Origin of the sequence: Streptomyces sp. NPDC012827, from assembly GCF_042900905.1 — a bacterium.
GTDB classification, from domain to species: domain Bacteria; phylum Actinomycetota; class Actinomycetes; order Streptomycetales; family Streptomycetaceae; genus Streptomyces; species Streptomyces gulbargensis.
Genome location: NZ_JBIBBY010000004.1, coordinates 223,527 through 337,012, shown reverse-complemented (window position 1 = coordinate 337,012; position 113,486 = coordinate 223,527). Strand labels below are relative to the sequence as shown.

Annotated in this window: 106 protein-coding genes and 4 tRNA genes (2 of these 110 cut by a window edge); 63 read left to right on the top strand and 47 right to left on the bottom strand. The window is 71.8% G+C overall.

What is annotated here, in order from left to right; all coding sequences use genetic code 11:
• Together ACFY60_RS11000 and ACFY60_RS10995 are read right to left on the bottom strand one after the other, a co-directional pair.
• Positions 1–220 carry the beginning of a DUF5819 family protein gene (locus ACFY60_RS11000; protein WP_388610580.1) on the bottom strand. The gene continues 374 nt to the left of window position 1, outside the view, so the window shows 220 of its 594 coding nt (coding positions 1–220); its start codon is at positions 218–220; its stop codon lies off the left edge, out of view.
• 261 nt (positions 221–481) lie between these two features.
• Complete coding sequence (locus ACFY60_RS10995) at positions 482–1,654, bottom strand: ice-binding family protein (protein ID WP_389457967.1); 1,173 nt, start codon at positions 1,652–1,654, stop codon at positions 482–484.
• A 526-nt stretch (positions 1,655–2,180) separates the two neighbouring features.
• Here ACFY60_RS10995 and ACFY60_RS10990 point away from each other — a divergent pair.
• Positions 2,181–3,494 (top strand): MFS transporter, encoded by a 1,314-nt coding sequence (locus ACFY60_RS10990; RefSeq protein ID WP_388610582.1) that lies wholly within the window; start codon positions 2,181–2,183, stop codon positions 3,492–3,494.
• Between the two features lie 31 nt (positions 3,495–3,525).
• Here ACFY60_RS10990 and ACFY60_RS10985 read toward each other — a convergent pair whose 3' ends face one another.
• Complete coding sequence (locus ACFY60_RS10985; RefSeq protein WP_388610584.1) at positions 3,526–4,263, bottom strand: VOC family protein; 738 nt, start codon at positions 4,261–4,263, stop codon at positions 3,526–3,528.
• A gap of 179 nt (positions 4,264–4,442) precedes the next feature.
• Between ACFY60_RS10985 and ACFY60_RS10980 the strand changes: the two genes are divergently transcribed.
• The gene (locus ACFY60_RS10980; RefSeq protein WP_388610586.1) at positions 4,443–5,462 is read left to right on the top strand and encodes a hypothetical protein; all 1,020 of its coding nucleotides are present in this window, start codon (positions 4,443–4,445) and stop codon (positions 5,460–5,462) included.
• A 156-nt stretch (positions 5,463–5,618) separates the two neighbouring features.
• Here ACFY60_RS10980 and ACFY60_RS10975 read toward each other — a convergent pair whose 3' ends face one another.
• From ACFY60_RS10975 to ACFY60_RS10955, 5 genes are all read right to left on the bottom strand, one after another.
• Complete coding sequence (locus ACFY60_RS10975; protein WP_388610587.1) at positions 5,619–6,785, bottom strand: flavin-containing monooxygenase; 1,167 nt, start codon at positions 6,783–6,785, stop codon at positions 5,619–5,621.
• Positions 6,786–6,959: 174 nt separating this feature from the next.
• The gene (locus ACFY60_RS10970; protein ID WP_388610588.1) at positions 6,960–8,972 is read right to left on the bottom strand and encodes a protein kinase; all 2,013 of its coding nucleotides are present in this window, start codon (positions 8,970–8,972) and stop codon (positions 6,960–6,962) included.
• A gap of 116 nt (positions 8,973–9,088) precedes the next feature.
• Positions 9,089–9,718, bottom strand: a complete 630-nt coding sequence (locus ACFY60_RS10965) for an HAD family hydrolase (protein WP_388610590.1) — start codon at positions 9,716–9,718, stop codon at positions 9,089–9,091.
• Positions 9,715–9,960, bottom strand: a complete 246-nt coding sequence (locus tag ACFY60_RS10960) for a DUF397 domain-containing protein (protein WP_388610592.1) — start codon at positions 9,958–9,960, stop codon at positions 9,715–9,717. The genes ACFY60_RS10965 and ACFY60_RS10960 overlap by 4 nt, the downstream gene beginning before the upstream one ends.
• Positions 9,957–10,820: a helix-turn-helix domain-containing protein gene (locus ACFY60_RS10955; protein WP_388610593.1), complete on the bottom strand. Its 864-nt coding sequence runs from the start codon at positions 10,818–10,820 to the stop codon at positions 9,957–9,959. Before ACFY60_RS10955 ends, ACFY60_RS10960 begins: the two co-directional genes overlap by 4 nt.
• 91 nt (positions 10,821–10,911) lie before the next feature.
• On the opposite strand from ACFY60_RS10955, the gene ACFY60_RS10950 reads away from it, so the two are divergent.
• Positions 10,912–11,373 (top strand): ATP-binding protein, encoded by a 462-nt coding sequence (locus ACFY60_RS10950; RefSeq protein WP_388610595.1) that lies wholly within the window; start codon positions 10,912–10,914, stop codon positions 11,371–11,373.
• An 18-nt stretch (positions 11,374–11,391) separates the two neighbouring features.
• Here the strand turns inward: ACFY60_RS10950 and ACFY60_RS10945 are convergent, their stop codons facing one another.
• Positions 11,392–13,614, bottom strand: a complete 2,223-nt coding sequence (locus ACFY60_RS10945; protein ID WP_388610597.1) for an FG-GAP repeat domain-containing protein — start codon at positions 13,612–13,614, stop codon at positions 11,392–11,394.
• A gap of 123 nt (positions 13,615–13,737) precedes the next feature.
• Positions 13,738–14,253, bottom strand: a complete 516-nt coding sequence (locus ACFY60_RS10940; protein WP_388610599.1) for a DinB family protein — start codon at positions 14,251–14,253, stop codon at positions 13,738–13,740.
• Positions 14,254–14,506: 253 nt separating this feature from the next.
• Between ACFY60_RS10940 and ACFY60_RS10935 the strand changes: the two genes are divergently transcribed.
• The gene (locus tag ACFY60_RS10935) at positions 14,507–15,352 is read left to right on the top strand and encodes a M23 family metallopeptidase (protein ID WP_388610601.1); all 846 of its coding nucleotides are present in this window, start codon (positions 14,507–14,509) and stop codon (positions 15,350–15,352) included.
• A gap of 143 nt (positions 15,353–15,495) precedes the next feature.
• Here ACFY60_RS10935 and ACFY60_RS10930 read toward each other — a convergent pair whose 3' ends face one another.
• Positions 15,496–15,699: a cold-shock protein gene (locus tag ACFY60_RS10930; RefSeq protein WP_030208785.1), complete on the bottom strand. Its 204-nt coding sequence runs from the start codon at positions 15,697–15,699 to the stop codon at positions 15,496–15,498.
• 281 nt (positions 15,700–15,980) lie between these two features.
• On the opposite strand from ACFY60_RS10930, the gene ACFY60_RS10925 reads away from it, so the two are divergent.
• The 5 genes from ACFY60_RS10925 to ACFY60_RS10905 all read left to right on the top strand — a co-directional run bounded on the left by ACFY60_RS10925 (position 15,981) and on the right by ACFY60_RS10905 (position 21,640).
• Entirely contained in the window at positions 15,981–16,862 is an 882-nt protein-coding gene (locus tag ACFY60_RS10925; protein ID WP_388610602.1) for a menaquinone biosynthetic enzyme MqnA/MqnD family protein, read from the top strand.
• 451 nt (positions 16,863–17,313) lie between these two features.
• Positions 17,314–18,528: a cyclic dehypoxanthinyl futalosine synthase gene (gene mqnC / locus ACFY60_RS10920; RefSeq protein ID WP_388610603.1), complete on the top strand. Its 1,215-nt coding sequence runs from the start codon at positions 17,314–17,316 to the stop codon at positions 18,526–18,528.
• 7 nt (positions 18,529–18,535) lie between these two features.
• On the top strand, positions 18,536–19,135 hold the full coding sequence (locus ACFY60_RS10915; RefSeq protein ID WP_388610604.1) for a hypothetical protein: 600 nt from the start codon (positions 18,536–18,538) through the stop codon (positions 19,133–19,135).
• A 56-nt stretch (positions 19,136–19,191) separates the two neighbouring features.
• Positions 19,192–19,893, top strand: a complete 702-nt coding sequence (locus tag ACFY60_RS10910) for a demethylmenaquinone methyltransferase (RefSeq protein WP_388610606.1) — start codon at positions 19,192–19,194, stop codon at positions 19,891–19,893.
• A gap of 460 nt (positions 19,894–20,353) precedes the next feature.
• Positions 20,354–21,640: a geranylgeranyl reductase family protein gene (locus ACFY60_RS10905; RefSeq protein WP_388610607.1), complete on the top strand. Its 1,287-nt coding sequence runs from the start codon at positions 20,354–20,356 to the stop codon at positions 21,638–21,640.
• Between the two features lie 76 nt (positions 21,641–21,716).
• Here the strand turns inward: ACFY60_RS10905 and ACFY60_RS10900 are convergent, their stop codons facing one another.
• A complete protein-coding gene (locus tag ACFY60_RS10900) occupies positions 21,717–22,628 on the bottom strand; it encodes a C40 family peptidase (RefSeq protein WP_388610608.1) in 912 nt (303 codons plus the stop codon).
• 660 nt (positions 22,629–23,288) lie between these two features.
• Here ACFY60_RS10900 and ACFY60_RS10895 point away from each other — a divergent pair.
• The 16 genes from ACFY60_RS10895 to ACFY60_RS10820 all read left to right on the top strand — a co-directional run bounded on the left by ACFY60_RS10895 (position 23,289) and on the right by ACFY60_RS10820 (position 41,098).
• Entirely contained in the window at positions 23,289–23,648 is a 360-nt protein-coding gene (locus ACFY60_RS10895; RefSeq protein ID WP_345278632.1) for an NADH-quinone oxidoreductase subunit A, read from the top strand.
• A 17-nt stretch (positions 23,649–23,665) separates the two neighbouring features.
• Positions 23,666–24,220, top strand: a complete 555-nt coding sequence (locus ACFY60_RS10890; RefSeq protein WP_309051207.1) for an NADH-quinone oxidoreductase subunit B family protein — start codon at positions 23,666–23,668, stop codon at positions 24,218–24,220.
• Positions 24,217–24,948 (top strand): NADH-quinone oxidoreductase subunit C, encoded by a 732-nt coding sequence (locus ACFY60_RS10885; protein ID WP_388610611.1) that lies wholly within the window; start codon positions 24,217–24,219, stop codon positions 24,946–24,948. The genes ACFY60_RS10890 and ACFY60_RS10885 overlap by 4 nt, the downstream gene beginning before the upstream one ends.
• The gene (locus tag ACFY60_RS10880) at positions 24,945–26,267 is read left to right on the top strand and encodes an NADH-quinone oxidoreductase subunit D (RefSeq protein ID WP_388610613.1); all 1,323 of its coding nucleotides are present in this window, start codon (positions 24,945–24,947) and stop codon (positions 26,265–26,267) included. Before ACFY60_RS10885 ends, ACFY60_RS10880 begins: the two co-directional genes overlap by 4 nt.
• Positions 26,264–27,004, top strand: a complete 741-nt coding sequence (gene nuoE, locus ACFY60_RS10875; protein WP_388610615.1) for an NADH-quinone oxidoreductase subunit NuoE — start codon at positions 26,264–26,266, stop codon at positions 27,002–27,004. Before ACFY60_RS10880 ends, nuoE begins: the two co-directional genes overlap by 4 nt.
• Positions 27,004–28,353, top strand: coding sequence for an NADH-quinone oxidoreductase subunit NuoF (gene nuoF / locus ACFY60_RS10870; protein WP_388610617.1), 1,350 nt, complete (start codon positions 27,004–27,006; stop codon positions 28,351–28,353). The genes nuoE and nuoF overlap by 1 nt, the downstream gene beginning before the upstream one ends.
• Positions 28,350–30,833, top strand: a complete 2,484-nt coding sequence (locus tag ACFY60_RS10865) for an NADH-quinone oxidoreductase subunit G (RefSeq protein WP_388610619.1) — start codon at positions 28,350–28,352, stop codon at positions 30,831–30,833. The genes nuoF and ACFY60_RS10865 overlap by 4 nt, the downstream gene beginning before the upstream one ends.
• The gene (nuoH, locus tag ACFY60_RS10860; RefSeq protein WP_388610621.1) at positions 30,830–32,191 is read left to right on the top strand and encodes an NADH-quinone oxidoreductase subunit NuoH; all 1,362 of its coding nucleotides are present in this window, start codon (positions 30,830–30,832) and stop codon (positions 32,189–32,191) included. Before ACFY60_RS10865 ends, nuoH begins: the two co-directional genes overlap by 4 nt.
• On the top strand, positions 32,163–32,762 hold the full coding sequence (gene nuoI, locus ACFY60_RS10855) for an NADH-quinone oxidoreductase subunit NuoI (protein WP_388610623.1): 600 nt from the start codon (positions 32,163–32,165) through the stop codon (positions 32,760–32,762). The genes nuoH and nuoI overlap by 29 nt, the downstream gene beginning before the upstream one ends.
• Complete coding sequence (locus ACFY60_RS10850) at positions 32,759–33,586, top strand: NADH-quinone oxidoreductase subunit J (RefSeq protein ID WP_309051215.1); 828 nt, start codon at positions 32,759–32,761, stop codon at positions 33,584–33,586. The genes nuoI and ACFY60_RS10850 overlap by 4 nt, the downstream gene beginning before the upstream one ends.
• Positions 33,583–33,882, top strand: a complete 300-nt coding sequence (gene nuoK / locus ACFY60_RS10845; RefSeq protein WP_030214504.1) for an NADH-quinone oxidoreductase subunit NuoK — start codon at positions 33,583–33,585, stop codon at positions 33,880–33,882. Before ACFY60_RS10850 ends, nuoK (ACFY60_RS10845) begins: the two co-directional genes overlap by 4 nt.
• Positions 33,883–33,892: 10 nt before the next feature.
• Positions 33,893–35,833 (top strand): NADH-quinone oxidoreductase subunit L, encoded by a 1,941-nt coding sequence (gene nuoL / locus ACFY60_RS10840; protein WP_388610625.1) that lies wholly within the window; start codon positions 33,893–33,895, stop codon positions 35,831–35,833.
• Positions 35,834–35,837: 4 nt separating this feature from the next.
• Complete coding sequence (locus ACFY60_RS10835) at positions 35,838–37,424, top strand: NADH-quinone oxidoreductase subunit M (protein ID WP_388610627.1); 1,587 nt, start codon at positions 35,838–35,840, stop codon at positions 37,422–37,424.
• Positions 37,421–39,070 carry an NADH-quinone oxidoreductase subunit NuoN gene (gene nuoN, locus ACFY60_RS10830; RefSeq protein WP_388610629.1) on the top strand — a complete coding sequence of 550 codons (1,650 nt, stop codon included), beginning with the start codon at positions 37,421–37,423 and terminating at the stop codon, positions 39,068–39,070. The genes ACFY60_RS10835 and nuoN overlap by 4 nt, the downstream gene beginning before the upstream one ends.
• A 226-nt stretch (positions 39,071–39,296) precedes the next feature.
• Positions 39,297–40,214, top strand: coding sequence for a helix-turn-helix domain-containing protein (locus ACFY60_RS10825; protein WP_388610631.1), 918 nt, complete (start codon positions 39,297–39,299; stop codon positions 40,212–40,214).
• Positions 40,215–40,261: 47 nt separating this feature from the next.
• Positions 40,262–41,098 (top strand): carbohydrate-binding protein, encoded by an 837-nt coding sequence (locus ACFY60_RS10820; RefSeq protein WP_388610632.1) that lies wholly within the window; start codon positions 40,262–40,264, stop codon positions 41,096–41,098.
• Between the two features lie 66 nt (positions 41,099–41,164).
• Here the strand turns inward: ACFY60_RS10820 and fahA are convergent, their stop codons facing one another.
• Positions 41,165–42,391 (bottom strand): fumarylacetoacetase, encoded by a 1,227-nt coding sequence (gene fahA, locus ACFY60_RS10815; protein ID WP_388610634.1) that lies wholly within the window; start codon positions 42,389–42,391, stop codon positions 41,165–41,167.
• A gap of 294 nt (positions 42,392–42,685) precedes the next feature.
• Here fahA and ACFY60_RS10810 point away from each other — a divergent pair, with 294 nt between their 5' ends.
• Positions 42,686–44,032, top strand: coding sequence for a peptidase (locus ACFY60_RS10810; RefSeq protein WP_388610635.1), 1,347 nt, complete (start codon positions 42,686–42,688; stop codon positions 44,030–44,032).
• 29 nt (positions 44,033–44,061) lie between these two features.
• Here ACFY60_RS10810 and ACFY60_RS10805 read toward each other — a convergent pair whose 3' ends face one another.
• Positions 44,062–45,984, bottom strand: coding sequence for a CocE/NonD family hydrolase (locus tag ACFY60_RS10805; protein ID WP_388611034.1), 1,923 nt, complete (start codon positions 45,982–45,984; stop codon positions 44,062–44,064).
• Positions 45,985–46,290: 306 nt separating this feature from the next.
• Between ACFY60_RS10805 and ACFY60_RS10800 the strand changes: the two genes are divergently transcribed.
• Entirely contained in the window at positions 46,291–47,301 is a 1,011-nt protein-coding gene (locus ACFY60_RS10800) for a polyprenyl synthetase family protein (protein ID WP_388610637.1), read from the top strand.
• Between the two features lie 126 nt (positions 47,302–47,427).
• The gene (locus tag ACFY60_RS10795) at positions 47,428–48,579 is read left to right on the top strand and encodes an outer membrane lipoprotein carrier protein LolA (protein ID WP_388610638.1); all 1,152 of its coding nucleotides are present in this window, start codon (positions 47,428–47,430) and stop codon (positions 48,577–48,579) included.
• A 105-nt stretch (positions 48,580–48,684) separates the two neighbouring features.
• Here the strand turns inward: ACFY60_RS10795 and ACFY60_RS10790 are convergent, their stop codons facing one another.
• Positions 48,685–49,998, bottom strand: coding sequence for a M28 family metallopeptidase (locus tag ACFY60_RS10790; RefSeq protein ID WP_388610640.1), 1,314 nt, complete (start codon positions 49,996–49,998; stop codon positions 48,685–48,687).
• Positions 49,999–50,426: 428 nt separating this feature from the next.
• On the opposite strand from ACFY60_RS10790, the gene ACFY60_RS10785 reads away from it, so the two are divergent.
• On the top strand, positions 50,427–52,007 hold the full coding sequence (locus tag ACFY60_RS10785) for a PP2C family protein-serine/threonine phosphatase (RefSeq protein ID WP_388610642.1): 1,581 nt from the start codon (positions 50,427–50,429) through the stop codon (positions 52,005–52,007).
• Positions 52,008–52,068: 61 nt separating this feature from the next.
• On the opposite strand, the gene ACFY60_RS10780 is transcribed toward ACFY60_RS10785, so the two are convergent.
• Positions 52,069–52,536 carry a VOC family protein gene (locus ACFY60_RS10780; protein ID WP_388610643.1) on the bottom strand — a complete coding sequence of 156 codons (468 nt, stop codon included), beginning with the start codon at positions 52,534–52,536 and terminating at the stop codon, positions 52,069–52,071.
• A 24-nt stretch (positions 52,537–52,560) separates the two neighbouring features.
• Between ACFY60_RS10780 and ACFY60_RS10775 the strand changes: the two genes are divergently transcribed.
• Both ACFY60_RS10775 and ACFY60_RS10770 read left to right on the top strand, forming a co-directional pair.
• Positions 52,561–53,178, top strand: coding sequence for a CGNR zinc finger domain-containing protein (locus ACFY60_RS10775; RefSeq protein WP_388611035.1), 618 nt, complete (start codon positions 52,561–52,563; stop codon positions 53,176–53,178).
• 70 nt (positions 53,179–53,248) lie between these two features.
• Positions 53,249–54,163, top strand: a complete 915-nt coding sequence (locus ACFY60_RS10770; RefSeq protein WP_388610644.1) for a DMT family transporter — start codon at positions 53,249–53,251, stop codon at positions 54,161–54,163.
• Positions 54,164–54,183: 20 nt separating this feature from the next.
• Here the strand turns inward: ACFY60_RS10770 and ACFY60_RS10765 are convergent, their stop codons facing one another.
• Positions 54,184–54,777 carry a DUF4291 domain-containing protein gene (locus ACFY60_RS10765; RefSeq protein WP_388610646.1) on the bottom strand — a complete coding sequence of 198 codons (594 nt, stop codon included), beginning with the start codon at positions 54,775–54,777 and terminating at the stop codon, positions 54,184–54,186.
• A 60-nt stretch (positions 54,778–54,837) separates the two neighbouring features.
• Complete coding sequence (locus ACFY60_RS10760; RefSeq protein ID WP_388610647.1) at positions 54,838–55,320, bottom strand: winged helix-turn-helix transcriptional regulator; 483 nt, start codon at positions 55,318–55,320, stop codon at positions 54,838–54,840.
• A gap of 99 nt (positions 55,321–55,419) precedes the next feature.
• Between ACFY60_RS10760 and ACFY60_RS10755 the strand changes: the two genes are divergently transcribed.
• Positions 55,420–56,856, top strand: coding sequence for an MFS transporter (locus ACFY60_RS10755; RefSeq protein ID WP_388610650.1), 1,437 nt, complete (start codon positions 55,420–55,422; stop codon positions 56,854–56,856).
• A gap of 29 nt (positions 56,857–56,885) precedes the next feature.
• Positions 56,886–57,212, top strand: coding sequence for a DUF6401 family natural product biosynthesis protein (locus ACFY60_RS10750; protein ID WP_388610651.1), 327 nt, complete (start codon positions 56,886–56,888; stop codon positions 57,210–57,212).
• 123 nt (positions 57,213–57,335) lie between these two features.
• Here the strand turns inward: ACFY60_RS10750 and ACFY60_RS10745 are convergent, their stop codons facing one another.
• The 7 genes from ACFY60_RS10745 to ACFY60_RS10715 form a co-directional block, all read right to left on the bottom strand.
• On the bottom strand, positions 57,336–58,187 hold the full coding sequence (locus ACFY60_RS10745) for a hypothetical protein (RefSeq protein ID WP_388610653.1): 852 nt from the start codon (positions 58,185–58,187) through the stop codon (positions 57,336–57,338).
• 91 nt (positions 58,188–58,278) lie between these two features.
• Positions 58,279–59,214: an EamA family transporter RarD gene (gene rarD / locus ACFY60_RS10740; protein WP_388611037.1), complete on the bottom strand. Its 936-nt coding sequence runs from the start codon at positions 59,212–59,214 to the stop codon at positions 58,279–58,281.
• A gap of 320 nt (positions 59,215–59,534) precedes the next feature.
• Positions 59,535–60,596, bottom strand: coding sequence for a 2-oxoacid:ferredoxin oxidoreductase subunit beta (locus ACFY60_RS10735; RefSeq protein WP_388610655.1), 1,062 nt, complete (start codon positions 60,594–60,596; stop codon positions 59,535–59,537).
• Positions 60,589–62,526, bottom strand: a complete 1,938-nt coding sequence (locus ACFY60_RS10730; protein WP_388610658.1) for a 2-oxoacid:acceptor oxidoreductase subunit alpha — start codon at positions 62,524–62,526, stop codon at positions 60,589–60,591. The genes ACFY60_RS10735 and ACFY60_RS10730 overlap by 8 nt, the downstream gene beginning before the upstream one ends.
• Positions 62,527–62,837: 311 nt before the next feature.
• Entirely contained in the window at positions 62,838–63,497 is a 660-nt protein-coding gene (locus ACFY60_RS10725) for a LuxR C-terminal-related transcriptional regulator (protein WP_388610659.1), read from the bottom strand.
• Between the two features lie 156 nt (positions 63,498–63,653).
• A complete protein-coding gene (locus tag ACFY60_RS10720; RefSeq protein ID WP_388610661.1) occupies positions 63,654–64,955 on the bottom strand; it encodes a sensor histidine kinase in 1,302 nt (433 codons plus the stop codon).
• A 160-nt stretch (positions 64,956–65,115) separates the two neighbouring features.
• On the bottom strand, positions 65,116–66,297 hold the full coding sequence (locus ACFY60_RS10715) for a sensor histidine kinase (protein ID WP_388610663.1): 1,182 nt from the start codon (positions 66,295–66,297) through the stop codon (positions 65,116–65,118).
• A gap of 167 nt (positions 66,298–66,464) precedes the next feature.
• Between ACFY60_RS10715 and ACFY60_RS10710 the strand changes: the two genes are divergently transcribed.
• The 12 genes from ACFY60_RS10710 (at position 66,465) to ACFY60_RS10655 (ending at position 77,679) form a co-directional block, all read left to right on the top strand.
• Entirely contained in the window at positions 66,465–66,866 is a 402-nt protein-coding gene (locus ACFY60_RS10710; protein WP_309049938.1) for an NADH-quinone oxidoreductase subunit A, read from the top strand.
• Positions 66,857–67,432, top strand: a complete 576-nt coding sequence (locus ACFY60_RS10705; RefSeq protein ID WP_388610665.1) for an NADH-quinone oxidoreductase subunit B — start codon at positions 66,857–66,859, stop codon at positions 67,430–67,432. Before ACFY60_RS10710 ends, ACFY60_RS10705 begins: the two co-directional genes overlap by 10 nt.
• Positions 67,429–68,601 carry an NADH-quinone oxidoreductase subunit C gene (locus ACFY60_RS10700; RefSeq protein WP_388610667.1) on the top strand — a complete coding sequence of 391 codons (1,173 nt, stop codon included), beginning with the start codon at positions 67,429–67,431 and terminating at the stop codon, positions 68,599–68,601. Before ACFY60_RS10705 ends, ACFY60_RS10700 begins: the two co-directional genes overlap by 4 nt.
• Entirely contained in the window at positions 68,598–69,566 is a 969-nt protein-coding gene (locus tag ACFY60_RS10695; protein ID WP_388610670.1) for an NADH-quinone oxidoreductase subunit H, read from the top strand. Before ACFY60_RS10700 ends, ACFY60_RS10695 begins: the two co-directional genes overlap by 4 nt.
• A complete protein-coding gene (locus ACFY60_RS10690; RefSeq protein ID WP_388610672.1) occupies positions 69,566–70,180 on the top strand; it encodes a NuoI/complex I 23 kDa subunit family protein in 615 nt (204 codons plus the stop codon). The genes ACFY60_RS10695 and ACFY60_RS10690 overlap by 1 nt, the downstream gene beginning before the upstream one ends.
• Positions 70,177–70,788 (top strand): NADH-quinone oxidoreductase subunit J, encoded by a 612-nt coding sequence (locus ACFY60_RS10685; protein WP_388610673.1) that lies wholly within the window; start codon positions 70,177–70,179, stop codon positions 70,786–70,788. The genes ACFY60_RS10690 and ACFY60_RS10685 overlap by 4 nt, the downstream gene beginning before the upstream one ends.
• On the top strand, positions 70,788–71,144 hold the full coding sequence (gene nuoK, locus ACFY60_RS10680) for an NADH-quinone oxidoreductase subunit NuoK (RefSeq protein ID WP_388610675.1): 357 nt from the start codon (positions 70,788–70,790) through the stop codon (positions 71,142–71,144). The genes ACFY60_RS10685 and nuoK (ACFY60_RS10680) overlap by 1 nt, the downstream gene beginning before the upstream one ends.
• On the top strand, positions 71,141–73,117 hold the full coding sequence (locus ACFY60_RS10675) for an NADH-quinone oxidoreductase subunit L (RefSeq protein ID WP_388610676.1): 1,977 nt from the start codon (positions 71,141–71,143) through the stop codon (positions 73,115–73,117). Before nuoK (ACFY60_RS10680) ends, ACFY60_RS10675 begins: the two co-directional genes overlap by 4 nt.
• 3 nt (positions 73,118–73,120) lie before the next feature.
• Positions 73,121–74,698 (top strand): NuoM family protein, encoded by a 1,578-nt coding sequence (locus ACFY60_RS10670; RefSeq protein WP_388610678.1) that lies wholly within the window; start codon positions 73,121–73,123, stop codon positions 74,696–74,698.
• Positions 74,695–76,275, top strand: a complete 1,581-nt coding sequence (locus tag ACFY60_RS10665; RefSeq protein ID WP_388610680.1) for an NADH-quinone oxidoreductase subunit N — start codon at positions 74,695–74,697, stop codon at positions 76,273–76,275. The genes ACFY60_RS10670 and ACFY60_RS10665 overlap by 4 nt, the downstream gene beginning before the upstream one ends.
• Before the next feature lie 151 nt (positions 76,276–76,426).
• On the top strand, positions 76,427–77,290 hold the full coding sequence (htpX, locus tag ACFY60_RS10660; protein WP_388610681.1) for a zinc metalloprotease HtpX: 864 nt from the start codon (positions 76,427–76,429) through the stop codon (positions 77,288–77,290).
• Positions 77,287–77,679: a YccF domain-containing protein gene (locus ACFY60_RS10655; RefSeq protein WP_388610683.1), complete on the top strand. Its 393-nt coding sequence runs from the start codon at positions 77,287–77,289 to the stop codon at positions 77,677–77,679. Before htpX ends, ACFY60_RS10655 begins: the two co-directional genes overlap by 4 nt.
• Before the next feature lie 33 nt (positions 77,680–77,712).
• Here the strand turns inward: ACFY60_RS10655 and ACFY60_RS10650 are convergent, their stop codons facing one another.
• The 5 genes from ACFY60_RS10650 to ACFY60_RS10630 all read right to left on the bottom strand — a co-directional run bounded on the left by ACFY60_RS10650 (position 77,713) and on the right by ACFY60_RS10630 (position 81,604).
• Positions 77,713–78,951: an APC family permease gene (locus ACFY60_RS10650; RefSeq protein ID WP_388610685.1), complete on the bottom strand. Its 1,239-nt coding sequence runs from the start codon at positions 78,949–78,951 to the stop codon at positions 77,713–77,715.
• A 9-nt stretch (positions 78,952–78,960) separates the two neighbouring features.
• A complete protein-coding gene (locus ACFY60_RS10645) occupies positions 78,961–79,590 on the bottom strand; it encodes an alpha-ketoglutarate-dependent dioxygenase AlkB family protein (RefSeq protein WP_388610687.1) in 630 nt (209 codons plus the stop codon).
• Entirely contained in the window at positions 79,587–80,090 is a 504-nt protein-coding gene (locus ACFY60_RS10640; RefSeq protein WP_388610688.1) for a methylated-DNA--[protein]-cysteine S-methyltransferase, read from the bottom strand. The genes ACFY60_RS10645 and ACFY60_RS10640 overlap by 4 nt, the downstream gene beginning before the upstream one ends.
• Positions 80,091–80,193: 103 nt before the next feature.
• On the bottom strand, positions 80,194–80,949 hold the full coding sequence (locus tag ACFY60_RS10635; protein WP_388610690.1) for an HNH endonuclease: 756 nt from the start codon (positions 80,947–80,949) through the stop codon (positions 80,194–80,196).
• Between the two features lie 163 nt (positions 80,950–81,112).
• Positions 81,113–81,604: a YajQ family cyclic di-GMP-binding protein gene (locus ACFY60_RS10630; protein ID WP_388610692.1), complete on the bottom strand. Its 492-nt coding sequence runs from the start codon at positions 81,602–81,604 to the stop codon at positions 81,113–81,115.
• A 171-nt stretch (positions 81,605–81,775) separates the two neighbouring features.
• Between ACFY60_RS10630 and ACFY60_RS10625 the strand changes: the two genes are divergently transcribed.
• Both ACFY60_RS10625 and ACFY60_RS10620 read left to right on the top strand, forming a co-directional pair.
• A tRNA-Tyr gene (locus ACFY60_RS10625) sits at positions 81,776–81,857 on the top strand.
• Positions 81,858–81,979: 122 nt separating this feature from the next.
• A complete protein-coding gene (locus tag ACFY60_RS10620) occupies positions 81,980–82,126 on the top strand; it encodes a hypothetical protein (RefSeq protein WP_388610695.1) in 147 nt (48 codons plus the stop codon).
• A 55-nt stretch (positions 82,127–82,181) separates the two neighbouring features.
• Here ACFY60_RS10620 and ACFY60_RS10615 read toward each other — a convergent pair whose 3' ends face one another.
• The 4 genes from ACFY60_RS10615 to ACFY60_RS10600 form a co-directional block, all read right to left on the bottom strand.
• Entirely contained in the window at positions 82,182–82,592 is a 411-nt protein-coding gene (locus tag ACFY60_RS10615; protein ID WP_388610696.1) for a hypothetical protein, read from the bottom strand.
• A gap of 2 nt (positions 82,593–82,594) precedes the next feature.
• Complete coding sequence (locus tag ACFY60_RS10610; protein WP_309057118.1) at positions 82,595–83,155, bottom strand: DUF6313 family protein; 561 nt, start codon at positions 83,153–83,155, stop codon at positions 82,595–82,597.
• A 322-nt stretch (positions 83,156–83,477) separates the two neighbouring features.
• Positions 83,478–84,134 (bottom strand): SDR family oxidoreductase, encoded by a 657-nt coding sequence (locus ACFY60_RS10605; protein WP_388610698.1) that lies wholly within the window; start codon positions 84,132–84,134, stop codon positions 83,478–83,480.
• 17 nt (positions 84,135–84,151) lie between these two features.
• On the bottom strand, positions 84,152–85,432 hold the full coding sequence (locus ACFY60_RS10600; RefSeq protein ID WP_388610700.1) for an amidohydrolase family protein: 1,281 nt from the start codon (positions 85,430–85,432) through the stop codon (positions 84,152–84,154).
• Between the two features lie 218 nt (positions 85,433–85,650).
• Here ACFY60_RS10600 and ACFY60_RS10595 point away from each other — a divergent pair.
• From ACFY60_RS10595 to ACFY60_RS10570, 6 genes are all read left to right on the top strand, one after another.
• Positions 85,651–85,723, top strand: a tRNA-Thr gene (locus tag ACFY60_RS10595).
• Between the two features lie 43 nt (positions 85,724–85,766).
• Positions 85,767–85,839, top strand: a tRNA-Met gene (locus tag ACFY60_RS10590).
• A gap of 88 nt (positions 85,840–85,927) precedes the next feature.
• Complete coding sequence (gene rpmG, locus ACFY60_RS10585) at positions 85,928–86,092, top strand: 50S ribosomal protein L33 (protein ID WP_003956487.1); 165 nt, start codon at positions 85,928–85,930, stop codon at positions 86,090–86,092.
• Positions 86,093–86,176: 84 nt separating this feature from the next.
• Positions 86,177–86,629, top strand: a complete 453-nt coding sequence (locus ACFY60_RS10580; RefSeq protein ID WP_388610703.1) for a MaoC family dehydratase N-terminal domain-containing protein — start codon at positions 86,177–86,179, stop codon at positions 86,627–86,629.
• A gap of 2 nt (positions 86,630–86,631) precedes the next feature.
• The gene (locus tag ACFY60_RS10575) at positions 86,632–87,060 is read left to right on the top strand and encodes a MaoC family dehydratase (protein WP_388610705.1); all 429 of its coding nucleotides are present in this window, start codon (positions 86,632–86,634) and stop codon (positions 87,058–87,060) included.
• A 17-nt stretch (positions 87,061–87,077) separates the two neighbouring features.
• Complete coding sequence (locus ACFY60_RS10570; protein ID WP_388610707.1) at positions 87,078–88,175, top strand: UDP-N-acetylmuramate dehydrogenase; 1,098 nt, start codon at positions 87,078–87,080, stop codon at positions 88,173–88,175.
• A gap of 27 nt (positions 88,176–88,202) precedes the next feature.
• Here ACFY60_RS10570 and ACFY60_RS10565 read toward each other — a convergent pair whose 3' ends face one another.
• Both ACFY60_RS10565 and ACFY60_RS10560 read right to left on the bottom strand, forming a co-directional pair.
• Positions 88,203–89,225: an adenosine deaminase gene (locus tag ACFY60_RS10565; RefSeq protein WP_388610709.1), complete on the bottom strand. Its 1,023-nt coding sequence runs from the start codon at positions 89,223–89,225 to the stop codon at positions 88,203–88,205.
• A 126-nt stretch (positions 89,226–89,351) separates the two neighbouring features.
• Positions 89,352–90,578: a pyridoxal phosphate-dependent aminotransferase gene (locus ACFY60_RS10560; protein WP_388610710.1), complete on the bottom strand. Its 1,227-nt coding sequence runs from the start codon at positions 90,576–90,578 to the stop codon at positions 89,352–89,354.
• 204 nt (positions 90,579–90,782) lie between these two features.
• Here ACFY60_RS10560 and ACFY60_RS10555 point away from each other — a divergent pair.
• From ACFY60_RS10555 to ACFY60_RS10510, 10 genes are all read left to right on the top strand, one after another.
• Positions 90,783–90,855, top strand: a tRNA-Trp gene (locus tag ACFY60_RS10555).
• Between the two features lie 104 nt (positions 90,856–90,959).
• The gene (gene secE / locus ACFY60_RS10550) at positions 90,960–91,247 is read left to right on the top strand and encodes a preprotein translocase subunit SecE (RefSeq protein ID WP_309054290.1); all 288 of its coding nucleotides are present in this window, start codon (positions 90,960–90,962) and stop codon (positions 91,245–91,247) included.
• A 44-nt stretch (positions 91,248–91,291) separates the two neighbouring features.
• Complete coding sequence (nusG, locus tag ACFY60_RS10545) at positions 91,292–92,182, top strand: transcription termination/antitermination protein NusG (RefSeq protein ID WP_388610712.1); 891 nt, start codon at positions 91,292–91,294, stop codon at positions 92,180–92,182.
• A 159-nt stretch (positions 92,183–92,341) separates the two neighbouring features.
• On the top strand, positions 92,342–92,776 hold the full coding sequence (gene rplK, locus ACFY60_RS10540; RefSeq protein ID WP_309054883.1) for a 50S ribosomal protein L11: 435 nt from the start codon (positions 92,342–92,344) through the stop codon (positions 92,774–92,776).
• An 82-nt stretch (positions 92,777–92,858) separates the two neighbouring features.
• Positions 92,859–93,587, top strand: coding sequence for a 50S ribosomal protein L1 (gene rplA / locus ACFY60_RS10535; protein ID WP_309054882.1), 729 nt, complete (start codon positions 92,859–92,861; stop codon positions 93,585–93,587).
• Between the two features lie 144 nt (positions 93,588–93,731).
• On the top strand, positions 93,732–94,652 hold the full coding sequence (locus ACFY60_RS10530; RefSeq protein WP_388610715.1) for a hypothetical protein: 921 nt from the start codon (positions 93,732–93,734) through the stop codon (positions 94,650–94,652).
• Positions 94,653–94,904: 252 nt separating this feature from the next.
• Positions 94,905–95,435: a 50S ribosomal protein L10 gene (rplJ, locus tag ACFY60_RS10525; protein WP_309054880.1), complete on the top strand. Its 531-nt coding sequence runs from the start codon at positions 94,905–94,907 to the stop codon at positions 95,433–95,435.
• A gap of 122 nt (positions 95,436–95,557) precedes the next feature.
• The gene (gene rplL, locus ACFY60_RS10520) at positions 95,558–95,941 is read left to right on the top strand and encodes a 50S ribosomal protein L7/L12 (RefSeq protein WP_309054879.1); all 384 of its coding nucleotides are present in this window, start codon (positions 95,558–95,560) and stop codon (positions 95,939–95,941) included.
• A gap of 540 nt (positions 95,942–96,481) precedes the next feature.
• The gene (rpoB, locus tag ACFY60_RS10515; RefSeq protein ID WP_345278570.1) at positions 96,482–99,964 is read left to right on the top strand and encodes a DNA-directed RNA polymerase subunit beta; all 3,483 of its coding nucleotides are present in this window, start codon (positions 96,482–96,484) and stop codon (positions 99,962–99,964) included.
• A 107-nt stretch (positions 99,965–100,071) separates the two neighbouring features.
• Complete coding sequence (locus ACFY60_RS10510) at positions 100,072–103,971, top strand: DNA-directed RNA polymerase subunit beta' (RefSeq protein WP_388610717.1); 3,900 nt, start codon at positions 100,072–100,074, stop codon at positions 103,969–103,971.
• A gap of 70 nt (positions 103,972–104,041) precedes the next feature.
• Here ACFY60_RS10510 and ACFY60_RS10505 read toward each other — a convergent pair whose 3' ends face one another.
• From ACFY60_RS10505 to ACFY60_RS10455, 11 genes are all read right to left on the bottom strand, one after another.
• Positions 104,042–104,305 carry a hypothetical protein gene (locus ACFY60_RS10505; protein ID WP_388610719.1) on the bottom strand — a complete coding sequence of 88 codons (264 nt, stop codon included), beginning with the start codon at positions 104,303–104,305 and terminating at the stop codon, positions 104,042–104,044.
• Positions 104,292–104,525, bottom strand: coding sequence for a hypothetical protein (locus ACFY60_RS10500; protein ID WP_345278569.1), 234 nt, complete (start codon positions 104,523–104,525; stop codon positions 104,292–104,294). The genes ACFY60_RS10505 and ACFY60_RS10500 overlap by 14 nt, the downstream gene beginning before the upstream one ends.
• A 41-nt stretch (positions 104,526–104,566) precedes the next feature.
• A complete protein-coding gene (locus ACFY60_RS10495) occupies positions 104,567–105,493 on the bottom strand; it encodes a peptidoglycan-binding protein (protein ID WP_388610721.1) in 927 nt (308 codons plus the stop codon).
• A 120-nt stretch (positions 105,494–105,613) separates the two neighbouring features.
• On the bottom strand, positions 105,614–106,018 hold the full coding sequence (locus ACFY60_RS10490) for an ATP-binding protein (RefSeq protein ID WP_388610722.1): 405 nt from the start codon (positions 106,016–106,018) through the stop codon (positions 105,614–105,616).
• Between the two features lie 39 nt (positions 106,019–106,057).
• Positions 106,058–106,702 carry a hypothetical protein gene (locus ACFY60_RS10485; RefSeq protein ID WP_388610724.1) on the bottom strand — a complete coding sequence of 215 codons (645 nt, stop codon included), beginning with the start codon at positions 106,700–106,702 and terminating at the stop codon, positions 106,058–106,060.
• Positions 106,702–107,808 carry a hypothetical protein gene (locus ACFY60_RS10480; RefSeq protein WP_388610726.1) on the bottom strand — a complete coding sequence of 369 codons (1,107 nt, stop codon included), beginning with the start codon at positions 107,806–107,808 and terminating at the stop codon, positions 106,702–106,704. The genes ACFY60_RS10485 and ACFY60_RS10480 overlap by 1 nt, the downstream gene beginning before the upstream one ends.
• Before the next feature lie 11 nt (positions 107,809–107,819).
• A complete protein-coding gene (locus ACFY60_RS10475; RefSeq protein ID WP_388610727.1) occupies positions 107,820–108,956 on the bottom strand; it encodes a hypothetical protein in 1,137 nt (378 codons plus the stop codon).
• Positions 108,957–108,981: 25 nt separating this feature from the next.
• Entirely contained in the window at positions 108,982–110,175 is a 1,194-nt protein-coding gene (locus ACFY60_RS10470) for a hypothetical protein (RefSeq protein WP_388610729.1), read from the bottom strand.
• A gap of 43 nt (positions 110,176–110,218) precedes the next feature.
• Positions 110,219–111,409: a hypothetical protein gene (locus tag ACFY60_RS10465; RefSeq protein WP_388610731.1), complete on the bottom strand. Its 1,191-nt coding sequence runs from the start codon at positions 111,407–111,409 to the stop codon at positions 110,219–110,221.
• Positions 111,410–111,620: 211 nt separating this feature from the next.
• Entirely contained in the window at positions 111,621–112,544 is a 924-nt protein-coding gene (locus ACFY60_RS10460; RefSeq protein ID WP_388610733.1) for a phage distal tail protein, read from the bottom strand.
• A 75-nt stretch (positions 112,545–112,619) separates the two neighbouring features.
• Positions 112,620–113,486 carry the 3' portion of a tape-measure protein gene (locus ACFY60_RS10455; RefSeq protein WP_388610735.1) on the bottom strand. Its footprint extends 441 nt past the window's final position, so only the last 867 of its 1,308 coding nucleotides appear in the window; its start codon lies beyond the right edge, outside the window; the stop codon is at positions 112,620–112,622.

Here is a 113,486-nt window from a genome sequence, read left to right as displayed (position 1 = left end):
CCCGGGCCGTGTGCGCGGTCCGCGCGGAGATCGTGCGGTTCACCGAGTCCGGGTCCGGGGCGAACAGCCGCCAGTTCTGCTCGAAGAGCGGATACACCCAGGCGTTCACCTGACGCGCGTAGCGCTGGGAAACGACGTTGGCGGGTGCCACGTGCAGGAAGACCAGGACGGCGTGCACCAGGACCGTGAGCACGCAGAGTGCCACGGCGGTGTTCAGCAACCGTCTGCCCCACCGCCCGCCTCGGGGTGGTCGGGGTGGTCCGAGCGGTTCGGACGGCCCGGCTCCCTCCCCGTGCCGGGTGTCCACGACCCGTACCCGGCCGGTGGACCGCTCGTGCTCACGCGCGTACTCAACTGCCTCTTCGTCCAGCACCGCTCTGCCCTGTTCTTCCTGTCCTGTGGCCCCTGGCAGCGCGCGGCGGGCACGCTGGGGTGCTCCGCCGCGCGCTGCCCGTCGACGGCACGGGTGCCGCGCCGGGGATCAGCTTCCGTGGCCGCTGTGCTCCTGGGGCTTGTCGCCGTAGCCACCGTGGCCCGGCTTGTCCCCGTGGCCCGGCTTGCCGCCGTGGTCCCCGTGGCCCGGCTTGCCGCCGTGGTCCCCGTGGCCCGGCTTGCCGCCGTGGCCGCCGCCGGTCATCCCGCCCTTGCTGCCGCCGGTGGTGTGGCCGCCGTGGCCGCCGCCGGTCACCCCGCCCTTGCCCCCGCCGGTGGTGTTGCCACCGACGGTGCCGCCGGTGGTGCCGCCGGTGGTGCCGCCGGTCACGACTCCGCCGAGCACGCCGCCGAGTACCGCGCCGGTGCCGCCGGTGGTGCCGCCGGTCACGACCCCGCCGAGCACGCCACCCAGCACGGCGCCCGTGGTACCCGTGGTGGTGCCCGTCGTGGTACCGCCCGTGGTGGTGCCGGTCGTGGTGCCGGAGGTGGTTCCGGTCGTGGTGCCTGAGGTGGTCCCGCCGCTGCACGTGGCCCGCGTGATGCGGTTGGTGTCCAGGGTGACCGAGCCGTTACGTGCCAGTGCCCGGCCGTCGATGCTCGCGCGGGTGGTGGCGGTGATCGAGGTCAGAGCCAGGATGTTCCCCACGAACGTCGTGTCGGTGCCGAGCGTGGCCGAACTGCCGATCTGCCAGAACACGTTGCACGCCTGGCCACCGTTGATGAGAGCAACGCGGCTGTTGGACGCCGTGGTCAGTTCGGAACCGACCTGGAAAACCCAGACCGCGTTGGGGTCGCCCTGGGCGTCGAGCGTGAGAGTGCCGGTCAGGCCCAGGGAGGAGGAAGCGGTGTAGACACCCGGTACCAGCGTCAGCCCTCCGGCGTCCGGCGGAAGTGCCCCGTTGCTGGCCTGGCCGGCGGCGTCTCCGAACGCTGCCGTGAGATCCGTCTGGGCCTGCTGCGCGACGGCGTCGGCGGAGTGGAACGTGCCGTTCACGATTCCCGGCGGGAATCCGCTGATGGCCGTTCCCGGACTGACGCCGACATCCCCGGTGATCACGGAGGGGCCGGTGTTGGTGACCGACTGGCCGGCCAGGACGGCGAAACTGTCCGCGGTCCCCAGCGGCACGGGTGTGGCGATGGCGAACGCCTGGGACGGAGTGACGGCCACCACCGCGGCGGCGACCGTGGTGGCGAGAGCCGACACGAGCCAGGAGGACACGGGGCGCCGACGTGCGTGTTTGAGCTTCATCAAGAACCGGTTTTCTGTGCGAAACCTCGACCCCGGGACCCGTGACGGATTCCCGGAAGCCCTCGTCGTGGGTCGCACGTTACGAACAGAAAGGACAAAAGGTGCAGCGATTCGGGCCGCGAGTCGGGGTGTTTCAGAAAAAGCAATTCATGACGATAGGAATGGGTGCTCTCATTTTATTGGTCCGCGAAATGCATGATAGCGTCCAGGGAAAGGTTTCCTCGCAATACGGAAACGATTCTTCGGACGAGAATTCTCTGCTACACGTAATCGAATTCCCGAGTATGCGTCAGGTGTTCCCTTGCGGCGACGGACCCCGTTCCCCGGCGTCGCCGTCGGCGAGCCGCCCCGGGCCCGCCACTGAACGGGGGACGGGCGCCCGCGGCGCCGGCGCGGCGGCCCGTGGACGGTGCGCGAACCAGGTGTCCCGATCCGTTCGAAAGCTGTCATTCGGGCCAATGGCGGGCCGGCGGGGCGGGACGGGAAGCTCGGTGGCATGGCCCAGACAACCGAGACTCCCGCCCGCACGCCCGGCACCCCGCCCCCCGGCCTCCGTACCCCCCGCGTCCACCGCGCCTGGTTCGTCGCGGCGGTCACCTTCGTCACGATCATCGGCGCGGCGGCCTTCGCGTCCCTGCCGGGCCTGCTGATCGAACCGCTCCACCAGGAATTCCACTGGTCACGCGGCACGATCAGCTTCGCCGTCTCGGTGAACCTCGCCCTCTACGGACTGACCGCCCCCTTCGCCGCCGCCCTCATGGACCGCTTCGGCATCCGCCGGGTCGTCGCCGTCGCCCTCACGGTCATCGCGGTCGGCTCCCTCCTCACCGTGTGGATGACCGCCGCCTGGCAGCTCGTCCTCTACTGGGGCGTCCTCGTCGGCCTCGGCAGCGGCTCGATGGCCCTCGCCTTCGCCGCCACCGTGACCAACCGCTGGTTCGTCGCCCGCCGGGGCCTCGTCACCGGCATCCTCACCGCCGCCGGCGCCTCCGGCCAGCTCGTCTTCCTGCCCCTGCTCTCCTGGCTGGTCGAGGACCACGGCTGGCGCCCCGCGTCCGTCACCGTCGCCCTCTCCGCGCTCGCCGTCGTCCCCTTCGTCTGGCTGCTGCTGCGCGACCACCCGGCGGACGTCCGCCTCACCCCGTACGGCGGGGAGTACGTGCCCAAGCCCGCCCCCGCCCACGGCGCCGCCCGCCGCGCCGTCACCGTCCTCCTCAAGGCCGCCCGCACCGGCCCGTTCTGGCTGCTCGCCGGGTCCTTCGCGATCTGCGGTGCCACCACCAACGGCCTCGTCCGCACCCACTTCGCGCCCGCCGCCCACGACCACGGCATGCCGCTCACGGCCGCGGCCGGACTGCTCGCCGTGATCGGCGTCTTCGACGTCGTCGGCACGATCGCCTCCGGCTGGTTCACCGACCGCTTCTCCACCCGGCGGCTCCTCGCCGTCTACTACGCGCTGCGCGGCGTCTCGCTCCTCTTCCTGCCGATGCTCCTCGCGCCCGCCGTCCACCCTCCGATGATCTTCTTCATCGTCTTCTACGGTCTCGACTGGGTGGCCACGGTCCCGCCGACCATCGCCCTCTGCCGCGAGCAGTACGGGGACGACTCGGCGATCGTCTTCGGCTGGGTCCTCGCCTCGCACCAGGTCGGCGCGGCCGTCGTCGCCTTCGCGGGCGGCGTCGCCCGCGACGTCTTCGGCACCTACGACCCCGTCTGGTACGCCTCGGGCGCCCTGTGCGCCGCCGCCGCCCTGATGGCCCTCGTCATCCGCCGCCCCCACACGGACACCCCGGCCCTGGCGGGCGCCTGAGAAACCCGGAGAAGCGCGGCGGGCGTCCGGCTCACGGCGCCAGGACGCAGAACGCGTGGCCCTCCGGGTCGGTCAGACACGTCCACGGCACGTCCCCCTGGCCGATGTCGAGATCCCGGGCGCCCAGGGCCCGCAGCCGGTCCGCCTCCGCCGCCTTGTCGTCCCCGGGACCCGGCAGCAGGTCGAGGTGGACCCGGTCCGCCGCCGTCCTCCCGCCGGGGGTGCGGAGGAACTCCAGGTACGGCCCCGCGCCGGCGGCGGACCGGAACACGGCGCGGTCGTCCGTCACCTCGCACGGCCGCCAGTCCACCGCCGCACCCCAGAACCGGGCCATCTCCCGCGGATCGGCGCAGTCGACCACCACGGCCGCGATCGGCCCGGTGTCCCGGTAGACCTCCCGGGGCTCGAGCACGCAGAACTCGTTCCCCTCCGGGTCGGCGAGCACCACCCACGGCACGTCCCCCTGCCCCACGTCGGCCGGCACCGCCCCGAGCGACCGGAGCCGCGCGACCAGCTCGGCCTGATGGGCGAGGGAGGTGGTGGCGAGATCGAGGTGCGTCCCGTTCTTCACCGCCGTCCTCGCCCCCGGCACGGGCACGACGTCCACCCCGAGGAAGACCGGATCGGGCCACACCGGCCCGCCGCCGGGCCCCACGTACACACTCCCCCCGGCGGGATACGCCACCCACCCGAGCGCCTCGGCCCAGAACCGCCCGACCACTCCGGTGTCGAGGGCCTTGATGTTGACGTGCACGGGGTGCAGGGGCATGGGGGCGATCCTAGGCACGTCCGCGTACGCCCGGCACCATCCGACCGCGGACGCCTGGGGTTGTTCGCCGGCCGTGATCGTGGCGCGTTGACGATCGCTCGCGAGAGTGACCGGGGAACCGGGCCGCTGCCGATGAGCGTGCGGTGGTAAGGCCGAACCCGACGTGGAGGATAAAAAGGATGCATCGTGGTGAATTCGGTGCGCTGGCGCTCAGCACCTGGATGGTGGCGTTCGCGCTGCTCGTGACGACCGTGTCAGCCCAACGCCGCCTTCAACGCACGTGGCTGGAACGCCTACTGTGGCCTTGGGCGAAACGGCGGGCATGGAAAAGCCGAGCCGCTCTCGAAGCAAGGATCGAAGCGGTACATCGGGAGAAGCCACCCCAACCGGTCATGGATTATCTGCAGCGCGAAGATGTCCTGTTTCGAGCCTCTTCGTGGGCGGTGAAGACAAAGACGTGCACCACGCTCCTGCTTTCCTTCAATGCCGGTGGAGCCCTCGCGGCAGTCGGTGTGGATGGGGAGTGGTGGCATAAGTTGTTCGCCTGCTTCATGTTTGTCTTGCCAGCTGCTCTGACCATGGGGTTCAGCGCAGCAGCTCTACGGGCAGGCATGCAGCGGTGGACAACAGAGTGCGTCACCACTACGGTGCGGCGGGCTTACGAAGCCCTACTTGTTCCGTTCGAAGCGGCAGGACCGGAACCCCGGGCGGACCGTCCATACCAAGCGCCCCACATCCCGTCAGTGGAAGCCTTGAGCGGCTTCGCCCGTGCCTTGGAGGAGTATGCGGTGAGCCGCGCCCTCCCAGATCGGCGCAACCCCATGCCGCTCGTCGTCCGGCACTGTTCTGCCGCTGCGTCCCACGTCCGCGTTCTCCGCGACGGCCTGGAGTTGGAGGGTGAGAGCAGTCGCGAGCAGGTGCTTCGCGAGGTCGAGCGGATGCTCGAAGCGCTGGCCCATTCGCGTCTCAACGACCTCGCCCCCGCAGGCGAGGAGGAGACTTTGCTCGATGTTCATCGCGACCGGACCACACGCCGGCGTCAAACGGCCGTCCTGGCCATTTTCACTCTGGCCCTGGGGCTTATTTCCTGCGCTCTGCTCCTCTCGTCCCCCGCTCTCGGCATTGCCGTGACCACGGTGGTGGCGACCTTCATCGTGGCCTCGTGGGGCAGGAACCTCGGCTTCGGGCCGCTGCCATAGGGGGACAGCCGCTCGTCCGGACGGCATCGAACGACGCTACGACGGACGCGGCGATCGCAGGGAGGTGACTCGACCTCCCTGCGTTCTCACATGGCGCACGGTCGTGTCGGCGGGTATCCGCACCGCGTCCCCAGCCCCCACGCGGACCCAGGCCGCTCAGCGGGCCGGCCGGGTCCGGGCGATGCGGCGGGCTATCTTCTCGGCGTCGCGGGAGAGTTCGCGGAGCATGCCGCTGATCGGGTTGGTGAAGCCGGTGAAGTACAGGCCGGGGGCCTCGCGGGGGCAGCGGGCGCCGCGTACCAGGGGGCGGCCGTGGTCGTCGAGGACGCCCAGGTGCCCCACGAGCGGCTCCAGGGCGCGGCGGTAGCCGGTCGCGGCGATGACGGCGTCCGGGGTGATCCGGGTGCCGTCGGCGAGGAGGACCGCCGGTCCGTCCAGGGCCTCGACGGCGGCGACGACCTCCACCCGGCCGGAGCGGACGGCGTCGATCAGGCCCACGTCCTGCACGGGCACCGCGCCCTCGCGGGCGCGGGCCAGCAGGCCCGTGTCGGGCCGGGGGAGGCCGTGGGGGCCGAGGTCGGGCATGAAGATCCGGCCGAGCAGCGCGGCCCCCGGGTCGACCAGGGCGGCGGGCAGCCGGCGGGCCAGGATGCCGGAACGCTGGGCGGGCCAGCCCAGGATCGAACGGCGGACGATGTGCGGGACCGTCCGCACCGCGAGCCGTACCCTCGCCGCGCCGCCGTCCGCGAGGTCCGCCGCGATCTCGGCGCCGGTGTTTCCTGCGCCGACGACCAGGACGTCCTTCCCCGCGTACGGCCCGGGATTGCGGTAGGCGCGCGCGTGGATCAGTTCGCCCGCGTACGTGTCGCGGCCCGGCCAGTCCGGCAGGCGCGGGGTGTGGTTGTAACCGGTGGCGACGACGACGGCCCGGCCGGTCAGCCGGCGGCCCCCGGTGGCGTGCAGGACCCACCCGTCGTCCGCGCGCTCGACGCGGAAGACCTCGACGCCCGTCACGACCTCCAGTTCGTGCTTCTCGGCGTACGTCTCCAGGTAGCGGACCACGTCGGCGCGGGCGACCCAGCGGCCGAAGGAACGGGGCATCCGCAGGCCCGGCAGCGAGGAGAGCCGGCGGGTGGTGTGCAGCCGCAGCCGGTCGTAGTGGCCGCGCCAGGAGGCGCCGAGGCCGTCGGACTTCTCCAGGACGACGGCGCGGACGCCCCGGGCGCGCAGGGTGGCGGCGACCGCGAGCCCGCCGGGGCCGCCGCCGATGACGTACACCGGGTGGACGACCTGCGGAGAAGGTGCTTGGGGGGTGGTGACCATGAACGCTGAGCGTAATGACGTGTACACGCTGTAGGTCTCGGTCGCGAGGGATTTCGGTTGCGAATCGGTCACGCGGGGCCGGGGTGCCGGAAGGCGGCCCCCGGACCGGGCCGGTCGGGGGCGCCTTCCGGCGAGGGGACGGGGGTGGGGGACCGTCCCCGTCTTCGGGGCCCGTCAGCGGGCCGCGATGTTCCGCCAGAGCTGGCTGCCGCCGGCGCCGCAGGGGTACGTCATGGCGAAGCTTCCCCCGGTCAGGCAGTAGCCGTCGCTCGCGTTGCGCAACGTCCGGCCGGCGGACGAGGAGCTCAGCACCTTCCAGGACTGGACGGCGGACCCGTTGCACGCCGAGGTGGTCACCGAGGTGTTCCCGGCCGGCTGGAGGCAGCGGCCGGTGGTGGCGTTGACCAGCCGGAAGCTGCCGTCGGACGCGGGCCGGTAGGTCCAGGCGAACCAGTAGGTCGCGTTGGTGCCCCGGGAACCGCAGGCCACCGTGGTGACGAGGTGGCTGAAGCCCGCGTCGTACTCGGCCAGGCAGTCGCCGCTGGTGCCGCTCTCCAGGGAGTACGTCCCCGAAGGCGCCGACCCGGTGGACGGCGCGGGCGGCGGGGGAGCGGGCCGGGTCGTCTGCGGTGGGCGGGTGGCGGGCCGGGTGGTGGTGCCACCCGAGGAACCGGACGACCCTGAGGACCCCGACGACCCCGACGACCCCGAGGACCCGGAACCGCCGCCGGACCCCGGGCCCGGACCCGGGCCGGTGCCGGGCGCGGTGCCGGTCCCCGTGGTCGCGCCTCCGGTGGTCGCACCGCCGGTGGCCGGTCCTCCGGTGCCGCCCCCCGCGCCGCCGCCCGCACCCCCGTGGGCGGGCGGAGGCGGGGGAACGGCCGTACCGGTACCCGGTGGCTTCGACGCCGGGGTGGGGGAGGAGGAGATCGTGGCGGAGGAGGACGGGGAGGACGGGGTGACCGGCGCGGGGCCGCCGGGAGCCGGGGCGGTGACCACGGCCGAGGAGGAGGCGGAAGGCCGGGGACCGGCGCTGCTGCGGCCGATCTCGTACGGACCGAGGGCCACGGTCAGGGTGGTCCCGGTCGCCACGACGACGGGCACGGCGAGCATCACGAACCGGTTCCGGCGCTCCTTCCGCCGCTCCGGACCGGACGGACCGGTCACGGGCTCCTGACGGCTGCGGGGAGTGAGGGAGGCGGTCGCGATGTCCTCGGACGGCTCGGCGGCCTCCAGTTCGGCCAGGTGCGCGGCGGTGGGCGCCCCGGCGGCGAAGGCGGTGCGTTCCGCTATTCGCTCCGCCACGGCCGGCGGCCAGGCGGCACCGGCGGCGCCCTCCTCGGCCCGCCCGACGAGCTCGGCGGCGGTCGGCCGGTCCGCCGGATCCTTGGCGAGACAGGACCGTACGACCTCCAGGAGCGCGGGGGCGGTCTCGGCGAGCTTCCCCACCTCTGGTTCACCGTGCACGATCCGGTACAGCAGGCCGGGACCGGAACCGTCACCGAACGGGGGCCGCCCGACGGCCGCGTACAGGACGAGGCTGCCGAGCGCGAAGACATCGGCGGCGCCGGTGAGACGGGGGTCGGCGACGGCCTGTTCGGGGGCCATGTAGGCGGGAGTCCCGATGGCCATGCCGGTCCGGGTGAGCCGGGACTGGTCGGCGGCCCGGGCCACGCCGAAGTCGATGAGCGAGAGCCCACCGCCGGTCAGCATCACGTTGGACGGCTTGAGGTCCCGGTGCACCATCTCGGCCGCGTGCACGGACCGCAACCCGGCGGCGGCCTCGCGCAGGAGGAGCCACAGGGCCTCGGGCGGCAGCGGGCCGCCGTGGAGGCGCACGGCCTCGTTGAGGGTGATTCCCGGGATGTACTCGGTCGCGAACCACGGCGGCTTGGCGGTGCGGTCGCTCGCGAGGAGCTTGGCACTCGCCCCGGCGGGCAGCCGGGCGAGATTGTCCAGCTCGTGCCCGAAGTGGCTGAGGAACTCGGTGTCCTCGGCGAGGACGGGCAGGACGCGCTTCACCGCCGCGAACTTCCCGGGTACGGCCCCGAGATAGACCCGGCCCATACCGCCGGACCCGAGCACGCCGAGCAGTCTGAACGCGCCGATGCGCCGGGGATCCCCGGGTTCCAGCGGCAGAGCACCGCTGCCGTTCAAACTAGAGCTGTTTTCCAATTCCCCCTGCATGGCGGACAGCGTAGCCGAGCCCAACGGGCCTGGGGGAGCCGGGAATTGTGCGGTCCGGGGTGGGAGTGCTGGGGGCGGCCGCACCAGAAGCCCGTGAAGCCGTTCCGCCCCGGGGCCTACGCCCGCCCGGCCAGCGCCAGGATGTGCGGGGCCGCCTCCGCCAGGGACGGGAAGTGGCGGTGGGCCTCCGGGTGCGGGGCCGGGGTGTTGACCGTCCACACCCTCATCCCGGCATCGAGCCCCGAGCGCACCCCCGAGGGCGCGTCCTCGATCACCAGACACTCCGCCGGATCCGCGCCGAGCTTGGCGGCGGCGGTCAGGTACGGGACCGGTGACGGCTTGCCCTCCACCACCGAGGCCGCGTCGATGATCAGCCCCGGCAGCGGAAGCCCCGTCCGCTCGAACCGCCCGCGCACCCGGTGCTCGTAGTTCGACGTCACCAGCGCCCAGCGGTCCGCCGGCAGCGCCCCCAGCAGGTCGGCGGCGCCGTCGAACGCCCCGTACGACCCCGTCCGCACGTCCTCGTCCTCCAGGGCGTGCAGCAGGGCCAGGCACTCCGCCGGGTCCCGCCCCGGCGCCATGGCCGCGAAGGTCTCCACCGGCCGCGTCCGCAGCGCGACGGCGTACACCTCGTCCCCGTCGAGCCCGTACCGTGCGGCCCACGCGTGCCAGACGCGCCGCTGGTTGGCGACGGCGTCCATGAGGGTGCCGTCCACGTCGAAGAGGACGAAGTTCGCCGAGGTCATCCCCGGGACGCTCCGCCCACGAACGCGGCCCAGGACGCGGGCGAAACGGCGAACTGCGGGCCCTCGGGGTTCTTCGAGTCCCGCACGTGCACGAGCGCGGGGTGCACGGCGACCTCGACGCACTCGCCGCCCTCACCGCCGCTGTAGCTCGACTTGCGCCAGTCGTAGGCGACCTCGATGCAGTTGCCGCCCGAGGCATCGCTGTAGCTGCTCTTGAACCAGGCCAGATCCTTGGTGCTCATAGCTCTCCCAGCATTTTCTCGATCAACTCCAGGGACTCGTGGGGCGTGAGTGCCTGTGCGCGGATGATCCCATAGCGCTCGGTGTACATGCGCACCTCTTCCGGGTCGGTGATCAGCCGTGCGTGGCGGTAGCTCTCGATGTAGGCGACCTCACGTTGCCCTTTCGGAGTGAGAAGGGTGAAGGCGCCCTCCAGCGCCGGGTGTTCTTCGAGATCAGCAGGTAAGACCTGGAGGTGTACGTTCCGCAGCCTCCCGACCTCCAGGAGGCGCTGCAGCTGCTCCCGGAATGCTCCCCGACCACCCAGGGGGCGTCGCAGCACACTCTCCTCGATCACGAAGCTCATCGTCGGCGCGGGCCACTTCTCGAAGATCACCTGGCGGGCCAGCCGGTCTGCCAACCGCTTCTCGATGGTCGCCTCGTCGTACAGTGGACGCCGGTTGCGGAAAACGGCCTCGGCGTACGCGGGCGTCTGGAGGATGCCCGGCACCGCCTGTGGAGCGTAGTAGTGGAGTGCGACCGCCTCCGCCTCCTCCTTCGCGAAGTCCCGGAACCAGTCCGGGTGCCTCACCCGCGCCCGCGCCAGTGCCGCGCGTACGTCGTCCACCGCCGCCACCAGCACCCCGTCCGCCTCCAGCGCGGGGTCCGCGCGGATGAGGAAGTCAGGTTGGGGCGTCCGTACGCCCCGTTCGACGGAGGACACCAGGTCCTCGCTGCAGTGCGTGATCGCGGCCAGTTCCGCCTGGCTCAGGCCCGCGTTCTTGCGGAGCACCTTGATGATCTTGCCCAGCGCGTTGAACAGGTGCGCCGTACCGTCCACTTCGGAGGGCCGTTCCGGCCGCTCCTCCTCGTTGCCCGACATCCGTACCGCCTTCTTGGCGTACCCGTACAGTTACCCAGCGTCGTCGCGTCGCTGCTGGTCAGCGTACGGCGGGGGCGCCACGCTCGGGGTCATGAAGTCGGAAACCACCACTCCAACCAGTGAGTTCACCCCGGTGTTCGCGCTCCGTCTGTCGGCCACGCGCCGGGGTGCGCGGCTGGCCCGTCTGCTCGCCGTGCAGCAGCTCCACGACTGGGGCGTGACCGGCCCGGCCGCCGAGGCGGTCGAGCTGGTCGTCGCCGAGCTGGCCGCGAACGCCGCCCTCCACGGGCGGGTGCGCGGCCGGGATTTCGAGGTGCGGATGGAGTGGGAGGAGGACCAGGTCCGGGTGGAGCTGTCGGATGCCCGGGGCGAGTGCCTGCCGTCACCGCGCACGGACCCGGAGCCCGGCGAGGGCGGCTACGGGCTGCTGCTCGTGACCGCCCTCGCGAGCGCGTGGGGCGTGAAGGACCGGTGTATCGGCAAGACGGTCTGGGCGACCGTGCCGCTGACCGGCCGGAACCGGGCCGTGCGGCCGTCGCCCGAGGGCGGGTAGACCCGCCGGGCGGGAGCGTCAGACGACCGGGTTGAACGGGGTCGTCGTCGCCGGGTGGATGGAGCTGGTCACGCGCGGGCCGAAGGGGGCCGTGGCGTTGCCGGTGCCGGGGTAGACGTACGAGCCGCCGGGGCCGTACGCGTAGAGGTCGTTGCGGCCGTCGCGGTTGGCGTCGCCCAGGCCGACGAGGTGGGTGAACGCGCCCCAGCCGGCGCCGAGGCGGACGCGGGGCGCGAAGCCGCCGCTGCCGTTGCCCGGGTAGAACCAGAGGACGCCGGAGGTGTCGCGGGCGAGGAGGTCGCCGGAGACGGTGCCGCCGAGGTCACCGGTGGCGGTGAGCTGGTTGTAGATGCCGAAGCCGGTGCCGATGCGGACGCGCGGGGCGAAGGGGGCGGACCAGCTTCCGGTGCCCTTGTAGAGCCACAGGCCGCCGGTGGTGTCGGTGGCGAGCATGTCGGCCTTGCCGTCGGAGTTCAGGTCGCTGCCGCCGGTGAGCTTGTCGTACGCGTTCCAGCCGGCGCCGAGGCGGACGCGGGAGGCGAAGGTGCCGTCGCCCTTGCCCAGGTAGAGCCAGAGGACGCCGGAGGCGTCACGGGCGACGAGGTCGGCGGCGGAGGCGCCGGCGATGTTGCCGACGTTCTCGATGCGGTTGTAGATGCCCCAGCCGGTGCCGGCGAGCTTGCGGCCGGTCGACCAGTAGGTGTTGCTCCAGTCGGTGCGGACCTCGTCCTTCCACAGGCGGCCGGAGGCGTCGAGGGCCAGCAGGTCGGGGGTGCCGTTGTCGTCGTAGTCGTGGAGGGCGGCCTTGCGGACGACCTTGAAGGTTCCGGTCTTCCGCAGGTCCGGGCCGATGCCGTTGAGGGGCTTGGCGACGACCTCCCAGACGTAGTCGCCGTTGGGGGCGATGTCGGCGCCGAGGGTGCCCTGCCAGTCCAGCCGGAAGTGGTCCATGCGCTCGCCGGAGGTCTGCGTGGTCCTGCCGGTGCGGACGTGGCGCAGGGTGATGGTCGTGGCCGCGTTGGACCGGGTGAGGGTCCAGCTCAGCGGGACGGTGCCGCTCTTGTCGAGGTCGACGACGGGCGGGACGGTGTGGGCGGCGAGCCCGACGGCGGTCGGCACGCCGAGGCCGGTGATCAGGGTGGCGGTGGGCCGGCCGTCCTCGCCGGTGGCGATCCGGTAGAAGCCCTCGCCCCGGTCGGTGGCGCCGCCCCGGACCACGAGGGAGCCGTCGGGGTGGAGGGCGGTGCTGTCGACGTGGTCCAGGAGCCTGACCGTCTCGCCGGACGTGACGTGGCGGGCGGTGAGCGCGTGGAGCGGCGAGGGGGTGAGGGCGGTGCCGCCGCCGGTCTGGGAGGTGAGGGTCCAGCCGCCGGCGAGGTGGGTGCTCTGGGTGTCGTTGCCCTGGCCCAGCGGGGTGGTGACGACGGGCTGCTCCGGCCCGCGCGGGGAGGTGGCGAGCTGGAGGGTGCCGTCGGCGGACCGCTCGGTCCACGCCCAGTGGCCGGAGGTGAGGGAGGCGGACGGGACGGTCTGTCCGGGCGTCGCCGTACGCCGCTCGACGAACTTGCCGGTGGTGAGGTTCAGGGCGGCCAGGTGGTACTGGGAGTCGATCCGGTACGTGACGAGCGCCAGGTCCGGGACGGAGGTGCCGGTCACCCGGGTCACGCGCGCGTTGCCGGGGATCTCGGTCACCCGCACGGAAGTGGAGGACGAGGCGTTCGGGTGCTGCATGAGCACGACGACGTCCAGGACGTCCTGGTCGTTGACATAGCCCATGACGAGCTTGCGGCCGACGATGCCGTAGGGGCGGTGGCGCGGGTCGCCGTAGGAGAGGCCCGTCGTGACGCCCCCGGTGTCCCCGGCCATGTTCTGGAACCAGTAGGTGGACTGGGTCTCGTTGCGGCGGACGACGAGATCGGCCGTCTCGCTGCCGAAGTACTCGACGCCGCGTGCGGGCAGGAGCTGCGTCGCGCCGTCGGCGTACGAGGTCCAGCGGTGCTCGGTGCCGTTCACGGTGAGGGTGCGGGTGAGGAAGCCGCTGGGGCCCGCGCTGACGAGGTACGCGGAGGCCGGGACGGCGGCGAGCGGCGCGTCGGCGGTGGCGGCGGGTGTGGCGGCGAGGGCGGCCGGGGCCTGCGGGGCGGCCACCGCGCCGGGGCTCCCGGCCAGGGCGCCCGTCGTGACGGCCAGGACGGCGGTGACGGCGGCGGTGAGCCGACGGGCGGAAGAAAGGTGCTGCACGGTGTGAATCCCCCCATAGGAAACAGGCGTGGCTGTGGCCACACCTGTTCGACTCCCGGCGGGGGCGGGGGGTTGTACCGGAACCGGCTCCGGTGGCGGAACTGCCGTGGCGGGCCGCGCGATTCAGGCCGTGCCGCCCCGCTCCACCACGCCCCGCACGTACCCCGCCTGCCCCGCGTGCTGAAGGTCCTCCGCGATCACCGAGACCAGGCGCACGCCGAGGGTGACCGGCGGGTCCCAGGCGGTGTCGACGACGCGGTCCAGGTCGGCGTTCGTCACCGGGCGCAGCAGTTCCTCCGTACGGGCGTGCACGGCGTCGTGGTAGCCGAGCAGCAGACCGGCGGGGGCGCGCACCTTCGTGACCTGGGCGCTGGTGTGGCCGTACCCGGTCTCCCCCTCCGGGAAGGGCAGCCCGAACCGGTCGCGCCAGCCGTCCGTGTCCCACAGCTGCCCGGTGCCGAAGGCCCCCGCGAGGTGGTCGTCCTGGATGCGGGTGAGGTGCCAGACGAGCCAGGCGATCGAGTTCGCCCCGGGGTCGATCCGTACGGCGAGTTCCTCGTCCGTGAGACCTTCCACGGCCTCGTGGACGGCCTCCCGGACCCGTCCGAACGAGTCCAGCAGCAGACCGGCGGTGTTCATGGGAGCTCCTCTCGGCGATCCGCCCGGGCGGCCCGGGGGTTCCACCGTCGCACCCGTGGCGGGCGGCGGCAGGTCGGACCCGCGGGCCTCTCGCCCGAACCGGTGCCCGGGCCATGTGTCCGGAGTACGTCATCCGGCCGTCACGTATGTGGGGCACGCGGTCTACTGCGCGTCGCGCTCTTCCGGCACCCTGTGGTCGTCCGGTCTCGTTCCCCGCGCGTCGACACCCTGCACCGTCTCCCCCGGAGGACGCATGCGTTCCCTGCGTACGGTACGGATCTCCCTCTTCGGCAGTCTGCTCGCGCTGGTCGCGGGCCTCCTCACCGCCCTCACCCTGAGCAGTCCCGCGCACGCGGCGCCCCTCTTCAAGGCGCCGTTCCCCTGCGGCCAGAAGTGGACCTACAGCCATCACTCGGCGGAGGTCCGACAGGCCCTCGACTTCGTCCGCTCCGACGGCGGTACGACGGCCGGCACGCCGGTCCTCGCCTCGGCCTCCGGCACCGCCTACCGGTACTCGCAGCCCTCCGGCGCCGGGAACTACATCGTGGTCGACCACGGCGGCGGCTGGAAGACGTACTACTTCCACCTCAACGCCTACTCGGTCGCGCACGGCGCCGCCGTCTCCCAGGGCCAGCAGATCGGCACCACCGGCTCCACGGGCAACAGCTCCGGCGCCCACATCCACTACGAGCAGCTCTACAACGGGGTCGGCCAGACCATCGTGATCAACGGCGTCTCCCTCGCGCCCTATCCCGGCTCGTACGGCTCGAAGCACCTGACCAGTGACAACGGCTGCTCCGGCGGGGGCGGCAAGTTCTGGGTGGACACCTTCGCCAATGCCACCGGGTACGCGCAGGCGAACACGAACGACGCGCAGGGCGTGCTGTACGCGGGGACGAACTACGTCTACTGCAAGGTGTGGGGCCAGGAGATCCGGGACGCCTCCGGCAACTACAACCACTGGTGGCTGAAGACCGACCTGGACACCGTGTACGCGGGGAAGAACGGCTACGGGGCGTACGTCTCGGCGTACTACCTGTCCCGCTGGGGCAACGACGAGGCCCGCGACAACAACGGGACCGTGATCCCGAACTGCTGACCGGCCGGGGCGGTGTGCCGGGGGGCGGCCCTCCGGCGCACCGCCGGCCCGGAAAAGGGCAGGAGCCCCGCTCGTGCCGCGAGACACGGAGCGGGGCTCCTTGGGTACTGCTCTAGTCGTGCGCTGTCGCCGACCCGGGCACCTTAGGCCGGGGTGACGTTCTCCGCCTGCGGGCCCTTCGGGCCCTGCGTGACGTCGAAGGTCACGAGCTGGTTCTCCTCGAGCGAACGGAAGCCGTTCGCGTTGATCGCGGAGTAGTGGACGAAGACATCCGGGCCGCCGCCGTCCTGGGCGATGAAGCCGAAGCCCTTTTCAGCGTTGAACCACTTGACGGTTCCGGTAGCCATAAGCCCTCCTTGGGCCAAAGGGTTGCCCTGCTCCAGAACCTGCAAACAAGTCTGAAAACTACAAAAGCCTGCGGGTTACATGCTCCGCAGGCTCTGTACTGCAAGGGAAACCAAACTGCAACTTGCGTCGAGCCTAGCACGCGACCCGCTTGCGGCGGTAGAGGTAAAGATCACGTCACTCGCATGTTTGAACCGCTCTCCGATGCTGACGTGTGCCGGGCCCCGCCGGCCGGTGCCGCCCCGAAGGTGTCCACCGTGCGAGACGGGTCTAGCCTCGCGATGTGGACAATGCAACCGACGACCACCAGCGCAGCCGGCCCCGCGTCGGACACATCCAGTTCCTGAACTGCCTTCCCCTCTACTGGGGGCTCGCCAGAACCGGAACGCTCCTCGACCTCGAGCTCACCAAGGACACCCCGGAGAAGCTCAGCGAGCGGCTCGTCGCGGGCGACCTCGACATCGGTCCGATCACCCTCGTCGAGTACCTCCGCAACGCCGGCGACCTGGTCGCGCTGCCGGACATCGCCGTCGGCTGCGACGGGCCCGTCATGTCCTGCGTGATCGTCTCCCAGCGCCCCCTGGACGAGCTGGACGGCGCCCGCGTGGCCCTCGGTTCCACCTCCCGCACCTCCGTGCGCCTGGCGCAACTGCTGCTCGCCGAGCGGTACGGGGTCCGGCCCGACTACTACACCTGCCCGCCGGACCTCGGCCTGATGATGCAGGAGGCCGAGGCCGCCGTCCTCATCGGCGACGCGGCGCTGCGGGCCTCCCTCCACGAGGCGCCCCGGCTCGGCCTCCAGGTGCACGACCTGGGCCTGATGTGGAAGGAGTGGACGGGGCTGCCCTTCGTCTTCGCCGTCTGGGCGGCGCGCAAGGACTACCTGGCGCGCGAGCCGGAGACCGTCCACGAGGTGCACCAGGCCTTCCTGGCCTCCCGGGACCTCTCCCTCGAAGAGGTCACCAAGGTGGCCGAACAGGCCGCGCGCTGGGAGGCGTTCGACGCGGGGCTCCTGGAGCGCTACTTCCGCACGCTCGACTTCCGCTTCGGCGCCGAGCAGCTCGCGGGCGTACGGGAGTTCGCCCGCCGGACGGGTCCCACGACCGGATTCCCGGCCGACGTGACGATCGACCTGCTGGCCCCGGCGGGCCGCCGGGCGGTCTGAACCCGTCCGGAAATACGCCGGGACGAAATGCGGCGCATTTCCCCGGCGCGCGGAGAACCGGCGCCGCCGGAGGGGGAGCGGAATCGATTCTTCCACCCGATTCCCGGGGGACGGCCGGGAGAATCCCCCAGGTCTTCCCCCGATGGTCCCGGAGGGCCTCCCCGGATGTTCCCCCGATGTCACCGGCCGCCCTCCGGGAAGTCCCACCCGGGGCGGCCCGGGGAAGATCCGGGAACGGGCCGGGGACGATCCGGGAATCACCCCACCGAGGGTTCCGCCGCCCCGCCCCGTCAATTGTCCGTTCACCGGCAATTCGTCTGCGCGTGCGCCGGCACCCGGCACCGGGCGCCCCGCGTGCTCCGCCCCGCCCCCGCCACCCGCCCGTGGGCGTGCGGACCGCTGGCGTAGGCTGGCCGGGTCCGTCGATACGCCTCCGAAAGGGACACATCCGGTGACCGAGAAGGCCGAACTCACGTCTCTTGATGTCGCAGCCGTTCTCGACCGCGCCGCCGCCGGTGGCCGGATCACCCCCGAGGAGGCGCTCGCCCTGTACCGCTCGGCGCCGCTGCACGCCCTCGGTGCCGCCGCCGACGCCGCGCGCCGACGCCGCTACGCGGGGACCGAGCACATCGCGACGTACATCATCGAGCGGAACATCAACTACACCAACGTCTGCGTGACGGCCTGCAAGTTCTGCGCCTTCTACGCCCCGCCGAAGGACACGGCCAAGGGCTGGACCCGCGACCTCGACGACATCCTGCGCCGCTGCGCGGAGACCGTCGAGCTCGGCGGCACGCAGATCATGTTCCAGGGCGGCCACCACCCGGACTACGGCGTCGAGTACTACGAGAAGCACTTCGCGGCCATCAAGAAGGACTTCCCGCAGCTGGTCATCCACTCCCTCGGCGCCTCCGAGGTCGAGCACATGGCCCGCATCTCCGGCGTCTCCGTCGAGGAGGCCATCACCCGCATCCACGCCGCCGGCCTGGACTCCTTCGCCGGTGCCGGCGCCGAGCTGCTGCCCGAGCGCCCGCGCAAGGCCATCGCCCCGCTCAAGGAGAGCGGCGAGCGCTGGCTGGAGATCATGGAGATCGCCCACAAGCTGGGCGTCGAGTCCACCTCCACCATGCTCATGGGCACCGGCGAGACCAACGCCGAGCGGATCGAGCACCTGCGGATGATCCGCGACGTACAGGACCGGACGGGCGGCTTCCGCGCCTTCATCCCGTACACGTACCAGCCCGAGAACAACCACCTGAAGGGCCGCACGCAGGCCACCCTCTTCGAGTACCTGCGGATGATCGCGATCGCCCGTCTCTTCCTCGACAACGTGGCCCACATCCAGGGCTCCTGGCTGACCACCGGCAAGGAGGTCGGCCAGCTGTCCCTGCACTACGGCGCCGACGACCTCGGCTCGATCATGCTGGAGGAGAACGTGGTCTCCTCCGCCGGTGCCAAGCACCGCTCCAACCGCCTGGAGATCATCGACCTCATCCGCAAGGCCGGCCGCGTCCCGGCGCAGCGCGCCACCACGTACGAGCACCTCGTCGTCCACGACGACCCGGCGAACGACCCGGTCGACGACCGCGTCGTCTCCCACATCTCCTCCACCGCGATCGAGGGCGGCACGGCCCACCCCGAGCTGAAGCTGCTCGACGCCCGCTGATCCGCCGGTGCTGACCATCCACGTCGCCGAGGCGACGCCCGGGGCCGCCGTCCTGGTCGACGGCGCCCGCGTCGCCGCCGTCGGCCCGTACGAGGAACTGGCCGCGGCCCGCCCCCAGGCGCGCACGCGCCGGTGGCCGGGCATTCTCACCCCCGGCCTGCTCAATCCGTACGGGCCCGAGCTGCTGGAGCAGACCTACCACCCGGACCCCCGGGAGGCCGCGACCCTCGGCACCGAGCCGCTCACCGGAGAGCGCGCGCGGGCCGTCTTCCGCGCCGACCCCGCACGGCGGGGCGCCTCGGCGCGGCGCGGGGTGCAGCGGCTCCTCGCGCACGGGACGGTCGCCGTGGCCGGCGAGCTGCGCGACCGGGCCGTGCTCGACGCGGTGCGCCGGGCGGGGCTCGCCGTGGGCCGCCGCCCCGAGGTCCTGCCGGGCCCTCCGTCCCTCTCCCCGGTGCCGCTCGTCCTGCTGCCCCGGCTCGTGGCCGGTGGCGTCGCGCGGTTCGCCGTCTTCGACGTGCCCGACACCCAGGAGCTCGTACGCCGGGGCGCCGCCACCTGCGTGGCCACGGTCATCGACGGCCGCCTGGTCTTCCGCCGCCGGTAGGGACGTGGCGGGGGCGGTCCCGGGGGTGGGGGAGGGCGGCTGCCACAATGGGAGGCGTGACCCGCGCATCCCTGGACAAGCAGCCGCACGAAGTCGCCTCGATGTTCGACGACGTGGCGGCGAACTACGACCTCACCAACGACGTGCTCTCGCTCGGCCAGGACCGCCGCTGGCGCAAGGAGGTCGCGAAGGCGGTCGACGCCCGCCCGGCGCAGAAGGTCCTCGACCTGGCCGCCGGCACGGCCACCTCCTCCCAGCCCTTCGTGCGGGCGGGGGCGTACGTCGTGCCCTGCGACTTCTCCCTCGGCATGCTCCGGGTCGGCAAGGAGCGCCACCCGTGGATGCCGTTCACGGCGGGCGACGGCATGAAACTGCCGTTCCGCGACGACGTCTTCGACGCCGTGACCATCTCCTTCGGCCTGCGCAACATCCAGGACACCGAGCGGGCGCTGAGCGAGCTGTACCGGGTGACGAAGCCCGGCGGCCGGGTCGTCATCTGCGAGTTCTCCCACCCGACCTGGACGCCCTTCCGCACGGTGTACGAGGAGTACCTGATGCGCGCCCTGCCCCCGGTGGCCCGCGCGGTCTCCTCCAACCCCGACGCCTACGTGTACCTGGCCGAGTCCATCCAGTCCTGGCCGGACCAGCCGGCCCTCGCCGCCCTTCTGCAGAAGGCCGGCTGGTCGAAGGTGGCCTGGCGGAACCTCACCGGTGGCATCGTCGCCCTGCACCGGGGCTTCAAGCCCGCCTCGGCGTAGGACCTGGGCGGGCGCGGTGGCGCCCCCGCTTCGCGTACGGCCCTGAGTACCCGCGCCCATGCGGCGCGGGGCTCCGGCGGCCGAGGATCGGCCCATGAGACCGCTGCTCCCGTCCCCCCTGCCCCGCCGGGCCCTCCCAGGAACGCACCCGCCGCAGGCTCACGGCGGCCGGGTGGACGCGGGTCCAGGAGAGCAGCGGCGACCGGGGGTTCCGCTTCGAACACCCCGGGTCGGGCGAGAAGGTGGACGTCGGCTGGTGGGAGCCGACGGGGACGTACGCCGTGAGCGTGTACGCACCCTGCGGCCGGCTCCCCGAGGGTTTCGACCCGTACCACCGGGCGTCGGCGGAGTGGTTCCCCGGGGCGGCGGGACCGGTACCGACCGGCACCCTCCGGTGCCGCCGGGACGGGTCCCCATAGACTGCGAACATCCTCATCGCCGAACCCTGGGAGACTCCGCCGTGACCGAGAAGCCCCTCTCCGAGCACAGCGCAGACGTCATCGTCGTCGGGGCGGGCCCGGCCGGCTCCACCACCGCGTACTACCTCGCGAAGGCCGGGCTCGACGTCCTGCTCCTGGAGAAGACGGCCTTCCCCCGCGAGAAGGTGTGCGGCGACGGCCTCACCCCGCGTGCCACCAAGCAGCTCGTCGCCATGGGCATCGACATCTCCGAAGAGGCCGGCTGGCTGCGGAACAAGGGCCTGCGGATCATCGGCGGAGGCGTACGGCTCCAGCTCGACTGGCCGGACCTCGCCTCGTACCCGGACTACGGACTGGTCCGCAAGCGGGACGACTTCGACGAGATGCTGGCCCGTCAGGCGGAGAAGGCCGGGGCCCGGCTGTACGAGCGCTGCAACGTGCAGGCGCCGATCGTGGACGACCGCACGGGCCGGATCACCGGGGTCCGGGCCAAGGTCGGCGAGGAGAAGCGCGAGGTCACCTTCCACGCCCCGCTGGTCGTCGCCGCCGACGGCAACTCCACCCGGCTCTCCCTCGCCATGGGTCTGCACCGGCGCGAGGACCGGCCGATGGGCGTGGCCGTGCGGACGTACTTCACGACCCCCCGCCACCAGGACGACTACCTGGAGTCCTGGCTGGAGCTGTGGGACCGGCGCGGCCCGCAGGACCGGCTGCTGCCCGGCTACGGCTGGATCTTCGGCATGGGCGACGGCACCTCCAACGTGGGCCTCGGCATCCTGGACTCCTCCTCCGCCTTCCGCGAGCTGGACTGGCGCGAGGTCCTGAAGGCCTGGTGCGCCTCGATGCCGGAGGACTGGGGCTTCACCCCGGAGAACATGACGACGCCGATCCGCGGCGCGGCCCTGCCGATGGCCTTCAACCGGCAGCCGCACTACACCAAGGGCCTGCTGCTGGTGGGTGACGCGGGCGGTCTGGTCAACCCGTTCAACGGCGAGGGCATCGCCTACGCGATGGAATCCGGGCAGATCGCCGCCGACGTCATCGTCCAGGCGCACGCCCGCACCACCCCGGAGCAGCGCGAACTGGCGCTGCGGAACTACCCGCGCATCCTGAAGGACACCTACGGCGGCTACTACACGCTCGGCCGCGCGTTCGTGAAGCTCATCGGCAACCCGAAGGTCATGAAGATCGCCACGCAGCGCGGTCTGACCCACCCGGTCCTGATGAAGTTCACCCTGAAGATGCTGGCGAACCTCACCGACCCGACGGGCGGCGACGCCATGGACCGCATCATCAACGGCCTGTCGAAGGTGGCGCCGAAGGCGTGACCGGCCGGCTCCGGCACGGCGAAGGGCCGTCGCTCCCCCGAGGAGTGACGGCCCTTCGCCTGTGTCCGGAGACGGATCAGAGGATCCGCACGGCGCCCGACGGCGGGTCCCAGTCGAGCGAGCGCTCGACCACGCCGGTGGAGGAGTTCTGCGCGCCGACGTACATGCCGCCGCCGACGTAGACGGCGACGTGGTACGAGCCGCTGCGGCTGCCCCAGTAGAGGATGTCGCCCGGCTGCAGGTCGCTCAGGGAGACCGAGGTGCCCATGCTCGACTGCTGGTACGAGATGCGGGGCAGGTCGATGTTGGCCTGGCGGTAGGCGGCCTGGACGAGACCCGAGCAGTCCCACGAGTTGGGGCCGGTGCCGCCGGAGACGTAGGCGTCGCCGACCTGGGCGCGCGCGAAGGAGACGATCGCGGCGGCGGAGCCGGAGACGGGGGCCTGCGTGGTCTCCTCCTCCGAGGCGGAGGAGCCGCTGTCGGAGCCGGCGGACCGGGACGACGACTCCGAGGAGCCGCTGTCGTCCGAGGTGCTCGCGGAGGTGGTGGCGAGCTGGGCGCGGGCCTCGGCGCGGGCGGCACGCTCGGCGGCCTCGGCGCGCTCGCGCTCGGCCTTCGCCTCGGCCTCGGCGCGGGCCTTCTCGGCGCGCTCGGCGGCGGCCTTGCGGTCGGCCTCCGCCTTGGCCTTCTTGGCCTCCTGGGCGGCCTTCTGCAGGGCCGCGTTCTCCTGGGCCAGCAGGTGCTGGTCGAGGGCCTCCTGCTGGGACGCCTCGGCCGAGGCGGAGACGGCGCTCGCCAGGTCGGTGCCGAGGGAGCCCAGCGTGGGCATCTCGATGGTCTCGGTCACCGGCTCGGCATTCGCCGGTCCGGCAGCACCGGCCACCGCGATGGTGCTGAGGACGCCACCGGCAACTCCGGCGCGGAGCGCCAGCTTGGAGGCGCTGCGGCGGGGCTTCCGGTGGCTGGGTATGTGAGCGGTGTGGGACATGGGTACAACCGCTATCAGGGCGACACGGTTCCCTTCAAGAAACGTGGGTTGCGCCACAGTTGTGCGCGGAAGGGGCGAATCCGCCTGCCCCACGCCTTTATTGACGCCGTAACGGGCAAACCGGACAGGGGTGCTCACCGTCGTTGATCACGGGTTTTCAATGAAACGCCCGAATTGCCCCGCGCTTACCACCTCTTCACACCGATGGCCAAGCCCTTCGGTTTCCGGCCACCCTTGACCGTGACACAGGTCACACCCGGGCTCGTGAACGCGCGCACACGTCCACCTCCGTACGCGCGGACCCCCGACCGGGCGACCGCCGGCCCGCATATCACCTGTACGCGCCCATGGCCAATTTGCTTGTACAGTCCATCTCTTGATAGTGGGGCACCCCTTCTGAGCTGCTCTTTCCGGTCCGGATGTCACAACTGGTGATCACCTGGGCGCTTCGCGCGACAAGATCACCGCTCATCCGACTTCATGATCCTTCGTCAGGTGGTGGAGATCACAAATCCGTTGGCGCACCCCGTGTCGCAGATCACAGAGGGGCAGGCATAAGATGCGGGGCGTCGGGCTTGTGAACTGCCTCACATGGGGGCGATCTTCCGAGAGCCGACGGTGCGGTCCAACGGTCAAGGACGACTGGAAGGAGCGAGGAGCGTGAATGCGTACGCGCCCGTCCTCGTGCTCGGTGCCCTGGGTGCGGGGTTTGCGATCTTCTCCGTGGTCATGGCCACGCTGATCGGGCCAAAGCGGTACAACAGGGCAAAACTTGAGGCGTACGAGTGCGGCATCGAACCGACGCCCACTCCCGCCGGGGGCGGTCGCTTCCCGATCAAGTACTACCTGACGGCGATGCTCTTCATCGTCTTCGACATCGAGATCGTCTTCCTCTACCCCTGGGCCGTCAGCTTCGACGCCCTGGGGCTTTTCGGGCTCGTGGAGATGCTGCTCTTCGTGCTCACCGTCTTCGTCGCCTACGCCTACGTGTGGCGGCGCGGCGGCCTGGAATGGGACTGAGGGGCTGAGGGGCACCTATGGGACTCGAAGAGAAACTCCCGAGCGGTTTTCTGCTGACGACGGTCGAACAGGCCGCGGGCTGGGTGCGGAAGTCGTCCGTCTTCCCCGCCACCTTCGGCCTCGCCTGCTGCGCCATCGAGATGATGACCACCGGCGCCGGCCGCTACGACCTGGCCCGCTTCGGCATGGAGGTCTTCCGCGGCTCCCCGCGCCAGGCCGACCTGATGATCGTCGCCGGCCGGGTCAGCCAGAAGATGGCGCCCGTCCTGCGGCAGGTCTACGACCAGATGCCGAACCCCAAGTGGGTCATCTCCATGGGCGTCTGCGCCTCCTCGGGCGGCATGTTCAACAACTACGCCATCGTGCAGGGCGTCGACCACATCGTGCCGGTCGACATCTACCTGCCGGGCTGTCCGCCCCGCCCGGAGATGCTGATGGACGCGATCCTCAAGCTCCACCAGAAGATCCAGACCTCCAAGCTCGGCGTGAACGCGGCGGAAGCCGCCCGCGAGGCGGAGGAGGCGGCGCTCAAGGCGCTGCCGACGATTGAGATGAAGGGTCTGCTCCGTTGAGCGACGAGACACCCAACCCCGACAAGGACCTCAGCGCGCAGAACCTGCCCGGCCAGCGCGGCGACCACGGTGAGGAGGTGCGCGTCCAGCGGGGCATGTTCGGCGCCCAGAGCGGCGCGGACACCTCCGGCTACGGCGGCCTCGTCCGCTCCGTCCGGCTCCCCGGGCCCGCCTCCCGGCCGTACGGAGGCTGGTTCGACGAGGTCGCCGACGAGCTGGAGGGCGCTCTGGAGGAACAGGGCCTCGTCCCCGGGAACGCGATCGAGAAGACGGTCGTCGACCGCGGCGAGCTCACCTTCCACATCGAGCGCGAGCACCTCGTCCGCGTGGCCCGCACCCTGCGCGACGACCCCGCTCTCCGCTTCGAGCTGTGCACGGGCGTCTCCGGCGTCCACTACCCGGGCGACAAGGGCCGCGAGCTGCACGCCGTCTACCACCTGCGCTCGCTCACCCACGGCCGGCTGATCCGCCTGGAGGTCTCGGCCCCCGACGCCGACCCGCACATCCCCTCGCTCGTCGCGGTCTACCCGACCAACGACTGGCACGAGCGCGAGGCGTACGACTTCTTCGGCATCGTCTTCGACGGCCACCCCGCCCTCACCCGGATCATGATGCCGGACGACTGGCAGGGCCACCCGCAGCGCAAGGACTACCCCCTCGGCGGCATCGCCGTCGAGTACAAGGGCGCCCAGATCCCGGCTCCGGACCAGCGGAGGTCGTACTCGTGACCACCCCTTCTGCAAGCGCGCGTGAGACGACCGAAGGCACCGTCTACACCGTCACCGGCGGCGACTGGGACGAGGTCGTCCGGTCCGCCGCCGAGGCCGACGACGAGCGCATCGTCGTCAACATGGGCCCCCAGCACCCCTCCACCCACGGCGTGCTCCGGCTCATCCTGGAGATCGACGGCGAGACCGTCACCGAGGCCCGCTGCGGCATCGGCTACCTCCACACCGGCATCGAGAAGAACCTCGAGTACCGGACCTGGACGCAGGGCACCACCTTCGTCACGCGCATGGACTACCTCACCTCGTTCTACAACGAGACGGCGTACTGCCTCGGCGTGGAGAAGCTGCTCGGCATCACCGACCAGGTGCCCGACCGGGCGAGCGTCATCCGGGTCCTCCTCATGGAGCTCAACCGGCTCTCCTCGCACCTGGTCTGCATCGCCACCGGCGGCATGGAACTCGGCGCCACCACGATCATGATCTACGGCTTCCGGGACCGCGAGATGATCCTGGACCTGTACGAGCTGATCACCGGCCTGCGCATGAACCACGCCTTCATCCGCCCCGGCGGCCTCGCCCAGGACCTCCCGCCCGGCGCCGTCGACGCCGTCCGCGAGTTCGTGCGCACCATGAAGAAGAACCTGCCGGAGTACGACAAGCTCGCCACCGGCAACCCCATCTTCAAGGCCCGCATGCAGGACGTCGGCCACCTCGACCTCACCGGCTGCATGGCCCTCGGCGCCACCGGCCCCATCCTGCGCTCCGCGGGCCTCCCGCACGACCTGCGCAAGACCGACCCGTACTGCGGCTACGAGACCTACGAGTTCGAGGTCCCCACCGCCGACAGCTGCGACGCCTACGGCCGCTTCCTCGTCCGGCTGGAGGAGATGCGCCAGTCGCTGCGGATCGTCGAGCAGTGCCTCGACCGCCTGGAGCCCGGGCCCGTCATGGTCGGCGACAAGAAGATCGCCTGGCCCGCGCAGCTCGCGCTCGGCCCCGACGGCCTCGGCAACTCCCTCGACCACATCAAGAAGATCATGGGCACCTCCATGGAGGCCCTGATCCACCACTTCAAGCTCGTCACCGAGGGCTTCCGGGTCCCCCCGGGCCAGGCCTACGTGGCCGTCGAGTCCCCCAAGGGCGAGCTCGGCGTGCACGTCGTCTCCGACGGCGGCACCCGCCCCTTCCGGGTCCACTACCGCGACCCGTCGTTCACCAACCTCCAGGCCATGGCGGCGATGTGCGAGGGCGGCCAGGTCGCCGACGTCATCGTCGCCGTCGCCTCCATCGACCCCGTGATGGGAGGCGTCGACCGATGACCGAGAACGTCAGCCTCGGCATGCCCCAGCTCCCCGCGCCCCCGTACCCGCCGGAGGTCCGGGCCCGCCTGGAGGAGGACGCCAGGGAGATCATCGCCCGCTACCCCGGCTCCCGCTCCGCGCTCCTGCCGATGCTGCACCTGGTGCAGTCGGAGGAGGGCTACGTGACCCGCACCGGCATGCAGTTCTGCGCCGACGTGCTCGGCCTCACCACCGCCGAGGTCACCGCCGTCGCCACCTTCTACACCATGTACCGCCGCAGGCCCTCCGGCGACTACCAGGTCGGGGTCTGCACCAACACGCTCTGCGCGGTCATGGGCGGCGACGCCATCTTCGAGGAGCTCAAGGAGCACCTCGGCGTCGGCAACAACGAGACCACCCCGGACGGCAAGGTCACCCTGGAGCACATCGAGTGCAACGCGGCCTGCGACTTCGCCCCGGTCGTGATGGTCAACTGGGAGTTCTTCGACAACCAGACGCCCGAGTCCGCCAAGAAGATGGTCGACGACCTGCGGGCCGGCCGCACCGTCGAGCCCACCCGCGGCGCACCCCTGTGCACCTTCAAGGAGACCGCCCGGATCCTCGCCGGCTTCCCCGACGAGCGCCCCGGCGCCGTCGAGGCCACCGGCGGAGCCGGCCCGGCCTCCCTCGTCGGACTCCGCCTCGCCAAGGGCGAGGCCCCGCACCACCGAATCGTCCACCCGCGCGGCGAAGTGGCCGGTCAGGAGGGAGAGTGATGACCTTGGCAGCCGAACTCGACAACGCCCGCCCCGAAAAGCTCCTGGCCCCGGTCCTCTCGGCCTTCTGGGACCAGCCCGACTCCTGGACCCTGGAGACCTACGAGCGCCACGAGGGCTACCAGGGCCTCAAGAAGGCCCTCGCGATGAGCCCCGACGACCTCATCGCGTACGTCAAGGAATCCGGCCTCCGCGGACGCGGCGGCGCCGGCTTCCCCACCGGCATGAAGTGGCAGTTCATCCCGCAGGGCGACGGCAAGCCGCACTACCTCGTCGTCAACGCCGACGAGTCCGAACCCGGCACCTGCAAGGACATCCCGCTCCTCTTCGCCAACCCCCACTCCCTCATCGAGGGCATCGTGATCGCCTGCTACGCGATCCGCTCCCAGCACGCCTTCATCTACCTGCGCGGTGAGGTCGTCCCCGTCCTGCGCCGCCTCCACGAGGCCGTCCGGGAGGCGTACGCCGCCGGATACCTCGGCAGGAACATCCTCGGCAGCGGCCTCGACGTCGAACTCACCGTGCACGCCGGCGCCGGCGCGTACATCTGCGGCGAGGAGACCGCCCTGCTCGACTCGCTCGAAGGGCGGCGCGGCCAGCCCCGGCTGCGGCCCCCCTTCCCCGCGGTCGCCGGTCTCTACGCCTGCCCCACCGTGGTGAACAACGTCGAGTCCATCGCGTCCGTTCCCGCGATCCTGCAGCGCGGCAAGGAGTGGTTCACCTCCCTGGGGACCGAGAAGTCCCCGGGCTTCACGCTGTACTCGCTCAGCGGGCACGTCGCCTCGCCCGGCCAGTACGAGGCACCCCTCGGCATCACCCTGCGCCAGCTCCTCGACATGAGCGGCGGCATGCGCCCCGGGCACCGCCTCAAGTTCTGGACCCCCGGCGGCTCCTCCACCCCCATGTTCACCGACGAGCACCTCGACGTGCCCCTCGACTACGAGGGCGTCGGCGCCGCCGGCTCCATGCTCGGCACCAAGGCCCTCCAGTGCTTCGACGAGACCACCTGCGTCGTCCGGGCCGTCACCCGCTGGACCGAGTTCTACGCCCACGAGTCCTGCGGCAAGTGCACCCCCTGCCGCGAGGGCACCTACTGGCTCGTCCAGCTCCTGCGCGACATCGAGGCGGGCCGGGGCGTCCTGGCCGACCTCGACAAGCTGAACGACATCGCCGACAACATCAACGGCAAGTCGTTCTGCGCCCTCGGTGACGGCGCCGCCTCGCCGATCTTCTCCTCGCTGAAGTACTTCCGCGACGAGTACGAGCAGCACATCACCGGCAAGGGCTGCCCCTTCGACCCCGCCAAGTCCACCGCCTGGGCGGACAACCACAAGGAGGTGACGGCATGACGGTCACCACGGCCGGTCCGGCCGGCGGCGGTTCCCCGGCCGTACCCCCGGAGGACCTCGTCACGCTGACCATCGACGGCATCGAGGTCTCCGTCCCCAAGGGGACCCTCGTCATCCGTGCCGCCGAACAGCTCGGCATCGAGATCCCCCGCTTCTGCGACCACCCCCTCCTCGACCCCGCGGGCGCCTGCCGCCAGTGCATCGTCGAGGTCGAGGGCCAGCGCAAGCCGATGGCCTCCTGCACCATCACCTGCACCGACGGCATGGTGGTGAAGTCGCAGCTCACCTCGCCCGTCGCCGAGAAGGCCCAGCACGGTGTGATGGAGCTGCTGCTCATCAACCACCCGCTGGACTGCCCCGTCTGCGACAAGGGCGGCGAATGCCCCCTGCAGAACCAGGCCATGTCCCACGGGCAGGCCGACTCCCGCTTCGACGGGGTGAAGCGGACCTACGAGAAGCCCGTCCACATCTCCACCCAGGTCCTCCTCGACCGCGAGCGGTGCGTGCTCTGCGCCCGCTGCACCCGCTTCTCCAACCAGATCGCCGGCGACCCGATGATCGAACTCATCGAGCGCGGCGCCCTCCAGCAGGTCGGCACCGGCGAGGGCGACCCCTTCGAGTCGTACTTCTCCGGCAACACCATCCAGATCTGCCCGGTCGGCGCCCTCACCTCCGCCGCCTACCGCTTCCGCTCCCGCCCCTTCGACCTCGTCTCCTCGCCGAGCGTCTGCGAGCACTGCGCCGGCGGCTGCGCCACCCGCACCGACCACCGGCGCGGCAAGGTCATGCGGCGGCTCGCCGCCGAGGACCCCGAGGTGAACGAGGAGTGGGTCTGCGACAAGGGCCGCTTCGCCTTCCGGTACGCGCAGACGCGCGACCGGCTCACCGGCCCGCTGGTCCGCAACCCGGAGACCGGCGCCCTGGAGCCGGCCTCCTGGCCCGAGGCCCTGGAGGCCGCCGCCCGCGGTCTCGTCCGCGGCCGGACCGGCGTCCTCACCGGCGGCCGGCTCACCGTCGAGGACGCCTACGCCTACGCCAAGTTCGCCCGGGTCGCCCTGGACACCAACGACATCGACTTCCGGGCCCGCGTCCACTCCGGCGAGGAGGCCGACTTCCTCGCCTCCGCCGTCGCCGGCCGCGGCCGCGACCTGGACGGTGCGGGAGTCACGTACACCTCCCTGGAGGCCGCCCCGGCCGTCCTCCTCGCCGGACTGGAGTCCGAGGAGGAGGCCCCCGGCGTCTTCCTGCGGCTCCGCAAGGCCTGGCGCAAGCACGGCCAGCGGACGTACGCCATCGCCTCCCACGCCACCCGGGGCCTGGAGAAGACCGGCGGCACCCTGCTGCCGGCCGCCCCCGGCACGGAGGCCGAGTGGCTCGACGCCCTCACCTCCGCCGTCGGGCTCTCCGAGGACGGCCTGGCCGCCGCCGAGGCCCTCCGCCAGGAGGGCGCCGTCATCGCCGTCGGCGAGCGGCTCGCCGGCGTGCCCGGCGCGCTCACCGCCGCCCTGCGCGCCTCGGTCGCCACCGGCGCCCGGCTCGTGTGGATCCCGCGCCGCGCCGGGGAACGCGGCGCCGTCGAGGCGGGCGCCCTGCCGTCCCTGCTCCCCGGAGGCCGGCCCGCGACCGACCCGCGGGCCCGCGAGGAGGTCGCCGCCGCCTGGTCCGTACGCGAACTGCCCCACCGCTACGGCCGCGACACCGGCCAGATCGTGGAGGCCGCCGCCACCGGCGAACTCGGCGCGCTGCTCGTCGGCGGCGTCGAGGTCACCGACCTGCCCGACCCGGCGCGCGCCCGCGAGGCCCTCGACGCGGCCTTCGTCGTCTCCCTGGAGCTGCGGCCGAGCGAGGTCACCGAGCGCGCCGACGTCGTCCTGCCGGTCGCCGCCGTCGCCGAGAAGCCCGGCACCTTCCTGAACTGGGAGGGCAGGGCGAGGATGTTCGAGGCCGCGCTCAAGCCGGAGCACCTGACCCGGCCGCTCGCCCCGGCCGACTCCCGGGTCCTCCACATGCTGGCCGACGCCCTCGACGCCCACCTCGCGCTGCCCGACCTGAAGTCGATCCGGCGGGAGATGGACCGGCTCGGCCACTGGACCGGCGAGCGCGCCCCGGAGCCGGCCGGCCACGGCACGCCCGTGCCCCGGGCCGGCGACGGCGAGGCGGTCCTCGCCGGCCACCGGCTGCTGCTCGACCTCGGCCGGCTCCAGGAGGGCGACGCGGCCCTGGCCGGGACCCGCCACGCGGCGGTCGCCCGACTGTCCGCCGCCACCGCCGCCGACACCGGCGTCAAGGACGGCGACCTGCTGGAGGTCACCGGCCCGGCGGGCTCGGTCACCTTCCCGCTCCAGGTCACCGAGATGCCCGACCGCGTGGTCTGGCTCCCGCTGAACTCGGCCGGCCACGGCGTCCTCGCCGACACGGGCGCCCGCCCCGGCGACCCGGTCCGCATCGGCCCGGCCACCCCGACGGAGGTGCAGGCATGAGCATGCCGCTCGCCGCCGAAGACCTGTCCATGTTCGGCACGGACCCCTGGTGGCTCGTCCTGATCAAGGCCGTCTTCTGCTTCGCCTTCCTGATGATCACCGTGCTGTTCTCCATCGTGTGGGAGCGCAAGGTCGTCGCCTGGATGCAGCTGCGCATCGGCCCCAACCGGCACGGCCCCTGGGGCATGCTCCAGTCCCTCGCGGACGGCATCAAGCTGATGCTCAAGGAGGACGTGATCGTCCGGCGCGCCGACAAGGTCGTCTACGTCCTCGCGCCGATCGTCGCCGCCATCCCCGCCTTCATGGCGATCGCCGTGATCCCCTTCGGCCCGGCCGGCAACGAGGTGTCGATCTTCGGCCACCGCACGGCGATGCAGCTGACCGACCTGCCGATCGCGATGCTGTACGTCCTCGCGGTCGCCTCCGTCGGCATCTACGGCATCGTCCTCGCCGGCTGGTCCTCCGGCTCCACGTACCCGCTCCTCGGCGGCCTGCGCTCCTGCGCGCAGATGATCTCCTACGAGATCGCCATGGGCGCCGCCTTCGCCTCCGTCTTCCTCTACTCCGGGTCGATGTCGACCTCGGCGATCGTGGAGGCGCAGGCGGACCGCTGGTTCGTGCTGCTGCTGCCGGTGTCGTTCATCATCTACATCGTCACGATGGTCGGCGAGACCAACCGCGCCCCCTTCGACATGCCGGAGTCCGAGGGCGACCTCGTCGGCGGCTTCAACACCGAGTACTCGTCCATCAAGTTCGCGATGTTCATGCTCGCCGAGTACGTGAACATGGTGACGGTCTCCGCCGTGTCGGTGACCCTCTTCCTGGGCGGCTGGCGGGCCCCGTACCCCGTCTCCACCTTCTGGGAGGGCGCCAACCACGGCTGGTGGCCGCTGCTCTGGTTCGTCCTCAAGGTGCAGCTGCTGCTGTTCTTCTTCATCTGGCTCCGCGGCACCCTGCCCCGCGTCCGCTACGACCAGCTGATGAAGCTCGGCTGGAAGGTCCTCATCCCGGTCTCCGTGGTGTGGCTGATGCTCGTCGCCACCGTCCGGGCGCTGCGCAACGAGAACATCGCCCTCACCAACATCGTCATGTACGTGGCGGGGGCCGTCCTCGCGGTGCTGCTGCTCTCCTTCGTCGCGGACGTCCTCCGCGACCGCAAGGCGAAGGCCGCAGCCACCGCACCGGAGGAGGAGCGCTCCTTCGACCCCATGGCCGGCGGCTTCCCCGTACCGCCCAAGCCCGGACAGACCCTGCCGCCCGTACCGCGGCGCAGGCCCCGGCACGACCGGGACCTCGTCGTCAGCGGGGGCCCCGATACCGCTCCCGCGAATGATGGAAAGGAGACGGACGGTGTCTGATTTCCAGAATCCGGTGGCCGGGTTCGGCGTGACCTTCAAGGCCATGTTCAAGAAGCGGCTGACCGAGCAGTACCCGGAGGAGCCCAAGACCACCGCGCCCCGCTTCCACGGCCGGCACCAGCTCAACCGCCACCCCGACGGGCTGGAGAAGTGCGTCGGCTGCGAGCTGTGCGCCTGGGCCTGTCCCGCCGACGCCATCTACGTGGAGGGCGCGGACAACACCGACGAGGAGCGCTACTCGCCCGGCGAGCGGTACGGCCGCGTCTACCAGATCAACTACGCCCGCTGCATCCTGTGCGGGCTGTGCATCGAGGCCTGCCCCACGCGCGCGCTGACGATGACCAACGAGTTCGAACTGGCCGACTCCTCCCGCGAGAACCTGATCTACACCAAGGAGCAGCTGCTCGCGGGCCTGGAGGAGACCATGGTCGACACCCCGCACGCGATCTTCCCCGGCATGACCGAGCAGGACTACTACCGGGGCCTCGTCACCGAGGCCGCCCCGGACACGGTCCGCCAGGTCGCCGTCTCCAAGGGGGAGAAGGACGAGCCGCAGGGGGCGGAGGCATGAGCGCGACCCTCGCGGCGTACACGACGTCCACGGGCGAGGCCTTCCAGTTCTGGATCCTCGGCACCGTCGCCGTCGTCGGCGCCCTGTGCACCATCCTGATGAGGAAGGCCGTGCACTCGGCCCTCTGCCTCGCCGGCACGATGATCGTCCTCGCCGTCTTCTACCTGGCCAACGGGGCGTACTTCCTCGGCGTCGTCCAGATCGTCGTCTACACCGGCGCGATCATGATGCTGTTCCTCTTCGTGGTCATGCTGGTCGGCGTCACCGCCGCCGACTCGCTGAAGGAGACCCTCAAGGGGCAGCGCTGGTGGGCCGCGGCCTGTGGTCTCGGCTTCGGTGTGCTGCTGGTCGCCGGCATCGGCCAGGCCGCCCTGACCGAGTTCAACGGCCTGGGCGCCGCCAACACCGCCCACGGCGGGAACGTGGAGGGCCTCGCCGCCCTCATCTTCACCAAGTACGTCTTCGCCTTCGAGATCACCGGCGCGCTCCTCATCACCGCCGCCGTCGGCGCGATGGTGCTCACCCACCGCGAGCGCACCGAACGGGCCCGCACCCAGCGCGAGCTGGCCGAGCAGCGCGTACGGGAAGGCAAGCACCTGCCGCCGCTCCCGGCGCCCGGCGTGTACGCCCGGCACAACGCCGTGGACATCCCGGGCCTGCTGCCCGACGGCACCCCGTCCGAGCTCACCGTCATCTCGACCCTGCGCAAGCGGGGTCAGGTCCGGGACGTGTCGAAGGAGGCGCTGGCCGACCTCAAGGCCCTGGAGCAGCGCGCGGCGGAGCGTCTGGGCCGTGACCGGGACGAAGAGGAGGCCACCCGGTGAATCCCGTCAACTACCTGTACCTCGCCGCCCTGCTGTTCACCATCGGTGCGGCCGGGGTGCTGATCCGGCGGAACGCGATCGTGGTCTTCATGTGCGTCGAGCTGATGCTCAACGCCTGCAACCTCGCGTTCGTCGCCTTCTCCCGTATGCACGGCAACCTCGACGGCCAGATCATCGCCTTCTTCACGATGGTCGTGGCCGCCGCGGAGGTCGTCGTCGGGCTCGCGATCATCGTGTCCGTCTTCCGTGCCCGCCACTCGGCCTCGGTCGACGACGCCAGCCTGATGAAGCTGTGAGGGGCTGACCGTGGAAAATCTCATCGCTCCGCTCGTCGGGGCACCCCTGCTCGGCGCGGCCGTCCTGCTGTGCGGCGGGCGGCGGCTCGACAAGGCCGGGCACTGGCTCGGCACGCTGTTCGCGGCGGTCTCCTTCGCGCTCGGCCTGGTCCTCTTCGCCGACATGCTCGGCAAGGGGGCCGAGGACCGGGCGCTGCACCAGCGGCTGTTCAGCTGGGTCCCGGTCGAGGGCTTCCAGGCGGACATCGCCTTCCAGCTCGACCAGCTCTCGATGACGTTCGTGCTGCTGATCACCGGGGTGGGCACGCTCATCCACGTGTACTCGATCGGGTACATGGCGCACGACGAGCGCCGCCGCCGGTTCTTCGGCTATCTGAACCTGTTCGTCGCGGCGATGCTGCTGCTCGTCCTCGCCGACAACTACCTGCTGCTGTACTTCGGCTGGGAGGGCGTCGGCCTCGCCTCGTACCTCCTGATCGGTTTCTGGCAGCACAAGCCCAGCGCGGCGACCGCGGCGAAGAAGGCCTTCCTGGTCAACCGGGTGGGTGACATCGGCCTCTCCATCGCCATCATGATCATGTTCACCACCTTCGGGACCTTCGCCTTCGGGCCGGTCCTGGAGGCGACCGGCGAGGCGTCGCAGGGGACGCTGACCGCGATCGGCCTGATGCTGCTCCTGGCGGCCTGCGGCAAGTCGGCCCAGGTGCCGCTGCAGTCCTGGCTCGGGGACGCGATGGAGGGCCCGACCCCGGTCTCGGCCCTCATCCACGCGGCGACCATGGTCACCGCCGGCGTCTACCTGATCGTGCGCTCGGCCGACATCTTCAACGCCGCCCCGGACGCACAGCTCGTCGTGACCATCGTCGGCGCCGTCACGCTCCTCTTCGGTGCGATCGTCGGTTGCGCCAAGGACGACATCAAGAAGGCGCTGGCCGGCTCGACGATGTCGCAGATCGGCTACATGGTCCTCGCGGCCGGCCTCGGGCCCATCGGCTACGCCTTCGCGATCATGCACCTGGTGACGCACGGCTTCTTCAAGGCGGGTCTCTTCCTCGGCGCCGGTTCGGTCATGCACGGCATGAACGACGAGGTCGACATGCGGAAGTACGGCGGCCTGCGGACGTACATGCCGGTCACCTTCGTCACCTTCGGCCTCGGCTACCTCGCCATCATCGGCTTCCCCGGCCTGTCGGGCTTCTTCTCCAAGGACAAGATCATCGAGGCGGCCTTCGCCAAGGGCGGCACCGAGGGCTGGATCCTCGGCTCCGTGGCCCTGCTGGGCGCGGCCATCACCGCGTACTACATGACCCGCGTGATGATCATGACCTTCTTCGGGGAGAAGCGCTGGCAGCCGGCGCCCGACGCCGACACCGTGCCCGGGGCCGAACCGGCCGCCGAGCACGCCGCGGGCCGGATGCCGCACCCGCACGAGTCGCCGAAGTCCATGACCGTCCCGATGATCCTGCTGGCCGTCGGATCGGTCGGCGCGGGCGCCTTCTTCGGCATCGGCGACCGGTTCGTGAACTGGCTCGCCCCCGTGACCCGGTTCGAGCACGGACACCCGCCGATCAGCGCCGGAGCCATCACCGCCGCCACCGTCGCCGTGATGGTCGTCGGCGTCACGATCGCCTACCTCCAGTACGGCCGCCGGCCCGTCCCGGTGGTCGCCCCGCGCGGCTCCCTGCTCACCCGGGCCGCCCGCCGCGACCTCCTCCAGGACGACTTCAACCACGTCGTCCTGGTCCGGGGCGGCGAGCACCTCACCCGCTCGCTGGTGTACGTCGACCACAGCCTGGTCGACGGCGTGGTCAACGGCACCGCCGCCTCCGTCGGCGGACTCTCCGGCCGGCTGCGCAAGCTCCAGAACGGCTACGCCCGCTCGTACGCGGTCTCCATGTTCGGAGGTACGGCGGTGCTGATCGCCGCGACCCTGCTGATGAGGGCGGTGTAATCCCATGTCCTTCCCGCTCCTGACGGTCACGGCAGCGGTACCGGCGGTCGGTGCGATCCTCACCGCCGCCGTGCCCGCCGCCCGCCGTACCGCCGCCAAATGGCTGGCGCTGCTCGTCTCGCTCGCCACGCTCGCGCTCGCCGCCGTGATCTTCGTACGGTTCGAGCCCGGCGGCGAGCGGTACCAGCTGACCGAATCGCACGCCTGGATCAAGGACTTCGGGGTCCGCTACGAACTGGGCGTCGACGGCATCGGGGTCGCGCTCATCGGCCTCACCGCCCTGCTGATCCCCTTCATCGTCCTGGCCGGCTGGCACGACGCCGACCCCGCGGAGACGTCCTCGAAGAGGTGGCGGCCGACCCAGGGCTTCTTCGCCCTGATCCTCATGGTCGAGGCGATGGTGATCCTCTCCTTCGAGGCCACCGACGTCTTCCTCTTCTACATCCTGTTCGAAGCCATGCTCATCCCGATGTACTTCCTCATCGGCGGCTTCGGCGACCGGGCCCACGCGGGCTCCGACGAGAACGCGGCGGCCCAGCGCTCGTACGCGGCCGTCAAGTTCCTGCTGTACAACCTGGTCGGCGGCCTGATCATGCTGGCCGCCGTCATCGGCCTCTACGTCGTCGCCGGCAACTTCTCGCTCACCGAGATCGCCGAGGCGCGGGCCAACGGCTCGCTGGAGATGGCCACCAGCACCGAGCGGTGGCTGTTCCTCGGTTTCTTCTTCGCCTTCGCGGTGAAGGCGCCGCTGTGGCCGCTGCACACCTGGCTGCCCAACGCGATGGGGGAGGCGACCGCACCGGTCGCCGTCCTCATCACCGCCGTGGTCGACAAGGTCGGCACCTTCGCGATGCTCCGCTTCTGCCTCGGCCTCTTCCCCGAGGCCTCGACGTGGGCCACCCCCGCGATCGTCGTCCTCGCCCTGATCAGCATCGTGTACGGCGCGCTGCTCGCGGTGGGCCAGCGGGACATCAAGCGGCTGGTCGCCTACGCGTCGATCTCCCACTTCGGCTTCATCGTCCTCGGCATCTTCGCGATGACCAGCCAGGGCCAGTCCGGCGCCACGCTCTACATGGTCAACCACGGCATCTCCACCGCCGCCCTCATGCTGGTCGCCGGCTTCCTCATCTCCCGGCGCGGCTCCCGGCTCATCGCCGACTACGGCGGCGTGCAGAAGGTCGCCCCGGTCCTCGCCGGCACCTTCCTCATCGGCGGCCTCGCGACCCTGTCCCTGCCCGGCCTCGCCCCCTTCGTCAGCGAGTTCCTGGTCCTCGTGGGCACCTACGCCCGCTACCCGGTGGCCGGTGTCGTCGCCACCACCGGCATCGTCCTCGCCGCGCTCTACACCCTCGTCCTCTACCAGCGGACGATGACCGGGCCGGTGAGGGAAGAGGTGAAGACCCTGCCCGACCTGCGGGCGCGGGAGCTGGCGGTGGCCGTCCCGCTGATCGCCGTCCTGATCTTCCTCGGCGTCTTCCCCAAGCCCCTGACGGACGTCGTCAACCCGGCGGTCCGGCACACCATGTCCGACGTGCAGCAGAAGGACCCCCAGCCCGCTGTGCCCATCCAGAACGCGGAGGCGGCCAAGTGAGTACAACGGCTGTCCACGACCTGTGGACGACGGCCGCCGAGCCGATCGGCAAGATCCCGGCGCCGCACATCGAGTACGCGCAGCTCGCGCCCGTCCTCATCGTCGTCGGTGCCGCGATCCTCAGCGTCCTGGCCGAGGCCTTCGTGCCCCGCAGGGGCCGCCACCTCAGCCAGGTCGTCCTGAGCGTGCTCGCCCTCGCGGCGGCTTTCGCCGCCGTCGTCGCCCTCGCGGCCGGCGGACACGCCACCACGAAGGCCGGCATCGCGGCCATGGGCGCGATCGCCGTCGACGGGCCCGCCCTCTTCCTCCAGGGCACGATCCTGCTCGCCTCGATCGTCGCCGTCCTCACCTTCGCCGAGCGGCGGCTCGACCCGGCCGACCACGGCCACCGGGTCGACTCCTTCGCCGCCGAGGCCGCCGCCGTCCCCGGCAGCGACCAGGAGAAGGCGGCGGTCCGGGCCGGGTTCACCACCACCGAGGTGTTCCCGCTCGCCCTGTTCGCCGTCGCCGGCATGCTCGTCTTCCCGGCGGCCAACGACCTCCTGACGCTGTTCGTCGCCCTGGAGGTCTTCTCCCTCCCGCTGTACCTGCTCTGCGCCGTCGCCCGCCGCAAGCGGCTGATGTCGCAGGAGGCCGCCGTCAAGTACTTCCTGCTCGGCGCCTTCTCCTCCGCGTTCCTCCTCTTCGGGATCGCCCTGCTCTACGGCTACGCGGGCTCCGTCTCGTACGCCGCCATCGCCGACGTCGTCGACGGCCGCCTGGCCTCCGTCGACCCGGCGCTCGCCGCCACCATGGGCAACGACGTGCTGCTGCTCATCGGCTTCGCCATGGTGCTGATGGGACTCCTGTTCAAGGTCGGCGCGGTGCCGTTCCACATGTGGACCCCGGACGTCTACCAGGGCGCCCCGACACCGGTCACCGGCTTCATGGCCGCCGCCACCAAGGTCGCCGCCTTCGGAGCCCTGCTCCGCCTCCTGTACGTGGTGCTCCCGGGGCTCACCTGGGACTGGCGGCCGGTCATGTGGGGCGTCGCCATCGTCACCATGCTGGGCGGCGCGATCATCGCCATCACCCAGACCGACATCAAGCGGCTCCTCGCCTACTCGTCGATCGCGCACGCCGGGTTCCTGCTCGCCGGTGTCATCGCGGCCACCCCCAGCGGCGTCTCGTCCGTGCTGTTCTACCTCGGCGCGTACTCCTTCGTGACCATCGGCGCCTTCGCCGTCGTCACGCTCGTCCGGGACGCGGGCGGCGAGGCCACCCACCTCTCCAAGTGGGCCGGGCTCGGCCGCCGTTCGCCGCTCGTCGCGGCGGTCTTCGCGGTCTTCCTGCTCGCCTTCGCCGGCATTCCGCTCACCTCCGGCTTCTCCGGGAAGTTCGCGGTCTTCAAGGCGGCGGCGGAGGGCGGCGCCGGGGCGCTCGTCGTGGTCGGCGTGATCTCGTCGGCGATCGCCGCGTTCTTCTACATCCGGGTGATCGTGCTGATGTTCTTCAGCGAGCCGAAGGCCGACGGGCCCACCGTCGCGGTGCCCTCGGCGCTCACCTCGGTCACCATCACCGCCGGTGTGGCCGTCACCCTGGTCCTGGGCCTCGCGCCGCAGTACTTCCTCGACCTCGCGAGCCAGGCGAGCGTCTTCGTGCGGTGACGGGGGCGCACGCCCCGTACGGGAGGGGCCCGGCTCGCCACGAGCCGGGCCCCTCCCGCGTGCCTACCGCCGGGCTCTCCCCTGCTCCCGCCACCCCGGGGGCATCGGCCGGGCACCGGGGCCGCCGCATGCCGGGTGGCCCATGGGAGGGGGTGACCGCGGGGCCCGGCCGTGCCATCGTGGGATGCGCCGTATTGGTCTGTACCAGCGAGAGGAGAGCCGCACCATGCGCGGCACCACCGCGTTACCCGGCAGCCCCTGTGTCGCCCCCCGGGACGGGGAGCCGCCCCTGCACCGCCTGGAGGTGCGCCTGCCGGGGCAAGTGCCCTTCGCGGCCGGCGGGTTCGACGCCATGGGCCCCATGTCACGGGCCGCGTTCCCGCACCGGCACACGTTCTACGAGATCGTCCACGTCGTCACCGGAAGCGGGGTGCACGTGCTCGACGTGGAGCGGTACACGGTGCGCCCGCCGCAGCTGGGAGTGATCCTGCCCGGACAGGTGCACCACTGGGAGGGCGTGCACGGGCTCGACGGGTCGCTCGTGCTGTTCACCCCCGAATTCCTGGGCGGGGGCGGGGACGAGGCGCTGCTGCGGAGGCTGGGGGAACGGCCCTGGGTGGACCTCGACGAGGCGACGCACCGGCGCACGGCGCTGCTCATGGAGGAGCTGGCCGAGGAGTACCGGCACGGTGACGACGGGTTCGCCGGGGTGCTGCGGTCCCTGCTGCACGTGCTGCTGGTCCGGGCCGCGCGACTGCCGGGCGCCGGTGCCGGGCCCGCGCCCGCACGGGGCGTCGCGGAAGAGTTCGTACGGCTCGCCGGACGGGCGGCGACGGAAGGGCTGACCGTGCGGGAGTGCGCCGAGCGGCTCGGGGTGACCCCCGGGTACCTCGCGGAGACCGTGCGCGCCGCCACCGGACGCACCCCCGCCGCCCTGCTCCGCGAGGCCCGGACGCGCGAAGCCCAACGACTGCTCACCGCAACCGAACTGACGGTACGGCAGATCGCGGCCCGGGTCGGGTTCGCCGACCCCGCCTACTTCTGCCGCTTCTTCCGGCGCGAGACCGGCCTGAGCCCCGGTGACTTCCGAAAACACCACGACCACCGCACTGCGTCCCTCGTCCCCGCCGACCCGCGCGCCTAGGTTCGATGCCGATCCCGCAGCCCCCCACCAGAGGAGCAGGCACCGGTATGGACAGGAACATCGAGAGCGAGACCGGCGGCACCGGACACGTCACCCGCAAGGCCGTGCTGCGCGCCGCGCTCGCCGCAGGGCTCACCGCGCCCGCCGTGCTCATGGGCGTCCCCGCGCTCGCCCGCACCCTCACCGGGAGCGAGGTGCCGCCCGCCCTCACCCCCGCCTGCGACGACGGGGACGACCCCACGCCCCCGCAGACGGAAGGCCCGTACTTCAAGCCGAACTCGCCCCGCCGCACCAGCCTGGTGGACGCGAGCACACCCGGCACCCGGCTCACCGTCAGCGGCTACGTCTTCGGCCTCGCCTGCCGGCCGGTCGCCGGTGCCCTGCTCGACTTCTGGCAGGCCGACGTCAACGGAGCCTACGACAACAGCGGTTTCCGCTTCCGCGGCCACCAGTTCACCGACGCGAGCGGCGCCTTCCGGCTCAGCACGATCGTTCCCGGCCTCTACCCGGGCCGTACCCGCCACATCCACGTCAAGGTCCAGGCCCCCGGCCGCCCGGTGCTCACCACCCAGCTGTACTTCCCGGGCGAACCCCGCAACAACACCGACTCGATATTCGACCCACGGCTGCTCATGACCGTGCGGGACGCGGGCGGCGCCAGGGAGGCCGCCTTCGACTTCGTCCTGAACGTGCCGCAGCAGCCGGGCCCGAGCCCCACGCCGACCCCCACCGGGACGCCCGGCGGTACCTGGGCCGCCGGAACCGCCTATCGGCCCGGCGACTCCGTGACGTACGGCGGCCGGGGCTACACCTGCCTCCAGGCGCACACCGCCCAGGCGGGCTGGGAGCCGCCGAACGCGCCCGCCCTCTGGCGCCTCCTCTGACGGACGGCCGCTCGCCGGTCGTACGGCCCCCACGGGAGCCCGGTACGACCGGCGAGCGGCCCCCGATCAGGCGGAAGGAACGATCCGGCCCCGGACCTCGCCCAGCGCCACGCGCGTGCCGTCCGGGCCCGGCGCCCACGCCGTGAGCACGACCTCGTCGCCGTCCTCCAGGAACGTCCGCTTGCCCCCGGCCAGTTCGAGCGCGTCCCGGCCGTTCCACGTCAGCTCCAGGAGCGAACCGCGCTGGTTCACGTCGGGCCCGGACACCGTCCCCGAGCCGTACAGGTCACCCGTGCGCAGCGAGGCACCGTTCACCGTCATGTGGGCGAGCTGCTGGGCCGCCGTCCAGTACATGGTGGAGAACGGCGGCTCGGCGACCACCTCGCCGTTGATCTCCACCGTGATCCGCAGGTCGAAGCCGCCCGGCTCCTCCTCGCCCGCGTCGTCCAGGTACGGCAGCAGCGGGAAGTCCCGCGCGGGCGGGGCGGTGCGGGCCGCGTCCAGCGCCTCCAGGGGCGTCACCCACGCCGACACCGAGGTCTGGAACGACTTGCCCAGGAACGGGCCCAGCGGCACGTACTCCCAGGCCTGCACGTCCCGCGCCGACCAGTCGTTGAGCAGCGTCAGGCCGAAGACGTGCTCCCGGAAGTCGCTCAGCGGGACCGGCTGGCCCAGCTCCGACGGGGTGCCGACGAGGAAGCCGACCTCCGCCTCGATGTCCAGCTTCACCGACGGGCCGAAGACGGGCGCCGCGTCGGACGGCGCCTTGCGCTGCCCGGAAGGCCGTACGACATCGGTCCCGGAGACCACCACCGTGCCGGCGCGGCCGTGGTAACCGATGGGCAGGTGCTTCCAGTTGGGGGTCAGCGGCTCACCGTCCGGACGGAAGATCCGGCCCACGTTCGTGGCGTGGTGCTCGCTCGCGTAGAAGTCCACGTAGTCCGCGACCTCGTACGGCAGGTGCAGCGTCACCGCGTCCAGCGGGTGCAGCAGCGGCTCGATGTCGGGGCGGTGCGCCGGCACCGTCACCCAGGCCGTCAGCGCCCGCCGCACGTCACGCCAGGCCGTCCGGCCCGCGGCGAGCAGCGGGTTCAGGCTCGGCTGCGCGAGCAGCGTGGCGTACGGGGAGCCGAGCGCGTGCGCCGCGGCCCCCGCGTCCAGCACGTACCCGCCGATGCGGACACCGAGCCTGCGCCGGCCGGGCTCGTCGGCGGTCGAGAAGACGCCGTACGGGAGGTTGTGCGGGCCGAAGGGGTCGCCCTCGGCCAGGTCGAGCGGGCTGTGCTCGGGCATGGCTGCGTGCCTCGCTTTCCACGTGTGTGGGGGACACGTTACGGGGCGGGCCGCCGGGCGCGGATGACATGGATCACAGAGAAACCGGGGCCTCCGTGGGCAACTGTCCCGCTTCGGGCGCTTTGCGGTCGGAGTGGCGCCGGACCCCCGCCCGAGCTGCGGGAAAGCGGCCCCCGCGCGGTGGATGCGGCCCCCTACGATCAGCGTGGCGCCGCGCCCGCGTGAGCATGCCGCCGACGCGCGCCCCACCACACTCTTCTCGCAGTTCCTCTGACCAGGAAAAGGCCCACACCTGTGAAGATCCGCCGCATCCTGGCGACCGCCGTCGCCGCCGCCGTCACCACGCCGGTCGTGTTCCTCTCGGCCGGCCCCGCCTTCGCCACGCCCACCCCGACGCCCGCGCAGACGCAGGCCCCCGCGACCCACGAGGACGGGGAGAAGCCGTCCCTGGAGGAGCTGGAGGAGGCCGTCGACAAGGCGCGGGCCAAGGTCGCCGAGCTCGAGGCGCAGCGCAAGGCGGTCCTGAAGGACCTCGACGAGACCAACATCGACGAGGCCCTCAAGACCGAGCTCGCCGCCGCCAAGGAGGCCCTCAAGACCGCCGAGGACGCCAGGACCGCCGCCGACGCGGCCCTCGCCGCGGCCGAGGACGCCCTGAAGAAGCTGCCCGGGACCGCCACCGAGCAGGAGAAGGCGGACGCCGAGAAGGCCGTCGCCGACGCGAAGAAGGCCGTCGAGGGCGCCGCCGCCACCCTGGCCGCCGCCAAGCTCCGCCACGGCAAGGCCGACACCGCGTTCGACGACGCCGTCGTCGCCCTGGCGAAGAAGGCCCACATCCTCGGTGAGCGGCTGAAGCTGGCCAAGCAGGAGCTCGCCGACGCCCGGGACGCCCTCGAAGGCTTCGAGGAGCTGCCCGAGGAGTGCGAGGAGGGCGAGGCCCTCGCCGTCCAGGTGACCGGCCCCACCACCGTCACCGCCGGGACCAGCGCGGTGTTCTCGCTGAAGGTCAGGAACACCTCCGAGCGCACCCTCGACGCCGTCGAGGCCTACGCCTTCGCCGCGACCCTCCCCACCGACTGGGAGGAGATCGACGAGAACGAGGAGCCGCCGAGCGGCTGGAACAAGTTCATCACCGTCGAGTGGTCCTCCGCCAAGAACCCGGCGTGGAGCCGGCTCTCCGAGGAGTTCGACGGCATCGAGCTCGGCGCCCTCGCCAAGGGCGGCCAGGCGGACGTGAAGCTGCGCCTGACCGTCGACGCCAAGACGCCCACCGCCCAGGGTGTGGCCTTCGCCGCCGGCGCGTACGAGAACGAGGACGGCTCCTGCGGCTTCGGCGACAACTCCGAGGCCTTCTTCGACATCGTCCCCGCCGGCAAGGACGACAAGCCGGCGCCGACCCCGACGCCGTCCCCGTCGACCACCACCGCCACCCCGACCCCGGTGCCCACCGTCACCACCGGCAACACGAACACCACGCCGCAGGGCGGCTCGTCCACCACCCCGGTCAACCGCGGCACCCTCGCCGCCACCGGTTCCGGCGACCACCTGCCGCAGCTCGGCCTGGCCGCCGGTGCCGCCGTCGTCCTCGGCGCCGGCGCGCTCGTCGTCGCCCGCCGCCGCAAGGCCGGCGCCGGAGCGTAACCCCTTCCGGTCCCCCGTACGGCCGCGGCTCAGCCCGCCGTACGGGGGATCCGCCGTTCCCAGGTGCGGTGGAAGACGATCTCCCCGCCCTCCGCGCACACCACCTCGTGCGAGGTGTGGAAGGCGTCCGCGTCGCAGGTGGTCTCGGCGCGGAGCTCCACCGTGACGTCCCAGCCGAGCTCGGGCCGGTGCAGCCGGACCGACCGGTCCGAGCGGGCCCGGGCCGACAGCGGTCCGCTCTCCTCGATCGTGTACGTGTCCAAGGCGTCCTCCGTGACCTCCAGGCCGTCCGGGTGGACCTGTGTCCCGCCGTCCCGGGGATCGTCCTCCAGACGCCACTCGCCCTTCACCACGTCCCGCACCACCGTCCGTTCCGGCCGCGGCTCCTCCAGGGTGCCCGGGACGGTGACGCCCGTCGGCCCGGCCTGCTCCGGCTCCTCCCACACGACGTTGTCCCGCGTCGGGGCCCGGACCGGCAGCGTGAGCGAGGAGCCCGCCGGGTCCAGCGTGAAGCCCGCCCCGTCCGGCCCGGGCCAGAGCCACGGCCAGTACGCGGAGGAGACCGCGAGCCGTACCCGGTGGCCGGGGGCGAAGGCGTGCCCGGCGGTGCCCAGCTCGAAGCGGACGCTCTCCCACCCGCCGGTGCGCGCGGGCTCCGCCCGGTCCGGGCCGGAGGGGGCGGAGAGGTCCAGGGCGCCCTGGGTGACGAGGGCCGAGGAGCCGTCCGGGGCGACGTCGCAGAGCCGGGCGACGGCCCGGCCGGTGGGCGCTTCCGCGCGCAGGGCGAGGCGCACCGACGGGCGGCCCAGGATCTCGACCGGTTCCCCGTCCTCGGGGACGGTGAAGTCGAAGCAGGCCGAGAGCGCGTCCTCGCCGCGCTGGTCCGGCGGCAGGTCGCCGTCGTTCCCCGACGGCAGGAGGCGGCCCGCGTCCACGCCGGTCCACGGGGGCGAGGCGACGGCCACCGGCGTGCCCCCGAAGCCGTACGTGACGGGTGTGACGTGCGGGGACGGCCAGGAGGGGTCGGCGACCCACCGGCCCGGCAGCTCCCGGTACACCGGGGCCGGGGGACGGGAGCCGCCGATCCAGGAGCGCAGCAGCGGCTCGTCCATCACTCCGTTGCCGATGCCCTTGAGGTGGTGGTCCCACCAGCGCAGGGTCTCCTGGAGGAAGCCGACGGCGGAGCCCGGCGGCAGCGCCCGGTCGGGGTAGTGGACGGACCAGGGGCCGAGGACGGCCCGTACCCGGTCCGGGGGGAGGTGCTCGGCCAGGCGCAGGACGGTGTCGCGGTACGGGTCGTGGAGCCCGCCGACGGCGAGGACGGCGGCCCGGATCGTGCCGTGCTCCCCGGGCCCCCGCTCGTCGTGGGTCGAAGGGGCGAGCCACCGCGGGAGGAGCGGCTCCACCGCCTCCAGCCGTTCCAGCCAGCGCTCGCGCCACTCCTCGCCCGCGTAGCGGGGGTCGGGCGGCCGGCAGGCCAGGGAGAGCAGGGCGGCGGCCCGGGGCAGGGCTCCCGCGAGGACGGAGCCGTCCAGGTGGGGGAGGGCTTTCCCGTGGGGGCCGTCGGTGGCGCCCACGGCGACGACGGCCTTGAGCGGGCCGGGGGCGCGGGCGGCGATCCGCAGGGCGGCGGCGCCGCCCCAGGAGACGCCGAGGACACCGACCTCACCGGTGCACCAGGGCCGGCCGGCCAGCCAGTGCACGAGCGCCACCCCGTCGTCCGTCCCGGTGGCGTCGAGCCCGTCGCCGGGCAGGCCCCCGCTGTTGCCGTACCCCCGCACGTCGACACGGACGGAGGCGTAGCCGTGGCCCGCGTACCAGGGGTGTCGCTGTCCGTCGCGGGCCACCGTCCCGTCGGTCAGCCGGCACGGGTCGTACTCCAGGAGGGCCGGGACGGGCTCGTCGGTGACCGGGCGCCACACGCGCGCGTACAGCGGGGTGCCGTCGGGCATCGGGACGCGGAGGTCCTCGTGCCGGGTCGCGTACGGGAAGTCGGTGCGGATCCTGGTCACCGGGTCACCTCCACGGCCGCCGTACGCCGTTCGTTTCCATGCCACTCCCCGTTCGGGACAAAACGCCTACTCATGGCCGTATGGGCCGATCACGAACATACCGGGGGTGACGGGAAGGCGCCCACGGTGATCGAAACGTGACCGGATACGCTGGCTTGAGCGAATCCAGCGACACATCGGCGATCCAGGTGATCGTGAGCAACCCGTGTGATCGTCAGCAGGCGTCAGCAGACAGGAGACCCCCTCGTGACCGTCGTCGGGCCGTTCGGTCTTAGCGTGCGGGACCAGGCTCTTGAGGCCGATGTCCAGAGCGGGTTGGCGGCCGTGGAGGCGGGCCTCCTGGACGCCACCAAGAGCGATGTCCCGTTCATCACGGAGGCCGCCCAGCACCTCGTCCTGGCCGGGGGCAAGCGGTTCCGTCCCCTGCTCGTGATGCTCGCCGCCCAGTTCGGCGACCCGCACGCCCCGGGGGTCGTCCCCTCCGCCGTGGTCGTCGAGCTGACACATCTCGCCACGCTCTACCACGACGACGTCATGGACGAGGCCGACGTACGGCGCGGGGTGCCCAGCGCCAACGCCCGCTGGGGCAACTCCATCGCCGTCCTCACGGGTGACTTCCTCTTCGCCCGCGCGTCGCACACGCTCGCGGATCTCGGCCCCGAGGCCGTACGCATCCAGTCCGAGGCGTTCGAGCGGCTCGTCACCGGCCAGATCCTGGAGACCGCGGGCCCCACCGACGGCCGCGACCCCGTCGACCACTACCTCGACGTGCTCGGCGGCAAGACCGGTTCGCTCGTCGCCGTCTCCTGCCGCTTCGGCGCCATGATGGCCGGCGCCGACCGGTCCGTCGTCGACACCCTCACGCAGTACGGTGAGCGGCTCGGCGTCGCCTTCCAGCTCGCCGACGACGTCCTCGACATCGCCTCCGACTCCCACGAGTCCGGCAAGACCCCCGGCACCGACCTCCGCGAAGGCGTCCCGACCCTCCCCGTCCTCCGGCTCCGCGCCGCCGCGGCCGCCCACGGCCGCCCCGAGGACCTGGAACTGGTCGCCCTCATCGACGGCGACCTGACCGACGACGAGCGCCACGCCGAGGCCCTGCGCCGGCTCCGCGTCCACCCCGCCCTGGAGCAGGCCCGCCGGGACACCGTGCGGTACGCGGAGGAGGCCAGGGCCATGCTGGCGCCGCTGCCCGACGGCTACGCGAAGGCGGCCCTGGCGGAGCTCTGCGACGCGGTCGTCCACCGCGCGGGCTAGGCACTTCTCGGGGTCGCGTCATACCGGAGCAGTACGCCCGGTTGCTCCCCGGGGCTGACGCCCCGGGGCCCTTTTCCTGGTGGGATGGAGACATCGACCACGGAGGGCACGGAGGTAGCGCAGACCATGGCACAGACCCGTAAGGCGAGCCGTTACATCGTTCCGGTGGCGGTGGCCGGAGCGGCCGCCGCCACCATCGGCCTCGTACCGGCCCTGGCGGCGTCCGGCGATCCGGACCTGCCGAAGATCACCGCGCAGCAGCTCATCGAGAAGATCGCCGCCTCGGACACCCAGACCCTGTCCGGCACGTTCAGGATCTCCACCGACCTGGGCCTGCCCGCCCTCGACGGCCTCCTCTCCGGCGTCGCCGGAGGCGGCGGCTCCGGCTCGGCGGACCCGTCGGAACAGCTCACCCGGCTCGTCTCCGGCACCCACACCCTGCGGGTGGCGGCGGACGGCCCCGAGCGGCAGAGGCTCACCCTGCTCGACGGCAAGAACGAGTACAGCCTCGTCCACAACGGCACCGACGTGTGGGCGTACGACAGCGCGAGCAACGAGGTCTTCCACGAGAAGACGCCGGCGGAGGCCGGGGAGGAGCGCGGCGAGGAACTGCCGGGCACGCCGAAGCAGCTGGCCGACGAGGTCCTGAAGGCGGCCGGTGACACGACCTCGATCACCGTCGGCGGTACGGCGAAGGTGGCCGGCCGGGACGCGTACCAGCTGGTGATCGAGCCGAAGCAGAGCGGTTCGACCGTGGAGTCCGTGAAGATCGCGGTGGACGCGGCGACGGGCACCCCGCTCAAGTTCACCCTGGCCTCGGTCCAGGGCGGCAAGCCGGTCCTCGACGCGGGCTTCACCAAGGTCGACTTCGGCCGGCCGGCCGCCTCGGAGTTCACCTTCCAGGTGCCCAAGGGCGCCAAGGTGACGGAGGGCGGCGCGGAGGCCGCGGGCGAGGACGCGGAGAAGGAGCTGGAGAAGGGCTTCGGCCTCGGCGCCCCGGGCCTCGGCGGTCCCGACGGCGGACCGAACGTGATCGGGGAGGGCTGGACGGCCGTCGCGAAGCTCGACACCGGCGCGCCGACGCCCGGGAAGGGCGAGGCGCCGAAGGAGGTCCAGGGCTTCCTGGACTCCTTCGGCGAGAAGGTCACCGGCTCCTTCGGATCGGGCACCGTCTTCTCCACGAAGCTGGTGAACGCGCTGATGACGGACGACGGCACGGTGTACGTCGGCGCGGTCACGAAGGACGCCCTGGTGAACGTGGCGAACGCCGACAAATAGCGGCTGCCGGCGCCTTGTTGGGGACCCGGGCGGGGCGGGGGCGATGGTCACCGGCCCGCCCGGGAGCGTAGGGCGGGAAGCCTCCTCGGAGGCTTCCCGGCTTTTTTACGGGAAGGTCAGCTTGACGCTGTTGATGTAGCCGGTGTCGGCGGAGGCCCTGTCCTGGGCGCGGAGCTTCCAGGCGCCGTTGGCGACCTCGGAGGAGGCGTTCACGGTGTAGGTCTGGACGATGTTGTCGGCGCTGCCGCCGGTGCGGTTGTGCAGGTTGTAGACGGTGCCGTCGGGGGCGACGAGGTCGACGACGAGGTCACCGATGTAGGTGTGGACGATGTTCACGTCCACCTTGAGGGTGGAGGGCGCGTTGCCGGTGACCCCGGTGACGTTGACGGTGGAGGTCACCGCGGCGCCGTTGTCCGGGACGGACACGTCGGCGGTGTTCTCGAAGACCTTGCCGGTGGGCGGCGGGGTGGTCGTGCCGGACAGCGTCCACAGGGCGTGCGCGACGGCGTCGCTGTTGCGGTCCAGGGCGGTGTCGTTGATGTTCGACGTCGTGTCGCAGGACGAGTGGTAGCAGCGGTCGAAGGCCGTGGCCGTACCGCCCCACTTGGTCACCTGCGCGCTGGTCTTCACCCGGCTCGCGCCGGTGAAGAGACCGCCGACCGGGATGCCCACGTTCTTGAAGGAGGCGTGGTCGGAGCGGCCGTCGCCCTCGGTCTCGATCTCCGTCGGGACGCCGAGGCCCGCGAAGTAGTCCTTGAACGTCTTCTCGATCACCGGGTCGTCGTCGTAGACGAAGTAGCCCGGGTTCGGCGACCCGATCATGTCGAAGTTGAGGTAGCCGGCGAACTTGGACCGCTCGGTCGTCGGCAGCTGGTTCACGTAGTACTTCGAGCCGACGAGGCCGAGCTCCTCGGCGCCCCACCAGCCGAACCGCAGGTGCTTGGAGGGCTGGTAGCCGGCCCGGGCCACGGCGAGGGCCGCCTCCAGGACGGCGGCGGAGCCGGAGCCGTTGTCGTTGATCCCGGCGCCGGAGGAGACCGAGTCGAGGTGTGCTCCGGCCATCACGACCTGGTTCGGGTCTCCGCCCGGCCAGTCGGCGATCAGGTTGTAGCCGGTGGTGCCGTTGTAGCTGAACTGCTGGACCGTGGTGGTGTAACCGGCCGCGTCCAGCTTGGCCTTCACGAAGTCGATGGACGCCTTGTAGCCGGGGCGGCCGTGGGCGCGGTTGCCGCCGTTGGCGGTGGCGATCGCCTGGAGGTCCGTCAGGTGCTGCTTGACGTTGGCGAGCGGGATGTCGGGGGCGGCGGCCAGGGCCGAGGCTGCCCGGGATTCGGCGCCGGCGGTGCCGGTCAGACCGCCCAGGGCGAGGGCGGTGAGCGCGGCGGCCGCGACGGCGCGTCGGGGAACGGAGAGGTTCATGTGGGGGCTCCGGATTCCGAACGGGGGATGGGACGGAACGTGCGAGACGCCTCGGGCCGGGTAGCCACGAGGCGCTGGAGCTGTACGAGTGCACGTGCGGTGTTCAGTTGTTCCGTTGAACGAGTGTGCGTGTGCGTGCTGAATGTTCAGCGAGAGTTTGACTTGGCGTCAAGAGCGGAAACCGGTCACGGCCGTTCGCTGAGCGGACGGGCCCGGTGACGTGCGGGGCGGACGGGCGCCGAGGGGTGGCGGAGACGGTCCGGAGCGCCTGGGGGAGTTCCGGAGGTCGGCGGGGCCCGGGGCCCCGGCCGGGCGGACCCCCGGTGGCGTACGGGTCCCGGCCGGGCGCGGGACGCGGGGGGCCGGAAGGACCGGGCCCCGGCGTGGTGGAGTGAGAGCGGGCTCCCCTCGTGGGTAGCGTCGACCGCGTGCTGGCGTTGCGAAGACTGACCGGGTCGAGGGTGCTGATCATCGCCGTGGTCGGCCTGGCGGCGCTGCTCGTGGTGGCGGTCGCCGTGGTGGGGGTGCTTCTGAGCGTCCATCACGACCGGGCCGCCCAGCGGATCGAGACCCGCTGGCGCCCCGCCCTCGTCGAGCTCGGCGCCGTGCGTGCGGCGGCCGGTGACCTGCGGGCGGCCGCCCTGACCGGAGCCGCCGGGGACGGGCTGCGCGCGGACGCCGGAGCGGAGCTGCCGCGGCGCCTCGCGGCGTTCGACCGGCTGGTCGCCGGGGTGGACGCCGAGGTGGCGGCGGGGACCGCGGCCGTCGACCGCGCTACGGCCCGCTGGCTGGAGAACGCCCGCCCGGGCGCCGCCGTGGACCGCGTGCGGGTGTTCACCCTGCCGGCGTCGGCGGCCGGGACCGCGCCGGCCGACGGCACGTACGCGGCGATCGACGCCCGGACGCGGGACCTCACGGCCCTGCTGGAGCGCCGCTGGGCCCATGACGCCGAGGGAGCCGCCGGGCACATGCACGGCCTGATGCTCTACATCCTGGCGCTGGCCGCCGCCCTCCTCGTGGCGGTGGTGGTCGCGGCGGCCGTGCTGCAGCGCCACTACCTCGCCCCTGCCGGGGCGCTCGCCCGGTACCTGCGGAGGGCGGCCAGGGGTGACGTCTCCGCCGGGCCGCCGCCCGGCGGAGCCCACGGATGGATCGGCCGGCTGGCGGAGGAGGCGGAGGGGGTGAGCGCGCGCCTGGCCGTCTCGCAGCGCGAGGCGCGCCGCGATCAGGAGGCCCTGGTCCAGGTCGGCCCCGCCGTGCGCGGATTGCACGAGATCCTGGTCTCCCGCGAGGCGCCGGGCGCCGGGGTGGACGTCGCCGGGGACGTCCGGGCGGCCGAGGGGCTGATCGCCGGGGACTACCTCGGGTCCGTGGCGCTGGCCGACGGAACCACCGCCGTCTTCCTCGGGGACGTGTGCGGGCACGGGGTCGACGCGGGGCTGCTGGCCGTGCGCCTGAAGAGCGTCGTGATGGTGGCCCTGCGGCTGGGAGCCGACCTGGACACCGTCGTACGGGCCGTGAAGCACGCGCTGGTCGATCAGGAGGAGTGCTTCACCACCCTGTTCGTCGCCGTCCTGGACCCGGCGCGCTCCACCGTCAGCTGGGTCAACGCCGGGCACGGGGAACCGTTCCTGCGCCGGGCCGGCGGCGCGGTCGAGCGCCTGAGCGTCACCGGCCCCTTCGCCCACCCCGTCCTGGACACGCCGCCCGGCAGCTGGCAGACGCGCACCACCCGGCTCGCCCCCGGCGACCTGCTGGTGGTGTCCACCGACGGCCTCACGGAGGGGCGCGGCGGCGGAGGCGAGGAGTTCGGGGAGGAGCGGGCCGCCCGGGTTCTGGCCGGGCTGGCCGACCCGACGCCCTCGGCCGCCGTCGCGGCCCTGTACGCGGCCGCCGAACGGTTCGCCATCGACTGGACCCGGGACGACGTGAGCCTTCTCGCCGCCGTCCTGTACCCGCCGGGGGCGCCGTCCCCCGGGGGCGCGGAGCGGGACGCCCGAGGGAGCTGATCCGGGGAGGGGTGCCGGGCCCGGATGCCGGCGACCTCGGCCGACCGGGCCGCGCGGCCCCCTACTGCACGCAGAACTCGTTCCCCTCCGGATCCGTCATCACCACCCAGCTCCCGCCCTGCTCCGCCACCCTCCGCCGCACGGTCGCCCCCAGGCCCTCCAGGCGGGCCACCTCCGCGTCCCGCGTGCCCGGCTCCGTGTGGATGTCCAGGTGGAGCCGGTTCTTGACCGTCTTCGCCTCCGGGACCTGCTGGAAGAGGATGCGGCGGCCCGTGCCCGCGCCGGTGGCCGGGTCGCGCGGGTCGTCCGGGTGGCTCACGGCAGCGAGGGTGCGCCAGCCGAGGCGCTCGGCGGGTGTGCCCGGGTGGACGGTGGCCGTCTCCCCGGCGGGTACGGCGCCGGCGTTCAGCAGCCGCTCGACGAGGGCGCTGTGGTCCTCCTCCTCGTAGCGCAGCGCGGCGGCCCAGAAGGCGGCCTGGGCGTGCGGGTCGGCGCAGTCGATCACAAGCTTCCAGTGGAGTGCGGTCATGTAACTACTTATACTGGTTACGTGATGTGGACCGCCACCGGAACACCCCCGGGCATGACCCTCCGGCACCGCGACGGGCAGTGCTTCCGCTTCGACGCGGGCGCGCTCTGTCTCGAACTGCTCCTCACCGGCGGTCCCGGCCCGGTCGCCGCCCGGTACGAGGTGCTCGACCGGGTGGAGGGCCTGCTGGACTGGGTCCGCCGCTGCCGGCTCGCCCCCGGACCCGAGCCGACCGTCACGACCGCCGAGCTCGCGGCCGTACGGGAGGTGCGGGACGCCCTGTGGCGCCTGGCGCTCGCCCGCGCCGGGGGAGAGGGGTACGACCCCGGGGACCTGGACCTGGTGAACGGGGCCGCCGCCGGAGCGCCGCTCGCGGCCCTCGTGCGGCCGGACGGCACGCGCGCCTGGGCCCCCGGCGCCACCGGCAGCCGGCTCCTGGCCACCGTCGCCCGGGACGCGGTGGACCTGCTCACCGGCCCCTACGCGGACCGCATCCGCGTCTGCGGCGCCGACGACTGCTTCCTGGTCTTCGCCGACACCTCCCGGCCCGGCCGCCGCCGCTGGTGCTCGATGGAGCGGTGCGGCAACCGCCACAAGGTGCGGGCGCACCGGTCCCGTACCCGTACGGAGGAGGCGAACTGACGGTCCGGCACGCGCGCGTGGTCCGCGAAAAGGAGGTGACGCGCGGCGTCCGGTGGCCGACAATCCACGCGTGGTCACCAGGAACGCCGACGGGACCGAGCGCGGCCCCTCACCCCGCACCACCCCGGCCACCGCGGTGGCCGGACGCGTCTTCGGCGCGATGCCGCCGACGGTCCTGGTGCTGCTCGGCATCGTCAGCGTCCAGCTCGGATCGGCCGTGGCCAAGCACCTGTTCGGCGCGGTGGGCAGCTTCGGCACGGTCGCCCTGCGGCTGTTCTTCGCGGCGGCCGTGCTGGTCCGGCTGTGGCGGCCGTCCCCGCGCGTGACCCGCCGTACGGCGACGGTGGTCCTTGCCTACGGCCTGGTCCTCGGCCTGATGAACCTCTGCTTCTACCTGGCGCTCTCGCGGATCCCGCTCGGGATCGCGGTGACCATCGAGTTCCTCGGCCCGCTGGGCGTGGCGCTGGCCGGGTCCCGGCGCTGGCTGGACGGCCTCTGGGTGGCGCTCGCCGCCGGCGGCGTCGTCCTGCTCATGGAAGGGCGCGGCGACCTGGACCTGCTGGGCGTGGTGTTCGCCCTCGCCGCCGGAGCCTGCTGGGGCCTGTACATCCTGGTCGGCGCGGCCCTCGGCCGGCACACCACCGAGGGCGACGGTCTCGCGCTCGGCATGGCCGTCGCGGCGCTGGTCACCGTGCCGTTCGGGGTGGCCGAGAGCGGGACGGCCCTCCTCCAGGCGTGGGTCCTGGCCGCCGGAGCCGGTCTGGCGCTGCTCTCCTCGGTGATCCCGTACACGCTGGACCTGGAAGCCCTGCGCAGGATCCCGCCCCGCGTCTTCGGCATCCTCATGAGCCTCGAACCGGCCATGGCCGCCCTCATCGGCCTCGTCGTGCTCGGCGAGGCGCTGTCCTGGGCCCAGTGGATCGCGGTGATGTGCGTCGTGGCCGCCTCGGCGGGCGCGGCGCGCGGCGGCGGGCCGGACGACTGACGGGTCCTCACCACCGCCCCTCAGGGCACGAGATGGTCCAGCAGGCCGTCCGGCACCGGGTACGGCTCCTCGCGCGGCAGCATGCGCCGGGCCGCCTCCACGTCGCCGGCGCGGACGCGCGCGTGGATGTCGTGGGCGAGGCCGGTGACGTCGGTGACGGAGACCGTCCACTCGTCCGCGTACCGGCGGGAGGCCTCGCCCGCGAGCCCGAGCTGGAGCGAGCGGTACGGCAGCGGCCGCAGGTGCGGGTCCCGCTCCGGGTCCCACTGCACCCGCGCCGGGGCCCGCTTCAACTCCCGCTTCCAGGCCGCCACGTCGCCGTGGAGGCCGGGCACGTGGTGCGAGAGCTGGGCGTGGCGCAGGGCCCAGTCGAAGCCCTCGCGCGTGATCTCCACGGCGAGGACGGTCTCCTGACCCTCCTTGGTGCCCCAGCCCGAGCGGTACATCATCCACAGGAACGAGGGCTTGATCCACGTCATGCGGTCCCGCTTCCAGGCGTCCGGGAAGCGGCCGTCCCGCGCCGCCGGCAGGCCGAGTGCGGGCGCGTACGCCTGGTAGACGGTGACGGTGTCCGGGGTGTGGAGCGCCCGGATGCGGTACTTCGGTTCTTCCATGAGGACAGCCTGCGGGCCGGTGACCCCACGGGGCCACCGGATAACCGCGCGCCGCCCGCCCTACACCGGCACGGGCCGGGCGGCGGACTCCCCGGACCCGGCGAACTCCGCCGCCTCCCGGGCGTCGTAGGCCGCGCGGGCCGCCGCGATCTCGCCCTGGTGCTGTTCGGTCCAGGTCACCAGGGAGCGGATGGTGGTGTGCAACGTCGCGCCCAGGGGCGTGAGTTCGTACTCGACGCGGGGCGGGACCACCGGATGGACCGTGCGCTTCACCAGGCCGTCGCGCTCCAGCTGGCGCAGGGTCACGGTCAGCATGCGCTGGCTGATGCCGTCGATCTCCCGGCGGAGCTCGGTGAAGCGGAGCACACGCCGGTCGAGGAGCGCGATGACCAGCAGGGACCACTTGTCGGCGATCCGGTCGAGGATCTGGCGGACCTCGCAGTCCTCGCGGGTGTCCCACTGGAAGGGATCCGTGTCGGGACCCGCCTCGCGTCCGTAGGTTCCCGCGCAGTGACTCGGTGACTTCGAAGTGCCTTCTTCCATGCCACCCGATGGTGCCGCAGGATGCGAGTGGTTACAAGAGGGAACCGACCCTCATTCCGGTAACCGGAACCCCCAACCCTCCCCGCCCTGGAGACAGTTGTGTCCGCACGCTCCTGGAGTCTGCTCCTCGTCCTCTGCGGGACGATCTTCCTCGAAGGCATCGACGTGGCGATGCTCGCCGTCGCCGTCCCGAGCATCCGCGCCGATCTGGACCTCTCCACCTCCACCGCCGCCTGGGTCATGTCCGCGTACGTCCTCGGCTACGCCGGCTTCACCCTCCTCGGCGGCCGGGCCGCCGACCTCCTCGGACGCCGCCGCATGTTCCTCGGCTGGCTCACCGTCTTCCTGGTCTTCTCCGGCCTCGGCGGCCTCGCCGACCAGGGCTGGACCCTCGTCCTGGCCCGCTTCGTGACCGGCGTGGCCGCCGCCTTCATGACCCCGGCCGCCCTGTCGATCATCACCACCTCCTACGCCGAGGGGCCGCAGCGCAACCAGGCCCTGCTCGTCTTCGCCGGCACCGCCGCCGGAGGCTTCTCGCTCGGCCTCGTCATCGGCGGCCTCCTCACCCAGCTCGGCTGGCGCTGGGTCTTCTTCGCCCCCGTGCTGCTGGCCGCCGCGCTCCTCCTCGCCGCCCTGAAGCTGGTCCCCAAGGAGGAGCGCCCGGCCGGCGGACGGCGCGGAGGCTTCGACCTGGCCGGGGCGCTCACCGCCTCGGGCGCGATGCTCCTCCTCGCGTACGGGATCGTCCGGCTGGAGCACGGCTACACCGGCTGGCCCCTGACCACCACCGCCCTCGCCGCCGGGCTCGTCCTCGCCGGTCTCTTCGTCGCCGACGAACGCCGGGCCGTCACCCCGCTGGTCCGGCTCGGCCTGCTGCGCACCCCGTCCGTGATCCGCGCCGACCTCGGGGCCCTGCTGTTCGTCGGCTCCTTCTTCGGTTTCCAGTTCATGGTGACCCTGTACCTCCAGGAGCTGCGCGGCTGGTCCTCGCTCCAGACGGCACTGGCCCTGGTGGTCATGGGCTGCGACGCGATCCTGGCCCCGACCCTGACCCCGCGCCTGGTGAACCGGTACGGCAACGCCCGGGTCATCCTCGGCGGCTTCGTCCTCGCCGTCGTCGCGTACGCGCTGTTCCTGCCGGTCGGCCCGGACCGGTCGTACGCCGCGATGTTCCCGGCCCTGCTCCTCACCGGCCTCGCCTTCTCCCTCGCGTACGGGCCGCTCACCATCGCCGGCACCGACGGGGTCGCGGAGGAGGAGCAGGGCCTGGCGAGCGGACTGCTCACCACCGCCACGCAGTTCGGCTCGGCCGTCGGCATCGCGGCGGTGACGGCGGTGTACGGGCTCACCGGCGGCGGCCTCGACGGCTTCCGGGCGGCCCTCGTCGTCCCGGTGGTGATGGTCGTCCTGGGCGTGGCCGTCACCGCGACCGGGGTACGGGGAGGGCGGCGCCGCCCGGCCGGCGCGAAGGTCCCGCGAACGGTCCCGCAGGGGTCCTCGGAGGGTCCCGGCGCTGCGACCAAGCTCACGGTCTGAAGGCCCCGCGGCGCCCCTAATGTAGAGGGATGAACGATTCGCCCGGCTGCCCGTTGACCGACGTCGTCGCCACGTACCTGCCCCGGCTCTCGGAGTTCTCCTTCGAGCCGGGGCTCGTGGCCGCCGTCGACCAGCACGCCGCCGCGGTCTGCGACGCGCTCGTCCCCGCCCAGCGCGGCCCGGAGCCCCGGACCGTCGGGCGGGAGGAGCTCGCCGACTACGTCCTCGGGTTCACCGACTGGCTCTCCGAGGCCGATTGGGTCGAGCCGGTCGGCCACGACTTCGCCACCCTCCGCCTGACGGCGGTCTGCTGGCTGGTCCGCGAGCTCGACCTCCTCGACAAGGACGCCGCCTGAGACAGGCCCGCACAGGCGGCCCGGGGGTCCGGCCCGTACCGAGGGAACACGGCGGACCCGCCGGGGCCCTCGGGCACCGGCGGGTCGGGAGGCACGGCGGGCCGGGGCCCGCCGCGCGCCGTGTCACATCGGGTCGACCGGGGGCGCCGGCGGCATCGGCGGCTCCTGACCGGGGCGCCGCCGCTCCTGGCCGCCGCCCATCCCCTGCCGGCCGCCCATCCGCTCCTGCGCCGCGGGCATCCCGCCCCGCGCGTCCTCACGGCCGCGCTGGTAGGCCGCGATCTGGTCCTTGGCCCGGCCCGTCTCCGTCTCGGCGGCCGACAGCCACCGCTCCCAGCGGCCCCGCATCGGGGTGACGAGCCCACCGCCGACACCGACGATCACGACACCCGCGATCGTGGCGAGCACCGCCGTGAGCACCGGACCGGTCACCGAGGTCGCGATACCGGCCTGGCTCAGCGCCGCGATCACACCGAGGCCGACGATGAAGGCCCAGACCGCCGTGCCGAGCACCTTCCCGTACGACATCTGTCCCAGCGCGCCCTGGACGATGTCCCGCACCGCCTTCGCGATGGCCATGGCGACCACGACGATCACACAGGCGACGATCGCCTTCGGCAGCCAGGCCACGATGCCGTTGATCATGACGCTCACCGGGTTGGGGCCGAAGACCCCGAAGGCGAGCTGGAGCGCGATCAGCAGGACCGCGTAGTAGAGGATCTTGGCGATGATGCCGGTGGCGTCGTACTTCGACCCCTTGAGGGCCTTCGCGACACCGCTGCGCTCGGCCATCCGCTCGAAGCCGACCTTGCGCAGCAGCCGGTCGGCGACCTTGGCGATCATCTTCGCCACGAACCAGCCGACCAGCAGGATCGCGAGGAAGGCGATGAACTTCGGGATGAACTCGGCGACGGCCGACCAGGCATCCGTGAATCCCCGGCCGAAGTCGACCGAGAGGGCGAGGGGCTGCGACATGGCGCCATCACTCCGCTCGGGACGAGGGCCCCGTTACTTTTCAGGGCCTGGACTCCCGACGTAACTACGCGTGAGCCGAACGCGCCTGTTGTCAGCGTCCGCGCTGGGCCGAAGGGGTGGAAACCGCGGTACCGGCGGTGTCCGGCCCGTCCGGTGCGGCGGGCGCCGTCAGGCGCCGGGCCCGCTCGATCTCGCTCCGGGTGCGGCGGGCCGTCCGCAGGGCGTCCCAGGTGAGGATCGTCAGCGCCAGCCAGACCAGCGAGAAGCCCGCCCAGCGCTCCGGCGGCATCGCCTCGTGGAAGTACAGGACACCGAGCAGGAACTGGAAGGTCGGCGCCAGGTACTGGAGCAGGCCGAGCGTCGACAGCGGGACGCGGATCGCCGCCGCCCCGAAGCAGACCAGCGGTACGGCCGTCACGATGCCGGTCGCGGCGAGCAGGGCCGCGTGGCCCCCGCCCTGGGCGCCGAAGGTCGAGGAGCCCTGCGCGCCGAGCCAGAGGAGGTAGGCGAGGGCGGGCAGGAACTGGACGGCGGTCTCGGCGGCGAGGGACTCCAGGCCGCCGATGTTGACCTTCTTCTTCACCAGGCCGTAGAGCGCGAAGGAGGCGGCGAGGGCGAGCGAGATCCACGGCGGCCGGCCGTAGCCGATCGCCAGGACGAGCACGGCGGCGAGGCCGATGCCGACGGCCGTCCACTGGGCCGGGCGCAGCCGTTCCTGGAGGACGAGCACGCCGAGGGCGATGGTGACGAGCGGGTTGATGAAGTAGCCGAGCGAGGCCTCGACGACGTGGCCGGTGTTGACCGACCAGATGTACAGGCCCCAGTTCACGGTGATGACGGCGGCGGCCAGGGTGAGCAGGGCCAGCTTGCGCGGGCTGCGGACCAGCTCACGCGTCCAGCTCCAGCGGCGGAGGGCGAGCAGCGCGAGGCCGACGAACGCCAGGGACCACACCATGCGGTGGGCGAGGATCTCGATCGCGCCGGCGGGCTTGAGGAGCGGCCAGAACAGCGGGACCAGGCCCCACATGCCGTAGGCGCCGATTCCGTGGAGAAGCCCCGCCCGTCCCTCGTTCCGCGCGTCCCCGGGCTTCCCGTCCGCCGCGTCCGCGCCCGTCGTGCCCGTGCTGGTGCCCGTCGTCTCCGGCCTCACCGGACCTCCCGCCCTGAATCGCTCGCCCCGTACCGCGCTGTCCCGTCGACGGTAGCGCCGGACGGGGCGGCTTGTCATGCCCGTACCGCGATACGGTCATGACGGCCCAGGGGGCGGGACCGTGGTGCCGGGAACGCCGGAGGGGGCGCGGCCGCCGTGGCCGCGCCCCCTCCCGCCGTTCCGTGGCGCCCCGTCGGTCAGCCGACGACCGTCCACGTGTCGTTGCCGGTCAGGAGCTGCCCGAGGTCGCCCTTCCCGTACCGCTCGACGGCCGACTCCAGCTGCTCGGCCATGAGCGTGTCGTACACCGGCCGCTCCACGGACCGGAAGACGCCGATCGGCGTCCGGTGCAGGGTGTCCGGGTCCGCCAGGCGGGAGAGCGCGAAGGCGGTGGTGGGGGAGGCGGAGTGGGCGTCGTGGACGAGGATCCGCGACTCGTTCTCCGGGGTGACCGGGACGACCTGGAGGTCGCCGGTGGCCGGATCGCGGACGACGCCCTGGCCCAGGTCGGTGCCGAAGCGGATCGGCTGCCCGTGCTCCAGGCGGATCACCGCCTCCTTGGCCTGGTCCTTGTCCTTGAGGACCTCGAAGGCGCCGTCGTTGAAGATGTTGCAGTTCTGGTAGATCTCCACCAGCGCCGTGCCGTTGTGCTCGGCGGCCTGGCGCAGCACCTCGGTGAGGTGCTTGCGGTCGGAGTCGACCGTCCGCGCCACGAAGGTGGCCTCGGCGCCGAGCGCGAGCGACACCGGGTTGAAGGGCGCGTCGAGCGAGCCCATCGGCGTCGACTTGGTGATCTTGCCGACCTCGGAGGTGGGCGAGTACTGGCCCTTGGTCAGCCCGTAGATCCGGTTGTTGAAGAGGAGGATCTTGAGGTTGACGTTCCGCCGGAGGGCGTGGATCAGGTGGTTGCCGCCGATGGACAGCGCGTCGCCGTCGCCCGTGACGACCCAGACGGACAGGTCGCGGCGGGAGGTGGCGAGGCCGGTGGCGATGGCCGGGGCGCGTCCGTGGATGGAGTGCATCCCGTAGGTGTTCATGTAGTACGGGAAGCGGGAGGAGCAGCCGATGCCGGAGACGAAGACGATGTTCTCCTTCGCCAGGCCGAGCTCGGGCATGAAGCCCTGGACGGCGGCGAGGACGGCGTAGTCACCGCAGCCGGGGCACCAGCGGACCTCCTGGTCGGACTTGAAGTCCTTCATCGACTGGACGGCCTCGGCCTTGGGCACCAGGCTCAGCAGAGACTCGGTGGACTCAGGCATCGATGGCCTCCTTGAGGACGGCGGCGAGCTGCTCCGCCTTGAACGGCATGCCGTTGACCTGCGTGTGGCTGCGGGCGTCGACCAGGTACTTCGCCCGGACGAGGGTGGCGAGCTGGCCGAGGTTCATCTCGGGCACGACGACCTTGTCGTACCGCTTCAGCACCTCGCCGAGGTTCTTCGGGAAGGGGTTGAGGTGGCGCAGGTGGGCCTGGGCGACGGCGCCGCCCTCCCGCCGGACGCGCCGCACGGCCGCCGTGATCGGCCCGTAGGTCGACCCCCAGCCGAGGACCAGGGTGCGTGCGCCGTCCGGGTCGTCCACCTCGACGTCGGGGACGTCGATGCCGTCGACCTTGGCCTGCCGGGTGCGGACCATGAAGTCGTGGTTGGCGGGGTCGTAACTGATGTTGCCGGTGCCGTCCTGCTTCTCGATGCCGCCGATGCGGTGCTCGAGGCCGGGCGTGCCGGGCACGGCCCAGGGGCGGGCCAGGGTGTGCGGGTCGCGCTTGTACGGCCAGAAGACCTCGGTGCCGTCGTCCAGGGTGTGGTTCGGGCCGCCGGCGAACCGGGTCCGCAGGTCCGGCAGGTCGTCGACCTCCGGGATCCGCCACGGCTCGGAACCGTTGGCGAGGTAGCCGTCGGAGAGCAGGAAGACGGGGGTGCGGTAGGTCAGCGCGATCCGCGCCGCCTCCAGGGCCGCGTCGAAGCAGTCGGCCGGGGTCCTCGGGGCGACCACCGGCACCGGGGCCTCGCCGTTGCGGCCGTACATGGCCTGGAGGAGGTCCGCCTGCTCCGTCTTGGTGGGCAGGCCGGTGGACGGGCCGCCGCGCTGGATGTCGACGATCAGCAGAGGCAGCTCCAGGGAGACCGCGAGGCCGATCGTCTCCGACTTCAGGGCCACGCCGGGGCCGGAGGTCGTGGTGACGGCGAGCGAACCGCCGAAGGCCGCGCCGAGCGCGGCGCCGATGCCGGCGATCTCGTCCTCGGCCTGGAAGGTCCGCACGCCGAAGTTCTTGTGCCGGCTCAGCTCGTGCAGGATGTCCGAGGCCGGGGTGATCGGGTACGAGCCCAGGTAGAGCGGCAGGTCGGCCTGGCGGGAGGCGGCGACGAGCCCGTAGGACAGGGCCAGGTTCCCGGAGATGTTCCGGTACGTGCCGGCCGGGAAGGACCGGGTCGCCGGGGCGACCTCGTAGGAGACGGCGAAGTCCTCGGTGGTCTCGCCGAAGTTCCAGCCGGCCCGGAAGGCGGCCACGTTGGCCTCGGCGATCTCGGGCTTCTTCGCGAACTTCCGGCGCAGGAAGGCCTCGGTGCCCTCGGTGGGCCGGTGGTACATCCAGGAGAGCAGCCCGAGCGCGAACATGTTCTTGGAGCGCTCGGCCTCCTTCCGGGACAGGCCGAAGTCCTTGAGCGCCTCGACGGTGAGCGTGGTGAGCGGCACCGGGTGGACCCGGTAGCCGTCCAGCGAGCCGTCCTCCAGGGGCGAGGTCGCGTAGCCGACCTTGGCCATGGCGCGCTTGGCGAACTCGTCCGTGTTGACGATGATCTCGCCCCCGCGCGGCACGTCCCCGATGTTGGCCTTCAGGGCCGCCGGGTTCATCGCGACCAGCACGTTCGGGGCGTCGCCCGGGGTCAGGATGTCGTGGTCGGCGAAGTGCAGCTGGAAGGAGGAGACGCCCGGCAGGGTGCCGGCGGGTGCCCGGATCTCGGCCGGGAAGTTCGGCAGCGTGGAGAGGTCGTTCCCGAAGGACGCCGTCTCCGAGGTGAACCGGTCACCCGTGAGCTGCATGCCGTCGCCCGAGTCACCCGCGAAACGGATGATCACCCGGTCGAGCCGGCGTACTTCCTTCTCTGTGCCGTTCTGGGCCGTCGCCGGAGCGTTGCGCTGCTCTCCGACCAGGGCCTCACCGGCCTCGCTACTGACCTGACTGGTCACTGAACTGGACCTCCCTCGCGGCAAGGGGACTCCCCGCCGGAGGCGGGAGAAGGTTCGGGAACCGGCCGGCCGGTCACCGTCCGTCCCATGGCCACCCTACGACGGTAAGGAGGCCCTTCCCGGGACTTCTCACATGATGGACCTCATTTTGAGACGCCCTCTTGCCCTGAATTGTCACGTTCTGTCGCCACCCGGAGTGTTCCGGAAAGTCGCATTCCGCCTCATCCTGCGGCCCCGGGGCCCCAGGAGGCCGGGGCGCGCCGCCCCGGCCCGTCCCGGCGTCCCGCGACACCTGACAGACTGTCAGACCATCAGGACCGGAGGTACGTCAACACCGCGAGCACCCGCCGATGATCGCCGTCACTCGGTGACAGCCCCAGCTTCAGGAAGATGTTGCCGATGTGCTTCTCCACCGCGCCGTCGCTCACGACCAGCGCTTTCGCGATCGCCGAGTTCGTCCGGCCCTCCGCCATCAGACCGAGGACCTCCCGCTCGCGCGGCGTCAGGTTCGCCAGCACGTCCTGCTGCCGGCTGCGGCCGAGCAGCTGCTGGACCACCTCCGGATCCAGCGCCGTACCGCCCCCGGCCACCCGCACGACCGCGTCCACGAACTCCCGCACGTCCGCCACCCGGTCCTTCAGGAGGTAACCCACGCCCCGGCTCGACCCCGCCAGGAGTTCGGTGGCGTACTGCTCCTCGACATACTGCGACAGGACCAGCACACCCAGGCCGGGGTACTCCTTCCGCAGCCGCACCGCCGCCCGTACCCCCTCGTCCGTGTGGGTCGGCGGCATCCGTACGTCCGCCACCACCACGTCCGGTGGCGTCCCGGCCTCCGCGAGCCCGGCGACCGCCGTCACCAGCGCCTCCCCGTCGCCCACCCCGGCGACCACCTCGTGGCCCCGGTCGGTCAGCAGCCGCGTCAGGCCCTCGCGCAGCAGCACCGAGTCCTCGGCGATCACCACCCGCACCCGGCCGGCCTCCTCTCCCGTACCCGCACCCGCACCCGTACTCGTACCCGTCCCCGCGCCCAGACCCACGTCCCGCAGCCCCCATGTCCCGATCGTCCGACGCCCCCGAGGGGCGATGCCCCCTCAGCATCGCACCCGGCACCGGCACCGGGAGGGCTACGCCCGCCAGGGGAGCTCGGCCGTCACCACCGTCGGACCGCCCTCCGGGGAATCCACCGCGAGGACCCCGTCCACCGCACCGACCCGCTCCGCGAGCCCCGAAAGGCCCCGGCCGCCGCCCTTGCCCACGGCCGCCCCGCCCACGCCGTCGTCCCGCACCTGGAGCATCAGCCGCTCACCCGAACGCCACACCTCCACCCACGCGCGGCGCGCCCGCGCGTGCGCCGAGACGTTCCGCAGCAGCTCCGACACCGTGAAGTAGGCCAGCCCCTCGATGGCCGCCACCGGCCGCGCCGGCAGATCCACGTCCACCGACACCGGGACCGCGCACCGCGACGCCACCGACGACAGGGCCGCGTCCAGGCCCCGGTCCGTCAGGACGGCCGGATGGATGCCCCGGGCCAGGTCCCGCAGCTCCCGCAGCGCGAGCTTCACCTCGCCGTGCGCCTCGTCCACCAGGACCGCCGCCGCCCGGGGATCCCGCGCCAGCGTCTCCTTCGCCAGCCCCAGATCCATCGCCAGCGAGGCGAGCCGGGCCTGCGGCCCGTCGTGCAGGTCCCGCTCGATGCGCCGCAGATCGGCGGCGGCCGTGTCCACCAGCACCCCCCGGTCCGACTCCAGCTCCGTCACCCGCGAGGCCGGCCGCGACGGACCGAGCAGCCCCGCCACCAGCAGCTTGTCCACGGCCACCAGGCCGCGCAGCACCCACGGGCCGACCAGGACGAAGACCAGCCCGATCGCACAGGTCACGGCGATCTCGAAGGGCGAGTCCAGGTAGAAGGCGTGCGTCCGGTCGCCGTACAGCTGGATGCCGTCCTGCCCCACGTACGCCGGGAAGGTCCACTGCCACAGCGGGTACGTGAACAGGCCCCAGCCCCAGCCCCACAGCGCCACCGTCACCGCGAACGAGAACACCGCCCACGGCAGGTGCAGCACGGCGTACAGCAGGTGCCGCCACGAGGCCCCGCTCCGCAAGGCCGCCCCCATCCACGAGAACGCCCCGCCCGTCCGGCCCCGCACCGGCTCCGGCGCCGCCACCTCGAGCCCGAGCAGCCCACGGGCCCGTGCCCGCTCCACCGCGCCGAACCCCCGGCACAGCGCGAGCGTCCCGGCCAGGACCGGCACCCCGAGGAAGGTGATCAGCAGCCCGGTGCCGGTGGCGGTGAGGGCGACCGACAGCGCGAACCAGCACACGGCGAGCGGCAGCCCGACGAGGACGTGGAGGAAGGCCCGCCAGGTGCGGCCCTCGAAGGGCGCGCGGAGCACGGCCGGGAGGCGGAGGGAGGGAGCGGGATCCATGGCGGTCCTTCGGGGGTGGGGGAGGGCGGTTTCCGTACGTCCCCCAGCCTTCCGCCGGGCCGGGCCGGGGACCATGAGGAGGGTGGGCGTCTCGGGGCGGGGGTTTTCCCCACCTGGCGGGCCGGCGGTACGCGTGCGGGCCGCGGCAGGGGTCAGGGGGTCACGCGCCGGCGGGCCGGGCGCGCCAGGGCAGTTCCGCCGTGACCACGGTGGGTCCGCCCACCGGCGAGTCCACGAGAAGCAGCCCGTCCACGGCGCCGAGCCGCTCCCCGAGCCCCGCGAGACCGGTTCCGCCGTCCGTCCGCGCCCCGCCCACGCCGTCGTCCCGCACCTGGAGCATCAGCCGGTCGCCCGAACGCCACACCTCCACCGAGGCCGCCCGCGCCCGCGCGTGCTTCGAGACGTTCTGCAGGAGTTCGGAGACCGTGAAGTACGCGATGCCCTCGATCGCCTCCGCCGGCCGCTCATCGAGGTCCACCGCCACCTTCACCGGCACGGTGCAGCGGGAGGCGACCGACGACAGGGCCGCGTCCAGGCCCCGGTCCGTCAGGACGGCCGGGTGGATCCCCCGGGCCAGGTCCCGCAGCTCCTGGAGCGCGAGCTTCACCTCGCCGTGCGCCTCGTCGACCATCGCGGCGGCCGCCTCGGGGTCCTCCAGGAGTTTCTCCTTCGCGAGGCCGAGCCCCATCGCGAGCGCCACCAGCCGGGCCTGGGCGCCGTCGTGCAGGTCCCGTTCGATGCGCCGCAGATCGGCGGCGGCCGTGTCCACGACCACCCCCCGGTCCGACTCCAGCTCCGCGATCCGCCGCTCCAGCTCGTCGGAGGGCGACAGCAGACCCCGCACCATCAGCCGGTCCGCGTTCGCGAAGCCGCGCGCCACGTAGGGCAGCACCGGCCACAGGACGATCAGGGAGACCAGCGTGACCGCGAACGTCACCACCCCCCACGGCAGCCGGAGCAGCCCGTAGAGCTGCGTCCGCCAGGCCACCGGGTCCTTCAGCGAGGCCCACAGCCAGCCGAGGAAGCCGTCGTGCCGGGGCAGCCGCGAGGGCTCCGCGACCTCCACCCCCAGCAGCCGGCGGGCCCGCGCCCGCTCCGCGCGGCCGATCCCGCGCGCCCCGCCCAGACCGAGCGCGAGCAGCGGCAGGCCGATCACCGTCACGGCCAGCCCGGCCCCGAGCGCGACGCTCACCACGGCGTACACGAAGCCGACGAGGGCCGTGACCAGGTTGGACAGCAGATGGGCGATCTCCCTCCACGTCTCCTTGCCGTAGGCCGTACGCGGACGCGGGGCGGCGGAAGGAGCGGAGGGAGGAGCGGCGGGGTCGTGATCGGCGGTCATGGGCCCCAGCCTGCCCGCACGGGGCGGTCCGGGGCCATGGGGGAGGTGGGTGAGGGGCACGGGGGATAACCCCACCCGCGCCTGCTTACGCTCCCTTTAGCAGGGCCTAGACTCGCGTGCGTACGGAAGTGACACGTGAGACACCGAGACCGAGGGGCGGGACGGACGTGCCGGAACCGACCGTTGGCGCGGCCCAGGCCGCCGACCACTTCGAGACGTACTCCGCCGTCGGGCTGCTCGCCGTCATCGGCGTGATGTTCGTGGCCGTGGCGTTCGGCGCCGGACGCCTCCTGCGGCCCGTCGTGCCCACGCCCGAGAAGCTGCTCACGTACGAGTGCGGCGTCGACCCCGTGGGAGAGGGCTGGGCCCACACCCAGGTCCGCTACTACGTCTACGCCTTCCTCTACGTCATCTTCGCCGTCGACTCGATCTTCCTCTTCCCCTGGGCGACGGTCTTCGCCGCGCCCGGATACGGCGCGACGACCCTGGTCGAGATGTTCGTCTTCCTCGGCTTCCTCGCCGTCGGACTCCTCTACGCGTACAAGAAGGGTGTCCTGGCATGGACGTAACACCCCTGCCGGCCCCCCGGCTGGGCCCGCTGGCCCGCCTGGCCCCCGAGCCGATGAAGGTCGTCCTCAACTGGGGCCGCCGCTACAGCCTGTGGGTCTTCAACTTCGGCCTCGCCTGCTGCGCGATCGAGTTCATCGCCGCCTCCATGGCCCGGCACGACTTCATCCGCCTCGGCGTGATCCCCTTCGCGCCCGGCCCGCGCCAGGCCGACCTGATGATCGTCTCCGGCACGGTCACCGACAAGATGGCCCCGGCCGTGAAGCGGCTCTACGAGCAGATGCCCGACCCGAAGTACGTCATCTCCTTCGGCGCCTGCTCCAACTGCGGCGGCCCCTACTGGGACTCGTACTCCGTCACCAAGGGCGTCGACCAGATCATCCCCGTCGACGTGTACGTGCCGGGCTGCCCGCCCCGCCCCGAAGCGCTGCTCCAGGGCATCCTCAAGCTCCAGGAGAAGATCGCCCGCGAGAACCTGGGGGAGCGGTACGGCACCGCGCCGCCGGCCTCGGTCTCCCAGCTGACCGGCCCGCTGGTCACCCCTCCGCCGGGAGGCGACGGCCGATGAACCGCTACGACTCCCTCCCCGAAGCCGTGACGGACCTGTTCGGCGACGAGGCGGCGGCGGAGCGGGCGTACGACCTGCTGACCGTCGACGTCCCCGTCACGGACTGGCTCGACGCGCTGCGGACCGCCCGGGACGAGCTGGGCTGCACCTACTTCGACTGGCTGAGCGCGGTGGACGAGCCGGGCACCGGCTTCCGCGTCTGCGCGCACGTCGTGGCCCTCCGGGACGGCGCCCCGCAGCGGCTGCTCGTGCGCACGACCGTGCCCCACGGCGATCCCGTCGTGCCCACGGCGGTGGGGGTGTTCGCGGGCGCGGCCTGGCACGAACGCGAGACGCACGAGATGTTCGGCGTACGGTTCGAGGGCCACCCGCACCTGGTCCCGCTGCTGCTCCCCGAGAACTTCGAGGGCCACCCGCTCCGCAAGGACTTCGTGCTCGCGGCCCGGGTCGCCAAGGCGTGGCCCGGCGCGAAGGAGCCGGGCGAGTCCCACGAGGGTGGCCCCAAGCGCCGCCAGATGCTCCCGCCGGGCGTCCCGGACCCGAACGAATGGGGCCCCCTCAAGGGCCAGCTCCCCCCGGCCCCCACCCGCGCCGACCGCCCGGTCCGCCGCACCCGCACGGCCACCGAAGGCTCGGCGAGCCAGTCGGCGGAGGCGGCGCCCCCGCGTCGTGCGCGCTCGGCGTCGGAGGGCTCGGCGAGCCAGGCCGCGGAAGCCGCGCCCCCGCGTCGTACCCGCAGCGCGAGCGAGGGATCGGCCGGGCAGTCGGCCCCGCGCCGTACCCGCTCCGCGTCGGAGGGCTCCGCGAGCCAGGCCGCGGAAGCCGCGCCCCCACGCCGTACCCGCAGCGCGGATGCCCCCTGGCACCACGCCCGCCCGGCCTTCGACACCCCCACCGAGGACGCGGAGCCCACGGCCGGCGCCACGAACGCGCCGGAACCGTCCGGGGCGGGCGGGGGCGCGGCCACCACGCCGGATACCCGCCCGGAGCCGGAGGCCCCGGCCGCCGAGCCGCCGCAGGATTCCGCGGAGAGCGCCGCCCCCGGCGCCACGCCCCCGGAGCCGCAGCCGCCCGCCGAGGGCGCCACGCCCCCGGAGCCGCAGGGCGAGCCGCGGCGGCGTACCCCACGTACCGATGAGAACGACACCGACGGAGGCGACCCCGCGTGACCGACGTACTCGACGTCGCCCTCCGGCTGCTCGTCGTCCTCGCCGTCTTCCTCGTGCTGCCGCTCGTCGTCGGGCAGGCCGAGCACAAGGTCATGGCCCACATGCAGGGCCGCCTCGGCCCCATGTACGCGGGCGGGTTCCACGGCTGGGCCCAGCTCGTCGCCGACGGCGTGAAGTTCGCGCAGAAGGAGGACGTCGTCCCGAAGGACGCGGACCGGCGCGTCTTCCAGCTCGCGCCGGCCGTCGCGCTCCTGCCGTACCTGCTCGTCCTCGTCGCGATCCCGATCGGGCCCGGCGACGGCGCGGTCGGGATGGTCGTCGACGCGGGCATCTTCTTCGTGCTCGCCGTCATGGGCATCGGGGTGCTCGGCAGCCTGATGGCCGGCTGGGCCTCCGCCAACAAGTTCTCGCTGCTCGGCGCGCTCCGTACCGCCGCCCAGCTGCTCGCCTACGAGCTGCCGATGCTGCTCGCCGCCGCGTCCGTCGCGATGGCGGCCGGCACCGTCTCCCTCCCCGGCATCCTGAACGCCTTCGAGTGGTGGTGGCTGCCCTGGCAGATCGTCGGCGCGATCGTCTTCTTCGTCGCCGGCCTCGCCGAGCTCCAGCGGCCCCCGTTCGACATGCCGGTGGCCGACTCGGAGATCATCTTCGGCGCGTACACCGAGTACACCGGCCTCCGCTTCGCCCTGTTCCTGCTCGCCGAGTACGCGGGCATCGTCGTCCTGTGCGGCCTCACCACCGTCCTCTTCCTCGGCGGTTGGCACGGTCCCCTCGGCGCGGACGGGCTCGGCTGGGTGTGGACCCTGCTCAAGACCGCGGTCCTGGCCTTCGTCGTGATCTGGCTCCGCGTGACGTACCCCCGGCTCCGCGAGGACCAGCTCCAGAAGCTGGCCTGGACGACGCTCGTCCCGCTCGCCCTGGCGCAGATCGCGCTCACCGGCATCGTGAAGGTGGCGATCCAGTAATGCCCATTCCCGGCTCCGGCCTCGCCAAGGGCCTCGCCGTCACGCTCCGCACGATGACGCGCAAGAACGTCACCGCGCAGTACCCGGACACCCAGCCCGAGCTGGCACCCCGCACGCGCGGGGTGATCGGGCTGTTCGAGGAGAACTGCACGGTCTGCATGCTGTGCGCCCGTGAGTGCCCCGACTGGTGCATCTACATCGACTCCCACAAGGAGACGGTCCCGGCAGCCACCCCCGGCGGCCGCGAGCGCAGCCGGAACGTCCTCGACCGCTTCGCCATCGACTTCTCGCTCTGCATGTACTGCGGCATCTGCATCGAGGTGTGCCCCTTCGACGCCCTCTTCTGGTCGCCGGAGTTCGAGTACGCCGAGACCGACATCCACGAGCTCACGCACGAGCGGGACAAGCTGCGCGCGTGGATGTGGACGGTGCCCGAGCCGCCCGCGCTCGACCCGAAGGCGGAGGAGCCGAAGGAGGTCGCCGCCGCCCGCAAGGCCGCCGAGAAGGCCGCCGCCCAGGCCGCGGCGGCCGCCGAAGCCGCGGCCCGGGCGCCTGAGGCCGCCGAGTCGCCTCAGGCCGCGCCCGGCACCGACGCCCAGGGGGAGCAGCAGTGAACCTCGCCGCCGCCCACCCCGGCTTCCTGTCGCCCTCCGGCGTCGAGATCGCCTTCCTGCTCGTCGGGCTCGTCACCCTCGGCGCCGCCCTCGTCACCGTCACCACCCGCCAGCTCGTGCACGCCGCCCTCTGGCTGGTCGTGGCACTCGGCGGCCTCGCCGTCGAGTACCTCCTCCTCACCGCCGAGTTCATCGCCTGGGTCCAGGTGCTGATCTACGTCGGTTCCGTCGTCGTCCTCCTCCTCTTCGGTCTCATGCTCACCAAGGCCCCCATCGGACGCTCCCCGGACGCCGACTCCGGGAACCGGCCGGTCGCCCTCGCCGTCGCGCTCGCCGCGGCCGCCGCGCTCGTCTGGGTCGTCGTCGACGCCTTCCGAACGACCTGGATCGACCTGGACGGGCCCGCGCAGGGCACGACCGGCGTCACCGGCGAGATCCTCTTCAAGCACTGGGTGCTGCCCTTCGAGGCCCTCTCGGTGCTCCTCCTCGCCGCCCTCGTGGGCGCGATCGTCCTGTCCCGCAAGAAGGACGCCGCCGCCCCCTCCTCCCGGGACACCGCCGCCCCCCGCACCGGCCCCGCCGCCGGCCCGAAGGGCGGAGCCCGCTGATGCACCTCGCCTATCCGGCCGTCCTCGCCGCCCTCCTCTTCTGCGTCGGCCTGTACGGCGTCCTCGCCCGCCGCAACGCCATCCTGGTCCTGATGTCCGTCGAGCTCATGCTCAACGCCGTCAACCTCAACCTGGTCGCCTTCGACGTCTGGCTCCGCGACGCCCTGCACGCCGGCCAGGCCCTCACCCTCTTCACCATCGCCATCGCCGCCGCCGAGATCGGCATCGGTCTCGCGATCGTCCTGATGGTCCACCGCAACCGCGGCACCTCGGACATCGACCGTCTCCGCGACACGGCGGAACAGCCCGAACCCGCCGACGCCGGGACCGACGAGAAGGCCGAGGCCACCGCGTGACCACCACGACCCTCGCCGCCCTCGTCCCCGTCCTGCCCCTCCTCGGCTCCGCCGCCGGACTCGCCCTCGGCCGCACCGCGCCCGGCTTCGTCCGCCCGCTCGCGGTCCTGCCGGCCCTCGCGGCCACCGTCCTCGCCGTCCTCGTCGCCGTCCGCCAGGGCGGCGGCCGGGCCCTCGACGCCGCCACCCAGCTCACGCCGACCGGCTCCGTCCCCATCGACCTGGCGCTGCACATCGACGGCTTCGCGGCCCTCGTCGCCGTCCTCGTCGGCGTGGTCGCGACCTGCGTCCAGATCTACTCGACCGGCTACCTCCGCGACGACCCCCGCTACCCCTCGTACGCCGCGCTCGTCTCCCTCTTCACCGCCGCCATGCTCCTCGTCGTCTACTCCGGCGACCTCATGGTGCTGCTGGTCGGCTGGGAGATCATGGGCATCTGCTCGTACTTCCTCGTCGGCCACTACTGGGAGACCCCCGAGGCGCGCGCCGCCTCCCTCAAGGCCTTCCTCGTCACCAAGCTCGGCGACGTCCCCTTCCTCATCGGCCTCTTCGCGCTCGCCGCCGACGCCGGCACCTTCCGGATCACCGGCGTCCTGGGCGCCGTCGCCACCGGCGGCCTCGACCACCCCACCCTCGTCGCGCTGTTGCTCCTCGCCGGCGTCGCCGGCAAGTCCGCGCAGTTCCCCCTCCACACCTGGCTCCCCGACGCCATGGCCGGCCCCACCCCCGTCTCCGCGCTGATCCACGCGGCGACGATGGTCGCCGCCGGCATCTACGTCACGGCCCGGCTCCTGCCGGTCTTCGCCGCCTCCGCCGCCGCGCTGACCGTCCTCGCCGTCATGGCCGCCGTCACCATGGTCGGCTCCGCGCTCGCCGCCCTCGCCCAGGACGACATCAAGCGGGTCCTCGCCTACTCGACCATCGGCCAGCTCGGCTACATGGCCGGCGCGCTCGCCGTCGGCGACCGGGGCGCCGCCGTCTTCCACCTCCTGTCGCACGCCGCCTTCAAGGCGCTGCTGTTCCTCGCCGCCGGCGCCGTCATCCACGCCGCCGGGACGAACTCGCTCACCGCCATGTCCCGCATGAGCGGCCTCGCCAGGCGCGTCCCCGACGCGTACTGGACGATGACCGTCGCCCTCCTCGCCCTCGCCGCGATCCCCCCGTTCGCCGGGTTCTTCTCCAAGGAGGCCGTCCTCGTCGCCGCCGAGCACACCGCGCTCGGCGACCGCGCCGCCGCCCCCGCCGGAGCCGGCTGGACCGTCCTCGTCGCGGGCCTTCTCACCGCCCTCCTCACCGCCGCCTACGCCCTGCGCCTCTGGCTGCGGGCCTTCCGCGGCCGGGGCGCCGAGGCCCCCGACCACGGCCGGCAGCCCCTCGCCATGACGACCGTCCTGTGGGTGCTCGCCGTCCCCTCCCTGGCCTTCGGCCTCACCGTCACGTACGTGGACGACTGGTTCGACGGCCACGCCCTCACCCCGACCCTCACCACCGCCGTCCTCGGTACCGGCCTCGCCGCCGCGGGCGCCGCGATCACCTACGCCGTCTGGCGCACCCTCGCCGCCAAGGCCCCGGCCGCACGCCTCCCGCACGTCGCCCACCCCGGGGCCGACGCCGGCCTGGTGGAGGCCGAGGCGCTGCACCTGCCGCACCCCGGCGCGGACCCGGCCGACCCCGGCCGCGCCCTGCTCGGCCCGCTGTACCGCCCGGCGGCCGCAGGCTTCCACCTGGACGCCCTCTACCGGGCCGCCTTCGTCCGCCCCGTCCTCGCCGCCGCCTCCCTGGTCCGCTTCCTGGACCGCGAGGTCGTCGACACGTACGTCCGCGGCGCGGGCAGCACCGCCAAGGGCCTCGGGTGGCTCGTCCGCCGCGCCCAGACCGGCAACGTGCAGACCTACCTCAGCGCCCTGCTCGCCGGCTCCGTCGTCCTGGCGATCGCCGCCGTCGCCCTCGCCAACGCCGTCGCCGGAGCGTGAGCCGTGATCGATATCAGCGAATCCGTGATGCAGTTCCTTCTCGCGTTCCTCGTCGCCGCGCCGCTCCTGGGCGCCGCCGCCGCGCTCCTGCCCGCCCCGCCGGGCCTGCGCGGCCGCTCACCCGAGCAGGCCGTCCTCCGCCACGGCGTGACCGTCACCGGCGCCGTCCTGCTCGCCGCGATCGTCCTCACGCTCGGCTTCGACCACGACCACCCGGCGACGATGCAGGCCACGACCGACATCAGCTGGATCCACGCCCTCGGCGTGCGCATCCACCTCGGTGTCGACGGCATCTCCCTCCCCCTCCTGCTCCTCACCGCGCTGCTGACCTTCCTCTGCGCGCTGTACAGCTACTTCAAGCCCCCCGCGGGCCCCGCCCCCAAGGCCTTCGTCGCCCTCCTCCTCGTCCTGGAGTCCGGCACCCTCGCGACCTTCGCCGTCCTCGACCTGGTCCTGTTCTTCCTGGCCTTCGAGATGGTGCTGCTCCCCATGTACTTCCTCATCGCCCGCTGGGGCGGCGAGGGCAGGCGGCCCGCCGCCTGGAAGTTCGTCCTCTACACGCTGCTCGGCTCCGTCGTCATGCTGCTCGGCCTGCTCCTCATCGGCGTGAAGGCGGGCACGTTCGACATGGTGGCACTCGCCACCGACAACGGCCGTGGCCTGACCGCGTCCGTGCAGCTCATCGCCGTTCTCGCGATCGGTCTCGGGCTCGCCGTGAAGACCCCGATGTGGCCGCTGCACTCCTGGCTCCCCGACGCCCACACCGCCGCACCCACCGTCGGCTCCGTCCTCCTGGCCGGTGTCCTGCTGAAGATGGGCACCTACGGCTTCGTCCGGATCGTGCTGCCGATCGCCCCCGACGGCATGCACACCCTCGCCCCGTACCTCGCCGCCTTCGCCGTCGCCGGCATCCTGTACGGATCGCTCGCCTGCCTCGCCCTCGCGCGCCCCGGCGCCAGGGGCGACCTCAAGCGCCTGATCGCGTACTCCTCCGTCGGCCACATGGGCTTCGTCCTCCTCGGCATCGCCACCATGACCCCGACCGGGGTCAACGGCGCGCTCTTCGCCAACATCGCCCACGGCCTCATCACCGGCCTGCTGTTCTTCCTGGTCGGCGCGGTCAAGGACCGGTACGGCACCGCCGACCTCGACACCCTCGCCGGGGCCACCGGCGCCGCCCTCTACGGCCGCGCCCCCCGCCTCGGCGCCCTCCTCGCCTTCGCCGCCGTCGCCTCCCTCGGCCTGCCCGGCCTGGCCGGCTTCTGGGGCGAGATGCTGGCCCTCTTCGGCGCCTTCGAACCCGCCGAGGGCCTCAGCCGCCCCGCCTTCCTCACCTTCATGGCGATCGGCGCCTTCGGCACCCTCCTCACGGCCGCGTACCTCCTCGTCGTCGTCCGCCGCGTCTGCATGGGCGGCCCCCGCCCCGCCGGTGAACCGGCCCTCGCCGACGTCCAGGGGTACGAGGCCGCCGCCTGGACCCCGCTCGCCGCCCTCACCGTCCTCGCCGGACTCTGGCCCGCGGTCCTCCTCGGCCTGACCGACCCGGCCGTCCAGCAGCTCCTCGCGGGAGGCACCCGATGACGCCGTCGCTCGTCCAGTCCGTCGACTGGCTCACGATCGCCCCGCCCACGCTCACCGCCGTGGTCGCCCTCGCCGTCCTCGTCGCCGACCTGTTCGTCCCGCCGGAGCGCAAGCGGTACCTCGGCCTGGCCGCGACCGCCGGCCTTGCCGCCGCCCTGGCGCTGCTGATCCCGCTCCGGGCCGGTGACCGCGCCACCTTCTGCCTCACCGCGCAGGCCCAGGTCCAGGCGCACACCCAGAGCGCCGCGTGCAGCTACACCGCCGACCGGTTCACCCTGGTCGTCCAGCTCCTCGTCCTCGGCGGCGCGCTGCTCACCGCGCTCCTCTCCCTGGACGAGACCCGTGCCAAGCTCCCGGCCGGCGAGTTCTGGTTCCTGCTGCTCGCCTCGGCCGCCGGCGCCGCCCTGCTGCCCGCCTCGCGCGACCTCGCCACCCTCGTCGTCGCCCTCGAAGTGGCCTCGCTGCCCGCGTTCGCCCTCGTCGGCCTCAAGCGCGGCGACCGCATGTCCGGCGAGGCAGCCCTCAAGTTCTTCCTGTCCTCCGTCACCGCCACCGCCGTCACCCTGCTCGGCGTGAGCTTCGTGTACGCGGCGACCGGCACCCTGCACCTCACCGAGCTCGCCACCCGCCTCGACGAGGTCCCCGGGCAGCTCCAGACCCTCGCCGAGGCGGGTGTCGCCCTCACCCTCGTCGGCTTCGCCTTCAAGACGGCCGCCGTGCCCTTCCACTTCTGGGTCCCCGACACCTACGTCGGCGCGCCGCTGCCGGTCGCCGCCTACCTGTCCGTCGTCGGCAAGGCCGTCGGCTTCACCGGCCTCATCCTGGTCACGGTCGTCGCCTTCCCCTCGCACGCCGACATCTGGGGCCCGGCCCTCGCCGTCCTGGCCGCGCTCACCATGACCGCCGGCAATGTCGCCGCCCTGCGGCAGGTCTCCACGCGCGCGTGGAGCGCGGTACGGCTCCTCGCCTGGTCCTCCGTGGCCCAGGCCGGCTACCTCCTGGTGCCGATCGCCGCCGCCGCGTACTCCGGCGACGACCAGATCGGCGCCACCGTCGCGTACGCCCTCATGTACGCCGTCGTGAACCTCGGCGCCTTCGCCGTCGTCGCGCTCGTCGCCCGCGACCACCCCGGGAACCGGCTGACCGACTACCGGGGCCTGTACGCCGCCAGCCCCGCCGCCGCCCTCGCGCTCGCCTTCTTCCTGCTGAACCTGGCCGGGCTGCCCCCGGGCATCATCGGCCTCTTCGCCAAGGTGACCGTCTTCTCGGCGGCCGTCGACGCGGGCCTCGGCTGGCTGGCCGTGATCATGGGCCTCAACGTCGTCATCGGCCTGTACTACTACCTGCGCTGGACGGCCCTGCTGTTCCGCCCGGCCCCGGAAACCGCCCCCGCCCCGGAAACCGCCCCCGCGTCGGAGGCGGACGCCCTCGCAGCCGTCCCGGAAGTACCGGCCCCCCGCCGCGCCCCGGCCTCCCTCCCCGTCACCGCCGCCATCGTGCTCACCGCCGCCGCCGGAGCCGTCCTCTCCGGCTACCCGCAGCTCGCCCTCCGCTTCGCGGCGGCCGGCCTCTTCTGAGGGCCGCACCCGCACGGAGCAGCCCCGCCCCGGTGCGGCCGGGGGAACCGCAGCCTCCCGCCTGGCGTTCACCAGTACGGGAGGGTCCACTGGACCAGTGGGCCACCACGAAGCGAAGGGTTCCCCTGCCGCACCACCTGGAGGGCGTACCGTGCACCGCCGGCACAACGGGCTGAGGACCGCCGTACTCCTCGGAGGGCTCTCGGCCCTCATCATCGTCATCGGTAGCCTCTTCGGACGTACGGGCCTGATCGCCGCGGTTCTCGTGGCGCTCGGGACCAACGCGTACGCCTACTGGAACAGCGACAAGCTGGCGCTGCGGGCCATGCGCGCCCGCCCGGTGAGCGAGTTCGAGGCCCCCGGCCTCTACCGGATCGTGCGGGAGCTCTCCACCCAGGCCCGCCGGCCCATGCCCCGGCTCTACATCTCACCCACCCAGGCGCCCAACGCCTTCGCCACCGGCCGCAACCCGCGCAACGCCGCCGTCTGCTGCACCGAGGGCATCCTCGCCCTCCTCGACGAACGCGAGCTGCGCGGGGTCATCGGCCACGAACTGAGCCATGTCCACAACCGCGACATCCTCATCTCCTCGGTGGCCGGCGCCCTCGCCTCCGTGATCATGTTCCTGGTCAACTTCGCCTGGCTGATCCCCGTCGGCCGCTCCAGCGACGACGACGGGCCCGGCCTCCTCGGCATGCTCCTGATCATGATCCTCGGCCCGGTGGCGGCCTCCGTCATCCAGCTCGCCATCTCCCGCTCCCGGGAGTACGAGGCCGACGCCTCCGGCGCCCAGCTCACCGGCGACCCGCTCGCCCTCGCGAGCGCCCTGCGCAAACTGGAGGCGGGCACCAAGCAGCTTCCGCTGCCTCCCGAACCCAAGATCGAGACGGCCAGCCACATGATGATCGCCAACCCGTTCCGGCCCGGCCAGGGCCTCGCCCGGATGTTCTCCACCCACCCGCCCATGACCGAGCGGATCGCCCGGCTCGAACAGATGGCGGGGCGACGCCCGTGAAGACCGTCCTCAACGTGATCTGGCTGGTCCTCTCCGGCTTCTGGCTGTTCCTCGGTTACCTCACCGCCGGCGCCCTGCTGTGCGTCACGATCATCGGCATCCCCTTCGGCCTCGCCGCCTTCCGCATCGGCCTCTACGCCCTGTGGCCCTTCGGCCACACCGTCGTCGACAAGCCCGGCGCCGGAGCCGCCTCCTGCGTCGGCAACGTCCTGTGGCTGATCCTCGCCGGCTGGTGGCTCGCCCTCGGCCACGTCGTCACCGGCATCGCCCTCTGTGTCACGGTCATCGGCATCCCCCTCGGCCTCGCCAACTTCAAGCTGATCCCGGTCTCGCTGCTGCCCCTCGGCAAGGAGATCGTGCCCACGGACCAGCCCTTCACGGCCCGCTGACGCGGCCCCCCGCGACGCGGGGACCGCCGGGTCTCAGCCCTTCGGCGGTACGGGCCGTCCCCGGCCGACCGCGTACGCCACCACGCCCAGCGCGACCACCCCCGCCCCCGCCAGGACCGAGCCCAGCGGCAGCGAGAGCGCGAGTGCCGCGCAGCCGACGAGCCCCACGAAGGCGAGCGGCCGGGCCCGTCCGCCCAGCGTCCAGGCGGAGGCGTTCGCGATCCCGTAGTAGACCAGCACGCCGAAGGACGAGAAGCCGATCGTCCCCCGCACGTCGGCCGTCGCCGCGACCACGGCCACCACCGCGCCCACCGCCAGCTCCGCCCGGTGCGGCACCCGGAAACGGGGGTGCACGGCCGCCAGCCCCGCCGGCAGGTAGCCGTCCCTCGCCATCGCGAAGGTCGTCCGGGACACCCCGAGGATCAGCGAGAGCAGCGAGCCGAGCGCGGCCACGGCCGCGCCCACCGTCACCACCGGCACCAGCCACGACGCGCCCGCCGCCCGGGCCGCGTCCGTCAGCGGGGCGGCCGAACCGGCCAGCGAGGCCGGTCCGAGGACGGTGAGCACGGCGACGGCGACGGCCGCGTACACGGCCAGCGTGATGCCCAGCGCCAGCGGCACCGCACGCGGGATCGTCCGGGCCGGATCGCGGACCTCCTCCCCGAGCGTGGCGATCCGCGCGTACCCCGCGAAAGCGAAGAAGAGCAAACCCGCAGCCTGCAACAGCCCGCCCGCCGCGACGTCCCCGCCGAACGGCTCGCCCTCGCTCGCGCCGCTCCCGAACGACACCACGACCACCGCGGCGAGCACTGCCAGGACCACCGCCACGATCACCCGCGTGAGCAGCGCCGACTTCTGAACACCCCGGTAATTGACGGCCGTCAGGGCCACCACGGCGGCCACCGCCACCGCGTGCGCCTGCCCCGGCCACACGTACGCGCCGACGGCCAGGGCCATCGCCGAGCACGAGGCCGTCTTGCCGACCACGAAGGCCCAGCCGGCCAGGTGCCCCCAGAAGGGGCCGAGGCGTTCGCGACCGTACACATAGGTGCCGCCCGAGGCGGGGTACAGGGCCGCGAGCCGGGCCGAGGCCATCGCGTTGCAGTACGCGACGACGGCGGCGAGTCCGAGGGCCCGGAGGAGCCCCGCTCCCGATCCGGCCGCCCCCGCCGCAGGCCCGAGCGCGACGAAGATCCCCGCCCCGATCATCGAGCCGAGGCCGATCACGACCGCGTCGAAGAGGCCGAGGGACCGGCGCAGTTCGGATGTCATGCGCACAGCCTAGAAGCTGAGCCCGGTCTCCCTGAGCGTGATGTTCAACCGGCCGTTCAGCCCCAGCGCCGGATCGGCCGTGCCCGGAAACACCGTGGGCACGCCGTGGAAGGCCCGCCGCGACGGACCGCCGAAGACGAACAGGTCACCCGAGGCCAGCTCCACGTCCGTCCACGGCCGCCCGCGCCCCTCCGCGTTGCCGAACCGGAAGACGCACCGGTCACCGAGGCTCAGCGACACCACCGGCGCCGCCGACCGCTCCTCCCGGTCCTGGTGCATGCCCATCCTCGCCCCGGCCCCGTAGAAGTTCACCAGCGCGGTGTCCGGCGCGAACCCGCCGTCGTCCCCGTACGCCTCCGCCACCGCGGCCCGCCCCAGCGCCGCCAGCCACTCCGGCAGCGCGACCGCCACCGCCTCCAGGTAGCGGTACGGCACCCACCGCCGCCCCAGGCACAGCGAGCGCACCGACATCACACCCCCGCCCGGCAGCACGGTCCGCTCGTACGCCACGGGCCCGCGCCCCCACTCCCGGCAGGCCTCCACCAGCTCCCGCTGCCGCTCGACCGCGAGCCAGTCCGGCACGTGCACCGCCCCGGGCGCCACCTCGGCCCGCTCGCGCGGGAACAGCCCCTCCGTCACACCGGCGCACCCTCCAGCCCCAGGAGCCGCTGCTTGCGCTCCAGCCCCGCCGCGTACCCGCGCAGGCTCCCGTCGGCTCCGATCACCCGGTGACAGGGCCGCACCACCAACAGCGGATTCCGCCCGATGGCCGTCCCCACGGCCCGCACCCCGGCCCCCGCCGCACCGACCCGCCGGGCGATCTCCCCGTAGCTGACGGTCGCCCCGTACGGGATCTCCTCCAGCGCCCGCCAGACGCGCCGCTGGAACTGCGTCCCCGCGTCCGCGTACGGGATCTCGAACCGGTCCCGCCGCCCCGCGAAGTACTCCTCCAGCTGCCCCACGGCCTCCCCGAAGGCCTCCGGCGCGTGCGTCCAGCCCTCCAGGACCGTGGCCCCGCCCTTCTGCCCGGGCAGCGACAGCGAGCACAGCGCGGTACGGCCCCCAGGCGCGGGCTGCCCGACGAGCAGCATCTCCCCCAGGGGGCCGTCGGCGTACGCGTACACGGTGATGTCGGTCATGCCTCCAGTGTGCGAGGCCCGACGGCACCCCGGCTGGCGGATTTCGGACACCACCCTCACCGCGCGAGCCGGCGGTGGTGCACAAGCGACCCGGCCGGCGCCGTCACTCGTCGGCCTCCCACAGGCCGCGGGTGCCGAGCGGGACGCGGGGAAGCTCCCGGTCCTCTTTCGCGGCCTCGAAGAAGACCAGCTCCGTCGGGTCGAGGTCCAGCACCGCGCAGACCTCCTCATGGAGCATGACGTAGGCCATGAACCGCTCGTTCCTCCGGTCCTCGTAGTCGTCCCCGCTCGTGTCGTAAGCGGAGAGCCGGAGGTCGAACAGGTCGTTCGCCCAGTCCCGGTACCGGTCGAAGACCTGGTTCGCCGCCTCGGTGACACCCTCGTCCCCCAGCTCACCCAGCTTGTCGGTGGCGGCGCGGGCGACGGACGCCGCGCGCCGGCAATCCTCCAGATTGCCGGTCGGAAAGCCGGCGGACGAGAGCCGGACCGCCTGGATCAGGACGACGAGCGACTTGTGCCACGCGGTCATCTCGTTCTGGAACAGCCGGTACGCCCGGATGAGACCGGCTCGGGGCGAGGGGTCGTCGGGTGCCACGCGGTTGGGATCCGAGAGCCGCAGCAGTTCCTTGTACCGGAACATGGCCTGGCGGTCGATGTCCCCGCGATCGAAGCGGGTGTGGCAGTTCGGACACAGGACGATCAGATTGTGGAACTCGTGCCTGCGGACACGGTGCCAGGGCACGATGTGCGCGATCTCCAGCGGGGTCGCGCGGCATGTCGGTATCGCACATCGGTGGCCGGCCTCGACGTAGAGCTGCCGGGCCAGCGGACGAGGCACCTTGGTGCGCTTCGTGGCCATGCGGGCAGCATAGGAGGTGCCACCGACAGAGGGGCCCGGCCCGGGCGGAACCGCCACCGGACACGTCCGGCGGCGCCGGCGCGACGAGGGCGGCCGGCGAAACGGTCCCCGGCCAGGCGCCCCCGTCGCGCCGGCCCGGCGGCCGCCGCGGGTCGAGCCCTGATCAGCGGTAGTTCACGAACTGCAGCGCGAAGTCGAAGTCCTGGTTCTTCAGCAGCGTGATCACGGCCTGCAGGTCGTCCCGGCTCTTGGAGCTGACCCGCAGCTCGTCACCCTGCACCTGCGCCTTGACGCCCTTCGGGCCCTCGTCGCGGATGACCTTCGAGACCTTCTTCGCGTTCTCCTGCGAGATGCCCTCCTGGATGGAGGCGAACAGCTTGTACTCCTTGCCGGACAGCTGCGGCTCGCCCTCCACGTCCAGCGACTTCAGCGAGATCCCGCGCTTGATCAGCTTGGACTGGAAGATGTCGAGGATCGCCTTCACGCGCTCCTCACCACTCGCCTGCATCAGGATCTTCTCGCCCGACCACTCGATCTTGGCGTTGGTCCCCTTGAAGTCGTAGCGCTGCGAGATCTCCTTCGCCGCCTGGTTGAGGGCGTTGTCGACCTCCTGCCGCTCGACCTTGGACACGATGTCGAAACTGGAGTCGGCCATGACTCGTGGCTCCTTGCTCGGATGCTGTGGGGTACAGCCCAAAGCCTAGGGGGTGTCCCACAGCGCCCACCCCTGATCAAACAGGTGGCGGAGCACCCCACGGGATCAGGTATTGTTTACGTCGTTGCCAGGGAGCACCGCCGACAAGCGGCTCCGCGGCAGCGATCCCATGGCGGTGTGCCCGAGTGGCCAATGGGAGCGGACTGTAAATCCGTCGGCTTAGCCTACCCAGGTTCGAATCCTGGCGCCGCCACGTGATGAAGACGGCCCCTGATCTGCGGAAACGCGATCAGGGGCCGTCTTGTTCGTGTGTGGCTCCCAGGCCGGAGGCGCCCGCTAGAGTCACGGGCCATGCGGGCCATGGGGGAGCAGAGGATGCGTACGAAGCCGTGCAAGTGGTGCCGACAGCCGGTCGCGTACCGGTCGTGGTGGCGTTCCCGCCGGTACTGCAACCGGTGGCACCAGACACGGAAGTGGATCTCCCGGATCCTGGAGCTGTTCGGCGAGGCCGCCAGCGCCTGACCGCCCGGGACGGTCGGGTCGGGCGAGGACCGACCCGGGCGGGACGCACGGCTGCCTAGCCCGGGGTCGCGCCGCCGGGCCCGTCCGGGTCGCGGAAGTCGTCACGGCCCGGCGGGTATGCGCGGCGGGGGTGGCGCTCGGACGGGGTCGTCGGGTCGTCGGGGGGTCGTGGCAGCAGGGGGAGCAGCGTCATGCCCTCCGTGCGCGACCAGGTCCGGTAGGCGGCCGGTTCCGCGAGCGGGTGGTCCGGCTCCGCCGGGTGGAAGTCCTCGGGGGGAACGTCCGCGACCTCCAGGAGGTCCAGGAGCATCCGGGAGGTCAGCTCGGGGTTGAGGTCGTCGGCGACCCCTTCGGTTCCCCAGCGGATGACGGTCTCCGCAGCCCGGTTGAGACCCTCCGCGCTGGCCGTCGGGAAGGCGAGTGCCAGGGAGGCCCGCACGATCTCGACCGCGTCCTCGGAACGCACGGTCACCGCCTCCTTTCGCAGACGATGCAGAGGCCGGTCCGGGCCGTGAAGCCGAGGGCCATCTTCCCGGTGTTCTGGGCCTGCCGCAGGCACTCGTGCCGGTCGAGATGAGCGTACTGCTGTGTCGACATCATGTCCCTGACGTAGACCTCCCAGTGATCCTGGGCCTTCACCCAGTCGTTGCGATGGGCGACCCGCACCCAGGCGTCCACGAAGTCCTGCCGGGCGTACACACCGTGGAAGTACGCGCTCAGATTGTCGATCAGGCCGGGAGGACGGAGCCGCTGCCCCAGCTTCCGCTGCTGGAACAGCGTGTTGGTCGAGATCTGCTTCACGCGGCTGATGCGCTCGGCGATCACATGACCGGCGAACCCACCGATGATCGCCGGCACGAGCAGCCAGCCCACCAGCGAGGCGGCCCAGAGGAGCCAGTGCTTCGGCGCGTCGATCAGCGTGAAGACGCGGTAGACGCTGCTGGGACTCGTCGCCCGTACGGCGAAGACGTACAGCACCGTGAGACACAGCGTGATCGGCAACCCCCAGTCCAGGATCCACTGCGTCACCCCCTTCAGTGCCTTGCGCGACCGCCAGACGCGCCGCAGGCGCCTGAAGAAGCTCTGGCGGTGCGGTGGGAGGTCGAGCTGAGGAGGGACCGGAATGGGACCGTGGATCAACATGTACCCCCGTGGGACCGCGACGGTTCGGCGCCCGGCGCACGGCAACTCCGTGGCGGCGTGCGGAGATTCTGGCGCAGAAGGGCCGTACGGGGGAAACGGCGGAGCCCCTCGCCCGGCCGTGCGAACGCCGGCGGCGCCACACGCGAGGAGGTCCCCGGTGCGCGCACCGGGGACCTCCTCGCGTGTCCGGGGACGAGCGGGCGGAGCGTCAGTTGCCCGCCACGTCCTTGACCGCCACCGAGACCGGGATCGAGCCGGAGATCAGTTCCAGGGTCAGGCCCGCGGTCGCCGGGGTGTCGAGGAGTTCGGCCAGGACCGCGGCCACGTCGTCGCGGGGGACCGGGCCCCCGCCCGTGTGGGCGCCCAGGCGGACCAGACCCGTGCCCGCGTCGTTCGTCAGGGAGCCCGGGCGCAGGATCGTCCACTCCAGGTTCGGGCGGGAGCGGATGTCGTCGTCCGCGGCGCCCTTGGCCCGCAGGTAGACGTCGAAGACCTCGTCGCCCGGCCGGTGCGCGTCGGCGCCCATCGACGACACGACCACGTACCGCCGTACGCCCGCCCGTTCCGCCGCGTCCGCGAAGAGGACCGCCGCCCCCCGGTCCACCGTGTCCTTGCGGTCCGCGCCGCTGCCCGGGCCCGCGCCCGCCGCGAAGACGGCCGCGTCCGCGCCCTCCAGGACCGCCGCCACCTCCTCCACCGACGCCGACTCCAGGTCCAGCACCACGGGCTCCGCGCCCGCGTCCCGCAGGTCCCCCGCCTGCTCGGCGCGGCGGATCAGGCCCGCCACCTCGTGTCCGCCCGACGAGAGCAGCCGCTCCAGGCGCAGGGCGATCTGTCCGTGTCCACCAGCAATGACGATGCGCATACCCACGACCGTACGACTCAGCGCGCCCCGGGGCCTCCCGGCCCGGGACGGTCCGGGCGGTCGGGCCGCTCAGGACGAACCTGTCTCGGCAGGTCCAGCGCCGCCGCCGAGTCGCAGTACTCCCGCACCGCGCTGGTCCGCGCCACCACCCGCCCCCGGTGCACCACGATCCTGCTGTACGCGAGCGACAGCGCCCCCGCGAGCCGCTCGCCCCGCACCGCCAGGAGCTCCGCCGGGAAGCCCGCCTCCACCCGCACCTCCGGCAGCCCCATCGCCGCCCGCGCCTGCGCGCTCACCGCCGCGTACGCCTCCCCGGGCGACAGCCCGCCCAGCGACGCCAGCAGATAGGCCGCCTCCAGCGGGTCCCCGCGCCCCACCGGGTTCGCCACGTCCCGCAGCGCCCCGCCGCCCGCCGCCACCCGCACCCCGGCCGACCGCAGCAGCCGCACCGGCGCGGCCCCCCGCCGCTCCGTACCGCCGCAGCCGCCCTGAGGCAGGCACACCACCGTCACCCCGGCCGCCGCCAGCTGGTCCGCGACCCGCGCCGCGACCTCCGCCGGCAGTCGCGCGAGCCCCGCGCACGGCCCGATCGACACCCCGGGCCGCAGCCCGCCGGCCATCACCGCGAGCCGGGCGAGCCGCGCCGGATCGTCCCCGTCGGTGTGCAGATCCACCGGGCAGCCGTGCTCGGCGGCCAGCTCCAGGACCGCCTCCGCGTACCCGATGGGGTCCGGGTCCAGGTCCGGGCAGCCGCCGACCACCCCCGCGCCCATCCGCACCGCGTCCCGCAGCAGCGCCAGCCCGTCCGCCCCCGCCGCGCCGGTGAGCAGCCGGGGCACCGCGACCGCCGTCAGGTCGGCCAGACCGCGCAGCGAACGCCGGGCCTGCAGTGCCGCCTCCAGCGGCCCGAGCCCGTGCACGTCCCCGATCCGCACGTGCGCGCGCAGCGCCGTCGCCCCGTGTCCCAGCTGGAGCAGCGCGGCCTCGGTGGCGCGCCGCTGCACCTCCTCGGGGGCGTACGAGACGGGGCCCGGGGCGTCGGCGGTGAGCGCCGTGTCGGCGTGGGCGTGGGGCTCGGCGGGGGCCGGCAGCAGCAGATAGCCGGCCAGGTCGACGCGGGCCCCGGGCGCGGGAAGGCTGCCGGCCGTTCCGACGGCCTCGATCCGTCCCCGTACCAGCCGCACGTCCACCGTCCTGCCGTCGGTGAGCCGCGCGTTGGCCAGCAGCAGCGAGCCCGACTCGGCGGTCGCCGCGGCCCCGTCGTCGGGCGGCTGGGGCTGCTTGCTGTCGGCAGACATCGGGCTCCTCCGGGGCTCGCGGCTGGCTCACCAAGATCAAGATCACGCAGCGTGGGGCAGAGCCTAGGGGCGCCCGCAGCCGCCTTCGAGGAGGAGCGCAATAGTCGTACCGATGAGGCCACGAGTGGCGTACGGGACGCCGGACGAGCCCCGCGTGAAGGCCGCCGGGAAACGGATTTGGGTGATGGGCGGAGGACCGTGTAATGTCTTCCTCGCTCGCCCCAATAGCTCAGTCGGCAGAGCGTCTCCATGGTAAGGAGAAGGTCTACGGTTCGATTCCGTATTGGGGCTCTGGTGAGAAGGACCCGCCTTCGGGCGGGACCCCGATCATCAAAGCGGTGTAGCTCAGTCGGTAGAGCAAGCGGCTCATAATCGCTGTGTCACCGGTTCAAGTCCGGTCACCGCTACACACAGTAGCCGATTGTGGGGTCGGTCCTTCGATCGGCTACTCTTCTATGCGTTCATCCGTCCATCCGTCCGTCAAGGAGCACTCACGTGGCTGCCACCGACGTCCGCCCGAAGATCACGCTGGCCTGCGTGGAGTGCAAGGAGCGGAACTACATCACCAAGAAGAACCGGCGTAACAACCCGGACCGTCTTGAGATGAAGAAGCACTGCCCCCGCTGCAACTCGCACACCGCGCACCGCGAGACGCGATAATCCAGGCTCGTTCACGAGGCCGTCCCCACTGGGGGCGGCCTCGTGGCGTTTGACGCAACAGATCCAGCAGGAGGTATCGAGTCCATGGCGCTCGACCAGTCCTTCGTGGGCCGGACCTATCCGCCCACCGCGCCCTACGAGGTCGGCCGGGAAAAGATCCGCGAATTCGCCGAGGCCATCGGCGACGCCAATCCCGCGTACACCGACACCGAGGCCGCCAAGGCGTTCGGTCACCCGGATGTGATCGCCCCGCCCACTTTTGTGTTCGCCATCACGTTCAAGGCCGCCGGACAGGTCATCGAGGACCCCCAGCTGGGCCTCGACTACAGCCGGGTCGTCCACGGCGACCAGAAGTTCGCCTACACCCGCCCCGTCCGCGCCGGCGACCGCCTCTCCGTCACCTCCACCATCGAGGCGATCAAGTCCCTCGCCGGCAACGACGTCCTGGACATCCGCGGCGAGGTCCACGACGCCTCCGGCGAGCACGTCGTCACCGCCTGGACCAAGCTCGTCTCCCGCGCCCCCGAGGAGGCCTGACCATGACCGCGAAGATCGCCTACGACGACGTCGAGGTCGGCACCGAGCTCCCCGCGCAGAGCTTCCCCGTGACCCGCGCCACGCTCGTCCGGTACGCCGGTGCCTCCGGGGACTTCAACCCCATCCACTGGAACGAGAAGTTCGCCGTCGAGGTCGGCCTCCCCGACGTCATCGCCCACGGCATGTTCACCATGGCCGAGGCCGTCCGCGTCGTCACCGACTGGGCCGGCGACCCCGCCGCGGTCGTCGAGTACGGCGTCCGCTTCACCAAGCCGGTCGTCGTCCCCGACGACGGCACCGGTGCCCTCATCGAGGTGGGCGCCAAGGTCGCCGCCAAGCTCGACGACCGGCGGGTGCGCGTCGACCTCACCGCGACCAGCGCCGGACAGAAGGTCCTCGGCATGAGCCGGGCCGTGGTCCAGCTCGCCTGACGTCAGGAAAGGTACGTATGTGTTGCGCCGCGCAACACATACGTACTCTTGAGCCCGTGCACGTACTCCACGACGCCCCCCTCGCTCCCCTGACCACCTTCCGGCTCGGCGGCCCCGCCGCCCGGCTCGTCACCGCCACCACCGACGACGAGGTGATCGCCGCGGTCCGCGAGGCCGACGCCTCCGGCACCCCGCTCCTGATCATCGGTGGCGGTTCCAACCTGGTCATCGGGGACAAGGGCTTCGACGGCACCGCCCTGCGCGTCGCCACGAAGGGCTTCACGCTCGACGGCACCCGCCTGGAACTCGCCGCCGGCGAGGTGTGGACGGACGCCGTCGCGCGCACCGTGGACGCCGGGCTCGCGGGCATCGAGTGCCTCGCCGGGATCCCCGGCTCGGCCGGCGCCACGCCCATCCAGAACGTCGGCGCCTACGGCCAGGACGTCTCCGCCACCGTCACCGAGGTCGTCGCCTACGACCGGCGCGCCGGGGAGACCGTCACCCTCACCAACGCCCTGTGCGCCTTCTCGTACCGCCACAGCCTCTTCAAGGAGCACCCCGAGCGGTACGTCGTCCTGCGCGTCCGGTTCGAGCTGGAGGACGCCGGCGGGCTCTCCGCGCCGATCAAGTACGCCGAGACCGCCCGCGCCCTCGGCGTCGAGGCCGGCGACCGGGTGCCGCTGGAGCGGGCCCGCGAGACCGTCCTGAAGCTGCGCGCCGGCAAGGGCATGGTCCTGGACCCCGAGGACCACGACACCTGGTCCGCCGGGTCCTTCTTCACCAACCCGATCCTCACGGCGGAGGAGTACGCGGCCTTCCTCACGCGCGTGGCCGGGCGGCTCGGGCCCGACGTCGCCCCGCCGGCCTTCCCGGCGGGCGAGGACGGCGCCGTGAAGACCTCCGCCGCCTGGCTCATCGACAAGGCCGGCTTCACCAAGGGGCACGGCACCGGGCCGGCCCGGATCTCCACCAAGCACACCCTCGCCCTCACCAACCGCGGCGAGGCCACCACCGAGGACCTCCTCGCCCTCGCCCGCGAGGTCGTCGCCGGGGTCCGGGACGCCTTCGGCATCACCCTCGTCAACGAGCCCGTGATGGTCGGCACCGGCCTCTGAGCCCGCGCGCACACCGGCGTACGGGCGTCAGCCGCCCAGCCAGTCGTCGATCCCGGCCAGCAGCTTCGCCCGTACGCCCTCCGGCGCCGCCGAGGCCCGCACCGACTGGCGGGCCAGCTCCGCCAGCTCCCCGTCCGTGAAGCCGTGGTGCTCGCGGGCGATCTCGTACTGGGCCGCCAGGCGCGAGCCGAAGAGGAGCGGGTCGTCCGCGCCGAGCGCCAGCGGGACGCCCGCGTCGAACAGCGTGCGCAGCGGGACGTCCGCGGGCGTCTCGTACACCCCGAGCGCCACGTTGGACGCCGGGCACACCTCGCACGTCACCCCCCGCTCGGCGAGCTTCCGCAGCAGTCGCGGATCCTCCGCCGCCCGCACCCCGTGGCCGATCCGCGACGCCCGCAGGTCGTCCAGGCAGTCCCGTACGGACGCCGGACCGGTCAGCTCGCCGCCGTGCGGGGCCGCGAGCAGGCCGCCGTCGCGGGCGATGGCGAAGGCCCGGTCGAAGTCCCGGGCAAGGCCCCGCCGCTCGTCGTTGGACAGGCCGAAACCGACCACCCCCCGGTCCGCGTACCGGACCGCGAGCCGGGCCAGCGTCCGGGCCTCCAGCGGATGCTTCATCCGGTTCGCCGCGACCAGCACCCGCATCCCGAGGCCCGTCTCCCGGGAGGCCGCGTCGACGGCGTCCAGGATGACCTCCATGGCCGGGATCAGACCGCCGAGATGAGGGGCGTACGAGGTCGGGTCGACCTGGATCTCCAGCCACCCCGAACCGTCCCTGACGTCCTCCTCCGCCGCCTCGCGCACCAGCCGCCGGATGTCCTCGGGCTCGCGCAGGCAGGAGCGGGCGATGTCGTACAGGCGCTGGAAGCGGAACCAGCCGCGCTCGTCGGTGGCCCGCAGCCGCGGGGGCGTACCGCCGCTCAGCGCCTCGGGCAGGTGCACGCCGTACTTGTCGGCCAGTTCGAGGAGGGTCGAGGGCCGCATCGAACCCGTGAAGTGCAGATGCAGATGGGCCTTGGGCAGCAGGGTGATGTCGCGGTGAACGTGCTCCATCGGCCGATCCTGCCGCAACCGGACGGGCCCGGGCACCCCTTTTCCCCGATCGGGACCGGCCCGAACGCAGAAACGGCCCCCGGTTCCGAGGAACCGGGGGCCGCCGACCTGCCGAACTCCGACGGGTCAGTCGCGGGCCTCCGCCAGCAGCTTCTGGATCCGGGACACGCCCTCCACCAGGTCCTCGTCGCCGAGCGCGTACGACAGGCGCAGGTAACCCGGCGTGCCGAAGGCCTCGCCCGGGACGACCGCGACCTCGGCCTCGTCCAGGATCAGGGCCGCGAGCTCGACCGAGTCCTGCGGGCGCCGGCCGCGGATCTCCTTGCCGAGCAGCGCCTTCACCGACGGGTACGCGTAGAAGGCGCCCTCCGGCGTCGGGCAGTAGACGCCCTCGATCTCGTTGAGCATCCGCACCATCGTCTGGCGGCGCCGGTCGAAGGCGGCGCGCATCGTGGCCACCGCGTCCAGGTTCCCCGTCAGGGCGGCGAGCGCGGCGACCTGCGCCACGTTGCTCACGTTGGAGGTGGCGTGCGACTGGAGGTTCGTCGCGGCCTTCACCACGTCCTTCGGGCCGATGATCCAGCCCACGCGCCAGCCCGTCATCGCGTACGTCTTGGCGACACCGTTCACCACGACGCACTTGTCGCGCAGCTCCGGCAGGACCGCCGGCAGGGAGACGGCGGAGGCGTCGCCGTACACCAGGTGCTCGTAGATCTCGTCGGTCAGCACCCACAGGCCGTGCTCGACGGCCCAGCGGCCGATCGCCTCGGTGTCGGCCTCGGAGTACACCGCGCCCGTCGGGTTCGACGGGGAGACGAAGAGGACGACCTTGGTCCGCTCCGTCCGGGCCGCCTCCAGCTGCTCCACCGAGACCCGGTAACCGGTGGTCTCGTCGGCCACGACCTCCACGGGCACACCGCCCGCGAGCCGGATCGACTCGGGGTACGTCGTCCAGTACGGCGCCGGGACGATGACCTCGTCGCCCGGGTCCAGGATCGCGGCGAAGGCCTCGTAGATCGCCTGCTTGCCGCCGTTGGTCACCAGGACCTGGGAGGCGTCGACCTCGTAACCGGAGTCGCGCAGCGTCTTGGCGGCGATGGCCGCCTTCAGCTCGGGCAGCCCGCCGGCCGGGGTGTAGCGGTGGTACTTGGGGTTCTTGCAGGCCTCGACGGCCGCCTCGACGATGTAGTCCGGCGTGGGGAAGTCGGGCTCACCCGCGCCGAAACCGATCACCGGGCGCCCGGCGGCCTTGAGGGCCTTGGCCTTGGCGTCGACGGCGAGGGTGGCGGACTCGGAGATCGCACCGATCCGGGCGGAGACCCGACGCTCGGTGGGAGGGGTAGCAGCGCTCATGCGGCCCATCGTCCCAGACCGCTTCACGGCCCGGCACACAGGTTTCACGGAGCGGACAGGAACGGTCATTCCTGGTCGTACGCGCGTCCGCCGCCGGGTCGGCGCGCTATCTGTTCGACGTGGGGCCCGTCACCACGTACACTCTCTCCTCGTTGGCCCGCACCGACCACATCGCAGGATGCGGTAGGTTGGGGGCAGCAACAAAGGGTCGTAGCTCAATTGGTAGAGCACCGGTCTCCAAAACCGGCGGTTGGGGGTTCAAGTCCCTCCGGCCCTGCTACACACACCGCCAGGTTGTGTGCGCATGTACGTCTTCATTGCACCGCCGTGCGGCTCCACCCGGGCGCGGCACGGCCACGACCCGGAATCAGGTGAGAGATCGTGACGGACGCCGTAGGCTCCATCGACATGCCTGATGCCGAAGACGAGGCCGCGGAGTCGAAGAAGAAGTCCCGCAAGGGCGGCAAGCGCGGAAAGAAGGGCCCTCTGGGCCGTCTCGCGCTCTTTTACCGACAGATCGTCGCGGAGCTCCGCAAGGTCGTCTGGCCGACGCGCAGCCAGCTGTCGACGTACACCACCGTGGTGATTGTCTTCGTCGTCATCATGATCGGCCTTGTCACCGTGATTGACTATGGCTTCCAGGAAGCAGTCAAGTACGTCTTCGGCTGACTTTTTGTTCCACCCCATCTGTATCGCAGGAAGAAGCAGCCACCGTGTCTGACGCGAACCTGAACGACGCCTTCGAGTCCGAGTCCGTCGAGGACGAGCTGGACATCGTCGAGGCCGCCGACGAGGACCAGGCGGACGCTGCGGACGAGATCGCGGGCGAGGCCGCCGAGGACGAGGCCGTCCACGTCGAGGACGAGGACGAGGCCGTGGCGGAGGACGCCGACGGCGACGCCGAGGAGTCCGACGAGGACGACGAGACCGCCGAGGCCGAGGCCACCGCGGACGAGACCGAGGAGGAGGCCGAGCCGGCCGCCCCGGTCGACCCGGTCGCCGCGCTCCGCGAGGAGCTGCGCACCCTGCCCGGCGAGTGGTACGTCATCCACACCTACGCGGGCTACGAGAAGCGCGTGAAGGCCAACCTGGAGCAGCGCGCCGTCTCGCTCAACGTCGAGGACTTCATCTACCAGGCCGAGGTGCCCGAGGAAGAGATCGTCCAGATCAAGGGCGGCGAGCGGAAGAACGTCAAGCAGAACAAGCTCCCCGGCTACGTCCTGGTCCGCATGGACCTGACGAACGAGTCCTGGGGTGTCGTGCGCAACACGCCCGGCGTCACCGGCTTCGTGGGCAACGCCTACGACCCGTACCCGCTGACCCTGGACGAGATCGTCAAGATGCTCGCCCCGGAGGCCGAGGAGAAGGCCGCCCGCGAGGCCGCCGAGGCCGAGGGCAAGCCGGCTCCCGCCCGCAAGCTGGAGGTCCAGGTCCTGGACTTCGAGGTCGGCGACTCGGTCACCGTCACCGACGGCCCCTTCGCCACCCTCCAGGCCACGATCAACGAGATCAACGCCGACTCGAAGAAGGTCAAGGGCCTGGTCGAGATCTTCGGTCGCGAGACCCCGGTCGAGCTCAGCTTCGACCAGATCCAGAAGAACTGACCCCACAGGTTTCCGATCAGGTCAGAGTGGCTGCGAAAGCCGCTCTGACCTGCTCGGTTTTTGGCCGCACCGCCATACCCGTTATCGTTGTGCGGTATGCCTCCATCCGGATGACCGGATGGCGGGCTGAACACTCTCACTAGGACCCGGAGAGAGCACATGCCTCCCAAGAAGAAGAAGGTCACGGGGCTTATCAAGCTCCAGATCAACGCCGGTGCCGCGAACCCGGCGCCGCCGGTCGGCCCCGCGCTGGGTCAGCACGGCGTCAACATCATGGAGTTCTGCAAGGCCTACAACGCCGCGACCGAGTCGCAGCGTGGCATGGTCGTGCCGGTGGAGATCACGGTCTACGAGGACCGTTCCTTCACCTTCATCACCAAGACTCCGCCGGCCGCCAAGCTGATCCTCAAGGCCGCGGGTGTGGACAAGGGCTCCGGCGAGCCGCACAAGACCAAGGTCGCGAAGCTCACGAGCGCCCAGGTCCGCGAGATCGCCACGGTCAAGCTGCCCGACCTGAACGCCAACGACCTGGACGCCGCCGAGAAGATCATCGCCGGCACCGCCCGTTCCATGGGCATCACGGTCGAGGGCTGATCACCCCCCTCGTCACCCCAGTGGCAGGGCCAGCGCTGGCCCGCACCACGACTCCACACCTGAAACGAACACAGGAGCAGAAGTGAAGCGCAGCAAGTCTCTCCGCGCTGCGGACGCGAAGATCGACCGGGAGAAGCTCTACGCCCCGCTCGAGGCCGTCCGTCTGGCCAAGGAGACCTCCACCACGAAGTTCGACGGCACCGTCGAGGTCGCCTTCCGCCTGGGTGTCGACCCGCGCAAGGCCGACCAGATGGTCCGTGGCACCGTGAACCTCCCGCACGGCACCGGTAAGACCGCCCGGGTCCTGGTCTTCGCGACCGGTGACCGTGCCGAGGCCGCGATCGCCGCGGGCGCCGACATCGTCGGCTCCGACGAGCTCATCGACGAGATCTCCAAGGGCAACCGCCTGAACGAGTTCGACGCCGTGGTGGCCACCCCGGACCTCATGGGCAAGGTCGGCCGCCTCGGCCGCGTCCTCGGCCCGCGTGGTCTCATGCCGAACCCCAAGACCGGCACCGTCACCCCCGATGTCGCCAAGGCTGTCAACGACATCAAGGGCGGCAAGATCGAGTTCCGCGTCGACAAGCACTCGAACCTGCACTTCATCATCGGCAAGGTCTCCTTCGACGAGACCAAGCTGGTGGAGAACTACGGCGCCGCGCTGGAGGAGATCCTCCGTCTGAAGCCGTCCGCCGCCAAGGGTCGCTACATCAAGAAGGCCGCCATCGCCACCACGATGGGCCCCGGCATTCCGGTCGACCCGAACCGCACCCGCAACCTCCTCGTCGAGGAGGACCCGGCCGCGGTCTGAGCCCCCACGGCTCGCTGAGTGGTCAGCCGGCCCCCGCTCCTCTCCGGAGGGCGCGGGGGCCGGCTTTTTTCCGTTGCCGTCCTGTCGGCACCGTGGGATACGGTCGAGTCGAACAGAGACCTGGATCAAGGGGTGGGGAACACCATGAGCAAGTCCTCCTGGAAGCGCGCGGGCGTCGCGCTGACCGCTGTGGCCGTCGTGACGGGGGTCGCGGGCTGTCAGGACGGCGACAGCAAGGCCGCGGGCGCCAAGGCGGCGGGGCCCGGGGACGTCACGAAGGTCCTCACCGCCGCGTACGAGAAGACCTCCGCGGCCAAGTCGGCCAAGGTCAAGATGACCATGACCATGGAGGGCACCGGCGCCGACTCCGGTACCGCCGAGCTCTCCGGCGTGCAGGGCTGGGACCCCGCGGTCATGGACATCACCATGAAGGGCTCCATGCTGAGCGCCGGGGACCCCGAGGCCCCCGAGCAGATCCGCATGCTGATGCTCGACAACGTGATGTACATGGACATGGGCGCGAAGCAGGCCGCCGAGATGGACGGCAAGCGCTGGATGAAGCTGGACCTGCAGGCCGCGGCCAAGGCGTCCGGTGACAAGGACCTGCAGAAGCAGATGACCGGTGGCCTGGAGTCCATGAACCAGGACCCGGCCCAGCAGCTCGCCCTGCTCCTGGACTCCCCGGACCTCAAGCACGTCGGGGCCGAGAAGATCAACGGCATGGAGACCCAGCACTACAAGGGCACGCTGACCTTCGAGCAGATGCTGAAGGCCAACGAGACCTCGAAGGTCCTCCCGAAGGAGGACTACGACAAGCTCATCGAGAACGTGAAGAAGACCGGTCTCCAGGGCTACGAGACCGAGATCTGGGTCAACGGCGACGGCTACCCGGCCCGGATGGACATCGGCATGAAGATGAAGCAGGGCTCGATGACCATGCGCGCCGACTACTCGGACTACGGCGCCCGGGCGGCCGTCCAGGCCCCGCCGGCCGGTGAGACGGTCGACCTCTTCAAGATGCTCCAGGAGATCGGCCAGGCCGGTGCCGGGGCGCCCCGGAGCTGATTTGCTCCTGGCCCAGGCCATCACGTACTCTTCCACAGAAGCCAAAGACCGCTGGTCGTCGCTGTGCCCGTCAGGGTACGGAGGCCGAAGGATTCGCTGAGAGATGCGAGCGACCCGCGCAGGTGACTGTGGAAGAGTTCCCGGATCCTTTTCGATTCGGTCGAGCTGAGCCCCGTGCGCCTGCGCCCGGGGCGTTTTGTTTTGTTCAGCCCCTTCCGCGCGGTCCCATCACCCGGAAGGAGGCCGACGCTTATGGCAAGGCCCGACAAGGCTGCCTCGGTGGCCGAGCTGGAGGACCAGTTCCGCAGCTCGAACGCCGCTGTGCTGACCGAGTACCGGGGTCTCACCGTGGCGCAGCTCAAGACGCTGCGTCGTTCGCTCGGTGAGAACGCCCAGTACGCCGTGGTGAAGAACACGCTGACCAAGATTGCGGCCAACCAGGCCGGGATCACCGCGCTGGACGACCAGTTCACTGGTCCGACCGCGGTCGCCTTCGTCACCGGTGACCCGGTGGAGTCGGCGAAGGCGCTGCGTGACTTCGCCAAGGAGAACCCGAACCTCATCATCAAGGGCGGTGTCCTTGAGGGTAAGGCGCTCTCCGCCGATGAGATCAAGAAGCTCGCGGACCTCGAGTCCCGCGAGGTTCTGCTCAGCAAGCTGGCCGGCGCGTTCAAGGGCAAGCAGTCCCAGACTGCTCAGCTCTTCCAGGCGCTGCCGTCGAAGCTCGTCCGCACCGTGGACGCGCTCCGTGCCAAGCAGGCCGAGCAGGGCGGTGCCGAGTAATTCGGCTCGCGCAATGATCCGCGCCGCCGCCTAGCCGGCGGAGCGGGTCGCAGCGGGCCGACAGTACGCCCGCCTCACATGTACATCCGGCACCTGCCGAATTAGTGGAAGGATCGCCCATCATGGCGAAGCTCTCTCAGGAAGACCTGCTCGCGCAGTTCGAGGAGATGACCCTCATCGAGCTCTCCGAGTTCGTGAAGGCGTTCGAGGAGAAGTTCGACGTCACCGCCGCCGCGGCCGTCGCCGTTGCCGCCCCGGGCGCCCCGGGTGCCCCGGCCGAGGCCGCTGAGGAGAAGGACGAGTTCGACGTCATCCTCACCGGCGCCGGCGACAAGAAGATCCAGGTCATCAAGGTCGTGCGTGAGCTGACCTCCCTGGGTCTGAAGGAGGCCAAGGACCTCGTCGACGGCACCCCGAAGCCGGTCCTCGAGAAGGTCAACAAGGAAGCCGCTGACAAGGCCAAGGACGCCCTTGAGGGCGCCGGCGCCTCCGTCGAGGTCAAGTAAGACCTCGTCGCGCCAAGCGACTCCTCGTGAGCGTGTAACGCTCGCAGCGTGAAGGGCGATCACCCAACTGGGTGGTCGCCCTTCGGCGTACCCCGGACGGGCGTGGCGGCGTTGGTCCGGGCCGACGGAAGCGGAGTATGGTGATCTTCGCCGTGCGCCCCGCACACCGGGGGGCCTTGACGAACCGCACGCAGCGCGCAATTCTCAGGACGCGTCGTCACAACGATCCGTTTCCGAGGCATGGATCGACGGCCGAACGGGCAGTATCGAGGTGCGCCGCATGGCGCGAGGTACCGCGGAGATGAGAACAACGAGGGTCGCGAAGAACCGCCCTGGACATCAGTGGGCCAAGTGGCTACACTGACCCTTTGCGCTGCCTGTTAGCTGCCCCCTGCCCGTCACCAGGGGCATACCCTCGCATCCGCTTCGACGGCCGACCTCTCTGACCTGGTCTTTTGGTCATTTCGGGAAGGCAAGCCGGCGAAGCAGCTGGGGACCGGTACGCGCGTAGTGAGTCCGAGCCCTCGGAAGGACCCCCTCTTGGCCGCCTCGCGCAACGCCTCGACCAATACGAACAACGGCGCCAGCACCGCCCCGCTGCGCATCTCCTTTGCAAAGATCAAGGAGCCCCTCGAGGTTCCGAACCTCCTCGCGCTGCAGACCGAGAGCTTTGACTGGCTGCTCGGAAACGCCGCCTGGAAGGCTCGCGTCGAGGCTGCCCTTGAGTCGGGACAGGACGTCCCCACGAAGTCCGGCCTGGAGGAGATCTTCGAGGAGATCTCGCCGATCGAGGACTTCTCCGGGTCGATGTCGCTGACCTTCCGCGACCACCGCTTCGAGCCGCCGAAGAACTCGATCGACGAGTGCAAGGACCGTGACTTCACGTACGGCGCCCCGCTGTTCGTCACGGCCGAGTTCACCAACAACGAGACCGGCGAGATCAAGTCCCAGACGGTCTTCATGGGCGACTTCCCGCTCATGACCAACAAGGGCACCTTCGTCATCAACGGCACCGAGCGTGTCGTGGTGTCGCAGCTGGTCCGTTCGCCGGGTGTCTACTTCGACTCCTCCATCGACAAGACGTCCGACAAGGACATCTTCTCCGCCAAGATCATCCCGTCCCGGGGTGCCTGGCTGGAGATGGAGATCGACAAGCGCGACCTGGTCGGTGTCCGCATCGACCGCAAGCGCAAGCAGTCCGTCACCGTTCTGCTGAAGGCTCTGGGCTGGACCACCGAGCAGATCCTGCAGGAGTTCGGCGAGTACGAGTCCATGCGCGCCACCCTGGAGAAGGACCACACCCAGGGCCAGGACGACGCGCTCCTCGACATCTACCGCAAGCTGCGTCCGGGCGAGCCGCCGACGCGCGAGGCCGCTCAGACGCTGCTCGAGAACCTCTACTTCAACCCGAAGCGCTACGACCTCGCGAAGGTCGGCCGCTACAAGGTGAACAAGAAGCTCGGCGCCGACGAGCCGCTGGACGCCGGTGTCCTCACCACCGACGACATCATCGCCACGATCAAGTACCTGGTGAAGCTCCACGCGGGCGAGACCGAGACGGTCGGCGAGAACGGTCAGCAGATCGTCGTCGAGACCGACGACATCGACCACTTCGGCAACCGTCGTCTGCGCAACGTCGGCGAGCTCATCCAGAACCAGGTCCGCACGGGTCTGGCCCGGATGGAGCGCGTCGTGCGCGAGCGCATGACCACCCAGGACGTCGAGGCGATCACGCCCCAGACCCTGATCAACATCCGGCCGGTCGTCGCCTCCATCAAGGAGTTCTTCGGCACCAGCCAGCTGTCCCAGTTCATGGACCAGAACAACCCGCTGTCGGGTCTGACGCACAAGCGTCGTCTCTCGGCGCTGGGTCCCGGTGGTCTGTCCCGTGAGCGGGCCGGCTTCGAGGTCCGAGACGTGCACCCGTCCCACTACGGACGCATGTGCCCGATCGAGACCCCCGAAGGCCCGAACATCGGTCTGATCGGTTCGCTCGCCTCGTACGGCCGCGTCAACGCGTTCGGCTTCATCGAGACGCCGTACCGCAAGGTCGTCGACGGCATGGTCACCGACGAGGTCGACTACGTCACCGCCGACGAGGAGGACCGCTTCGTCATCGCGCAGGCCAACGCCGCGCTCGACGACGACCTCCGCTTCACCGAGAACCGCGTCCTGGTCCGCAAGCGCGGCGGCGAGGTCGACTACGTCGAGCCGTCGGAAGTCGACTACATGGACGTCTCGCCGCGCCAGATGGTGTCGGTCGCGACCGCCATGATCCCCTTCCTGGAGCACGACGACGCCAACCGTGCCCTCATGGGCGCGAACATGATGAGGCAGGCCGTCCCGCTCATCAAGTCGGAGGCCCCGCTCGTCGGCACCGGCATGGAGTACCGCTGCGCCACCGACGCCGGCGACGTGCTCAAGGCCGAGAAGGACGGTGTGATCCAGGAGCTCTCCGCGGACTACATCACCGTCGCCAACGACGACGGCACGTACACCACGTACCGCCTGCACAAGTTCTCCCGCTCGAACCAGGGCACCTCGGTCAACCAGAAGGTCGTCGTCTCCGAGGGCGACCGGGTCATCGAGGGCCAGGTCCTCGCCGACGGCCCCGCCACCGAGAACGGTGAGATGGCGCTCGGCAAGAACCTGCTGGTCGCGTTCATGCCGTGGGAGGGTCACAACTACGAGGACGCGATCATCCTGTCGCAGCGCCTCGTCCAGGACGACGTCCTCTCCTCGATCCACATCGAGGAGCACGAGGTCGACGCCCGTGACACCAAGCTCGGCCCCGAGGAGATCACCCGGGACATCCCGAACGTCTCCGAGGAGGTCCTCGCCGACCTCGACGAGCGCGGCATCATCCGCATCGGTGCCGAGGTCGTCGCCGGCGACATCCTGGTCGGCAAGGTCACCCCGAAGGGTGAGACCGAGCTGACCCCGGAGGAGCGCCTGCTCCGCGCGATCTTCGGTGAGAAGGCCCGTGAGGTCCGTGACACCTCGCTGAAGGTCCCGCACGGCGAGACCGGCAAGGTCATCGGCGTCCGCGTCTTCGACCGCGAGGAGGGCGACGAGCTTCCCCCGGGCGTGAACCAGCTGGTCCGCGTCTACGTCGCCCAGAAGCGCAAGATCACCGACGGTGACAAGCTCGCCGGCCGTCACGGCAACAAGGGTGTCATCTCCAAGATCCTTCCGATCGAGGACATGCCCTTCCTCGAGGACGGCACCCCGGTCGACATCATCCTCAACCCGCTGGGTGTCCCGTCCCGAATGAACCCGGGACAGGTCCTGGAGATCCACCTCGGCTGGCTCGCCAGCCGCGGCTGGGACGTCTCCGGCCTCGCGGACGAGTGGGCGCAGCGTCTCCAGGCCATCGGCGCCGACAAGGTCGCCCCCGGCACCAACGTCGCCACCCCGGTCTTCGACGGTGCGCGTGAGGACGAGCTCGCGGGTCTGCTCCAGCACACCATCCCGAACCGCGACGGCGAGCGCATGGTGCTCCCGACCGGCAAGGCGCGCCTGTTCGACGGCCGCTCCGGTGAGCCGTTCCCGGACCCGATCTCGGTCGGGTACATGTACATCCTCAAGCTCCACCACCTGGTCGACGACAAGCTGCACGCCCGGTCGACCGGTCCGTACTCGATGATCACCCAGCAGCCGCTGGGTGGTAAGGCCCAGTTCGGTGGTCAGCGCTTCGGTGAGATGGAGGTGTGGGCGCTGGAGGCATACGGCGCCGCGTACGCCCTCCAGGAGCTGCTGACGATCAAGTCCGACGACGTCACCGGCCGCGTGAAGGTCTACGAGGCCATCGTCAAGGGCGAGAACATCCCTGAGCCCGGCATCCCCGAGTCCTTCAAGGTGCTCATCAAGGAGATGCAGTCCCTGTGCCTCAACGTGGAGGTGCTGTCCTCGGACGGCATGTCCATCGAGATGCGCGACACCGACGAGGACGTCTTCCGCGCAGCGGAGGAGCTCGGTATCGACCTGTCCCGGCGCGAGCCGAGCAGCGTCGAAGAGGTCTGACGGGAGTCCGGTACGGGGACTCGGTGAGCTTCACTGAGTCCCCGGCCGGCCCCAGGACCCCCGTTTCAGACCCCAAGTCTTACAACCCTGAGAGGGATTGACGCATAGTGCTCGACGTCAACTTCTTCGACGAGCTCCGGATCGGTCTGGCCACCGCTGATGACATCCGTCAGTGGAGCCACGGCGAGGTCAAGAAGCCGGAGACCATCAACTACCGCACCCTGAAGCCCGAGAAGGACGGACTCTTCTGCGAGAAGATCTTCGGTCCGACCCGGGACTGGGAGTGCTACTGCGGCAAGTACAAGCGTGTCCGCTTCAAGGGCATCATCTGTGAGCGGTGTGGCGTCGAGGTCACCCGCGCGAAGGTGCGCCGTGAGCGGATGGGCCACATCGAGCTCGCCGCTCCCGTCACCCACATCTGGTACTTCAAGGGCGTTCCGTCGCGTCTGGGCTACCTGCTCGACCTCGCCCCGAAGGACCTGGAGAAGGTCATCTACTTCGCGGCGTACATGATCACGTACGTCGACGACGAGCGCCGTACGCGTGACCTGCCGTCGCTGGAGGCCCACGTCTCCGTCGAGCGCCAGCAGATCGAGAACCGCCGCGACGCCGACCTCGAGGCCCGCGCCAAGAAGCTCGAGACCGACCTGGCCGAGCTGGAGGCCGAGGGCGCCAAGGCCGACGTGCGCCGCAAGGTGCGCGAGGGCGCCGAGCGTGAGATGAAGCAGCTGCGCGACCGTGCGCAGCGCGAGATCGACCGCCTCGACGAGGTCTGGAGCCGCTTCAAGAACCTCAAGGTCCAGGACCTGGAGGGCGACGAGCTCCTCTACCGCGAGCTGCGTGACCGCTTCGGCACGTACTTCGACGGCTCGATGGGTGCCGCGGCGCTGCAGAAGCGCCTGGAGTCCTTCGACCTGGAGGAGGAGGCGGAGAAGCTCCGCGAGATCATCCGTACCGGCAAGGGCCAGAAGAAGACCCGTGCGCTCAAGCGCCTCAAGGTCGTCTCCGCGTTCCTGCAGACCGCGAACAGCCCCAAGGGCATGGTTCTCGACTGCGTGCCGGTGATCCCGCCGGACCTGCGTCCGATGGTGCAGCTGGACGGTGGCCGCTTCGCGACCTCCGACCTGAACGACCTGTACCGCCGTGTGATCAACCGCAACAACCGTCTGAAGCGTCTGCTCGACCTCGGTGCCCCCGAGATCATCGTGAACAACGAGAAGCGGATGCTCCAGGAGGCGGTCGACGCCCTCTTCGACAACGGCCGCCGCGGCCGCCCGGTCACGGGCCCCGGCAACCGTCCGCTGAAGTCCCTCAGCGACATGCTGAAGGGTAAGCAGGGTCGATTCCGTCAGAACCTGCTCGGTAAGCGTGTGGACTACTCCGCGCGTTCCGTCATCGTCGTCGGCCCGCAGCTCAAGCTGCACCAGTGCGGTCTGCCGAAGGCCATGGCTCTCGAGCTGTTCAAGCCGTTCGTGATGAAGCGCCTGGTCGACCTGAACCACGCGCAGAACATCAAGTCGGCCAAGCGCATGGTCGAGCGCGGCCGCACGGTCGTGTACGACGTCCTCGAAGAGGTCATCGCCGAGCACCCGGTTCTGCTGAACCGTGCGCCCACGCTGCACCGCCTCGGCATCCAGGCCTTCGAGCCGCAGCTGGTCGAGGGCAAGGCCATCCAGATCCACCCGCTCGTCTGCACCGCGTTCAACGCGGACTTCGACGGTGACCAGATGGCCGTCCACCTGCCGCTCTCCGCGGAGGCGCAGGCCGAGGCCCGCATCCTGATGCTGTCCTCGAACAACATCCTCAAGCCCGCCGACGGCCGTCCGGTGACGATGCCGACCCAGGACATGGTCCTCGGTCTGTTCTTCCTCACCACCGACGGCGAGCTGCGGGACGTCAAGGGCGAGGGCCGCGCGTTCGGCTCCACGGCCGAGGCGATCATGGCGTTCGACGCCGGCGAGCTGTCGCTGCAGTCGCCGATCGACATCCGCTTCCCGATCGGCACCGTTCCGCCGCGCGGCTGGGTTCCCCCGGTCGCGGAGGAGGGCGAGCCGCAGTGGCAGCAGGGTGACTCGTTCCGTCTGCGGACGACCCTGGGCCGTGCGCTCTTCAACGAGCTGCTGCCCGAGGACTACCCGTTCGTCGACTACTCCGTCGGCAAGAAGCAGCTCTCCGAGATCGTCAACGACCTCGCCGAGCGCTACCCCAAGGTCATCGTGGCGGCGACGCTCGACAACCTGAAGGCGGCGGGCTTCTACTGGGCGACCCGTTCCGGTGTCACCGTGGCCATCTCCGACGTCGTCGTTCCCGAGGCGAAGAAGGAGATCGTCAAGGGTTACGAGGCGCAGGACGAGAAGGTCCAGAAGCAGTACGAGCGCGGTCTGATCACCAAGGAGGAGCGGACCCAGGAGCTCATCGCGATCTGGACCAAGGCGACCAACGAGGTCGCCGAGGCGATGAACGCGAACTTCCCCAAGACGAACCCCATCTTCATGATGGTTGACTCGGGTGCCCGAGGAAACATGATGCAGATGCGGCAGATCGCCGGTATGCGTGGTCTGGTGTCGAACGCGAAGAACGAGACCATCCCGCGTCCGATCAAGGCGTCCTTCCGTGAGGGCCTCTCCGTCCTCGAGTACTTCATCTCGACGCACGGTGCCCGTAAGGGTCTGGCCGACACCGCCCTGCGTACCGCCGACTCGGGTTACCTGACCCGTCGACTGGTGGACGTCTCGCAGGACGTGATCATCCGCGAGGAGGACTGCGGCACCGAGCGCGGTCTGAAGCTGCGGATCGCGGCCAAGGACGAGTCCGGTGTCCTGCGGAAGACGGACGACGTCGAGACCTCCGTGTACGCGCGGATGCTCGCCGAGGACGTCGTCGTGGACGGCAAGGTCATCGCGCCGGCCAACGTCGACCTGGGTGACGTGCTCATCGACGCCCTCGTCAACGCGGGCGTCGAGGAGGTCAAGACCCGCTCGGTCCTGACCTGTGAGTCCGCCGTCGGCACCTGCGCCTACTGCTACGGCCGCTCGCTGGCCACCGGCAAGCTGGTCGACATCGGTGAGGCGGTCGGCATCATCGCCGCCCAGTCCATCGGTGAGCCCGGTACCCAGCTGACGATGCGTACCTTCCACACCGGTGGTGTGGCCGGTGACGACATCACCCAGGGTCTGCCCCGTGTCGTCGAGCTCTTCGAGGCCCGGCAGCCGAAGGGTGTCGCCCCGATCTCGGAGGCGGCCGGCCGCGTCCGTATCGAGGAGACCGAGAAGACCAAGAAGATCGTCGTCACCCCGGACGACGGCAGCGACGAGACGGCCTACCCGATCTCGAAGCGTGCCCGTCTGCTCGTGGGCGAGGGCGACCACGTCGAGGTCGGCCAGAAGCTGACCGTGGGTGCCACCAACCCGCACGACGTGCTGCGGATCCTCGGCCAGCGCGCGGTCCAGGTCCACCTGGTCGGCGAGGTCCAGAAGGTCTACAACTCGCAGGGTGTGTCGATCCACGACAAGCACATCGAGATCATCATCCGGCAGATGCTGCGCCGGGTGACGATCATCGAGTCCGGCGACGCGGAGCTGCTGCCGGGCGAGCTGGTCGAGCGCTCGAAGTTCGAGCAGGAGAACCGTCGTGTGGTCACCGAGGGCGGTCACCCCGCCTCCGGCCGTCCGCAGCTGATGGGTATCACCAAGGCCTCGCTGGCGACGGAGTCCTGGCTGTCGGCCGCCTCCTTCCAGGAGACGACCCGAGTGCTGACGGACGCGGCGATCAACGCCAAGTCCGACAGCCTCATCGGCCTCAAGGAGAACGTCATCATCGGTAAGCTCATCCCGGCCGGTACGGGTCTGTCCCGCTACCGCAACATCCGGGTGGAGCCCACCGAGGAGGCCAAGGCCGCGATGTACTCGGCCGTCGGCTACGACGACATCGACTACTCGCCGTTCGGCTCGGGCTCCGGCCAGGCCGTTCCGCTGGAGGACTACGACTACGGTCCGTACAACCAGTAAGCGAGTCTGACCGAAGGGCGGCACCCCGTGACCGGGGTGCCGCCCTTCGGCGTTCTCGCGGGCCGGCCGGTCAGCGGCCGACGAGTTCCCAGGCCGTGAGCAGGGCGCCCATGGTGGCGGCCACCGCGAGGATGCTGGTCAGCGGCCACCGGGCGCGCTCCAGGTCGTCGAGGCGGGCCTCGTGGTCGGCGAGCTGCCGGTCCGTCTGGTCGCTGCGCTGCACGAGCAGGGCGAGCGAGCCGTCGACCCGGGCGAAGCCGGCCTCCAGGGTGCCGCGGAGCCGTTCCAGCTCCAGGGCGACGGCGACGGGATCGTTCGGGTCAGGCTCGGTCATCGGCACCGCCCTGGGTGGGGCGGAGCCAGGCCGGGAGCAGGTTCTGGACCAGGTCGAGGGCCATGACCCGGGTGAGTGCGCCGGCGACGGCCAGGGCTCCGGCGACCCAGGGGAGGGTCTCGGGGATGCCGGAGGCGTCGACGATCGCGGGCAGCACGACGGCGATGCCGACGGCGGTCTGGAGGACGGTACGGGCCGTGCGCTTGGCGGCATCGGTCATCGTGGGTCTCCTCGGGGTTGTGCGGGGGTGGTACGCGGGGGCTATGTCGTGTACGGGACCTTCAGGGCGTTCCAGGAGGCGGCGCCCGGGATGCCGTCGGCGTCGGAGCCGCGGAAGCCGAGCTTGCGCTGCCACCTGGCGTACGAGCGGCGGTCGGCCTCGCTCCACCGGGGGCCGGGGCCGACCGCGTACGCGGAACAGCCCTCGGCGACGAGGCGGCGGCCCATCGCCGTGATGACCGGGGAGCTCGTCTCCTCGCGGAAGAACGAGGTGCCCGGGAAGGGCTGGTAGCGGGGGCGGGGAGGGGTGGGCTTCGCCCCGGGGACGGCGGCCGGCGGGTTCTTCACCGGCGCCTTGGCGAGCCGCCGCTGCACCCGGTCGCGCATGCCGGGCATGCCGAAGCCCTTCGGGTCGGACTTCCAGTCCGACCACTCCAGGTGGCCGATGACGGACTTCGCGCCCCAGCCGTGGGCCCGGCACAGCGCGGCCGAGACCCGCTCGATGGCGTCGAGCTGGGCGGCCGGCCACGGGTCGGAGCCGTCGCCGAGGTTGACGCACTCGAAACCGTAGAAGCGGGAGTTCCCGTCGACGGCGTTCGCGCTGCCCTGGTGCTCGCGGGGGATGGGCGGGCGTTCGCCGTACGTCTCGCTGACCACGGCCTTCAGGACGGACGGGTCACCACCGCCGGCGTGGTTGGCCCGGCCGGAGCCGACCAGGTGGACGGTGCCGTCCTTGGCGATGACGCCGTGGCACAGCGGCCCGGGCAGGCCCTTGTAGCCGTGGAAGCACATCGCGACCGAGGAGGCCGTGCCGCTGGAGACGGTGTGGTGGATCATGACGCCGGCGACCGGGCCCCAGGCACCGGCCTGGTTGCGGTGGTGGGTGCGCCAGCCGGGGTGCTCGACGACGGTGACGCCTTCGGCGCGGAGCGCGGCGGCGAGCCGGTCCGCGGGCAGGGGAGTGGCCATCTGGTGTCCTCCGGACATGCGAAAGCCCCGGCCGTCGGGGCGCGGGGCGGGCGGAGAGGTGGGGCGGGGGCGCTCCGGCGCCGGGAGGCCGGGGCGGTGCGGGTCTGCGCGGGCCGGGGTCTACGGGGCCGGAGCGGGCTCGGGCTCCGGGGTGGGCGGCGGGGTGGCCGGGGCCCAGGCCGCGCACAGCTCCGCGTAGGCGGCCCGGCGGGCCTCGAAGTCGGCGAGCGCGGCGGCGACCGCGCTGCGTACCGCCTCCGGGTCGGGCACGGCCTGCCTGCCGGCCACCGGCTGGACCACGGCCGTGCCGTACCCGCGCAGCGCCGCGCCGCTGGGGCCGTTCTCGTTGACCTGGGCGCTGACGTACACCGCCGGGTACTCGCCCGTCACCGGGTCGATCTCCAGCGGGCCGCCGAACGTGTTGTCGTAGAGGCGGACGGCGACGGTGTGGCCGTTCTCGGTGACGGTGCCGCGGCCGGCGTAGTCGACGGCCAGGCCCCAGGGATGGTTCGGGTCGGGGATCATGCGGGGATCCTTCTCGGGGTCGTCGGGGGTGGGGGCGGGTCAGGACTGGCGGCCGTGCATCATGACGGGCTTCGCGTAGACGGTGCCGGAGGCACTGGTGACCTGGGCGTGGATCTCCACGTTCATGTCCTTGCCGAAGTCGGCCTGCATGTCGGTCGTGACCGCGCCGGTGTGGTCGAAGACCGATCCGGCGCTGACGGTCGGGCCGAACTGGACGCCGTTGACCATCACCCGGATCTGGCCCGCGACGCCCGCGGCCGAGATCCGGGTGTACATGCGCAGCCGCATCTTGGGCTGCCAGATCGGGTTCTGGGACTGGGCGATCGTGGTCCAGGCCGTGGCGCTGGTGGACGGCCAGTTCGCGGAGGCCATGTCCTGCGGGGGCAGCATCGCCAGCCAGGGCCGGGCGAGCCCGCCGGTCAGGATGTCGTCCGACAGGAGTTCGTGGCCGTAGGCGTCGTTCACCCGCAGCACCGGCTTCGTGGAGTCGGGGCCGCTGGTGTTGATCTGGACGAGGTTGACCGAGGTGGCGGGGTCGTTCGGGTCCGTCTGACGGCGCAGCGTCAGGGAGCCGTTGACGACCTCGGTCAGGGGCGGGCGGACGTTCACGGCCGTGGAGATGGCCTGGATCCGGCGCTCCATCTGGATCAGCCGGTCGATGATGTCCTCGGGCAGCAGCGCCATCAGCGTTCCTCCAGTGCGAGATCGGCGGTGTCGGGACGGCCGCGTTCGGCCGGCCGCACCTTGACGCCGACGATCCGGTAGCGGGCGTCGAGGCCCGTCGGATGCCATTCGTCGGTGATGCGGATACGGGCGGTGCGGCCCAGCAGCGCCGGCGGGACGATCCCGCCGAGCCGGATGCTGATCTCGGGGATCAGCACCGACCCGGCCGCCGCGTCCACCGCGGCCTGGGCCAGCGAGTCCAGCGTCGCCTTGTCGCTGATGTCGTTGTGGTCCGAGGACAGGTCGAGCTGGGGCCAGCGGTCGTCCAGCGGCTTCCTCGGCGTGGCGACGGACGACAGCGTGGGCCGCGAGGTGGTGGCCGCGTTGGTGTTGGTGGTGGCGCCCCGGGCCAGGGCGTGGGTGCCGCCTCGGGTGGCGTCGTCCGGGAGCGAGTACGACAGGATCGTGCCGGGCCGGTCGAAGACCATGTCCGTGCTGCCGGTGTGGAGCTTGGGCGAGCCGAGCCGGAGCTGGCGGACCCGCTTGCCGTCCTCCGGGTCCCGGAACACGAAGATCTGGTACTCGAACCCGTTCTCCTGGGCGCCGAGCTGGTCGAGCGCCTCCTGGTAGACGGTCTCGTCGCCGTGCAGCCAGGACGCGGTCCGCAGCACGCCGGACGTCGCCTCGGGGTCGCCGGTGTCGATGCCGCTGGAGCCGAGGCCCGCCGAGAGCGACGACCAGAGGGTGCGGGCGATGGTGAACTGGTCCGTGGGCTGCGTGTACTTGACGTCCGTACGGATGCGGCGGCGGGCCGCGTACGAGTCGAAGGTCGAGGCCTGGATGCCCAGCGTCAGCACGCCCCGGTCGCTGCCCTGAAGGGTGCTGGTCCAGACGATGCCGCCCCACCACAGGTCCCCGCCACGCTCCAGATAGACCGTGGTGCGGCCCGGCTTGATCTTGTGGGCCCGCTCGGCCATCGTGCGGTCGGGGATGGGGACCGTGCCGGACAGGGAGCCGGCCCGGCCGATGTAGTCCTCGAAGGAGACGTCCCGCAGCGGCAGGATGTCGAGGGTCGTGTCGGTGAACAGGTCGCAGAAGATGGCCCGGTAGGGCGTGTCGAGTGCCATGGTGGGGCCCCTTACAGAATGTAGGTGGCGGAGACGCGGAGGTGCCGGCCCGCCTGGATGGGGGCGTTCGGCGTCCAGGTCCGCAGCGTGAGCGTTCCGCCGGGGTAGAAGACCGCGCCACCGGAGGCGTAGCCGTCGGTGGCGGCCGCCTCGTACTCGAAGGGCGGACGCCAGCCCGTCGGGAGGGTGACGAGCGGCTCGTCGTTGATGTTGCCGATGTTGGTGGCGGTGATGTCGGCGCCGTTGCGGGTGACGAGCACCGTCACCGTGGCGATGCCCCGCGACCGGCGGGCCGCGAAGGACAGCAGCGTCCAGCCCGTCAGCGCCGTCGCCCCGGAGGTGATGAACTCCGTCTCCACCGGCGGCTGGTAGTTCACCCACGAGGTGCCGTTCCAGCGCTGGAGCGTGCCGTTGTTGTCGCGGAACTGGCCGGGGTAGCTGCCCGTGGAGAGCGCGCCGCTCGGCGCGATGCCGCCGATCTCCTTCGGGTACGCGACCCACGTGGTGCCGTTCCAGCGCTGGAGGTAGTGGGCGTTGTCGTTGTCCTGGTACTGGCCCGGGTAGGCGCCGGCCGCGCCCGCGTTGTTGTAGACGGGCAGGATGCCGCCGACCCCGACGACGGTGGTGCGCAGGTCGGTCAGGGCGCCGCCCGTCCAGTCGATGCCACCCGTGCCCGCCGAGGCCCCGGCCTTCACGTACACCGAGAACAGGGCGAGGGACGCCGGCGGCACCTGCGGGGCCTGGGGCTGCGCTTTCGGCTCACCCCTGACGACCTCCAGGACGGCCTCGTGCCGGGTCTGCTGGTCGAACTCGTCGTCGTAGACGCGCAGGATCACGAGGTCGATGCGCGGGTTGAGCGGATCGCCGTCCCCGAAGGTGACGGTGGTGTCCGCGTCCAGGGTGACGGGGTAGGCGCCCTGGCCGTTCGTCCCCTGGACGACGGCCCGCCCCGCGTACACGGTCGCGCTCATCGGGCCGTTGGAGCTCATCCAGAGGCCACCGACCCGGTACTTGCCGTCGACGGTGCCGGGCAGGATGCCCGACCGGGAGGCGAGGGGACCCGCCGGGGTGGCGGCGCCGTGGGCGGTGAGGCGGGTCGTGGCCCTCGTCTGCCCGGTCGGCGTGAGCCAACCGCTGCGCAGTGCCATGGTTCTCTCCTGTCGGTGGGGTCGGTCAGTACTGCGGGTGGACCATGATGAACGTGTTGTCGTAGTTCGCCCTGATCTGTGCGGTGTTGGTGCCGCACTTGAACATGCCGGTGAGGACGTACGGCAGGCCCGGCGTCAGGTTGTAGAACCGGGTCGTGGAGGACATCGACGCGGGCGTGGTGCCGGTGTAGAAGCAGGCCGTCTCGTCGCTCTCGGCGATCTTGGTGACGCCCGCCTGGGTGAGCCGCAGACCCATCACCACCGTGTGGGGCGTGGAGGACGAGGCCCACATACGGGCGCCGTAGTTGATCAGGATGGCGCCCGAGGGCGGCGCGATGAACTCGACGTCGAGCGGGGAGCCGCCCGTCTCCAGCAGCGTCGGCGTGTACGTCGTCGAGGTCGTGTACCCGTGGTCGTTCGAGCCGGTGAAGTACGGACCCGGGTAGGCCGGTCGCCAGACCGAACCGTCCCAGCGCTGGAGCACCCCGTTGTGGTCCCGGTACTGGCCGGTGTAGCTGGCCGGCGTGGTGCCCGACGCCGAGGACGGGATGATGCCGCCGAGCGCCGAGGGGTACGAGACCCACGCGCCGCCGTCCCAGCGCTGGAGCGCGCCGCCCGCGTCCTGGTACTGCCCCGGGTAGGCACCCGGCAGGACCGGGCCCTCGACCGGGATGATGCCGCCGAGGGAGACGACCGGGGTGCGCAGGTCCTTCAGCGCCCGGTCCCAGGGGATGCCGCCGGTGCCCGCGCTGGCGCCGGCCGGGACGGTCACCTCGTACAGGGGCAGGCAGCGCGCGGGGACGGGCGGCGGCTGCGGGTCCTGGCGGGCCTCGCCCTGGATGATCTCGATCTTCGCCGCGTTCTGCTCGACGGTGTCGTAGAGCCGGTCGTAGATCTTGAGGACGAGCAGGTCCTTGCGGCTGTACTGGGCGTGCCCGGGCGCGAAGGTGACCACCTCGGAGGCCGGCAGGGTCACCGGGTAGGCGCCCTGGGAGATGTCGCCCTGGATGACGGCCCGGCCCTCGGACACGGTCACGGACATGGCGGCGGAACCGAAGGTCCAGAAGCCGGCGAGCCGGTACCGGCCGTCGTACGAGCCGGGGAAGATTCCGGAGCGGACCTGGACGGGGTTGGCCGGCGTGGTCGCGCCGGTCTGGGTGAGGCGGGTGTCCTCGCGGGTCTGGCCGGTCTCGTCGACCCAGCTGCTGCGCAGGTTCATGGGAGTTCTCCGTTCGTCGGGAAGGGGAGGGACGGGAGGAAGGTCAGGACTTGATCCACTCGGCGGAGAGGTTGCAGGCGTAGCCGGAGCCGCCGAGGGTGCGGACCGCCGCGGTGTGCGTCTGGTAGCCGGACAGCGTGACCGTGTTGCCGGTGGTGAGCTTGATCAGGGCCTGGCCGCCGACGACCACCGCGCCGTTGCCGGCGGGGGTGAGCCAGGTGGCGCGCGGGACGCCGACGCCGTTGACCGCGATGCGGGCGCCGCGCATGCCGGTCTGCGCGTCGTTGGCCCACACGACGTGGCCGGAGACGCGCCACCAGCCGGTGCGCGGCACGGTGTACGTGGTCGAGCCGTTCCAGCCGGTGGCGTCGTCGACGTCGGCGCCCTGCAGGGTGAGGGTGGTCCACGCGTTGGCGGGGACGCTCTGCGCCACGGTCTGCGAGGCGCTGAACAGGATCGTCGCCTTGCCCTCGGCGTACTGCCAGGCCGTGCCGTCCCAGCGCTGGAGCACGCCCGCGTTGTCGCGGTACTGCCCGGCGTACGAGCCGGAGGCCAGCGCGCCGCTGGGGGCGATGCCGCCGATGGCCTTCGGGTACGAGACCCAGTTCCCGCCGTCCCAGCGCTGGAGCAGGCTCGCCGCGTCCCGGTACTGGCCGGTGTAGGCGCCCTTGTAGCCGCTGGTCGGCATGATGCCGCCGAGCGCGACGACCGGCCAGTGCAGGGTGGTGACGGCGCCGGTCTTCCACCCGATGCCGCCGGTGCCGGCCGAGGTGCCCTTGGGGACCCGGATCGTGTAGAGCGGCAGCGTGCTGCCGGCCGGGCTCTGCGGGACGGTCGGGGTGGCGTCGGGGGTGCCCTTGACCAGACGTATCACCGCCTCGGTCGTACCGGTGCGGTCGTAGAGGTCGTCGACGACCGCCAGCTCGATCAGGTCGATGCGGTCGTACTGCGGGTCGCCGTCCTCGATGGTGAAGGATTCCGGCGCGGTGACGGCGACGAGGTAGGCGCCCTGGGCGGTGTCCTTGCCCTGCACGACGGCGCGGCCGGTGCCGATGGTGCACTGCATGGGCGAGGGGTCGGTCAGGACGAAGCCGCCGGGCACGATGCCCGCGCGGGAGCGCAGCGGGGTCTCGTCCGGGCTCTGGCCGCTGGGGGTGAGGAGGGCGGCGAGGGTGAGGCGGGTGTCCTCGCGGGTCTGGCCGGTGGGCTGGAGCCAGGCGGCTCGTACGGTCATGGGATCACCTCTCCGAAACGGTTCGGGATGGTCGGTGGAAGCGAACGGCCCGGCGCCGCGGGGTGACTGACGTGCGGTCACCGGGCGGGCGCCGGGCCGGGGCACCGGGGCGGGGTGAGAGGGCGAGGGGTGCGGAGCGGCGTGCGGGCCGGGTCACCGGGGTGCGGGGTGCCGTTTCACCGGCGTACGCCAGGGGCGCGAGCCGTACGGGTCACCACTCGGCGCTGCGCCAGCGCACGGTCATCAGTGCCTGCTCCGTCCCGTCCTCGGGGCGGAAGGACAGGTCGGTGCGGCCCGGCTCCAGGACGAACAGCTCCTCCGGGGTGGAGTCGGCCATCGCCGTGTGCAGCCGGGACGCGGAGTTGTTCAGCATGACCGTGCCCGCGCGGGTGTCGACGGTGAGTTCGTCACCGGCGGCCAGGTCGATCGCGTACCGCAGCCGGCGCCGGCTCACCCGCTCGGTGACGGACGGCATGGAGCACGGGCCGTGGAAGACGATCACCGGGTGGGTCGGGGCCGAACCGGTGTTCTCGACCGCCGCGTCACCGGTGCTCTTGGCCTCGCCCCACTTCAGCGGCCAGGTCAGCGGCCAGACCAGGCCCGATTCCGGCTGCGGGGGAGTGGTGCTGGAGATCTGCTCGTTCACCGCGTACCGGCGCGGGTCGGAGGCCAGCCACTGCACCGACATGCGCGAACTGCCCTGGGTGGCGAAGCCCTGGTCGGCCGGGACCACGCGCTGGGCGATACGGGCACGGACGGTGAGCAGCTCGCCGTGGAGCCGGACGGTCAGCCAGCGCTCCTCGTCCAGCAGGGCGAGCGCCTGGCGCAGGGCGCGGACGGCCTCGGTCGTGCCGCCCTGCTCCGGCATGAGCACGATCGTGCCGCCGATCTTGCGCGGCTTGGCGAAGCGCGCGCCCGGCCAGGCGCCGTGCGAGGTCGGCCGGTCGGCGTCGGAGGAGTCGTACTCGGGCAGGTCCTCCCAGCCCGACAGGCCGGACTTGTCGACGGCGAAGGGAGTGCCGGGCCCGATGAGGAGCCCGGCCCACTGCACCTGCCCGTCCTGGGTGATGAGCGAGCCGGGCGCGAGGTCGGCGGTGTAGGAGTTTCCGGCGTACGGGGGAGTGGTCTCGGCCATGGGGCCGTCACCTCACTTCGGATGGGGTCAGCGGTGGGCGGGTCGTGCGCCCCGGGGGGTGCGGCGGCGGGTCGCTCAGGAGGCCCAGCGGAGGGCGGCGGCCCGCTCCCGGGTGTTCACCCGCTGGTGGGCGGTCATGAGGAACAGGAGGTCCTCGGCGGTCGCCCGCGGGCCGGCCCCCTCCACCTCGCGGAACTCCCGCACGCGGTGCGGTGGCGGCGGCGGCTCGGTGAGGGCCGGGACCCGCCGGTTCTCCAGCTGCGACAGGGAATCGATGCGGTAGTCGTCCGGGGAGCCGGGCGAGACGATGCCGCCCTCGGCCAGCATCGGCAGCTTGTCGAGTTCGACGCCGAACTTCTTGCCCGTGAGCGGGATTTCGAAGCTGAGCTCGTTGAGCCCGTCGATGATCCAGTTGGCGAAGGCGATCAGACCGTTGATCGGGCCCTTCACGACGCCCAGCACCGTGTTCATCGCGCCCTCGATGAGGTCACCGATCCCGGTCAGCGACTTGCTCACCGCGTCCTTGGCGGTGCGGAAGAACCCGGGGATCTTGTCGGTGATCCAGGAGACGACCGGCCTGACGGCGTTCTTGATGCCGCCGAACGCCCGGGACGCGATGCCGCGCAGCGCGTTCGAGGCGGACCGGACGGCGGAGCCGATCCGGGAGATCCCGCCGATGGCCGCGCCGACGACCCGGAGCGCCCCCGTGAAGACCGTCTGCACGGCCTTGAAGTACGTGCTCGCCGCCTTGCCGATGGCCTTGATGACCGGCTGCAGGAACTTCCAGACCGCCTGGAACCCCTTCAGCGCCTGCTGGAACACCTGCCGGATGATCCGCCGGCCCGTCTCGGAGTGGACGGCGAACTCGATCAGATACGCCGCGATGGGCACGATCAGGCCGACGAGGAAGCCGAGCGGGTTGGCCCGCATGGCGACGTTGAC

Coding starts and splice junctions, on each gene's coding strand:
- ACFY60_RS10490 (WP_388610722.1), bottom strand. CDS start 106,018: ATGATCCCCGACCCGAACCATCCCTGGGGCCTGGCCGTCGACTACGCC.
- ACFY60_RS10705 (WP_388610665.1), top strand. CDS start 66,857: ATGGACGTAACACCCCTGCCGGCCCCCCGGCTGGGCCCGCTGGCCCGC.
- ACFY60_RS10890 (WP_309051207.1), top strand. CDS start 23,666: ATGGGACTCGAAGAGAAACTCCCGAGCGGTTTTCTGCTGACGACGGTC.
- ACFY60_RS10575 (WP_388610705.1), top strand. CDS start 86,632: ATGACCGCGAAGATCGCCTACGACGACGTCGAGGTCGGCACCGAGCTC.
- ACFY60_RS10690 (WP_388610672.1), top strand. CDS start 69,566: ATGCCCATTCCCGGCTCCGGCCTCGCCAAGGGCCTCGCCGTCACGCTC.
- ACFY60_RS10630 (WP_388610692.1), bottom strand. CDS start 81,604: ATGGCCGACTCCAGTTTCGACATCGTGTCCAAGGTCGAGCGGCAGGAG.
- ACFY60_RS10500 (WP_345278569.1), bottom strand. CDS start 104,525: ATGACCGATGCCGCCAAGCGCACGGCCCGTACCGTCCTCCAGACCGCC.
- ACFY60_RS10825 (WP_388610631.1), top strand. CDS start 39,297: ATGCGCGGCACCACCGCGTTACCCGGCAGCCCCTGTGTCGCCCCCCGG.
- ACFY60_RS10635 (WP_388610690.1), bottom strand. CDS start 80,949: ATGGCCACGAAGCGCACCAAGGTGCCTCGTCCGCTGGCCCGGCAGCTC.
- ACFY60_RS10955 (WP_388610593.1), bottom strand. CDS start 10,820: ATGTCGGGCAACGAGGAGGAGCGGCCGGAACGGCCCTCCGAAGTGGAC.
- ACFY60_RS10495 (WP_388610721.1), bottom strand. CDS start 105,493: ATGGCCACTCCCCTGCCCGCGGACCGGCTCGCCGCCGCGCTCCGCGCC.
- ACFY60_RS10565 (WP_388610709.1), bottom strand. CDS start 89,225: ATGGAGCACGTTCACCGCGACATCACCCTGCTGCCCAAGGCCCATCTG.
- ACFY60_RS10605 (WP_388610698.1), bottom strand. CDS start 84,134: ATGCGCATCGTCATTGCTGGTGGACACGGACAGATCGCCCTGCGCCTG.
- rarD (WP_388611037.1), bottom strand. CDS start 59,214: ATGTGGGGCCTGGTCCCGCTGTTCTGGCCGCTCCTCAAGCCCGCCGGC.
- ACFY60_RS10650 (WP_388610685.1), bottom strand. CDS start 78,951: ATGACATCCGAACTGCGCCGGTCCCTCGGCCTCTTCGACGCGGTCGTG.
- ACFY60_RS10750 (WP_388610651.1), top strand. CDS start 56,886: ATGAACGATTCGCCCGGCTGCCCGTTGACCGACGTCGTCGCCACGTAC.
- ACFY60_RS10960 (WP_388610592.1), bottom strand. CDS start 9,960: ATGAGCACCAAGGATCTGGCCTGGTTCAAGAGCAGCTACAGCGATGCC.
- ACFY60_RS10985 (WP_388610584.1), bottom strand. CDS start 4,263: ATGCCCCTGCACCCCGTGCACGTCAACATCAAGGCCCTCGACACCGGA.
- rplJ (WP_309054880.1), top strand. CDS start 94,905: ATGGCAAGGCCCGACAAGGCTGCCTCGGTGGCCGAGCTGGAGGACCAG.
- ACFY60_RS10980 (WP_388610586.1), top strand. CDS start 4,443: ATGCATCGTGGTGAATTCGGTGCGCTGGCGCTCAGCACCTGGATGGTG.
- ACFY60_RS10620 (WP_388610695.1), top strand. CDS start 81,980: ATGCGTACGAAGCCGTGCAAGTGGTGCCGACAGCCGGTCGCGTACCGG.
- ACFY60_RS10965 (WP_388610590.1), bottom strand. CDS start 9,718: ATGACCTCGGCGAACTTCGTCCTCTTCGACGTGGACGGCACCCTCATG.
- nuoE (WP_388610615.1), top strand. CDS start 26,264: ATGACCGAGAACGTCAGCCTCGGCATGCCCCAGCTCCCCGCGCCCCCG.
- rplL (WP_309054879.1), top strand. CDS start 95,558: ATGGCGAAGCTCTCTCAGGAAGACCTGCTCGCGCAGTTCGAGGAGATG.
- ACFY60_RS10600 (WP_388610700.1), bottom strand. CDS start 85,432: ATGTCTGCCGACAGCAAGCAGCCCCAGCCGCCCGACGACGGGGCCGCG.
- ACFY60_RS10665 (WP_388610680.1), top strand. CDS start 74,695: ATGACGCCGTCGCTCGTCCAGTCCGTCGACTGGCTCACGATCGCCCCG.
- ACFY60_RS10715 (WP_388610663.1), bottom strand. CDS start 66,297: ATGACCGCCGATCACGACCCCGCCGCTCCTCCCTCCGCTCCTTCCGCC.
- ACFY60_RS10970 (WP_388610588.1), bottom strand. CDS start 8,972: ATGCAGGGGGAATTGGAAAACAGCTCTAGTTTGAACGGCAGCGGTGCT.
- ACFY60_RS10975 (WP_388610587.1), bottom strand. CDS start 6,785: ATGGTCACCACCCCCCAAGCACCTTCTCCGCAGGTCGTCCACCCGGTG.
- nuoK (WP_388610675.1), top strand. CDS start 70,788: ATGCACCTCGCCTATCCGGCCGTCCTCGCCGCCCTCCTCTTCTGCGTC.
- ACFY60_RS10835 (WP_388610627.1), top strand. CDS start 35,838: ATGTCCTTCCCGCTCCTGACGGTCACGGCAGCGGTACCGGCGGTCGGT.
- nuoF (WP_388610617.1), top strand. CDS start 27,004: ATGACCTTGGCAGCCGAACTCGACAACGCCCGCCCCGAAAAGCTCCTG.
- ACFY60_RS10850 (WP_309051215.1), top strand. CDS start 32,759: ATGAGCGCGACCCTCGCGGCGTACACGACGTCCACGGGCGAGGCCTTC.
- ACFY60_RS10780 (WP_388610643.1), bottom strand. CDS start 52,536: ATGACCGCACTCCACTGGAAGCTTGTGATCGACTGCGCCGACCCGCAC.
- ACFY60_RS10765 (WP_388610646.1), bottom strand. CDS start 54,777: ATGGAAGAACCGAAGTACCGCATCCGGGCGCTCCACACCCCGGACACC.
- ACFY60_RS10930 (WP_030208785.1), bottom strand. CDS start 15,699: ATGGCTACCGGAACCGTCAAGTGGTTCAACGCTGAAAAGGGCTTCGGC.
- ACFY60_RS10570 (WP_388610707.1), top strand. CDS start 87,078: ATGTGTTGCGCCGCGCAACACATACGTACTCTTGAGCCCGTGCACGTA.
- ACFY60_RS10475 (WP_388610727.1), bottom strand. CDS start 108,956: ATGGCACTGCGCAGCGGTTGGCTCACGCCGACCGGGCAGACGAGGGCC.
- ACFY60_RS10485 (WP_388610724.1), bottom strand. CDS start 106,702: ATGGCGCTGCTGCCCGAGGACATCATCGACCGGCTGATCCAGATGGAG.
- ACFY60_RS10950 (WP_388610595.1), top strand. CDS start 10,912: ATGAAGTCGGAAACCACCACTCCAACCAGTGAGTTCACCCCGGTGTTC.
- ACFY60_RS10735 (WP_388610655.1), bottom strand. CDS start 60,596: ATGCCTGAGTCCACCGAGTCTCTGCTGAGCCTGGTGCCCAAGGCCGAG.
- ACFY60_RS10790 (WP_388610640.1), bottom strand. CDS start 49,998: ATGAACCTCTCCGTTCCCCGACGCGCCGTCGCGGCCGCCGCGCTCACC.
- ACFY60_RS10700 (WP_388610667.1), top strand. CDS start 67,429: ATGAACCGCTACGACTCCCTCCCCGAAGCCGTGACGGACCTGTTCGGC.
- ACFY60_RS10820 (WP_388610632.1), top strand. CDS start 40,262: ATGGACAGGAACATCGAGAGCGAGACCGGCGGCACCGGACACGTCACC.
- ACFY60_RS10480 (WP_388610726.1), bottom strand. CDS start 107,808: ATGGCACTCGACACGCCCTACCGGGCCATCTTCTGCGACCTGTTCACC.
- ACFY60_RS10580 (WP_388610703.1), top strand. CDS start 86,177: ATGGCGCTCGACCAGTCCTTCGTGGGCCGGACCTATCCGCCCACCGCG.
- ACFY60_RS10795 (WP_388610638.1), top strand. CDS start 47,428: ATGGCACAGACCCGTAAGGCGAGCCGTTACATCGTTCCGGTGGCGGTG.
- ACFY60_RS10990 (WP_388610582.1), top strand. CDS start 2,181: ATGGCCCAGACAACCGAGACTCCCGCCCGCACGCCCGGCACCCCGCCC.
- ACFY60_RS10640 (WP_388610688.1), bottom strand. CDS start 80,090: ATGACCGACATCACCGTGTACGCGTACGCCGACGGCCCCCTGGGGGAG.
- ACFY60_RS10465 (WP_388610731.1), bottom strand. CDS start 111,409: ATGACCGTACGAGCCGCCTGGCTCCAGCCCACCGGCCAGACCCGCGAG.
- ACFY60_RS10560 (WP_388610710.1), bottom strand. CDS start 90,578: ATGAGCGCTGCTACCCCTCCCACCGAGCGTCGGGTCTCCGCCCGGATC.
- ACFY60_RS10760 (WP_388610647.1), bottom strand. CDS start 55,320: ATGGAAGAAGGCACTTCGAAGTCACCGAGTCACTGCGCGGGAACCTAC.
- nuoI (WP_388610623.1), top strand. CDS start 32,163: ATGATGGAAAGGAGACGGACGGTGTCTGATTTCCAGAATCCGGTGGCC.
- ACFY60_RS10530 (WP_388610715.1), top strand. CDS start 93,732: ATGAGCAAGTCCTCCTGGAAGCGCGCGGGCGTCGCGCTGACCGCTGTG.
- ACFY60_RS10775 (WP_388611035.1), top strand. CDS start 52,561: ATGTGGACCGCCACCGGAACACCCCCGGGCATGACCCTCCGGCACCGC.
- nuoH (WP_388610621.1), top strand. CDS start 30,830: ATGAGCATGCCGCTCGCCGCCGAAGACCTGTCCATGTTCGGCACGGAC.
- ACFY60_RS10745 (WP_388610653.1), bottom strand. CDS start 58,187: ATGTCGCAGCCCCTCGCCCTCTCGGTCGACTTCGGCCGGGGATTCACG.
- ACFY60_RS10805 (WP_388611034.1), bottom strand. CDS start 45,984: ATGCCCGACGGCACCCCGCTGTACGCGCGCGTGTGGCGCCCGGTCACC.
- ACFY60_RS10460 (WP_388610733.1), bottom strand. CDS start 112,544: ATGGCCGAGACCACTCCCCCGTACGCCGGAAACTCCTACACCGCCGAC.
- fahA (WP_388610634.1), bottom strand. CDS start 42,391: ATGCCCGAGCACAGCCCGCTCGACCTGGCCGAGGGCGACCCCTTCGGC.
- ACFY60_RS10470 (WP_388610729.1), bottom strand. CDS start 110,175: ATGAACCTGCGCAGCAGCTGGGTCGACGAGACCGGCCAGACCCGCGAG.
- ACFY60_RS10935 (WP_388610601.1), top strand. CDS start 14,507: ATGCGTTCCCTGCGTACGGTACGGATCTCCCTCTTCGGCAGTCTGCTC.
- ACFY60_RS10505 (WP_388610719.1), bottom strand. CDS start 104,305: ATGACCGAGCCTGACCCGAACGATCCCGTCGCCGTCGCCCTGGAGCTG.
- rplK (WP_309054883.1), top strand. CDS start 92,342: ATGCCTCCCAAGAAGAAGAAGGTCACGGGGCTTATCAAGCTCCAGATC.
- ACFY60_RS10720 (WP_388610661.1), bottom strand. CDS start 64,955: ATGGATCCCGCTCCCTCCCTCCGCCTCCCGGCCGTGCTCCGCGCGCCC.
- ACFY60_RS10865 (WP_388610619.1), top strand. CDS start 28,350: ATGACGGTCACCACGGCCGGTCCGGCCGGCGGCGGTTCCCCGGCCGTA.
- ACFY60_RS10900 (WP_388610608.1), bottom strand. CDS start 22,628: ATGTCCCACACCGCTCACATACCCAGCCACCGGAAGCCCCGCCGCAGC.
- ACFY60_RS10940 (WP_388610599.1), bottom strand. CDS start 14,253: ATGAACACCGCCGGTCTGCTGCTGGACTCGTTCGGACGGGTCCGGGAG.